This is a genomic window from Chryseobacterium indologenes, assembly GCF_002025665.1.
In the GTDB taxonomy this organism is placed as follows: Bacteria; Bacteroidota; Bacteroidia; order Flavobacteriales; family Weeksellaceae; genus Chryseobacterium; species Chryseobacterium metallicongregator.
Genome location: NZ_CP018786.1, coordinates 115343 through 230685 on the forward strand (window position 1 = coordinate 115343; position 115343 = coordinate 230685).

Below are 115343 nucleotides of genomic sequence, written 5' to 3' on the forward strand. Positions count from 1 at the left end.
AAAAAGGCAGGCCCGCTCTTTGACATATTCCAGTCAGCAGATTGGTGGAGATGAGCTTACAGAAGTGAAAACTCCTAATCTATTAAATTCGATCAATGGAAAAGTTTCCAACGTACAGATCAACAGAACCAATGGTGTAGGTAGCTCCGTAAGGGTGGTCATGAGAGGAGACAAGTCTGTCAACAGTGCACAGCCACTGTATGTAATTGATGGTATTCCTATTATCAACGGAACAGGAAAATCTGCGGATATCGGGCAATATTCCAATATGCCGGATCCGGGAGATGTACTGAGCTCCATAAACCCTGATGATATTGAAAGCATCAACTTCCTGAAAGGAGCTTCTGCTTCTGCATTGTACGGTTCTGCCGGAGGTAACGGGGCTATCCTGATTACGACAAAAAAAGGACGTGCAGGGAAAAGCTCAATTACTTACAGTTCCAGCCTTACTGTAGACAGAGCATACAGTCTTCCAAAACTACAGCACAGTTATCTGTCTTATGACCCTTCTGTATCAGGATCACAGCCGGGACAGTCAATAGAAAGCTGGGGTGCAAAAGGTGCTTCCAAAGATTATCTTAAAGATTTTCTGCAGACAGGAACGACATGGGTAAACAGTCTATCTTTCCAGTCAGGAAATGAAAAATCAACAAGCTATTTCTCTATTGGAAATACCACCAACAAAGGAGTGGTTCCCATGTCTTATTTTGATCAGTACAATGTTTCTTTCAGAAATTCAAGTAAGTTTCTGGACGATAAGTTAACATTAGATGCTAACTTCATAGGTTCATTACAGGAAAGTAAGAACAGACAGACTCCTGGAGCATCTTTTTCTCCTTTGACAAGTTTGTATTGGCTGCCAAGAGGAGTGGATTTTGATCAGTATGGTCCTGATAATTACGCTTATTTAAATAAAGAAAGGTATTTACCCGCTCAAAACTGGTGGGAGGTTAATCCAGATGGAAGTTTTAAAGGAAACCCGCCAACACAGAACCCTTATTGGATTTTAAACCGTAATCCGGTTACTGTAAGCAATAAAAATACTTATGGAGCACTTTCACTATCTTACCAGATCAATCCTTGGTTAACGGCAAGAGTGAGAGGAAATTATAGCTGGAATATTTCAGACAGTCAACGTGATATTGCTGCTTTTTCAGCACCTACTTTACTGGCTGTTAATGAGGGGGTTAATGGAAGAATCCTTAAAAATACATATGAAAACTCTTCTACATATGGGGACGTATTGCTTATCGGTAGTCCTAAAATAAATGAGTCTATCTCTTTAGATTTTACGGTAGGAGGAAGTATCAATACGACAAGAAATAAAATAGGACAAATTGATAATGCTTATCTGACAAATCCTAATCTTTTCACGTTGAGTAATCTTGAATGGGGTAAAAAAAGATCCCCTGGTGATGGATATCATAATATCTATACCAATATGAAGAAGCAGGTGCAATCTGTATTTGCCAGTGCTACATTAGGTTATAAAAATATGTTTTATGTAGACATGACTTTTAGAAATGACTGGGATTCCAGTTTGGCCTTAACGGGAAGAACAGGATTTGACTATGAATCTGTTGGAGCTAATGCTGTGTTATCTTCTGTTTTCAAACTGCCGGAAGCCATTAGTTTCTGGAAAGTAAGAGGATCTTATGCAACTGTAGGATTAGGGTTGCCTACCAATATTTCCAATGCAATGATTGAATATAATAAAGGATATACCTTTGGGGTAGACGCAGGAACACTTGTGTTTCCAAAGAGTTCATTCATTACTGATCCTAAGTATAAGGATCTGTTTCCGAAACCTGAATTTAATAAAACTTTTGAAGTTGGAACAGAGCTAAGGATGTTTAATAACAAATTAAGTTTTGATATTACTTACTACAACTCCAATACGAGTAATCAATTGTTAGAGACAAAAATAGATTCTTATTTCGGAGGGATAGCTCCGGGATCATATTATATTAATGCCGGGAAAATCCGAAATACAGGTTTTGAATCTTCATTATCCTATAAGGTCTTCAGTTCAGATAAATTTGGATGGACAACTACATTAAATGCTTCTGCCAACAAAAACAAAATTGTTGAATTGTTTCCATCAAGTTTACCTATATCAGAAAACCAAATTTTCTCATTAACAGGAGGAGGGGAATACACAAAACTGAAATTAGGAGGATCTTTTGGCGATCTTTACGGAATTAAGTTTAAAAGAGACGATCAGGGACGTATTTTAGTGAATGAAAAAGGAATCCCATTAGCAGAAGGTACTCCTTCTTATCTGGGTAATCCGAACCCTAAGTTTATTATGGGATTCAATAACTCTTTTAATATTGGTAAGCTGGGAATATCTTTCCTTATTGATGGTAAATTTGGAGGTAAGGTACTTTCCCTTACAGAAAAAGCAAACGATATCTATGGAGTTAGTCAGTCTACAGCCGATGCAAGAGATGCGGGCGGGGTATCTATTCCAAATGCAGTGTATGCACCTGGAACTCCTAATGCAGGGCAGGCGTATACTGGTTTAACCAATGCAAAAGATTATTATAAAGCAGTTGGAACAACAGAAGGATTTGGAAAAGGTATTGATGAAGCCTATCTGTACAGTGCTACAACAATACGTTTACGCCAGGCTTCCATTTCATATACTTTTGATATTCAATCTAAATATATGAGAAATGCAACAGTAAGTTTAGTAGGTACCAACTTATTTTTCTTCTACAAAAAAGCACCGTTTGATCCAGAGCAGGTATCTGGAAATACACCTGGTGGAGTTGGGGTAGATTCATTCGGATTACCGGTTACTCGATCTATTGGATTATCATTAAAAGCTAACTTCTAACTTTTACAATTAAGAAAATGAAAATCAATCATATTAAAATATTGGCATTCGGAGCTGTACTATTGTTCTCCGCTTCAGGATGTACTAATGACTTTGAACAGTATAATCAGGAAAAGGCAGGAGGTCCTGAAAATTTTTACGCTGATTTTATTGCTGTTGTTGATCCGATGAAATCCATGCAAAGAGGATTACAGTCAGATTATCAGCTGTATCCTAACCTTAGTGCAGATATGTACAGTGGAATGTTTAGTACAGCAACACCATTTAACGGAGGGGTAAATAACCTTACCTATTCAATGATGGATGGATGGAACAATAGAATTATTGCCAGACAACAGGATATCTTCAATTACTCTCTTATCATTGATAATACGGCTAGGGAAATCTATAAGGGAGTAGATTTTACAGGAACATTTGCTGTTAAAAAAATTCTGAAAGTCATTACAGCCGCAAGAGTTTCAGACAGCCATGGCCCTGTAGTTTACAGCAAATATGAAAAGCCAAATCCGAATGGAGTAACTGATTTTGATTCTCAACAAGAAGCCTATAACTATTTTATTGCTGATCTGACTGCAGCCATTACAGATCTACAGAAAGTAATTGCCATGTCAGCAACACAGAATGTAGAAGATAAATCGGCATTGAAAAAAGCAGATTTAGTATATGGTGGAAATATGGCGCAATGGGCAAAATTTGCCAATTCATTGAAGCTGAGGCTGGCTATGAGAATGAGCTATGCTGATCCTGCAAAATCTAAACAATACGCAGAAGAGGCTTTGGCTTCACCTGCAGGATTGATTACTGACAATGCAGATAATGCGTTGATCAGTGTAGGACAGTCAGAATTGAGTTTTATCATTTACTCATGGGGAGATTGTTTAATAGGTGCTCCGCTGATGGCTTATATGAATGGATATAATGATCCAAGACTTCCTGCATATGCTATTCCGGCAGCAGATGCTAGTCTACAAGGAAAATATATAGGAATACGCCAGGGGATTGATTTATTAAATGGTAAATCAACTTACGGAGGATTCTCGCAACCACAGGCAAAATCTGCCAGCGGAGATTATTTTTCCGGAACTGACGGTAAAATGAAATTATTTACTGCTGCAGAAACATGGTTCCTAAGAGCTGAAGCAGCTTTGAGAGGCTATGCAGGAGCAGGTGATATTCAAACCAACTATACTACCGGAGTGCAGCAATCTTTCGGAGAATGGGGAAAAAGCGCAAGTGTTACAACATATCTTGCCGATGCAACTTCTACAGAAGCTCCTTATGTTGACCCGAAGAATACAGATAACAATGTACCAGTTGGAAATCCACAATTAAGTACCATCACTATTGCATGGAATAACGGGGATACCAACGAAAGAAAATTAGAAAGAATTATTACCCAAAAATGGCTTTCACTTTATCCAAACGGACCGGAAGCATGGGCTGAGCAGAGAAGAACAGGCTACCCGATTCTTTTCAAGGTAAGAAAAAATGACAGCGGCGGAGCGATCAGTACGGAAGCAATGATCAGAAGAATTCCTTTCACTATTGATACCAAAACTTCATTATATAACTACCAGCAGGCTGCACAAATGCTGAACGGACCTGATACCGGAGGCACTAAGCTATGGTGGGATAAGAAATAAAAATATTCAGAATCACTCATCAATAAAGAGACATCTCAATATCAGATTTTTATTTGATCCATTCATTAAGACAGGAGAATAGAGTAGAATCTCCAAAAAAATTATAGTTTCGTTTTTAGTCTGAATGAATTTTTGAGATGTTCTCTTTTATTTAGAATCTTATTTTTAAATATGGGAAAAAACAACTCCGGAACCCGTCGGATCCAGCCAATTCTTTGGATTTCCACATTATACTTTGCAATGGGTGTTCCCTTTGTAACCATTAATGCGGTTTCAGGAATCATGTATAAAGATATGGGTGTTTCGGATTCGCAGATTACATTCTGGACAGCTCTTATCCTATTCTCTTGGACTTTAAAACCACTTTGGAGTCCGTTTTTGGAGATCTATAAAACAAAAAAGTTCTTTGTTATTTCTACTCAGTTTGCTATAGGAATTCTGTTTGCATTAGTCGCTTTAAGTCTTCCAATGCATGATTTTTTCAAATACAGTATTGCGCTTTTTGCCGTAATAGCATTTTGTGGAGCTACCCATGATGTGGTAGCAGACGGAACGTATATTGGTTTTCTTACCAATAAAGAGCAGGCGAAATATATTGGCTGGCAGGGCGCTTTTTACAATCTTGCCAAGATTATCAGCAGTGGAGCATTAGTTTATTTCGCAGGTGTTTTAGAAAAAACAAAAGGCGTTACGCATGCCTGGATGATCATTATGGTGATCTATGCATTACTGTTTTTTGTATTAGCGATTTATCACTATTTCATTCTGCCAAAAGAAAATAAAGAAGAGCAGAAAGATGAGAAAACCGCTGGAAATGTTCGTAAGGAATTGTTAGAAGTGATTACCTCTTTCTTTACCAAAAAGAAGATTTTATGGTGTATCCTCTTCATTATTCTGTACCGTTTTGCAGAAGGATTTGCGATTAAAATAGCTCCTTTGTTTTTTAAAGCTCCAAGGACATCAGGAGGATTAGGACTATCCACTTCAGATATCGGACTTATTTACGGAACATACGGTTCTGCAGCATTCATCTTAGGGTCTGTATTGGCAGGATATTTTATCTCAGCCCGCGGATTGAAAAGATCTTTGATATGGCTATGCTGTGCGTTTAATATTCCATTTGTGGTATATGCATTATTGGCTCATTACCAGCCTTCAGATCTAATGCCTGTGGGAATTGCTGTAGTAGTAGAATATTTCGGTTACGGATTTGGTTTTGTAGGGTTAATGCTCTACATGATGCAGCAGATTGCACCAGGTAAACACAAAACAGCACATTATGCATTTGCAACAGGAATTATGAACCTTGGGGTGATGATTCCCGGAATGTTCAGCGGAATGATCAGTGACTGGATCGGATACAAAATGTTCTTTATCTGGGTATTGATCGCTACCATTCCTGCTTTTTTGGTCACTTTATTTGTCCCTTTTCCTCATCCGGAAAATCAGAAAGAACAACAAATCAATTCATAATAATTAAAAATAAAAAGTAAAAAATACTTTATGACAGCTCAATCAGTAATGATCCCTTGGCAGGATCGCCCGGAAGGTTGCAATGATATCATGTGGAGGTTTTCCGAAAACCCGATCATTAACAGATACGCGATACCAACATCCAACAGTATATTCAATAGTGCCGTGATTCCTTTTGAAGACGGATTTGCCGGAGTCTTCCGTTGCGACAACAAGGCAGTACAGATGAATATTTTTGCTGGTTTCAGTAAAGACGGAATCAATTGGGACATCAATCATGACCCTATTGAAATGCAGGCAGGAAATACGGATATGATTGAATCCGATTACAAATACGATCCCCGTGTAACGTTTATAGAAGACCGTTACTGGATCACTTGGTGTAACGGATACAACGGTCCTACCATAGGAATTGGTTATACTTTTGATTTTAAAGAATTTTTTCAGTGTGAGAATGCATTTCTTCCCTTCAACAGAAATGGAGTTTTGTTCCCTGAAAAAATCAATGGTAAATATGCCATGCTGAGCCGTCCTAGTGACAACGGACATACGCCTTTTGGTGATATTTATATCAGCTATAGCCCAGATATGAAGTACTGGGGAGAGCACCGTTGCGTGATGAAAGTAACACCTTTCGAAGACAGTGCATGGCAGTGTACAAAAATCGGAGGAGGGCCGGTTCCTATCAAAACAGAAGAAGGATGGCTGCTTTTCTATCATGGAGTGATTAATACCTGCAGAGGATTCAGATATTCAATGGGAGCTGCTTTGCTTGATCTTGAAGATCCTACAAAAGTATTGTATAGAACAAAACCTTATCTGTTGGCGCCAGCAGAATTGTATGAACTGACAGGAGATGTACCAAATGTGGTTTTCCCTTGTGCAGCATTGACTGAAGGAGACAAAGTAACAGTATATTACGGGGCTGCTGATACCGTAGTTGCGATTGCCTTTGGATATATCTCAGAAATCATTGATTTTATGAAAAAGAATTCAATTTAATAAAGTAATATAAAGTTTAGGAAAATAGGTTAATCATCTTAATTTTCCCTTTTTCTGGGAATTTTATAATGGTTTTCCTATTTTTAAACCAACTTTTAAACAAAAAAATCTCCGATACCTCTCTTATCATGAAAAAAGAACTGCTAATCTGCTTTTTTACCACCCTGATTTCTGTAGCCAGTGCCCAGCAAAATAAGAATGATGTTTTATCCTGGGTAGATCCTTTCATAGGCACAGGAGGGCACGGACATACATTTCCGGGAGCAACCACGCCATTCGGGATGATACAGCTGAGTCCGGATCAGAATACAAAAAGTGGCGATTGGGATTGGTGTTCCGGATATCACTACAGCAGCAAAACGATCATGGGATTCAGTCATAACCACTTGAGTGGAACAGGATGGGCAGACCTTGGAGATATTCTGGTAATGCCTACCGTAGGACAGGTAAAAATGGTTCCAGGAACGGAAGAGAATCCTGAAACAGGGTACCGTTCAAAATTCACGCACGATAAAGAAATTGCTTCTCCCGGGTATTATTCCGTAATGCTGGACAGCTATGGAATTAAAGCAGAGCTTACCGCTTCCCCAAGAGTAGGATTTCATAAATATACTTTCCCGAAGAGTAGTGAAGCCAATATCATTATTGATCCCACTAATAAAATCTTCGGAAATATCTACCATACTTTGGTGAGTGTAGAAGGCAATAATAAAATCAAAGGATACTGTTACAGCAATGGCTGGGGAGGTAAACGATTTGCTTACTTCGTGATGGAGTTTTCCAAACCGTTTAAGTCTTATGGCGTGTATGCTGACGGAAAAATCAAAAATGATGAAAAAATTGCCCTTGCAAAGGATGCTAAAGCATTCGTAAGATTCTCAACAGAAGATCAGGAAAGCATTGAAGTAAAAGTATCATTGTCTCCGGTGAGTACAGAAAATGCACAGGAAAACTTTGATACAGAAGCACAAAATATAGACTTTGCAAAAGCGAAAGAAACTGCACAAAAGACATGGAGGGATCTGATCGGCAGATTTCAGGTAACAGGAGGTACAGACAGCCAGAGAAAAATTTTCTATACTGGAGTTTACCATACATTCATTGCCCCTAACCTTTACATGGACGTGAATGGAGACTATGTTGCCGCTCAGGAAAACATGAATACCAAATGGTTCACAAATTACAGTACCTATTCTTATTGGGACGGATTCAGAGCGACACATCCGTTGCTTACCATTATGGATCAGAAACATACAAAAGAATTCGCCAACTCTTTGATCAGCAGATATACAGATCGTAAAGATCACATGCCAATCTGGGAGCTTTGCGGATATGATAATTTCTGTATGCTTGGCTATCACAGTGCTTCGGTAATATGGGATGCTATCTCAAAAGGAGTTCCTGGTATTGATGCTGAAAAAGCATTTGCTGCGATGAAAGATGCTTCTTTAACAGATAAAATGAGCAGCAGCGATGGCGGCGGAGGTCTTAATGACTATATCAAATTAGGATATACACCATCAGAAAACGGCGCTTCAGTTTCAGCAACACTGGAATATTCATATGATGACTGGTGTATTCAACAGCTTGCTGAAAAACTAGGTAAAAAAGAAGAATCAGAAGTCTATAAAAAACGTTCTATGAACTTCCTGAATACCTTCAATAAAGAAAATAACCACTTCTGGCCAAGACAGAAAGACGGGAAATTCTTAGCAGATTTTACCCTTAACGACTGGAAAAAACTTCAGCCACACTGGGTTTCCGGAAACATCTGGGCTTATGATTTCTTTGTTCCTCATCAGATTGATGAAATGATGAATCTGTATGGAGGGAAAAAAGGATTTGAAGAAAAACTGGATAAAACCTTTACAGAAGCACTTCATATGGAAGGAGAGCAGCATGTAGATATCTCAGGATTCATCGGATCTCTAGGATTTGGAGATGAACCGGGACATCATGTTCCCTACCTGTACAATTATGCAGGAAGTCCTTATAAGACTCAGAAAATGGTAAAATATATCCGTGATAATATGTACGCTGCTAAACCAGATGGAATCGTTAACAATGAAGACTGTGGTCAAATGTCAGCATGGTATATCTTCTCATCATTAGGGTTCTATCCTGTGACACCTGGGAAACCTGTTTATGCCATCGGAGCACCACAATTCCCGAAAGCATCATTAAAATTAGAAAATGGTAAAACTTTTACCGTGATCGCTGACAAGATATCCAACAAGAATATCTATGTACAGAAAATGTTCCTGAATGGGAAAGAATACAAAAGCTGGGAGCTTAATCACAGCGATATTATGAATGGAGGTGAGTTGAGATTCGTAATGGGAAGTAAACCGGTAAAATAAGACTAATAAAAATAAACGAAACAAAGTATCAATGGAAAGGAGAAATTTTATTAAAACAAGTGCACTGGCAGGAGCCGGATTGCTGTTTACTCAAAATGTTTTTGCTAAAAATTTAGTACTGGATGATTTTCCTGTTGTCCGTGTTCCTAAAGATAAAAGACATTTTACCAGCGAATCTGTAGAAAGTGCTATTGCAGCATTTAAAAAGAAAGTAAAAAACAAAGAGCTGAGCTGGCTTTTTGAAAACTGCTTCCCGAATACATTGGATACTACTGTTTTCTATAATGAAACCAACGGAACTCCTGACACGTACGTAATCACAGGAGATATCGATGCCATGTGGCTTCGTGACAGTTCTGCACAGGTTTTCCCTTATCTGCAGTTCTCTAAAAAAGACGAAAAATTACATAAGCTGATCTCAGGAGTAATCCACAAACAGACTACTTTCATCCTGAAAGATCCTTACGCGAATGCTTTCTATAACGATGATCAGAAGATTAGCAAATGGAAAGAATACGACCATACCGATATGAAACCGGGAACCCATGAAAGAAAATGGGAAATTGATTCGCTTTGCTATCCTATCCGTCTGGCCTACCACTTCTGGAAAACAACAGGAGATACAAAACCTTTTGATGCCAACTGGCTGAAAGGAATTAAACTTACCCTGCAGACCTTTACAGAACAGCAGAGAAAACATGATCTTGGACCTTACAAATTCGAGCGTACAACAGCCTGGGCAACAGATGGGGTACCGATGGGAGGATATGGTTATCCGACAAAACCTGTAGGATTGATCAGCTCTATGTTCCGTCCAAGTGATGATGCTACCATCTATGGATTCCTGATTCCTTCCAACTTATTTGCTGTGGTAAGCTTACGTCAGGCTGCGGAAATGGTTTCTCAGATTAAAAATGAAAAAACGTTGGCTCAGCAACTGAACAGCCTTGCTGATGAGGTAGATGCAGCCATCAAAAAATACGGAATTTACAATCATCCTGAATTTGGAAAAATATATGCTTTTGAAGTGAATGGCTTCGGAAGTTACAACCTGATGGATGATGCGAACTGCCCAAGCTTGCTGGGACTGCCTTATCTGGATGCGGTGAAAGCTGATGACCCTGTTTATTTGAATACAAGAAAATTTGTATGGTCAGAAAACAATCCGTTCTTCTTCAAAGGTAAGCTGGCAGAGGGAATAGGAGGTCCGCATATCGGACTTGACATGATCTGGCCAATGAGTATCATAATGAAGGCACTCACTACCAAAGACAAAAGTGAGATCAGATGGTGTATAGATACCTTACAGAAAACGCACGGAGGAACAGGCTTTATGCATGAATCCTTCCATAAAGACGATGCCAAAAAGTTCACCAGAGAATGGTTTGCATGGGCAAATACCTTGTTTGGAGAATTGTTATGGAAAACCTTTAACGAAAATCCTGAGCTACTGACATAGCCCTCCCTTTTATATGGTGTATTCATCTGAGATTCCTTCCCAAAAAAGAAGGTGTCAGGGGAATGCTATATAAAATTCAGACACCAAAACACCTTAAAAAAATTATACAATGAAAAAAAAATCCATCTTTACCGCACTGATTGCCATGATGCTTCAGTCTGGTTCTCTGATTAACGCACAACAGCTTAGTCCTACAGGAATATGCTATGTGGAAGTGAACAACAACAACATCCTGAATGCAGGATCGTACAAACTGCAGACATCGAACAGCTACCTGTTCAATGTGGTCAATATTTTTGCGGCTAACATTAATTATGATACCAGCCGTGGAAGAGCTTATTTGTATTCCAATAACAACGTTACGAAAGTTCTTACCAATGCAGATACCTACATAAAACCACTCCAGCAAAAAGGAATGAAAGTAGTGTTGACGATTTTGGGAAATCACCAGGGTGCCGGAATCTGTAATTTCCCTACCCGTGAAGCAGCAAAAGACTTTGCATTACAACTTGCCAATACAGTGAATACTTATGGTCTTGATGGAATTGATTTTGATGATGAATATTCAGAATATGGAAATAACGGAACAGGGCAGCCTAATGACAGCTCTTTTGTAATGCTTGTTCAGGAGCTCAGAGCCTTATTACCGAATAAAATTATTTCATTCTATTATTATGGTCCTGCTGCTTCAAGACTTTCCTGGAATGGTGCCAGAGTAGGAGATAATGTCAATTACAGCTGGAATGCAATGTATGGAACGTTCTCAGCCCCAAATGTACCTCCGCTTACCAAAGCACAAATCTCTCCTGCTGCTGTATGGATGGGAAATACTTCCAATTCTACCACCACCAGCCTGGCTACCCAGACTAAAAATGGAGGCTATGGAGTATTTATGTGGTATGATTTACACGGAACCAATGAAGCAACACAGCTTTCAGCAGGAACTCAGACATTATACGGAGAACAGACTGTTTTAAGCACTCCTTTACAATCATGGACACAAGGTACAAATTGCGATGCTCCAATCGGATTGTATACAAGCAATCTTACAGGAACAAGTGCAAAACTAAACTGGTCAGCCGTAGGAACCAATACTTACGATATTGATTATAAACCAGCATCTTCAACAACTTGGACGAATGCGGTGTCAGCAACAAGTTCCACTTCCATAACCGTTTCCGGATTAACAGCCAATACCGAATATGACTGGAGAATCAGAACCAACTGCAGCGTGAAAAGTGCTTATATGTTTGCTCCAAGATTTACAAGCACTTCAGGAACAACGCCTACAGGTTCTTATGCTCTTTCCCTGGATGGAAGCACGGAATCAGGAGCTGCCGGAAGTCTGAATCTAAGCGGTTCCGCATTATCTTTTGAAGGATGGATCAAGCCTTCATCATTCAAATCAGCATCTCCATATATTTCCTCGATCATGGGAACGGAGATAAGCGACAGCAATTCTGCATTCTTAAGATTAGGAGATGCCAGTCTTGCGAATAATAAACTTCAGTTTGTGGTAAGTATTAATAATGTACAGCAAAAACTGGCGTCTGTAACTGCTTTGAATGCCAATACCTGGTATCACGTGGCAGCTACTTATGATGGTAGCAATATGAAATTGTATATCAACGGAGTTCTGGATGCAACTAAAGCACAAACCGGAAGTGTGAATTCAACCGGAGCGTTCAACGTTGGATATTTATATAACACTTCCAGAAACTTTAATGGTAAAGTAGATGAGGTAAGAGTTTGGAAACGTGCATTGAGCCAGACAGAAATCAGTCAGAATATGTGTAATGTAACAGTTCCGGCTACTTCACTGGCTGCGTATTGGAAATTTAACGAAGGAAATGGTTCTACAGTTCAGGATACTTCAGGAAACGGAGTGACTCTTACGCTGACAGGTGTTGATTCTTCTAATTGGGGTACAGATCTGCCATGTTCTACAGGAAGTTCAGCATTAGCAAGAACTGCAAGCCAAAAGGCGATCAATGTGGGAGAAACAAGCATTAAAAATCAGATAAAACTATACCCTAATCCGGTAAGCAAATCTTCATCACTGACAGTTTCTGTTCCGAATGAATACAGCAAAGGAAAACTAACGGTTTATGATTTTAATGGAAGAATTGTAGACACAAAATCACTGAACTCCGGAGACAATCAATACGAATTGAGCAGAATTTCAGCAGGAAATTATATCGTTCAGTTTGAATCTCATGATGGAAGCTTAAAACAATCTGAAAAACTAATTGTAAAATAACAAACCCAGTCATTGGGCTTCGGCCCAATGATTTTTTCTACTACAAAATTGATATACTATGAGAAAAAAATCCTTTTTTATTCCCCTGATGGCTTTGATGCTTCAGTCGGCGCCATTACTCAAAGCACAGCAGCTTGATCCTTTAGGAGTCTGCTATGTGGAAGTAAATAACAATAATCCGCTGAATGCAGGTTCCTATACTTTGCAGAATACGAACAGACAGCTTTTTGATGTGGCTATTATTTTTGCAGCGAATATCAACTATGATGTTTCCAAAAACCGTGCTTATATCTCAAACAATAACAACGTTACCAAAGTCCTTAATGATGTCAATACCTATGTAAAACCTTTACAGCAAAAAGGGATAAAAGTATTGCTTGATCTTTTAGGAAATCATCAGGGAGCCGGAATTTCTAATTTTCCTAACCGTGAAGCAGCAAAAGATTTCGCTTTGCAGGTGGCTCATACCGTTTATACTTACGGTCTGGATGGAGTAGATCTTGATGATGAATACGCAGGTTATGGAAACAACGGAACAGGGCAGCCTAATAACAGTTCTTTTGTAATGCTGCTGCAGGAATTGAAAGCAGCAATGCCTGATAAACTGATTACATTCTATTATTACGGTCCTGCTACGACAAGACAAACTTATAATGGAGATCTGGCAGGAAATTATATTGATTATACATGGAATGCGATGTACAGTACATATAATGCTCCTGTTGTTCCTCCACTTAATAAATCTAAAATTTCTGCTGCTGCAACATGGATCCAAAATTCGAATCCAAGTTCTACATCAGCAACTACACTGGCAAACTTAGCAACCAGTACAAAAAATGATCAGTATGGTGTATTCATGTGGTATGACCTGGGAGGAACCAATGTAGCCAGCTATCTGAGCACAGGTTCCAATATTCTTTATAATGAAAATACACTCTTAAGCGGTCAATTATATTCATGGTCGCAGGGACAGGCTTGTGATCCGCCATTGGGACTTGATGTTTCCAATGTAACAGGAACTTCAGCAAAACTGAACTGGACTTCCAACGCTTCCCAGTCTTATAATATTGACTATAAACCGGCCAACTCTACAGTATGGACAAACGTTGCCAATAATTATTCAGGAAATAATATTGTCATTAATAATCTTACCCTGAATACAAATTATGATTGGAGAATACAATCCAACTGCTCACCGACATTAACAAGTACTTATATTTTTGCACCAAGGTTTAACTCCGGAAGTGGCTGCACTACGCCATCAGGATTAACTTCCGGAAGTTTCCTTGGTAATACTGCTCAGCTATCATGGGATGCAGGAAATGCAACTTCATATACCCTGCAGTATAAAACAGCTGCAGCCACCACCTGGTCTGAAATTCCAAATATCACAACCAATTCCTACTCATTACAAAACCTGACAGCCAATACCAACTATGTGTGGAAAGTACAGGCGGGATGTGCCGGAGGAACTACAAGTACCTATTCAGGTGAAGGATCATTCAATAGCGGTTTTGCCCCTGTTACAAGTCCGGGAGCAAGATCTCTTTCTTTCAACGGAAGCACGCACTATCTTAACGCAGGACAATTTAACCTGAGCGGAAATGCTATGACATTTGAAGGGTGGGTAAAAGTAAATGCTTTCAAAACAGGATTCCCTTATATTTCATCAGTAATGGGAGTGGAAGTAGGAGATAATAACTCAGCAATGCTTAGATTCGGTGATGGAAACCTGGCGAATAACAAACTTCAGTTTATCCTGAGCTTCGGTTCATCACAGGTGAAGCTTAACACGAATACAGCATTCAATACCAACACATGGTATCATATAGCAGCCACTTATGATGGGGCAGCAATGAAAATTTATGTCAATGGTAACCTTGATGCCAGCTTTGCAGTAACAGGTAACTTTACAGCAAACGGAATCCTTTATCTGGGAAGAAATTATGACAATTCCCGTACAATCAACGGCTTCCTGGATGAATTCAGAGTTTGGAAAAAAGCATTAACACCACAGGAAATTCTGAGCAACAGCTGTAATGTTCCTGCCAACTCCACAGGTCTTGAAGCTAATTGGAAAATGGATGAAGGAAGTGGTTTAGGCGCATTAGATGCTACAACAAATACCCATTTTGCGACCCTGATCAATATGACAGATGCGAACTGGAGAACAGATGTTGCCTGTGCTTCATCTCTTGCCGTGAAAGATATTGAATCTGTAAAAGAGAACAACGCCGCTTATCCGAATCCGGTTAAAAGAGGAAATGACATTCATTTTGCTATTAGTGATAATTCGGCAACTGAAGTGGCATTGTATGACGCATCAGGAAAATTATTCAAAAAACAGAGTATTAATCAAAATAATAATGCAGTGAATACACAGGATTTAATCAGTGGTACTTATATTTACAAGATTACATCCTCAAACAGTAAAGTATTATCAACTGGTAAAATTATCGTGAAGTAAAAATTCAGATAATGATATAATTATCAGGATTATAAATATAAAGTCTGAAATACAAAGCAGACAGACAGGGGTATACTTCTGTTTGTCTGTTTTTTCAGTCACAGGGATGTCTTGAATTTAAAATAAAAAAATAATGCAGAATATTGTAGGAATCGATATCGGAGGCTCTCACATCACGTTGGCTCAGGTAGATGCTGGAAAACGTGAAATCATTTCATCAACCTATGTAAGGGAGCATGTGGATGCTTTTGAAAACAAAGAAATTATTTTCAATGCATGGGTTTCAGCTATTGAAAAAGTGGCTCATGATCTGGTAAAAGAAAATCTTCTCATTGGTATTGCAATGCCGGGACCCTTCGATTATGAAAATGGGATATCGCTGATGCAGCAGGGAAAATTTATTGATATCTATCAGGTGAATATCAAAGAAGAACTGGCTAAAAGACTGGACATTTCTCAGAAACAGATTCATTTTGTAAATGATGCTGCTGCTTTTATGGAGGGAGAAGTATTCGGAGGATGTGCTCAGGGATTCAATAGTGCTTTTGGAGTAACCCTCGGCACAGGGCTGGGAACGACCTTCTTCAACGGAGAATTTGCAACGGATGAAGATCTATGGGATTCTCCCTTCAGAAACTCTATCTGTGAAGATTATCTGGCAACACGCTGGTTTGTGAATCATTATAAAGAACTGACAGGAGAGGAAATCTCCGGAACCAAAGATCTTCTGGATAAACCAGCAGAAATACAGACTCAAATGTTTAACGATTATGCAGACGCCTTTTCTGAGTTTATTGTCAGATATATAGATCATTACAAACCGGAAGTTTTAGTTATAGGAGGAAATATTGCCAAAGCTTATCCTCATTTTGAACAAAGATTTATTCAGAACTTAACAAAGAATAATATTAACTTGCAGGTTAAAATTTCTGCCATTTTTGAAGATGCCGCTATTCTTGGAGCTGCAAGCTATGCATTAAAAAAGCGTATATAAATTAACAAACGAAAAGATACAATGAAGTTTATATTTTCTACTTGCTTACTGTTATTACAGGCCTGGGCGTTAGGGCAGAACATATCTCCCGTAGATTATGTGAATCCTTTGATGGGAACACAATCCAAACCTTCATTATCCAATGGAAATACTTATCCGGCTGTCGGACTTCCTTGGGGAATGAATATCTGGACACCGCAGACCGGTAAAATGGGTGACGGATGGGCATATACCTATGATGCAGATAAAATAAAAGGATTTAAACAAACCCACCAGCCATCCCCGTGGATGAACGATTATGGTGCTTTTGCCATTATGCCTGGAGTGGGGAAAGTGAAATTTAAAGAAGACGAAAGAGCAAGCTGGTTCAGCCATAAAGCTGAGGTTACCACACCTTATTTTTATAGTGTTTATCTGGCGGATATCAATGTTACTACAGAATTTACGCCTACAGAAAGAGCTTCTTATTTTAAATTTGACTTTCCAAAGACTGACAGCGCTTACGTAGTGGTTGATGCTCTGAATAAAGGCTCTTACATCAAGATTTTACCGAAAGAAAGAAAAATCCTGGGATACACAACGAGATATTCTACCGGGAAATATGAGAACTTTAAAAACTACTTTGTTATTCAGTTTGATAAAGATTTTGAACTGACAAAAACCTGGAAAGATGATAAGCTGGTTAATGATCAGTTGGAAATTACCAGTGATCATACAGGAGCTGTAGTAGGGTTTAAGCTTAAAAATAAAGAAACGGTTTATGCAAAAGTAGCCTCTTCATTCATCAGTTTTGAGCAGGCAGAACTTAACCTTAAAAGAGAAATCGGAAACAGAAATTTTGAACAGGTAAAAACCGATGCTAAAAATATCTGGAATAAAACATTAGGAAAAATAGATGTAAAAGGAGGAACAGATCAGCAAATGAGAACTTTTTATTCCTCTTTATACAGAACTTTATTCTTCCCGCAGAAATTATATGAAGTAGATGCTCAGAATAAAATAAAACACTGGAGTCCTTACAACGGAAAAATTGTTGACGGAAGAATGTTTGCCGGAACCGGCTTTTGGGATACTTTCCGTGCTTTATATCCATTCCTGAATCTTGTTTATCCAAGCATCAATGTAGAAATGCAGGAAGGACTGGCCAATGCTTACAAAGAAGGAGGTTTCTTACCGGAGTGGAGCAGTCCTGGATATTCTGATATTATGATTGGAAATAATTCTGCATCCGTAGTCGCAGATGCTTACATCAAAGGACTTCGCGGATATGACACAGAAGCACTTTGGCAGGCAGTAAAACACGGAGCGAATAATGCAGGTCCTATAGAAGCTGTAGGCCGTGCAGGAGTAGAATATTATAACACTTTAGGCTATGTTCCTTATGATGTGAAAATCAATGAAAATGCAGCCAGAACATTGGAATATGCTTATGATGACTTTTCAATCTATCAGCTAGGAAAAGCACTTGGGAAACCTGCTTCTGAAATTGATATCTACAAGAAAAGAGCTTATAATTACAAAAATGTATTTGATAAGGAAACAGGTTTAATGCGTGGTAAAAATAAAGACGGTAACTTCCAGAAACCTTTCAATCCTTTTAAATGGGGAGATGCTTTCACAGAAGGAAACAGCTGGCATTACACATGGTCGGTTTTCCAGGACATTGATGGTCTGGCAGAACTGATGGGTGGTAAAAAGAAATTTGAAGCCAAATTAGATGAAGTTTTCTCATTGCCACCAGTTTTTGATGACAGTTATTATGGAGGTGTGATCCACGAGATCAGAGAAATGCAGATCATGAACATGGGGCAGTATGCGCACGGAAATCAGCCTATCCAGCACATGATTTATCTGTATAACTATGCAGGAGCACCTTACAAAACACAATATTGGGCTAGACAGGTGATGAATAAGCTTTACCATGCAACTCCGGACGGATATTGCGGTGATGAAGACAACGGACAAACTTCTGCCTGGTATATTTTCTCAGCACTAGGTTTTTATCCGGTAACACCTGCAACGGATCAATATGTCTTGGGAGCACCATTATTTAAAGAAGCTACCATCCATTTGGAAAATGGTAAGAAAATTGAAATAAAAGCTCCGGAAAATAATGCAGAAAATTTATATGTAAAATCTTTGAATGTAAACCAACAGCCTTATTCCAAAAACTGGCTGAGCCATAAAGAACTGATGAAGGGAGCTGTTTTAGACTTTAAAATGGACAGCAAACCCAATAAAGAAAGAGGTTCACAGGAAAAAGATTTTCCCTATTCAATGTCAAAAGAAGAATCAAATAAATAATTTTTAAATTAAAAATATAGCTGTATGAGTACAGAAAAAAAAGAAATATTCCATAGAGTAGAAAGCATGCTGCAAGGACAAGGTTTTAACATCGCAGCAAAAGATGATACAAGACCATGGGGAGGATTTTTTGTGATTGATGAAACGCAGGCACAGGATTTTGCTAACCAATATTTCGATGGGATTGATGTAGACAATCTTAGAATAGGAGGAAAGCTAAGCCCGAAAATTCTTATCGTAGCTCCGGAAGCAAGATTAAGCTGGCAATATCACCACAGAAGAGCCGAAATCTGGCAGGTAGTAGAAGGAACAGTAGGAATCAAAAGAAGCAATACCGATGAAGAAGGAGAGTTGGGAGAATACGGCCCGAAAGATCAGGTGAAACTTCAGCAGGGAGAAAGACACAGATTAATTGGTCTTGCAGGCTGGGGAATTGTTGCTGAAATCTGGCAGCATACCGATGCATCCAATCCTTCAGACGAAGATGATATCGTAAGAGTACAGGATGACTTTGGAAGATAAATAAAAAATCCGCTTCAATGAAGCGGATTTTTTATTGTAAGGAAGCTTGAGGATGGAAGAAGGGTGTTACTGGTGGTTTTCAAAACTTTTGGATTTTTTCCGCGCTATGAGTGGCGAATTTTACCTGCTTATGATAAAAATTAAACCTTATAGGTTTCTGAAACCTATAAGGTTTTTGTGTATTCAGATTTTATCCTCAATAAGATAAAACTTTACTTGGTTGTAGGCACACTCAGCTTCATTCTTCCAGCTTCCAGCCTTAAAACGTCACATCCAGTCCCACATACAAGTTAGCCTTCATAATTGGAGCGTATACCATTCCTCCGTCAAAATAATTACCGAAAGGATTTTTAAAATCTACAATCGCATTTTTCTGATAGTAAGAGGTAAGGTTTTCGCCACCTAAATAAGCTCTGATCTTTTTATTGAAATTTCTTGAAATCTGAGCATTAAGAACCGCATAAGATTCTGAATACGTTGGTAACTGAAACTCTGCAGGATTACTTGAAGTATCAGGAAGTCTTTGCTTTCCAACCCAGTTTAAAGTCGTATCAAAACTCCAGAATCCGCCATTATCATTTTTATTGGTTGAATAGGCCAGGTTTACAAATCCTCTGTGCTTCGCCATAAAAGGAACTTCTCTTCTTCCACCGATATAATCAGCCTGCACATCATAATATTTATAAGCAAGTCTTACTTCAAGATTTTTTATAGGCATAAAATCCCATTGGGTCTGGAATGAATTCGCAAATGATTTTCCATCCAGATTATAGAATGTCAGCTGTTGAGGAGACTTATCCAAATCTACCAATACCTGATCCTGGAAATCTGTTCTGAAGAAGTCTGCAACAATGCTTGATTTTCTTCCAAATAACTTAAATTCCTGTTGTAAGCTCGCCCCATAATTCCATGCAATTTCAGGTCTTAATCCATAAATATTTCCTCCATTAGATAAAATATTGATAGCTCTGTTCGATGCAAAATACTGCTGGCTTTCCGCAAATACATTCGCTGTTCTGAATCCTCTTCCCGCAGAAAGTCTTAAAATAGTCTGAGGAGTGAAATCATATTTAAAATTAAGTCTCGGCGTAAACTGTGTTCCTGCAAGATTGTGGAAATCTACTCTTGAACCTGCTACTAAAGTATATTTTAAACCAGTTAAAGTATATTCAGCAAAAATCCCTGGTACAATTTCATTTCTTCTCATATCATTCAGCAAATACGTTTCTTTATAACCGTCATATAAGAAACTTGCTCCAGCCTTATACTTGTGGTTGGTATTTCCGATGATACTTTCAAAAATTAAATTGGAATAATACGTATGCTGCTGCCCTGCATAATTTCTCAATCCGAAAAAGCTGTCCTGTTGGTGGTAAACATATTGGTTCATCCATCCGATACTCTGGTAAGGTTTTCCTTTAAAAACATACCCTGTTTTATTCCAAACCTGAAATCTTGAAATATCGATTCCTACCCCATAAAAAGGTTGCTTGTCCTGACCAATTTTTTTATCAAATCCAATCTGTCCTGCAGTTCTTTCATCTCTGATAAAATTAATTCCAAAATGAGATCCGAATCCTGACTTTTCAAGATCGTTATAATTCAGTAAATATGCTGCATTAATCTGTGTTCCTTTCGGTCTGTCCAGAAAACCATCATGGTTCATATCCGTATTTCCAAACGTTCCGTTTCCGTGAAGAAGGAAAGTTTGTGACCATTTATCGTTGATAGGAGAAACATTGGTGATATTGATTTCCGCTCTTCCATTGAAGTCAGAAAAAAGGTTCAGTGACGTTTCAGGAGTTTTGGCATTCTTCAGAAGTTCTGTATTGATCTGTCCTGTGATACTTTCGTAACCGTTCGTAACCGTACTTCCTCCTTTGGTAAGTTGAATACTTTCAATCCATCTTCCCGGAATAAAATTTAATCCATAGGCAGAAGCCAATCCTCTGATTTCAGGGAGTTGTTCCTTCGTTAAGCTGGTATATTTTTGATCCAGACCCAGCATTTTCAACTGTTTTGTTCCGGTAACCGCATTACTGAAAGATACGTCTACCGTTGCGTTGGTTTCGAAACTCTCAGAAAGATTACAGCAAGCCGCCTTTAACAGCTCTTTTTTATCAATATTAAAAACAAGTCCGGCTTCTTTTTTGCTTAAAGCTGTCGCTGCTTTGGAACCTGTTACAACAACTCCGTCGATATTTTTTTCATGCTGAGAATGATTCTCTTTAGCCGCAGAAGTCTCATCGTCTTTATGATCTTCATGCTTCGTTGCTTCTTCGTAGTGCACTTTTGGGTTGGGTTCACCAAAAGTAAACTCTCTGTCATACAGGCAACATCCCGGAAGGCCATTGTAAACAGCATCAGTAGCTTTATATTTTTCATTATCATGTCCTGCATCAGCAATAGCCTTTAAAATCTTATCTGATGAGGTTTTTGAAGGATCAAAATTTAAAGTAACCGTTTGTTTCTCTGCATTCCATTCCGCAGTACTGGCTCCGGCATCTTTGGATGCTTTTTCAATTCTGGCTTTACAAGAAGCACAGTTTCCTCTAACATAGAATTCATTCTCTTTTTTAGTGGAAATAGCGGCACTTACATGATGCTCATGGCTTGTTTCTGCTTGTGAAGGCTTTGCATCTCTTTCGTAATGGCAACATCCAGGAAGTCCTTCATAGGTTGTATCAGGCGCTTTGAATTTCTCATTATCATGACCTGCGTCTGCTACTTTTTTCAAAATATCATCAGCGGAAGCTTTGTCTGTTTCAAAGGTTAACGTTTGAAGATCAATAGAGTAAACTGCTGTTTTCGCACCAGCTTTTTTAGCCGCACTTTCAATTCTTGTTTTGCACATTTCGCAGTTCCCTTTGACCTTGAACTGATTTTTTGAAAGTGTTTGAGCAGATATAAATTGTGTAAATAGGAATAATGCACCAAGTATCAACCTGGAAATATGTAATTTCATTTTGTTTAAAAGTTTAAATTAATTAAAAAACAGTTCACTATAATACATAATGAACCCTTGATGTTTTAATTAACCTATCTTGGGCGGTTGCCAGATTTCCTTTAAACGGTCTGAAAGATAAGGATCTGAATAGTGAAACTGAGGATTCTTATTGGCTTTGTAATAAGACAGTTCCAACCGTAGATTTTTTGAGAATGGGGTTTCAATAAAAGTGTAGCAGGCAACACATGATGAGCAGCAGTCATCTTTACATGATTTTGTTTTATCATGGTTACTGTCTTTTTTTGAAGAATGATTTTTACAGCAGTCCATTTTTTTGGAAGACTCTGCTTTACAGCATGTTTCCTGTGCCCCTTGCGCATAGAAGTTATCCTTGGGAATCAGAAAGACTCCCAGGCAAAACACTATTGCAAGTAGGTGAAACAGCTTCATCTCTGCAAAAATACAAAATTTATGGCAAAGGATCACCAACTTTCAAAGAACAGCTGTGCCACGGCTCTCCATGGGCAGGATTCAATTTCGGTTTTTCACCCATTGCGAGATTCTGTGCTGCAGGTGCAGGAGCCGGAGTTGTCTGTACTGAATTTTGAGCCGGTTGCTGTGTTGGTGCAGGTTTACTGCTTAATGGCTGTCCTACGGGAATATCACAACGGTGTCCAGGCTGTCCGTGCGGAGGATTCATTCCCGGAGCGGTTTTTACCTGTTTTCCGTTGTTATCAAGGGTCATTTTTCCTGGTGATACAGCATTTGGATCAATTTGAATCGTATTCCCTCCATTTACATTTACATTTACATTTTGTGTAGCAGGAGTAGCTGCTGCCGGAGCACCATTCAGAGGTTGTCCTACTGGTATATCGCATCGATGCCCAGGTTGCCCGTGTGGAGGATTCATTCCCGGAGCTGTTGCCATAGGAGCAGGAGTAGAATTGGATTGGATGCCTGCCTGATCCATCAGAGCAGTTTTTGAGGTGGTATTTAGGGCTACGTTGGGCTGGCCAGCGTTGGCTTCTTCTTTTAAATAAGTAGCTCTTTCATCCTTTTTACAAGATGCAGCTAATAATGATACGGCGATCAAACTTATAAATGTATTCTTCATATCCATGGGTATGAAACAAAATTAGCAAAACATTTTCAATTGTTTTGCTAATTTTATACTTATAATTTGATTTTTGGATTAATTTTTTACCAAAAGTCTAAACCCTTCTCCGTGAACGTTGATGATTTCTAATCCTTCGTCGTCTTTTAACAACTTACGAAGCTTGGCAATATAAACGTCCATACTTCTTGCTGTAAAATAATTTTCCTTTTTCCAGATCTTTCTTAAGGCAAGATCTCTTGGCATAAAATCATTTCTGTGGATGCAAAGAAGTTTTAATAATTCATTCTCTTTAGGAGAAAGTTTGTATTCTTTATCACCTACTTTTAGCTGTCTCAGCATAGAGTCGAAGAAAATATTGCTGATTTTAAACTGCTCCTGTTCTTCATTTTCCAAGGTAGAACTTCTCTGAAGAATAGCTTTTATTTTGTATAAAAGAAGTTCAGTATCGAATGGTTTTGTAATATAATCATCCGCACCCAGCTGATATCCTTTCAAGATATCTTCTCTCATGTTTCTTGCAGTAAGGAAAATGATAGGTGTATTTTTATCAATCTTTTTTACGTCTTCCGCTAATGAAAATCCGTCTTTTTTAGGCATCATTACGTCAAATATGCAGATATCGAATTCATTTTCTGTAAATTCTTTTAGTCCCTGCTCCCCGTCAGTGGCAAGAGTTACTTCAAAATTATTGATGGTCAAATAATCTTTAAGCACCGCCCCGAAACTCTGATCGTCCTCTACTAATAATATTCTGTTGCTCATAATTTTAATAATTAAAAATTAACAATTAAGAATGAACTTCCTCACTCTATCTTCTATATTTTGATATTTGGTTTAACCTTTTTATTTTTATAATTGATAAACGATCATTGATGACTTATCATTTATCATTTGCATTTTATCCCATTGGCAGCTTTATCGTGAACGTACTTCCTTTTCCTTTATGAGAGTCTACGATAATCTGTCCTTTGTGCAGTTCTACAATTTTCTTCACGTAAGAAAGACCTAATCCCTGTCCTTTTACGTTGTGAATATTTCCGGTTTCTTCTCTGAAGAACTTCTCGAAAATTTTGGTTTTATTCTGGGTATCCATTCCCATTCCTTTATCGGAAATTTCAATCACGTACCAGTGTCCTTCATTTCTTGTTTCTACATGTATTTCCGGTGCTTCAGGAGAGTATTTGTTGGCATTATCGAGTAAGTTCACCAGCATATTCGAGATGTGGAATTCATCTATTTTAAAATTATAATGGGTAGCATTAAATTTCTGCGTAAGCGTTCCGTTTCTTTGCTGTACAATCAGATTGAAAGATTCTGTTGTCCTTTTGATTAATTCTCTTACGTTGGTTTCTTTTAAGAATAATTCTACTTCATTTCTTTCAAGCTTAGACATATTGAGTACGTTTTCCACCTGCTTTTTCATCCTTAAGTTCTCCTGCTTGATCAGTTCGGAGTAATATTTTACCTTGTCCGGATTGGTGGCTATTTTGTCATTAGCTAATGAATCCGTAGCCACAGAAATCGTTGCCAATGGTGTTTTAAACTCATGGGACATATTGTTGATGAAGTCTGTTTTCACTTCAGCAAGCTTTTTCTGTCTCATCATATAATTGATGGAAATAATATAAATCCCAAGAATCGTAAGAAGAGATAGGAATGTTCCCAGAAGCATGGGCCAGTTGTTCATCGCAAGAGAATATTCTTTTTTAGGGAAGACTAATGCGAGGCTGTATAACGTATTTTTCTTATCGGCAAAAAGAGGAAAGCTGTAGGTATTACTGTCTTTTTTCTCTTTGTAAGCCTTATTGGCAATGCTTGTAAGTTTATTGTTGCGGTCCAGAACTCCATATCCGAATTTGGCCGTAATACCTCGGATTTTAAGCTCTTTTGCAATAACAGAGTCCAGCGTTTTCGGATCCACTCTTTTAGTAATAGGAAGGTTGTTTCCATATACTTTGACGAATTCTTTCATGGAGTAATCTCCTGTCTCAATCTCCTGATTGATATCTTGCGTTAAAAGTTCGCGATTAGTGGTATCTCTTTTTATTTTATAGGCGGCTTCATCTGTATATAAAGTGGTCAGCTTAATAGAATCTCCTTTTTGGGAAATTGGAAGCTGTGTTTTTTCAATAATATTTTTAGAATAGATAATCTGTCTCTGAGTACCGGAATCCTCCACTTGCTGGATGGTGGTTAAAGATGGCTGCTTGCTGTTTGCCAGAATATTTTTTCTGAAATCTTTATAATCCTGATTCAAATATTTATCTGCCTCAATCTCTTCAATACTTTTTGAAGTACTTTCCAAAACTGCATACACTTTATTTGAAAAATCCTGTTCCAGTACGCCGTAATAGCCTTTCAACCAATAAAATTGGAGCGTTACAAAGACAATCAGTGAGATTGTCATAAACACTGAAATTATTGGGATGAATTTGTTATTCATTATGTAATTATATAGGTTTTGGAAAAATGAATGTTAAAATTAATTGTTTTAAGAGTACATAAACAAAAAACGAGCCAAAAAATTGTTTTTTTTCTCTTAAAAGAGTGTTTTTTAACAATTATTTATGAATTATCCTTTAGTTGTCATATGAAAAGTGGCTTTCCATAAATAAAGTGCTAACTTTATTAAAAATAAATATTTATGGAATCTAATATCATTTTCAACAAAGATTTTGATGCGTCCAGCACTTACGTCATGAAGATTTATAAAGCTGATGTTTCAACAGTGTGGAAGTATTTTACAGAAGCCGAATTATTGGACCAGTGGTGGGGACCCAAGCCCTGGAAGTGTGAAACAGTAAGTCAGGATTTCAGGGAAGGAGGAATCTGGATGTATGCAATGGTAGGGCCCAACGGAGAAAAAGGACCTATGTATTCTAAGACTCAATATGGGGAGATAATGGAACACAGAAGCCTTGACTGGCTGAGTGCTTTCGCTGATAAAGAAGGAAATATCAATGAAGATTTTCCAAGGTCAAAATGGCTGATCGGTTTTACAGGAGTGGAAGAAGGTACTAAAGTAACCATCAACATCCATTACCATTCTCCTGAAGTGATGAAAAAGCTCATGGACATGGGATTTGAAGAAGGATTTAAAATGGGGCTGAATCAATTGGAAGAATTAATTGGATGAGTTTGAAGATGTAAAAAATACTTATTTATAAAAAAGAGGATTTTCCATTGGAAAATCCTCTTTTTATTTATCGACAGGGATTAACTTCCTGTTTCTTTCTTCAAACCTCCAGCCTTTATAAAAGCTCTTCTTCCTGAAAGTACTGTATAATTGCCTTTTTCATAAGCAAAGTCTGCTCATTAGGCTTTAATTCCGGGAGTTCTTCCAGGCTTTCAAACTGTGGCCATCCATCTTCATAGTGGGTGAATTTATAATATCCAAAAGGTTCAAGCAATCTGCATACTGCAATATGAATCAGGTTTACCTTGTCTTCTTTCGTATATTTTTGTTGGCCGCTTCCCAGCTCCTGTAGCCCTATCAGAAATAAAAGGGTTTCAATGGGCGGATTCTTCTCAGTCTGAAAATTATCTTCGAAGAACTGTTCTATTTTTTTCCAATATTCGGATTCGTTAATCATTCTTTTTGATTTTCTAGTTTTAATAAAAATGCGAATTCCAACGCATCTTCCTTCAGAGATTCAAATCTTCCGCTTGCTCCTCCGTGTCCGGAGCTCATGTCAGTTTTAAATACTAACATATTATCGTCTGTTTTTAATTCTCTCAGTTTTGCTGTCCATTTTGCCGGTTCCCAATACTGCACCTGAGAATCGTGGAATCCTGTAGTGATCAGCATGTGAGGGTAATCTTTAGCCTCTACATTATCATAAGGAGAATAGTCTTTCATATAATAATAATATTCCTCGTCGTTAGGGTTTCCCCATTCGTCATATTCTCCGGTTGTCAAAGGGATTGTATCATCAAGCATCGTAGAAACAACATCTACAAATGGCACCTGTGCCACAATTCCGTTGAATAACAGAGGTTCATAATTCACCACAGCACCTACCAGTAGACCTCCGGCACTTCCTCCCATCGCATACATGTGTTTTGATGAAGTATAATTTTCCTTAATTAAGTATTTTCCTGCGTCAATAAAATCAAAGAATGTATTTTTCTTGAATAGCATTTTTCCGTCCTCATACCATTCTCTTCCCAAATATTCACCACCGCGAATGTGAGCAATAGCATAGATGAAACCTCTGTCCAGTAAAGATAATCTTACATTCGAAAAGCTGGCATCAACAGTATGCCCGTAGCTTCCGTAACCATACAGAAGAAGCGGAGTGTTGGCAGATTTTTTGGTATCTTTATGATATACCAATGAAATAGGAACTTTAGTTCTTCCATCTCTTGAGTCTGCCCAGATTCTTTCTGAAATATAATTTTCAGGAACAAATTTTCCACCCAAAACTTCCTGTTGTTTCAGCAGCTTTGTAGTCTTGTCCTTCATGTTATACTCATAGGTGGAACTAGGCTGTGTAAGGGATGTGTAACCGTAACGTAAAATCTCTGTATCAAATTCCAGATTGATGCCGATGTAAGCTGTATAAGTAGGGTCTGAGAACGGTAAGTAATAAGATTCCTGTGTTTTCTCATCGATAATTTTGATCTGAAGCAGTCCTCTTTCCCTTTCTTCCAATACCAGATAATCTTTAAAGATTTCAAAACCTTCCAATAAAACTTCAGCACGGTGTGGAATAACATCAATCCAGTTTTCCATACCGCAGTTATCAATCTTTGTTTTTACAATCTTAAAATTGATAGCATCATCAGCATTGGTAATGATATAAAACTCATCTTCATAATGCTCTACGGAATATTCAAGGTCATCTATTCTTGGCTGGATCACTTTCCATTCTGCAAATACATTATCAGAAGGGATAAAACGATGTTCATCAGAAATAGTGCTTGAGCTGGCAATGAAAATATATTGTAAAGATTTTGTTTTAAATACGTTTACATCAAAAGTATCATCTTCTTCATGGAAGATCAGTATATCCTCTGCAGAATCGGTTCCCAGCTGATGTCTGTACACCTGAAATGCACGAAGGCTTTTGTCTTTTCTGATATAAAAAATATGCTGGTTATCATTTGCCCAAACAGCTTTTCCTGTCGTATTAGGAATAGTATCCGGCAGGATTTCTCCGGTTTTTAAGTTTTTAAAATTAAGGGTGTAAATTCTTCTTCCTACATCATCCGAAGAAAAAGAGGCCAGTTCGTTATTGGGGCTTACTGCCACACTTCCTACCTCAAAAAACTCTTTGTCTTCTGCCAGAATATTAACGTCAAGTACAATTTCCTCTTCGTTTTCAAGACTTTTAAACTTTCTGCAGAAAATAGGATATTCCTTACCTTCTTCATAACGTACAATATACCAGTACTCATTAAAGAAATAAGGAAGAGACTCATCATCCTTTTTATAACGGGCTTTCATCTCTTCGAAAAGCTCTTCCTGGAGAGTTTCCGTATCTTTCATGATGAATTCTTCGTAGGCATTTTCTTCCTCGATGTATTTGATCACTTCAGGATTTTCCCTTTCATTCAACCAAAAGTAATTATCGGTTCTTTTATCGCCGTGGGTTTCTAATATTTTTTCTATTTTTTTTGCCTGTGGAGCTTTCATCCGGGTATTTTTAATTTTTTATTGAATAGAATCTGTGTTCATACTTTTCTTCTGAAAGTAAGTGATTTACACAGAGATTCCATCAATGTTAATTTTTGTTCAAATTTAGGTAAAAAAAAACCATCTTTCCTTTATTGAAAAGATGGTTCATTGTATTTTTATAATTAAAGACTATTTATGAAGTGCTTTAATATACTTTTCAAGGGCCATTGTCATAGAAGGTGTTTCCTTCGTAGGTGCCATTAAATCTACTTTTAATCCTGCTTCTTCTGCGGCTGCCAAAGTTGTGTTTCCAAAAACTCCGATCTTTGTTTCATCCTGCTTGAAGTCAGGGAAATTTTGTTGTAGCGATTTGATTCCCTGCGGACTGAAGAAAATCAGCATGTCATAATCTTTGACATTGATATCTGTAAGGTCGCTGCATACGGTACGGTACATAATTGCTCTTGTCCAGTCTACATTAGATGCATCCATGGTTTTTACAATATCCGGACTTAAAACATCTGAAGATGGCAACAGATATTTTTCAGTTGGGAATTTTTTGAAAAGAGGAAGCAGGTCTGAGAAGTTTTTCTCCCCAAAGCTGATTTTTCTTTTTCTGTACACAATATGCTTTTGAAGGTAGTTGGCAATTGCTTCCGACTGGCAGATATATCTCATTGTATCCGGAACGGCAAAACGCAATTCCTCTGCTAGTCTGAAGTAATGGTCAATCGCATTTTTACTGGTAAAAATAATACCGGTATACTGCGTCAGATCTATTTTCTGTGTTCTGAGCTCTTTATTGTCAACCCCTTCGACGTGGATAAATGGACGGAAATCAATCTTTATTTTTTCCTTCTTCGCTATATCCAAATATGGAGAAGACTCACTAGGCGCTGGTTGAGAAACCAATATAGACTTTATTCTCATCATTGACTTTTATTAAAAAAATAACAACTTCCAAAGCAATAATAATGGTGCGATTTGGAGGGTGCAAATATACAAAAATTTATAATACCATTTCTCGGGAAGAATCTTGTTCTTGTGAAATAAATAGAAAAAGACTTTGAAAATGAATACAAAAGCGAAGAAGCAGAAATAATATAAAAACATTTTATTTCTGTCTATCGGGAAGTAATAATGGGCTACACAAAGAATTATTAGCAAAAATGAAAGAATGAAATAAAATTTTGTGGAGGTAAAATAAAAAATAGTCCATTTTTTTCCATCCCCTATACTTTGGTAAAATAGAAATCCTAATGTTGACTTTGTTAAATAAAAAAGCAGCACTGCCAGCAATGTATATCCAAATTTATTAAGCTGATATCCCAGAAGTTGAAGATCTGCAATATATTTCGGTACTATAGGTACATACTGTGAAATTAATACAGACAGGGTAAGTGTCGTTACACAGGAAGTGATAATCCAGCTGGGAAGATTGTTGCTTGCATCAAAATATTTCTGAAGCAGAAAATCTTTGAGGCTGGCATCTCTTTCTATGACGTTCATCATAAAAACATATAAAAATATACAGCCCACAAGGATAAAGATTACCCAATCATTGTTCTCAGGTATTCTTACGTGATTGATGAAGTGTTGTGATGATGGCAAAATTTAAGTTTTTTTTATTTATTATTTAACTTCATATAACACAGCCCGGCACAGATTTTCCTGTCACCAGATCCATGAATCTGCAGTTAAAATATTTGCTCTCATCGATTTTACGTATTGTTCAGATCTGTTGAATAAAAGTTTCTGTTTCATCCGCTTAATCCCCGAGAAATATTTTTGCAAAATTATAGATTATTTTGTATAAAATAAAAAGGTTAAATAAACTATCTTTGCAAACTGAAATGAAAAAACTCGTCATCATCCCGACATATAACGAAAAGGAAAATATTGAAAATATTATTTCCGCAGTTTTTGCATTGGAGGACGACTTTCATATCTTAGTCGTAGATGATTCTTCTCCGGATGGAACTGCAGAAATTGTAAAAGAACTGCAGAAGAAACATCCGCATTATCTGCATCTGTCCATAAGACATGTAAAAGACGGATTGGGAAAGGCATATATCCACGGGTTTAAATGGGCCATCGAAAATAAATATGACTATATTTTTGAAATGGATGCTGATTTTTCACACAATCCTAACGATCTTCCGAAACTTTTTGAAGCATGTAAAAATGCAGATATGGCGATCGGTTCCCGTTACTCAAAAGGAGTGAATGTAGTGAACTGGCCTATGGGAAGAGTGTTGCTTTCTTATTTTGCATCAAAATATGTAAGGTTTGTATTAGGACTTCCAATTCATGATACGACAGCAGGATTTGTTTGCTTTTCAAGAAAAGTATTGGAAGAAATAGGATTGGATAATGTAAAACTGAAGGGATATGGATTTCAGATTGAAATGAAATTCAGAGCTTTTAAAAAAGATTTCAGAATTGTAGAAGTTCCTATTATATTTACCAACAGAATTTTAGGAGAAAGCAAAATGAATGGTGGAATTATCCATGAAGCTGTTTTTGGAGTGCTGAACTTAAAATGGAAATCAATCATCAACAGATTATGAAACTGATGAAAAAGTTAATCTTTATTTTCGTTTTGTTGGGTTTGCTTTCGTGCGGTGATTATATTGATAAGCCTAAAGATCTGATTGATAAAGATATGATGGCAGAAATCATTGCCGATCTTGCAATCAACGATCAGGCTATTTTTGTATATCCTGACAAAAATATGGAAGCAGGAACACGAGCTGTTTTGAAATCACATAAGGTAAAGCCTGATGATTTTGTAAATAGTTTCAAATACTATGTAATTAAAGAAGAAATGGATGGGATCACCAATGATGCTCAGGAAATATTGCTGAAAAAAGATCCCAAAGCAGATAAATATGTAAAGGAGAGACTGAAACAGAATGGTCCTGTAATGCCTGTAGTAAGGTAAAGTCAGACTGAAAGTTTCTGTCACACAAAATCACTGGCAAAAACAGTGCTTTAAAAAAGTATAGAGATGAAATTTTTTAATATAGAAAAAACCTCTGAAGGAAAAGCAAGAGCAGGGGAAATTACCACAGATCACGGGAAGATTCAAACTCCTATTTTTATGCCTGTGGGAACTGTAGCAAGTGTGAAAACAGTTCATCAGAGAGAATTAAAAGAAGACATTAAAGCTCAGATTATTCTGGGAAATACTTATCACTTATATCTTCGTCCGGGCATGGAAACGATGCAGGATGCAGGTGGTTTACACAAATTCATGAACTGGGACCTTCCTATTCTTACCGATTCAGGAGGATTTCAGGTATTTTCACTGGCGAGTAACAGAAAAATGACGGAAGAAGGTGCGAGATTTAAATCTCACATCGATGGAAGTTATCATATGTTCTCTCCGGAAAGATCAATGGAGATCCAAAGACAGATCGGAGCCGATATTTTCATGGCTTTTGACGAATGTACTCCTTATCCTTGTGATTATAACCAGGCGAAATCATCTATGGAGCTTACTCACCGTTGGCTGAAAAGATGTATTGAATGGACGAATGATAATCCTGAATTATACGGACATAAACAAAGGCTTTTCCCGATTGTTCAGGGATCTACTTATTCTGATCTTAGAAAAATCTCTGCAGAAGTGATTTCTGAAGCAGGAGCAGAAGGAAATGCTATCGGAGGACTTTCCGTTGGAGAGCCTGAAGAAGAAATGTACAGAATCACTGACGAAGTGACAGATATCCTTCCAAAAGAAAAACCAAGATACCTGATGGGAGTAGGAACTCCCTGGAACATCCTGGAGTCTATTGGGTTGGGAATTGACATGATGGATTGTGTAATGCCAACAAGAAATGCAAGAAATGCAATGCTTTTCACGTGGCAAGGGGTGATGAACCTTAAAAATGAAAAATGGAAGCGCGATTTTTCGCCTTTGGATGAATTCGGGACCAGTTTTGTAGATCGTGAATATTCAAAAGCGTATCTTCGTCACCTGTTTGTATCTAAAGAATATCTGGCAAAACAGATTGCTTCGATTCATAATCTGGCATTCTACCTTGATTTAGTGAAAGTAGCAAGAGAACATATTATGGCAGGAAATTTCTATGAATGGAAAAACTCTGTAGTACCGGTTCTTAGACAAAGACTGTAAGAGAATATGCTTAAAATTGTAGACAGATATATCATTAAAAAATACCTTGGGACTTTCAGTTTCATGTTGGTATTATTGTCTATAGTCGTATTGGTAATCGATGTTCAGCAGAAGATTCCAAGGATAGAAAATGCCAAGGCCATTGACCCCAAACTGGATCTGACCTATTTTCTTATCCATTTTTATCCTTTCTGGATCATCAATCTTGTGGTGACTTTCCTTTCCATTCTGGTATTTATTTCGGTGATCTATTTTACCTCCAGAATGGCAAATAATACTGAAATTGTTGCTATTATTAGTAGTGGAGCCAGCTTTCACAGGTTTTCCAAGCCTTATCTGGTAACCTCTATTTTTATCGGATTGATTGCTCTTGTGGTATATCATATGGTGCTGCCGTGGGCCAATATCAAGAAAAATGAACTGGAAGCATATACTTATAATGCCGCCAATAAAGAAAAGATTTTAGGAACAGCACCTGCTTCTTCACAGCTAAGTAAAACGGAATATATTTTCGTTGATTCATGGAATAAAAGAGAAAAAAGAGGGTCTAGTTTTGTCTATCAGAAATATGATAAAGACAGAAAAATGACCTATGAGCTGAAAGCAAGTGAAGTATATTGGGATAAAGCAAAAAAACAGTTTGTTTTAAATAATTATCTGGAAAAAACTATCAATAAAGACAATACCGAAAAGCTCGGAAACGGAATAGAATTAAGGAAAAATTACGGTCATTCGCCGGAAGAACTTTTCCCTAACGAGCTTTTGGGGCAAAATAAAACCACACCGGAACTTTTGAAATTTATTGAAAGAGAAAAAGAAAGAGGAAACAGCAACCTGAACTCTTATCTGAATGAACTTCACCAAAGAACTTCAATGCCTGTTTCAATTATTATTCTGACATTCCTGGCACTTTCCCTGTCGTCACAAAAGAAAAGGGGAGGATTAGGAGTTAACCTTGCAATAGGGATCTCATTGGCCTTTATTTTCGTGTTTTCATTCGAGGCTTTAAAAGTGGTCTCAGAAAATAAAAGTTTGTCTCCGGCTGTAGCCATGTGGCTGCCTAATATGGTGTTTTTACCACTTACCCTTTATCTTTATATCAAGAGAGCCAATCAATAAAGGAGTTTTACTTCTTTGTGATAAAAGGAATGCATTCCGTCTTCCAGTTCGATCCAGAGTTCACCCTTTTCGTCTGCATGTCGGATGATGCCATTTTGTCGCTCTTTTTCAATTTCAAAAACGGAGATCTGATCCTTTCTGAAAAGGTTTTTATTAAATCCATCCAGAATTTCCTGATCTGAAGGTATATTTTTAAGATTTTCAGACAAATATTCATGAAGGTTGAATGCAAGCTCTTCTAGGTCAAACCGGATCCCTGTCTGTGTGAGAAGTGATCCTGCATTGGAAATTTTATCAAAATTTTCCTGAAGGATGTTGATCCCGGCTCCGATAATGAAATAATTATTTTGATTAATTTTTTTCTTTTCTATTAAAATTCCAACGATTTTTTTACCTTTAAGGATAATATCATTCGGCCATTTGATTTTTACCTCAGAGTCAGACAATTTGGCAAGGAAATCCCGGATCAGCATTGCGGTATAATAATTGAACATAAAGTCGGAGCACAGGATGTTCTGAGTATTCACTGCCAGCGTATAAGCCAGATTTTTTCCGGCAGTCTGAGTCCAGATATTTCCATACTGACCACGGCCTTTAGTTTGATTAAAAGTATGAAGGCCTATAAAATTTGAATCTCCGTAAAGTAAAAACTTTGATATTTCGTCATTAGTAGAAGAACATTCTTTCAGGTAGAAGAGTTGGCTCATTTAAGAAAACTTTAAGAGATTAAGAGGGTAAAAGTAAGGTTAAAGTAAAGAAAAAACAATAAATTTGCAGATTATAGTATTTTTTTAATGAATAAAACAGCAGAAAAACAAGCGTTAATAGATAAAATCGTTGAAGCTATCCAGGATGTAAAAGGGGAAGACATTATGATCTTCGATCTTTCAAACATCGAAAACTCCGTAGCAGAAACGTTCGTGATATGTAGTGGAAACTCAAATACACAGGTAGCTGCATTGGCAGGAAGTGTAGAGAAAAAAGTAAGAAACGAACTACAAGACAGACCTTGGCACGTAGAAGGTACTGAAAATGCGATGTGGGTATTGGTGGATTACGTTTCAGTGGTGGTTCATATATTCCAAAAACAGGTACGTGAGTACTACGACATAGAAGAACTTTGGGGTGACGCAGTCATTACCAAAATTGAAAATGAATAATAAAAATTTTAAAAAGTCTAAATGAATAATAAAGGATTCAACTGGTTCTTTCCTATTGCAATCGTAGCTCTTTTGCTATTCTTTGGCTCCAATTTCCTTGGAGGTGATGCAGCAAAATCTATTGATGAAGATGGTTTCTTTAGAGAAATGCAGGCGGGCAAAGTCCAGAATATAATTATATACAAAGACATAGAGAAAGCTGATGTTTTCCTAACAAAAGAAGCAAAATCGGCAATGGTTTCCAAAGCCGGAAAAGAAAACAACCCTCTTTCTGCCTTCGAAATGGCTCCTAAAGCAGATTTTTCTGTGAAATACGGAGATCTTCAACTTTTCCTTCAGAAATTTGAACAGGTTAAGGCCAGCAATCCGGTTATCAAAACAACTAAAGATTACGGAACAGGTAAGAGTGCATTAATGGACATCTTAGTTCCTGCATTGGTTTGGATTTCTATTCTTGGATTATTCTACTTCCTTCTTTTCAGAAAGATGGGCGGTGGAGGAGGTCCTGGTGGACAAATTTTCTCTATCGGAAAATCTAAAGCGAAGCTTTTCGACGAAAAAGAAAGAATTCAGGTAACATTTAAAGATGTTGCAGGATTGGAAGGTGCTAAAGAAGAAGTTCAGGAAGTAGTAGATTTCTTGAAAAACTCTGAAAAATATACAAAACTGGGAGGTAAAATTCCGAAAGGAGTTCTTTTAGTAGGGCCTCCGGGAACAGGTAAAACCTTATTGGCAAAAGCTGTTGCAGGCGAAGCTAAAGTTCCGTTCTTCTCACTTTCAGGTTCTGATTTCGTTGAAATGTTTGTTGGGGTAGGAGCGTCAAGAGTAAGAGACCTTTTTGCTCAGGCTAAAGCCAAATCTCCGGCCATTATCTTCATTGATGAGATTGATGCTATCGGACGTGCCAGAGGAAAAAATAATTTCTCCGGCGGAAATGACGAAAGAGAAAATACATTGAACCAGCTTCTTACTGAAATGGATGGCTTCGGAACAGATACCAACGTTATCGTAATGGCGGCAACCAACAGAGCGGATATCCTTGATAAAGCTTTGATGAGAGCAGGACGTTTTGACCGTTCTATCTATGTAGACCTTCCGGAACTTCACGAAAGAAGACAGATCTTTGATGTTCACCTGAAAAAAATCAAACTTGATGATAATGTAGACAGAGAGTTTCTTGCCAAACAGACTCCTGGATTCAGTGGAGCAGATATTGCAAACGTTTGTAACGAAGCAGCGCTTATCGCAGCAAGAAATAACCATACTTCAGTAACAAAACAAGATTTCCTTGATGCTGTAGACAGAATCATTGGCGGTCTTGAAAAGAAGAATAAAGCAATTAAGCCTTCTGAAAAAAGAAGAGTGGCTTATCACGAAGCAGGGCACGCTACGATCTCATGGTTGGTAGAACACGCATCTCCGCTTTTAAAAGTGACGATCGTTCCTAGAGGACGTTCACTGGGAGCAGCATGGTACCTTCCAGAAGAAAGACAGCTTACCACTACTGAACAAATGTTGGACGAAATGTGTGCAACATTAGGAGGTAGAGCGGCAGAGCAGGTAATATTCAACAATATTTCCACAGGAGCACTTTCTGACCTGGAAACAGTAACGAAGAGAGCTCAGGCAATGGTAACAATCTATGGATTAAGCCCGAATATCGGTAACATTTCTTACTATGACAGTTCAGGTCAGTCTGAGTACAATTTCGGAAAACCCTATTCTGAAGAAACCGCTACAAAAATTGATGCAGAGATCAAATCAATCATCGAAAATCAATATGAGAGAGCGATAAGAATTCTGGATGAGAATAAGGATAAGCTTGATGCTCTGGCAAGTAAATTGTTGGAAAAAGAAGTGATCTTCCGTGAAGACTTAGAAGAAATATTCGGAAAAAGAGCATGGGATCCTGAATTGACAGAGAAACCTGTTACCAATACTATTCCTGAAAAAGATCAGCCAATAGCACAGGAAACACCTCAGATCAAAGAAAAAGAAGAAGAAAGCGAAATTCAGGCTCCAGAAAGCCCAACACAGCTTTAAGACTCTAAAAAATAGAATTAACAAAAACCTGACAACTGCAAAATTGTCAGGTTTTTTCATATTTGAAGAGATATTTTGGACACTATTGTAATTTATTTTCTATTTTTGTATAAAGTTGACTAAAAATAGATTAAGTTGAATTTATTCAAGAGGATTGTAAGCAAACTTACCAACCAGCCTGAAGAAGAGGACAAACAGAGCCTGGAGAAGCTTGGGGATTCGCTGAAAAATGCGGATCTTGACTATAAGTTTGCGCAATTATTTACGCATTCGGGGGGATTTTTTAATTATTGTGCAGATGAAGCGGAAGCTCTACAAACTTTAAATCAAATTATCAAAATTGAAGGTATCCACAATCTTTTTTGTTGGGATAAAGAACTTCAGAACTTTTTGAACGTTGTGAAGTCTACCTATACTTCAGAACTGCAACCGTCTAATGACGCCGCATTCATCACCTGTGAATACCTGATCGCCTATGATGGCAGAATCATGCTTTCACATAATAATATTCTTCATTATCATTCTTCAAGGCTTCCCGATAGAATTATTATCATTGCCAATGTTTCTCAGATTGTAAACAACCTGAATGATGCTATGGGGAAAATAAAAAGGAACGGAAATATTAAGAACCTTACTTCCATAAGCGGAAGCCAATCGAAAATGGACAGTTCTTCCAATTCCAATACAAAACTGTTTTTATTGCTGCTTGAAGATTAAGCAACCACTTCTAAATTTTAAATTTTGGATAAAAATCTCATTCAAAGAACCGTATCAGGTATCGTTTATGTAGCTATCATTATTCTTTGTTCTACTCCGCTGGGAGCACAGCTGCTGAACAATATTGCACCTGGTCTTGTCAAGCAACAGTATCTTTATCATGGATTAATGAGCCTGCTGCTGATTGTAGGAACATGGGAATGTGTCAAAATCATGAAGTTTGGAAACGGCTATGAAAAATGGGTCGTATATCCATTGGTCATTTTTATTTTCTACATGTTTTCCAAAAGATATTTTAATCACGATTTCTTTTTTGATTTCAGGCTTAGTGAAATACTGGCACTGGCACTTATTGGGATTGCTGTGGTTACTTTATTCAAATATCCCAACGAATTATACTTCGACAGTGGGAAACTTATTTTTACCGTAATCTACGTAGCACTGCCATTTAGTTTTGCATTGGGGCTGCCAAAGTTCTCAAGCTATAGTGATAGTTTCTCTTTGGAAGTTCTGTTTCTGTTTATCCTGATCTGGAGTAGCGATACCTTTGCCTATCTGGTTGGAAAATTCTTCGGTAAACATAAAATGGCTCCTAAAATATCCCCTAAAAAAACATGGGAAGGTTATGCCGGAGGGGTTATTTTAACATTGGTTTTATCCTACTTTATTGAACATTATCAGCCTGAGCTGAGAGGGAACTGGATGGTAGTAGGATTTTTGATTGCTGCCTTTGCTCCTTTAGGAGATTTGGTGGAGAGTCAACTGAAAAGAAACTTCGGTGTAAAGGACAGTGGAAACATTATTCCTGGGCATGGGGGAGTTTTAGACAGACTGGATAGTTTTATTATCTGCGTTCCTGTCGTATATTTGTACTTTATTATAGAAAAATTTATTTAGTCTCATGAAATTACATAGAGAATCAAAAGGAACGATTACCGTTGCGACCCTGCTTTTTATTATTCTGGGCGCTTTAGCAATTTATTTCCTTGAAATATGGTCACTGGTGATCATTATGCCTTTGTTGGTTATTTACGGTTTAGTATTCTGGTTCTTCAGAGTTCCGGATCGTAATATTCTTGATCACAAAGAAAACGTAATAGCTCCGGTAGACGGAAAAGTGGTAATGATCAAAGAAGTGGATGAAGATGAATTTATTAAAGGAAAAGCCATCCAGGTTTCTATTTTCATGTCTCCACTCAATGTTCACATTTGCAGATATCCGGTTTCGGGAGAAGTGATTTACAAAAAATATCACCCGGGAAAATATCTGGTAGCATGGCATGAAAAGTCTTCTACAGAGAACGAAAGAACTACGGTAGCTGTTCAGACGATGACTAATCATAAAGTAGTCTTCAGACAGATTGCTGGATATGTTGCAAGAAGAATCGTTTTCTACTGTAATGAAGGAGATAAAGCAAAGGCCGGACATGAGTTCGGATTTATTAAATTCGGTTCCAGAATGGATGTATTCCTTCCTTTGGATACTGAGATTATCTGTAAAATCGGAGATATTACAAAAGGAGGTGAGGATGTTATCGCCAAACTGAAAGAAAATTAATATTCTTATCGTATATAAATCAAAAGAGAGCTATAAAGGCTCTCTTTTTTATTTAGTAAATATTATCCTCATTTGAGTGTTTTAAGTTTAAATTACGCATGAGTAATATTGCGTATCGGAAGATGAATGCTTTTACGTGGAGATCAATAATTTTGCATGCTTAAAAACACAAGCTCATGCTTTTAAGTGATCTGAGGTAAATGCTTATTAATTTATTGTCAAAAATGGTATTTCATTTGAAAATTTTAATAAATTGTAGCTAGAAAACACCTTAATCATATCCTTTTTAATGCTGAAAAAGACTATACATTTCGTTTTGTAGATTTTTTCTTTTGCAAGAAAGGCTGTTAATATTGGGAAATTTATGCTTTCAGGAGTACGAATGCCAACTTAAGCTTGTGAAAGCATAAAAACAACAACAAGATGATTTATAAGTTTTTCTTTAAGGTGATCAACGACGAAGCGGAGAATATGGATGATGATTTTGAAAGTAGTTATCTTCATCTTATTAACCGGTACTTACTTTTATTGTTTTTCATATTCCTGTTTTATTCCATTTTCATAATTACTTTTTTCGGGGATATGCTGATTTCCATATTTCTTACCGTTATTACCTTTTTCTGGTTGTTTTTAATGGCTATCAAAGGGAAAATGAAACGGTTCAGGAAGGTGTTGAAAGGAGCTGTTATCTTTATACTTGCCTTGTTGACTTTTATTGTAAGCTTTTTTCATATTTATACTTACAAAAATGCGGGAGTAGAGTATTTCTACTTTTGTCTCTTGTTTGCAGTTCCATTTTTTCTGAACTATAAAAAAGATTCTTTTGCTATCTTTTTTATTGCCTTTATGATCAGCATTAATTTTATTGCCTGCCTTTACTTTGATTTTGATTTTCTTCCTAAAAGCAGATTTATAGAAAAAGAGGATTTTAAAACAATAAAATTGCTTAATATTTTGTTTTCAGTTGCCTCTTTCCTGATGGATATTGTTTTTATTACCCAGAAAGACGCATTGATTCATGGTTTGATTTCCGATAAAAAAGAAAAAGATTCTACCATCAAAGATCTGGTAAAAACAAATGCGGAATTGATGAAACACCAGATGCTGATCAATCATCTTTCGGAAGAAAACATTCAGGAAATTTTAAATTTGGCGGAAAGTAATTCGCCGATGTTTTTTGAAAAATTTCAGGTGTTTTTCCCTCATTTTATTCCTGATATTTTAAAAATAAATCCTAATCTGATCCATTCTGAGCTCTACTTCTGTGCATTGATGAAGTTGGATTTCGATACAAAAAGAATAGCGCAGTGTACCAATAACAGTATTCGGGCTGTGGAAAGTAAAAAGTACAGAATCCGGAAAAAATTAAATATTTCCTCAGAGATTAATATCAATAGCTTTCTTATAAAAATTTAAACAAAATTCTGATTTTTGTTACTCATACGTAGTGTTGAGTAGCTTCTGATGGTATTTTTTGAGTTTCTTGTCGATATTTTTACTTAAAAAATATTGTAATGAATATTAAAGACATTCATATTGGAAACCTGATCAGATCTAAAGTAGAAGAATATCAGATTTCAATAGAAAGAATTTCCCGATTTTTAAACAGGACGGAAGATGAAGTAGAGATGATGTTTCATGTCAAAAGTATGGATACTGATGTTCTATTAAAATGGTGTAAGCTTTTAAAATTCGATTTTTTTAGGTTCTATACAGGTCATCTGATTTTGTATGCCCCTCAGGCAAGAATTGATAATGAGTTCACTCAAAAGAATGACACTCTGGTTTTCAGAAAGAGCATCTACACACAAGAGGTTAAAGATTTTATTCTTGATAAAATAAAAACTGGTAAAATGACAGCTAATGATGCTGTTAAAAGGTATAGAATACCCAAGACCACTTTATATAAATGGATGAAAAAAATATAATATGATTCCTGATTACAAGCAGATTTATACCGATATTCTTGAAGAAAAGTTTCCTGAGAAATTATTGGATGCGGCCATAAGGCTTAAGCTGGAAACATTGCATTCGGCTTTTGATATTCTGAAATTTAATCAATTGATTTTTGGAGACGCCCAATATACCGTTGGATGTGATAATCAGAGACTCCGTTCTTATGACGAAGAATCTATTTTGAAAATTCTCAGTTACCAAAAAAGAAATGGACTGACTAATCTTCAGGTGAGTCATCATTTTAAGATAAGCCGAAATACAATTGCCAAATGGAAAACAATTTTTAAATCATAAAAGTGTTGTATCCTGTTTAATCCAATTGTTTTATTTTTTTCTATTACATAAGAAATAATTGATTTTATGCTGTTTTGATTTTGATTTTGAATTTATGGTTGAGTTTTGTTCAATAACTCAACTTTTTTATTTGTGTTGGATGTGATGATAAGTTATTGGCGTTTTGTGAGTTTTACTACGCGTGAGTAGTATTGCGTAGAGGGAATTAATTTGTAATCGTCTGTGGTTGATAATTTTGTGGAAGTTAAATGTTCAGATTAAAATTTAATTATAAAACAATTATAACTTAATACAATGATGGAAACAAAATTTACAATGCCTTCAATCAAAGTCTTGTTCATCGCAATGCTCTTTGTTTTTGGAAAATCTTTCTCTCAAACCAATAATGGTGCAGTAGGGATTAATACTACAACCCCGAACTCTAATTCCGTTTTGGATGTTGTTTCAGGAAATAATAACAAAGGAGTCCTTATTCCTCGTTTAACTGAAGCCCAGCGAAACGCAATTGTAATCAATCAATCCAATGATGATGGTTTGACGATTTACAACACCACAGAAGACTGTTTCAATTACTGGAGTCTTGCAGATAACGAATGGAAAAGTGTCTGCGGACAGATGGGGAAAGCTGTTTTTACCATAGATTGCTCCACGTCCAGAGCCATGGGTAGCTATGTAAAAGGAAAAGAGCTTACCAACTCAAATTATCTGAGCATTGCCGTGAATGTGACAAAGCCAGGTAATTATACCATTTCCGGAACTACCACAAACGGATATAATTTCTATGGAACAGGAGTATTTCTAAATGCTGGAGCACAAACCATACAGATTCCGGGGCAAGGAACTCCTCAGAATATTCAGACAGATAACGTGTCGCTAGAAGCCAACGGAACAGCGGTTGCCTGTACTCCTGCCATTTCTATTGCTGTGTTAAGCCCTGCAGGAACGTATACAATGAGCTGTGGTAGTGCCACCGTAAACGGTATTTATAAAGTAGGAACGGCTCTTACCGCTTCCAATACCATTACTTTACCAGTGAATGTTTCAACATTGGGAAGTTACACTATTACAACCAACACGGTTGACGGAATTTCTTTCAGCGGATCAGGAACCTTTACGGCTACAGGAAATCAGAATATAACATTAGGAGGAGTGGGAACACCTTCTTCTACGACAGTAAAAACAATAACAATTACTTCAGACAGCCAGGGAGGTGTATCTACAACATGTTCTGTCAATGTGATTGTGGTAGTTCCAAAGAAAAAACTTTTAACAATCGGAACGGCGCCAAACGGTTGTGGATATAATGTTTCAGGAACTTCTCCATCAGGAATGGTAACTAAAGCGGCCGCTAATTTTGGAACACTTGCCAACAGTATCGTAAAGTACGAAGGATGGGATCAGATCATAGATGGTACGGATAGTCCGAATGCTACCCAGCTGACAACCTGGACCACCGGATCTAATCCTGTAGATATTATTGTCATAGGATATGCGTGGGGAATGAATGCTGCAGAAGCACAGGTTTTAAAAAATTATCTGGCAAAAGGTGGTGTAATCGTTGCCTATTCTGAAAGTAATGCCGGAATGCAGAATCTTTTCAGAAATGTTTTTGACGGATCAGTAAATACCGGAAGTGTAAACAGTGCGGGAGCTATTTATAAGCTGCCAATGACTAATGATGAAATATTGAACGGTCCTTTCGGTGATATCAGAGGATTGCAATGGGGTGAAGATGCTTCTTCTACAACGTATGCAACCGGTTTGCCTTCAAGTGAAATAACAGTCTATTCAGGAGATACAAATATTTCTACAGCCTCACCATCGGGAACCGTTGGGCGTGTAACTGCGTTTAAGCATAATACACTGAACTTCATCTGGGTAGGTGATGGCGGATTTAACTCTCAATGTGGAACAGTTACTTCTCCCAACACTTCTGATACGATATGTCCATTCTATGCAGATACGAACTATAAGCCAATTGCTAAACCCAATTATGGAAATGGAGCAGCTGCCTACGAAATGAATGTATATAACTCAATATTCTATGCGAATGCTCTTGCCTGGGCAATTAAAAAGGCAGAGTTCAACGGAATAAACACAAAATGATAAAGTTTTTTAAAGATGACTCCGGCACGATTATTCGTGCCGGAGTTTTTTTATTTTATATACTTTTTAATCTCTTCTGTCAGACTTACTATAAATTCTACAGGAATATCCTCTTCCATATCAATAAGAAGGATTTTAAACTTCTTTCTGCCATCCTGGATCAGTTCGGGATAATCAAGTCTGTCACCATGATAAAAACTCAGGTAATGTTTTTTATATTTTTTGCTGTAATAGAAATAGCACAGCATTTTCTTTTTGTATTTGATAAAAGGAAGCCCGAAACTAAATGTTTCTGTAATATTTTCCGGATCTGAAGCTAAGATCGTATCACGCAAAAATAAAAGAGTACTTCTTTCAGGCTCTTCGATTCTGTAGAAATACTCTTGTATAGGGTTCATTTTAATTCAATTAAAAGATTAGTCGAAGTTTTGAAGTTCGACAAGTTTGTGATACATTCCTCTTTTTGCGATCAGATCATGATGAGTTCCTTGTTCCACGATATCACCTTTTTCCATCACTACAATCCAGTCTGCTTTCTGAATGGTTGAAAGACGGTGGGCAATGACTAAAGAAGTTCTGTTTTCCATCATTTTCTCCAGTGCATCCTGTACAAATCTTTCGGATTCCGTATCCAGTGCAGAGGTGGCTTCATCCAGAATCATGATAGGTGGGTTTTTCAATACCGCTCTGGCAATAGAGACCCTTTGCTTCTGACCTCCGGAAAGTTTACCTCCGTCATCTCCGATATTGGAATCATATCCTTCAGGGAGTGTGGTGATAAATGCATCTGCATTGGCAATTTTAGCGGCTGCAATGACTTCTTCTCTGGTGGCATCAGGTTTACCCATCAGAATATTATTGTAAACGGAATCATTGAATAATACAGATTCCTGGGTTACCATTCCCAATAGCTTACGGTATTCCTGTAGCTTTAAATGTTTGATGTCTGTTCCGTCAATCAGAATTTCTCCTTCCGACACATCATAAAATCTTGCTAAAAGATTGGCAATAGTTGTTTTACCACTTCCACTTTGCCCAACAAGAGCAACCGTTTTCCCTTTTGGAATAGAAAGTGAGAAGTTTTTAAGAATCGTATGGTCTTTATCATAGTAAAAACCAATATTATTAAATTCGATAGAATGATTTAATGTTGATATAGAAACAGGATTTGGTACTTCGTCAATTTTCACATCCGCATCCAGAATAGCTAAAACTCTTTCAAGAGAAGCTTCACCCTTCTGAACATTCGAAATAGATTGAGATAAACTTTTCACAGGAGGCAAAATCTGGAAGAAAATACCCAGAAAAACTAAGAAATCTGCAGGTGAAATACTTTGTTCTACAATGATTTGCTTTCCACCGTACCATGCGATAATCAAGAACGTAACTGATCCTAAAAATTCGCTCATAGGAGAAGCCAGTTCCTTTTTTCTTCCTAAATTTATTGAACTGTTGATCCATTTCTGCATAGACTGCATAAAACGGTTGTCCATTATTTTTTCTGCGCTGAAAATCTTAATCACTTTTGTAGATTTTAGTGTTTCATCTACAATCGAGAAAATATTTCCCATCTCATTTTGAGCCTGGTGAGAATCTTTTTTCAGGCTTTTTCCTATTAAAGCAATCATTGTTCCCATTACAGGCAATACTAAAAGAGAAAAAAGAGTCATCTCTGTACTTAAAAAGAAAAGTGTCACCAATGTACTGATCAGCATGAAAGGGGCGTTGATTAATTCAACTAAACTTCCTAAAATATTACCTTCAACTTCACCCACGTCATTGGACATACGGGACATCAGATCTCCCTTTCTGCTTTCTGTAAAAAAGGAAACAGGTAAAGCAAGAATCTTTCTGTACATTGCTCCACGAAGGTCTTTGGTAACCCCTACACGGTAATTGATCAGTAAAAATGAACCTAAATATCTGAAAAGGTTTCTCAGCAAAAACATAAAAGCTGTGATCACACAAAGCCACGCCAAAACGTTAAGTGCTCCATATTGGGTTACTAAACTCTGAACATAATAATTGGCATATTCTTTTGCATAGGAGAAAAAATCTAAAATTTCTCCCGAATACACAGGTGGATGGCTGTATTTTTTAGCCTCAATGGTTCCGAAAAGCATTCCCAAAACAGGTAGAATTGTCCCTAAGGAAGCAATCTGGAATACAGAATACATAAGATTGAAAAACAAACTTCCGTAGATGTATTTTTGGTGAGGTCTTGCGAACTTTAGTATTTTAATATATTGGTTCATTCAATGAAAAAATTGGATAGCAAAATTACGTAAAATTAAAAGATAAGACGTTCTTAATCGTGTTTTACTTTACTGGATAAGTTTCAAAAAGTGTCTTTTTGTTACAACTCAGCGTTATTAAGCATTATTTTTTTGAATAAATAAACCTGAATAGGGCTTAAGAACAGGAGATCATAAGGTATTGGTATTTAATAAAAAAAACTGCTGAAACAGCAGTTTTTACATTATTTCACTTAAAATTTCACCTGATCATTGTATTTAGGAGCAAAATTTTTAGGACTCAGTTTGTCCAGTGTTTTTCCCAAATTATTGATGATCTGCGTCATATTATCAAAATCTACAACGTTGATGTCATCATTTTCATGGTGATAATGAGACGCTTTGGTCATATCAACAGTAGAAAATGAATGGGCAATGATTTTCTTTTTGACAAAGCTTACATTGTCTGAACGGTAGAATAGCTGCTGTTTTGCATATGGATCGGGATTGATTTTTAATCCGTTTACTGCATTTTGATTGAAAAGCTCATCAAGATCCGAGAATCCGTCTCCCGTCATATATAATGCGTTTTTTCCCCATTGAGATTCTGTAGCCACCATTTCAAAATTGAAAAGAGCAGTCATCTTATTATAAATAGGATCGAGATTTTTATCCGTTGAAATCGCTCTTGAACCCAGCATGCCTTTTTCTTCCCCATTGAATGCCATGAACACCATAGAGAATTCCGGTTTTTTGTTTTTGAAATAATCGGCAATACCTACCAGAGTAGTAATTCCGCTGGCATCATCATCTGCTCCGTTATAAATATTGTCTCCGCTTTTATCACTGGTTCCGATATGGTCAAAATGCCCTGAGAATCCAAGATATTGATCCGTTTTTCCCTTTTTGATTCCACAGACATTATATACCGTTTTTCCATTATAATCAAAAGGAACCAGATAAGATTTTCCGGTACAGTATTCCAGGTTATTTTCTTTGAAAAGCTTTGCAATATAGTTGGCAGCATTTTCATTTTCCTGAGTTCCGATTTCACGGCCTTTCATTTCATCTGAAGCGAGAGTGGAAAGAACTGTTTTTACTCTTTCCTTGGAAACTTCCTGTCCAAAAGTAAATATGGAGAATAGTGATAAAGTAAGATACGTTAGCTTTTTCATTGTCTTTTGTTAAAATTATATGATCTGTCGTGCTTTTAATCAAAAAGTTGCAATGAATTTACATATTTTAAATTAAGAATGGCTGACAAATAAAAAAAACAGCTCCTAAAAAGAAGCTGTTCTCACTCAAAAAATCGTTGTAAGGCTATCGAAGTCTGTCTACAGATTTTACGAGCCTCTCATCTTTACGGATGTAAATGTTTGCTATAAGCAGACAGATTACCGCAATCAATGGGAAAATCGGCTCAATACCCTTCTCAGGAATCTGAATTCCTCCGGATAAGTTTAGTAACCAGTACGCCAATACACCAATCAACAAAACGTTTATAATGATGCTGATGGTATTCAGCAAAATTTGTCTTTTTCTGTTTTTGAAACTAAAAATACTTAATGCTCCGATAATAACAAGTACTATACAGCTTATATTAAGTAAAGGAATACTGTCAGAAATGACAACATCCTGTCCTGTTATGAAAAGGAAAACAGCAGCTAAAACTGCTAATAAAGTCCATATTGTTTGTATTCTCTGTAGCATTGAATATTAAATTCTTGGCAAAAATAATATAAATTTTGCACAATTCAAAAATAAGTGTAGATTTGCATTATACAATGTACTTGAAAACAAAAGTCACCGGACTTACTTTTCTTACTCACAATTAATTACATTTTTACATTAAATATGTTTAACATAGAAACGTTAAGGTCAAAATCCGTAACGGAACTGACTAAAATCTTAAAAGATTTGGGCGTTAAAGTTGCAAGAACCAGCAATGAAAATGACAAGATCTTTGCTATTCTTGACTTTCAGGCTTCTAACCCTAAAGTTGCAAAAGATTATTTCAACGCCACAGAAACCGCCAGTGTAAATACTGAAGAGGCTCCAGCAGAAAAACCTGCCAAAGCCCCGGCAAAAAAAGCTGCCCCGAAAAAAACAGCAGCCAAGCCAAAAGCACCAGCAAAAGCTCCGGTAGAAACTAAAACAGAGGAAATAGTAGAAGAAAAGGTCGCTGCTTCTGAAGAAATAAAACCGGAAGAACCAAAAGCTGATACCGCTGTAGCAACAGTAACAGAAGAATCAGCAGCAACTGCTCAGGCAAAAAAGAAAAGAAAAAGAGTTTCTACCAATGCAGGGAATGCAGAAGTATCTCAGGAAAGAACAGAAACTCCAAAAAACACAGAACCTCAAGAGCCTGTTCAGGCTGAAGAAAAGCCTAACAATCCTCAACAACCACAGGCTAACAGACCCCAAAAAGGACACAACCATCCACAGAACAGTGGAAACCAACATAAAAACCAAAACCAACAACATCAGCATCAGCACCAAAACCAAAATCAGAATCAAAACAGACATTCTGAAAAGGCAGAGGAGCAGAACGACCATAAAAAAGAATTCAATTTCGATGGATTGGTAAGCATTGAAGGGGTGTTGGAAATCTTACCGGATAACTACGGATTTTTACGTTCCTCAGATTTCAGCTATATCTCTTCTCCGGATGATGTGTATGTATCTACAGCACAGATCAGGAATTATGGATTGAAAACCGGAGACACGGTGAAAGGAATTGTAAGGCTTCCGAAAGAAGGAGAAAAATACTTTTCATTGCTAAAACCAACCGAAGTAAACGGACGTGATCTTGCATTCATCAAAGACCGTGTTGCTTTTGAATATCTTACTCCGCTTTTCCCGGAAGAAAAATTCAATTTGGCAGGAAGCAATTCTACCATTTCTACCAGAATTGTAGATTTATTTGCACCTATCGGAAAAGGTCAGAGAGCAATGATCGTTGCACAGCCTAAAACAGGTAAGACGATGTTGTTGAAAGATATTGCTAATTCTATTGCAGCCAACCACCCGGAAGTATACATGATGGTTCTTTTGATTGATGAACGTCCGGAAGAGGTTACTGATATGGAAAGAAGCGTAAATGCAGAAGTAATTGCCTCTACATTTGATGAAGCAGCAGAAAAACATGTGAAAGTAGCCAACCTTGTTCTTGCAAAAGCACAAAGAATGGTAGAATGCGGACATGATGTAGTGATCTTACTGGATTCTATTACAAGATTAGCAAGAGCTTACAACACCGTAACACCTGCATCTGGTAAAGTACTTTCCGGTGGGGTAGATGCCAATGCTCTTCACAAGCCAAAAAGATTCTTCGGAGCGGCAAGAAAAATTGAAGGAGGAGGATCTCTGACAATCATTGCTACAGCATTAATTGATACAGGGTCTAAAATGGATGAAGTTATCTTTGAAGAATTCAAAGGTACAGGTAACATGGAACTTCAACTGGACAGAAAAATTGCCAACAGAAGAATTTATCCTGCTATTGACCTTATTTCTTCCAGTACCCGTAGAGATGACCTGCTTCTGGATGAAGTAACTTCTCAGAGAATGTGGATCTTCAGAAAATATCTTTCTGAAATGAATCCTGTAGAAGCTATGGAATTTGTTAATAAAAACATCAAAGGGACTCTGAATAATGAGGAATTCCTGATGTCTATGAATAAATAAATTTAATTTAATATTGTTAAATAGAAAGCACGGATCATTGGGTTCGTGCTTTTTATTAATATGATAAAAAAATTAAAACTTAATTCATTCTAAATCAATATATCAATGTTAAAGATTTATTAAAGTAATCCACAATCCTTGATAATCCCTTAAATATTGGCTAATTTTGAAATATAACATTAAAAATAAAGATTATGTCATTTGAATTACCAAAACTAGGATATGCATACGATGCATTAGAGCCAACGATCGATGCAAGAACTATGGAAATCCACCATACAAAACACCACCAGGCATATATTGACAATTTAAATAAAGCAATTGAAGGAACTGAACTAGCAGGAAAAACTATTGAAGAAATCTGCCAGACAGGAACAGACAAGCCAGCAGTAAGAAATAATGGAGGAGGTCACTTCAACCACTCTCTATTCTGGGAAATTTTAACTCCTGGAGGAAGCAAAGAGCCTGTAGGAAATGTAAAGGCTGCTATCGAAAATTACGGAGGTCTTGATAAATTCAAAACTGATTTTTCTGATGCTGCTAAAACAAGATTCGGTTCAGGATGGGCTTGGTTAGTAAAAAATGCTGACGGCTCAGTATCTGTTTCTTCTACACCTAATCAGGATAACCCATTAATGCCTGTAGCAGATGTTAAAGGAACTCCGGTTTTAGGATTAGATGTTTGGGAGCACGCTTATTATTTAAACTACCAAAACAGAAGACCTGACTATGTTTCTGCATTCTTCGATGTAGTAAACTGGGATAAAGTAGAAGAATTATTCAATAAATAATTTTCAGCTATTATAAAAATGAAAAGGTTCAGAATTACTCTGAACCTTTTTTATTGAAGATTGTTTAACATCTACCTTGCCGCATCGCTTCCGGATAATCCATTCAATCTTAGCTTGTATTTCCAGTTTACATAAGCGAAAACCTGGTATAATTTATATTCAAACTTGATCCCGTACTTTTCCTGAGGATCATAATCTATCCCGGATTCTATGATATTTCTGTATCTCCCGGAATGATAATAGCTGTTCCACTCATTGACCAAAAATGTATTTTTTGTCTTCAGATAAGATTCTGTATACTGGCTGATAGGTTTGGCGACAGCGCTCAGAAAATAGTCGAACTGGGTATCAATAACGGTAAGTTCCCATTCTCCGTCTTCATTTTTAGAAGGCTTCATTTCATGTTGCTCTTTATCTTTCTTTGGTGTTTCCTGAGAAAAACAACTGAAAGGGACCAATGCAATCATTACTAATAAAATAATATTTTTCATGATATAGGTATTTATATAAAAAAGCACTCCAATAAGAGTGCCTAACTTTTTTATGGTTCTTTCTGAAGAACTACAAATGCCGGAAAGTGGTCACTGTAGCCTCCAGTAAATTGGTCCCCATTCCAGGATCTGAAAGGATATCCTTTGTAATTTCCTTCTTTATTGACAAGATAAGCTGGAGCGAAAATTTCTGCTTTGTACACAGAATATTCTTTAGTTACCTGATCTGAAATTACGTTTTTAGAAACGATAATCTGGTCAAACAGGTTGGGAGCATCCTGATAAGCCAAAGAGGCAACCCCTTTCTTATATAAAGGATACATGAGGTTAAGATAAGGGTTTTCTTCACTTAAATCTTTAGGGTTTGCCTGAGCTTTCAGGTGGTTTTTTAAACTTGGGCTTACAGGATCGTCGTTAAAGTCACCCATAGCAAAAAGTTTAGTAGTAGGATCTGCAGCTCTTATGCTGTCCATCTGTTGTTTTAATAAGGCAGCAGCAGCATTTCTTTTAGGTAGAGAAATTGCTTCACCACCCCTTCTTGAAGGCCAGTGGTTCATAAAAAACGCTACTTTTTCATTATCTAAAAATCCTGTTACTACAAGGATGTCTCTTGTGTATTCTCTTTTTCCGTTGTCACCGTAAATTACCAGTTCTTTTTTTAATGAATTGGTTGGGGTAAACCTTCTTTTCTGATAAATCAATGCCACATCAATTCCTCTGTAGTCGTAAGAGTTGTAATGAATAATTCCGTAGTCATATTTCTTTAAAGCAGGTTCGTTCACAAGATCCTGAATGACCTGTCTGTTTTCAACCTCAATTAAACCTACCACTGCCGGAGCTGTTTTGGTATATTGTGCTCCCATTTCAGAAATCACCTTAGCTTCGTTAGCCAGTTTTGCCTTATAAATTTTAGTTCCGTAGTTTTTAGCACTTTTAGGAGTGAATTCTTCAGAACCACTTTGTATTCTTACTGCTTTTTTCCCTTTCAAAGCACCGTCACTCCAAGGTCCGTCGTATTTTTCTGCTTCCAGAAACTGGATAGAATCCATAGGAATACTTCTGTGGAAAGCAGGGTTTTTAATGTCCTTGGTGCCGTCTATATAATCTGCTGAGCGAATAGTATCCCAAAGGTTTTCTACATTTAAAAAACCTACGGTAGCTACTTTTCTCAGTTTTCCTTGTTGTTGGGAGAATGCCACGATCGAAATAAACAGGGCAAACAGACTCGAAAATCTCTTCATCTCTTTGGAGTTTTATTATACTATTAATTACAAATTTACTTTTTTTTAACTCGCTGCGTTTTAAATATTTGTAAATTTAAAAGCAGTAATTCGAGCCTCTCTTTTATAATGATTCTTAAAAGATTGCAATGTTAAGGAAAAATAACGTTAAAAAAGTTCTGAATTGCAAAATTTGATTAAATTTGTGCCCCCAACTTTTAAACTGTTGAAAATTAACAATAAAAGTATTAAAAAATAAATATACTCATGATTAAAAAATTATCATTGATCTCTTTATTTACTTTGCTGCCTGCTTCATATTATTATGCGCAGACAACTGTGTTTGCGTATCTTAAGGATGCGGACGGTAAACCTGTGGAGCAGGCAAGTGTAGATTTAAAAGGAGCAGGAAATGATGCAAAGGCAGACAAAATCGGATATTTCCAATTTAAAGATTTGATGCCTGGACATTATCAGATTATGGTTACAAAACCCAATTTTGAAACTAAAATTTTTGAATTTGATGTAACCAGTGATGAGAAAAGAAAAGATCTTGGAGTAATTACTCTTTATTCTGCATTAAATGGTGCAGATCAAGGGTTAGCTATCATAGAAGATTCTGGAGAAAGTGATGGCGGTGGTGCACAGCAAACAGCAACGGTGGGATTATTACAGTCTTCTCAGGATGTTTTCAGCAGAATTGCAAGTTTTGATTTAGGACCCTATTGGTTCCGTCCAAGAGGAATTGATAGCAGAACAGGTGAGAATATGATCAACGGGGTTTCTATGGCCGCTGCAGATAATGGAGATGTAGACTTCAGTACCTGGGGAGGATTGAACGAAATTACCCGTTACCCGGAAATTGCAGCTAACCATGCCCCTTCAGAATATGCTTTCGGAGGAACCACCGGAGTTTTTTATAAAAATACAAAAGCCAGCGAGTACAGAAAAGGAAGTCAGCTGACGTACTCTCTGACAAACAGAAATTATACCAACAGATTATCCTACAGATTTTCATCCGGAATGAATAAGAACGGATGGGCATTTACAGGAATGATCGCAAGGAGATGGGCACAGGAAGGGATTCAGGATGGTACCGCTTATGATGCATACAGCGGATATATAGGTATTGAGAAGAAATTCAGTGACAGCCATACTATGACTTTGAATGCCATAGGTTCTAAATATGCAAGAAGCTCTTCAAGTCCAAGTACTCAGGAAGTTTATGACTTCAGAGGTGTTCATTACAACTCTTACTGGGGATGGCAAAACGGTGATAAAAGAAATGAAAGAGTGAAAAGAGGTTTCCAGCCGATGATTCAATTGCAGGATTTCTGGAAAATCAATAAAAACTCTCAGCTATGGACGTCTGTTTCTTACCAGTTTGGGAAAGAGTACAGTTCAAGATTGGATTGGTACAGAGCGAATAACCCGTCTCCAACTTATTACCGTAATCTACCAAGTTATTGGTTAAATTATAAAGATCCGTCTCCGGAGCAGGCTGCCAACATCGGAATTACAAGAGACTGGTGGACGAATGATGACCAGTCACACACACAGATCAACTGGGATAACCTTTATAATGCCAACAGAAACGTAGAGTACAATGCTTTACTTGGCGGAAGAAGAGCAGCTTATTATCTTGTAGATGATGTAAAAGATGATAAAGTATGGAATGTATCTACTCACTATACTTATAACTTCACTGATACTTCCCGTTTTATCTTAAACTTATCTTATCAGAACTACAGATCTGAACAGTACAGAGAAGTAAACGATCTTTTAGGTGCTGATTTTGCCCTGAATATGGATCCTTTTGCATCCAATACCACAGCAGGAAGTGTTTGGGGTAAATTTAATACAAGAGAAAGTGACACTGATGTTGCCAAAAGAGAAGGTGATAAAATCGGGTACAGCTATATCTTCAGAAGACAGGAATTCAAAATAAACCCAGCTTTCAAATTCTCCACAGGTAAATTTGATGTTTTTATTTCCGGATTGTTTGGTTATACTACGAACAGCAGAGAAGGATTGTTCCAACACTATCTGTATGAGTCTTCTTATGGAAAAGGATCAGACCAAAACTTCTGGAATGCAGGAGTTAAAGGTCAGGTTACCTATAAAATCAATGGTAGAAACTTCCTTGTTTATAATGGAGCTTACTTTTCACAATCTCCTTTCTTAAATGATATTTACTTTAATACAAGAGTAAGTGGTGTTACAACTCCTGGGATCAAGAATGTTGTTGTTGATGCTAATGACCTGAGCTATGTAATCTCTACTCCGATTGTTAAACTTAGATTGACAGGTTATCTTGTTAATACTCAAAATGAAACAAGCGTACAAAGATATTTCGCACAGGGTGTTAAACTGACCAACCTTACTGAGAGCGGTGATCAGGCTCCGGTTCAGGATGGAGCTTTCATTACACAGGTATTGGCAGGAGCCAATAAGAGAAATATGGGAATTGAGCTTGGTGCACAGGTGAAAGTAACGCCTAGCTTAACTGCCAGTGGGTTACTAAGCTTAGGACAATATACTTATACTAATAATCCTACTGTTTATTTTGCATCTGATGCCGTTGGAACTTTCAGAGAGCTTGACGGAAACGGAAATATCGTATCAAGATCTTATACCAACATGGGTGAGGCTACTCTTAAAAATTACAGACAAGGTGGAACTCCTCAGGAGGCATATACATTAGGCCTTCGTTATAGCAGCCCTAAAAACTACTGGTGGGTAGGAGCAACCTGGAACTATTTTGGACATTCATTCTTAGATCCGTCTCCGGTAACCAGAACAGACAGGTTCTATACCAATCCTGGTACACCAGGAGTACCTTATGACCAGGTAACTGATGAAGAACTTGCAAGAGTTCTTACGCCTACAAAGCTTCCTTCAGCATTCTTCTTCAATATCAATGCAGGGAAGTCCTGGATGATTGGTAAATATTATGTATTGGTATCCGGATCTGTCAATAACATCCTTAATAACAGAAACTATATTACAGGAGGATTTGAGCAGACCAGAAACGTTAACTATATTGATTATGCGAATGATTATGACAGCGGAAACATGGTTTTCGCACCAAAGTATTGGTATAATCAGGGCAGATCTTATTTTGTTAACCTTCAATTCAGATTCTAAAAAACTAAAATTAAAAATCGAAAACAATGAAAAATATATATTTTAAAGCAGCGATCTTTAGTGCTATTTCAATGCTGTCATTCTCGTCTTGTGTAAAAACTGATGATTATGAATTACCGGAAATTAAATGTACTAACAAATTTGCAGCAGCTAATCACCCGTTAACTGATCTTGCTACTATTGCAAAAGCAAAACCAACGGAAGCGGATATCATTAAAGAAGATTACATCGTTGAAGCCTATGTTTCTTCAAGTGATGAATCAGGAAATATCTATAAAATGATGTTCCTTCAGGATAAGCCAGAAAACCCGACACAAGGGATTGAAATTGACATCGATGGTGGAAATCAGTATCTTGATTATCCTACCGGATCTTTAGTAAGAATTAACCTGAAAGGATTGATTGTTCAAGGTATTAACGGAAACATTAAAGTAGGTTCTTTTGATCCTAACTATCCTATCGGTAGAATCAACCCTAATAAAGTTTCAAATTATATTGCAAGAGTTTGTGACGGACAAAAGGCTGTAGTAACTGCAATAAAGCCATTAGAGTTTAATTCTATCGCTGATGCTCTTAAAAATGGAGCTCACATCAATCAGCTTGTAAAAATTAAAAATGTTCAGTTCGAAGAGCCTGAATTGACAAAAACTTTTGCTGATGAATCAGGAACAGGGGACCGTTATATTACTGATAAAAAAGCTGGTAGATTAGATCTTCGTTTCAGCAATTATGCAACTTTTGCGAAATCTCCGATTTCTCCTAAATATGCAAAAAGTGGCGAAATCGTTCTTCTTCTGAGCCGTTTTACCAGTTCAAGTAATGCAACAATTTTCACAGATCAGGCGTATATCAGAAATCTAGATGATATAAACTTCCCTAATGACAGATTCAATCCAGGTGAACCAGATGCTCCTTCTGCTTCTGCTGTAAACCTTTTCGCAGGATCAGATTTTGAAAACTGGACAACTTTCTTATCAAGTGTAAATACTTTCGGTCTCAAGCCTTACGCTACACAAGGTGTTGGTCTGGGATATAATGGTACAAATTCACTTCAGATCAAAGGAACTCCTACAGCTAACGATTATGTATTTACCTCTGTGGCTACTACAGGAATCCCAGCTGTACCAAAAAGAATTACAATGTATATCAAAGGTACTGCAACAGGAAAAACTCTTTCTTTCAACGTATACAAAGCAGGTGGAGGTTTCTATGTGTTTAACTTAGGTACATTCTCTACAGGGGCTACTTTAGGAGTAGAAAGTGCTAACTCTTACACAGGATCTATCAATACAAACGGACAGTGGAGATTAGTTGAGCTTACTCTTACAGGTATTACGGATATTAACACTACAGCCGGAAAAGATATGTTTGCGATCAAAACTGGAAATGGTGGAATCTATGATGTTCAGATTGATAACATCAAAATTGAGTAATACATTAGGATACAATATATTCTAATACATTTTATAAAACAAAAACCACTGCATCAGCAGTGGTTTTTTTATTTCCTTTTATTTAACTGTAATTGTTGGATCCCAGTAAAAGTAGCCAAACAGAATCTGTTTGTTACTGTCATTCGGATCTAAAATATAAAGTCCAAACTGTACATAGAAGTTCTCTTTTCCTGTAGCTTTCACTTTAGAGTCGATACTGGCAAAAGTAATATCAGCAGCAGCGGCAGGAAGACCATTTTGAGAATTCAAATTAGGTACTGCAGCTTGTCTTCTTTCAACAGAATTGTAGATAAAGCTGTTAAAAACCTGATCTCCGGACCAGTACTTAATATTGTAGATGATAACAGCATCGTCAGAATTCTGATAGATGGAAGTTCCTCTGAAGGAAACTGTATCTCCGGCTCTTGCGCTGAAATTCAGATCAGCAGAACCTTGTCCGGAAATTGCGTTGGCATTGGAAACAATCATATGCTGGCTGTTATGATCAATTCCTGTAGGATTATTAGGGTCTTTACTTGGGTTTGGATAAGTAGCTCTTACATAATCCGTGTCTATTACAATCAGGACATCTATTTCCTGACTGGATGATTTTTGTTGTACATCGTCCATGATATTTCGTTTTTAGTTTGGTGTTTTCTTACTCATGTGGCTTTTCAGATTTCGCCCCGTTATTTATGTGATTCCGGCTTCACCTTGATGGTTGTAATTACAATACAAATGTACATTGCTGAAAATGAAAATATTAGAGTGGAAATGCTGAAATTTCAGATTAAGTATTTGTACTTAATTAATCTCTTCAAAGTGATTTTTTATGGGGTCAAAAAAAATACCCTGAAAAGTCTGACTTTCCAGGGTACCCATTTATAATGGTTAAATCTAATTTTCGTTTAAAAAGAAACCTCGTTCACTTCTTTTCCTCTTTGGAAGTTCATTGTTTTCTGGCTGCCTTTGTAGGCAATGTTCACCAGGTTGATCTGCTTAGGAAAAGCGCTTAAAAGGATCGTATTTTTAATCTTTAAGGTATTGATATCCGAAACGCCTCCGGTTTCAAAATATACCCATACAGTTTCTCCACTGACCTGACTTCCTGTGAAGGTAATCGTTTTAGGAGCTCCATTGACAAAAACATCAAAATTATTGTTCACATATTTTTTTACCTCTGCTTCAAATCCTGCCGTATTGGGGTTGATTTTAATCGCATCAGAGATATGGCTTGTATTCATTTTTGTGGTAAACTTCAATGTCTTGCTTCCATCAATATAGTCAACTTTGGTCATTGAAGAGAAAAAGTCTACATACATAAAACTCATTAACACAAAAAATGTTAAAATTCCTGATATATATAAAAGTTTTTTCATCTTAATTAATAGATTTACAATCATACTTGTTCGTTATAAGTCACAAATAATATGCCAATTAGAAATTTACATTTACAGAATATTTATCATAAAAGGCTTTAATATGTGCTACAGCCTCATCAGCAGTATCTACCACCCGATAAAGATCAAGATCATCTTCCGCAATCATTCCTTCTTTTAACAGAGTTGCTTTAAACCAATCCAGTAATCCACCCCAGAATTCACTTCCTACCAAAACAATTGGGAATTTTCCAATTTTGTTGGTCTGAATCAAGGTCATCGCTTCAGTCAGCTCATCCAGTGTTCCGAATCCTCCAGGCATTACTACGAATCCTTGAGAGTATTTTACAAACATTACTTTTCTCACGAAAAAGTAATCAAAGTTCATAGAATAGGATTTGTTGATATAAGGATTAAAATGCTGTTCAAAAGGAAGATCAATATTAAGTCCTATAGATTTCCCTTTGGCATTAAAAGCTCCTTTATTTCCTGCTTCCATAATCCCTGGACCGCCTCCGGTAATAATTCCGAAACCTAGTTTGGTGATCTTTTCAGCAATATCTACCGCCATTTCATAATACTTGTTCTCCGGCTTCAGTCGGGCAGAGCCAAATATAGAAACGCATGGGCCAATTTTAGCCAGTTTTTCATAGCCGTCTACAAATTCAGCCATGACCTTGAAGACCATCCAGCTGTCTTTGGTGATTGTTTCGTCCCAGGTTTTCTGTCTGAAACTGTTATGCAGTTTTGTTTCGTTAATGTCAAGTTCTGGATTTACTAAACTTTCATCCCTGGTTCCATCAATTTCCATTGCAAAAATTTATTTAAAATGTTTTTCGGCTTCTATTATAGATGATGGTCTTCCGACATCAATAAGAATACTGTCGTGTACAAAACCATGTATATGCTCGGTCTGCATCAGATCCAGATATTCTTCCATAACAGAGAATTTGCCTGTTCTTTTTATTTTTTCGAAGATAACAGGATTGATACAATGAATTCCGCTGAATGCAAGAGCTCTAAAGCCTTTATTGAATTCTGCTAATCTTTGTTCACCAGTCTGTACATTCAGCCAGCCTCTCAAAACCATATCATCATTGAAAAGGAGTTTTCTCGAACTTTCTCTGTCCGAAACCGCTAAAGTAGCAAAATCTTTTATCTTTTTGTGGTATTCTACCAATGCATTGATGTTCAGATCGGTTAGAATATCAGCGTTCATGATTAAAAAATCTTCTCCGTGATCTAGGAATTTTCTTGCAAATATCAAGCCGCCACCAGTTTCCAGAAGCTCATTGGTTTCATCAGAGATTTCAATCTTGCACCCGAAATTATTGTTTTTATTCAGAAAATCAACAATCTGTTCTCCAAAATGATGAATGTTGATAACAAAATCCTTTATTCCGAAACTTTTCAGGTAATTAATATTTCTTTCCAGAAGCGGAATTTCATTTACCTTGGCGAGTGCTTTTGGATGATGATCTGTAAACGGCTTAAGTCTGGTACCTTTTCCAGCTGCGAAAATTAAAGCTTTCATAATTTTATAAGTAATGTGTGATTGATAATGAGTAATATATGTGTAATTAGAAAATTACTTATTGCTCATTACTGATTACTAATGTTCAGTTGCGGTTGTTCATCATGATGAAGGGTTACTTGAGTTCCTTCAGGATATTTTTCTTTGATAAATTCAGCGATTTTTATAGCAGAATATACCGATCTGTGCTGTCCGCCTGTACATCCGAAGTTGATTTGAAGATGTTCAAAACCTCTTGCAAGATAATCGTCGATATTGATAGAAACAAGAGATTTTACCAATTCCAGGAACTTAGGCATTTCTGTTTTTGTTTCCAGATATTCCTGAACTCCGATGTCATTTCCGGTCTGGATTTTATATTCTTCAATTCTTCCTGGATTTAATATTCCACGGCAGTCAAAAGCGAAACCTCCGCCATTTCCTGAATTGTCTTTAGGAATTCCTCCTTTTTTGTATGAAAAACTGTGTATCTCGATGTTTAGCATATTTTTTATTTTTAAACCATTAAGGCTTATTTAGTTATGTTGAAGTCGCTTTGTGCTTTGCTCAAATATTTTCACTCTGTCAGTCTGAGCGGAGCCGAAGACTTATTTATTTATTATTTCTTCAATTTTTTGCTTTGCTTTCTCTGATGTCAGTTGCTGAATTACTTTTTGCAATTCCGGATAATTATTCATCTGTTCCCATGAGTCTGCAAATTGGGTAATATTCTGTATCCCTTTTTCAAGGCTGGCCATGAAATGTTGCTTTCTCTGAATCAATCCTCGGAATACATAGGCTCCTAATACTTGCAGAAATCTCATCATCTGAATAGGCATCACTGCATTTTTCAACTGCATTCTTGTTTCAGGATTTTCAAACTGTTGAATATAATATTCCAGCATTTCCTGTTTGAAATCTTCCGGGAAATTGGCTTTAGCCTGAAAAAGAAAAGAGATGACATCATACATTAACGGACCTTTCATTGCCGATTGGTAATCGATGAAAGAGACTTCATTTTTTTCATTCACCATAATATTTCTTGCCTGAAAATCTCGGATCATAATTCCTTTAGGTTCAAGATTTTCAATAAGTACAACAATTTTTTTAAACTCTTTCAGAAGAGTAGATTTATTGTATTCAAGTTCCAGAAAATCGGCGACAAAATTTTTGAAGTAATAAAGATCATGAATCACGGGAAGTTCATCATAACTTTCATATTCAAAGGTTTTTGAAAAATCAATTTTTCCCTGGGTCTGTATCTGCAGTTGGAAAAGCTTTTCTAAGGTCTGCTTAACCAAAGATTTTACAGTAGGAGATAATTGTTCTTTTGTAATCACCTCGGAAAGTGTCTGCTGCCCTAAAAACTCCTGAATGTACATTTTTCTGTCATCAGAAACAGCAATGATAGAAGGGGTATTGAGATTCAACCCGGAGAATACTTCGGAATAGTAAAGAAAACTTTCATTTTCCGGAAGATTTTCATTGTACGTGATGATGTATTTTTCAATGCCTGTAGTGGCCAGAAAATTGACCCTCGCAGAGCCGCTTTGAGCTAATGTGACGAATTCAGAAGATTTTTTACCTATATGGTTTTCAAAAAATCGTTTTGCGTTATCAGAAGTCATAATATGAAAACAAATATACTAAATTAACATGAGTTGGAAATGATAGATTTAAGAAGTGATGGATGAAGATCAAAGAGTTATTATTAGGGAGATGTAGAATTTTGGTTTTATTGATTGTTTTTGTGAAAAATTTTCAGTGTAAGCCTAGCAATTATACGGTTTGAACTCTTGTTTTTAACTTTCTTCATTCAAATTCAGGATATTACAAGCTAATTTTTATCTTTGTATTATGCTGAAAGACTTTAAACCTGTTTTGGGTATTTTATTGCGTTTTATTATTATTTATCTGGTGCTGCTTTTTGCCTATCAGTTCTATCTGAATAGTGGGAAAGACTCCGGATTGGATTCTTTTTCAAGGATGATTGCCAATCAGGTAACGTCTCTTCAGAATGCGATAGGTTACCCCACAGAACTTTATGACGATGTAAAGAACGAACAGGTTTGGTTTTATGTTAAACAGAATTATGTGACGAGAATGGTAGAGGGCTGTAATGCGATTTCTGTTATCATTTTATTTGTGTCTTTTGTTTTTGCTTTTTATAAAGGAACGAAAACTTTTGTTTTTGTGGGAGCAGGATTAGTATTATTGTACGTTATCAATCTTTTAAGAATTGTAGGATTGAATATTGTGATGTCAGATCATAAAGAATACGGAAAGATGTTTCACGATTTTATTTTTCCTGCCATTATTTATGGAAGTGTGGTTGTCCTTTGGCTGATCTGGATTAAATTTTTTGCCTTAAAACATGAAAATTCTTAGCTGGTTTGTGGTTCTCGCAGGTGTATGCGGATTGATTGGGGTAAGAGCTCTAGAAGGAACTCTTTTTTATGACCCTTTTTTAGATTACTTTCACGAAGCCAATAAACATATTGAGTTCCCTGTCTTTGAGTGGGGAAAACTGATTACAGGATATGTGTTCAGATTTATTTTAAATCTTCTTTTTTCCTGCCTGATTATTTATGGTTTATTTAAAAATAAAGAATGGACTTTGCAGGGAGCTGTAATGATGATTGTCGTTTTTGCCATTACATTCCCGATTTACCTGTACTGTATTCACAGCAAATTTGAAATAGGATATCTTTTTTCTTTTTATATGAGAAGATTCGTAATTCAGCCTTTGATTATCCTTTTGATTGTTCCGATGTTCTATTATCGAAAACAGATGGCTCTTAAATCAAATTGATAAAACCAAAACTGAATTTCCTTACTCATCTTCAGAGATGGTATGTTTATCTACACTTGTAACATTTTCCGGGGTCCATTCTACCCGTTTGATAAAGCTTTTTTCGCGAACAGGACATTCTTTGATCTGGCAGATTGAACATGAAATTGGTTTACAGTCATCCATATGAAAATTGAACTCAATAGTACGTTTAATATTTTTAGCAAGAAGGATGATTACCTTTTCCATTTCTCCGTGGGCATCACGCAGATCATAATACCATGGAAGGGTAATATGGGCATCAATATGCAGGGAAGATCCGAATTGTTGAATTTTCATATTGTGTACATCAATCCATTCTATTTGTCTGTTTTCTTCAAGGATTTTAATCACCTGATTTAGTATTTCAGGATCCTGCTCGTCCATAATGCCGCTCAGAGATTTTCGAACGATTTTATAGCCTACAAATATGATATAAAGCCCAAAGCTTAATGCTACTACTGAATCCAGCCAATAAATTTTGGTGAAGTAAACAATAATTAAACTGGCAACCACGCCAAGGGTTGTAATGGTATCCGACTGAAGATGTTTACCGGATGAAATAAGAACAAGAGAGTTTTCTCTTTCTCCTTTTTTAATAGAAATATATCCCAGCAAATAATTAATAACTGCAGTGGCAGCAATAATCCATATCCCAAGATCAATTTTACTCAGTGTTTTTCCTACAATAAGACTGTGAATTCCTTCGTAGATAATCATAACACCGGCTATGGCAATCAAAGCTCCTTCAATTCCGGAAGTCACGAATTCTACTTTCCCATGGCCATACGGATGGTCATCATCTTTAGGTTTGGCCGCAAGATGAAGAGAATAAAGTCCCATGAATGCACTGATGACATTAACGATACTTTCCATAGCATCAGAAAATACAGCATCAGAATTGGTAAGCTTCCATGCAATAATTTTTCCGACAAAAAGGATGATTCCAAATGTGGCAATAAGCTTCTGGAATCCTATTTTCTCTTTATGGGTATTTTTCTGGGTATTCATACTGTGTTTGATAAAAAAAAGAATCTCAATTCTGAGACTCTTTTTATTTTGTTAGTTTATACTAAGTTGTTTGCTACAAGGTATTCTGCAATTTGTACAGCGTTTGTTGCTGCTCCTTTCCTCAGATTGTCTGCAACGATCCAGAGGTTGAGTGTTTTGGGCTGCGAAAGGTCTCTTCTGATTCTTCCCACAAAGACCTCATCTTTTCCTTCTGAATACAGAGGCATCGGGTAGTGGTTGTTTTTTACATCATCCATTACAATGACTCCCGGAGTTTCAGCTAAGATTTTTCTTACTTCATCCAGTTCAAATTCATTTTCGAATTCAATATTTACACTTTCAGAATGTCCTCCCTGAACCGGAACTCTTACAGCAGTTGCTGTTAAGTTAAAGGTATCGTCTCCTAAAATCTTCTTAGGTTCCTTCATCAGTTTGATCTCTTCTTTGGTGTAGTCATCTTCTGCAAACACATCACAGTGTGGTAATGCATTTTTGAAAATCTGATAAGGATACACTTTTTCAGTAGAATCATCTCCGCTGATTTCACCGTTTAACTGGTCTACAGCAGCTTTACCTGTACCTGTTACAGACTGATAGGTAGAAACAATTACTCTTTTTAAATCATATTTTTTGTTCAAAGGTCCAAGAACCATGACCAACTGAATGGTAGAACAATTCGGATTTGCAATGATTTTATCTTCTTTTGTTAGGACATCAGCATTGATTTCCGGAACAACTAATTTTTTGTCAGGATCCATTCTCCATGCAGAAGAATTGTCAATTACTGTTGTTCCTGCTTCTGCAAATAAAGGAGCAAATTCAAGAGAAGTAGAACCACCTGCAGAGAAGATTGCAATATCCGGTTTGGCAGCTATAGCGTCCTTCATGCTTACGATGGTAAATTCCTTCTGTTTATACTTCACCTTCTTGCCTACAGATCTTTCGGATGCTACCGGGATTAATTCTGTTACAGGGAAGTTTCTCTCCTCCAAAACTTTAAGCATAACTTGTCCAACCATTCCTGTTGAACCTACTACAGCTACTTTCATTGATTTAATTAAAAATTTAAGATTAAACTATTTATAAATTATAACGCATATAATTTCTTTGTCTGTTTTAAGCCCCGAAGACTCTTGTCCAAGGGAATGCAAATGCAAATAAACCTACTGCAATCAGTCCCATAATTACTACTCCTAAAGAAATAGTATCATTGGATTTTACTTTTTTGTTGACAATGGTCATCAAAACTGCAGCAATAAGCATAGAGAATGGATGTTCAACATATTGGAATCTTAATGCTGCATTTTTCATTACTTCTCCCATGTTTAAACCTTTGCTGAAAGTGGTGATCAGCATAATGATCCCTAATAAAAACTGAACGTGGAAGAAAATCATTGTGAAAAGAGTTGTTTTCTTCAAAAATTTGTTCACTTTTCCACTGAAACCGAACATGGTAGCTAAAAGTGCAATGACAAATAATGTTACCAAAAGAATTTCAAGATACCCGAAACCTTTATGGGCATTAAGTAAAATGTTGTAAAAATCCATAATCCTATTTTTTTGTACACAAAGATAACAAAAATCCCGGCTCAAAGCCGGGATTGATATTTATAAAATCTAATATTGTGATATTATTAGAAGTTGAATGATAATGTAGTAGACCAAGTTCTCCCGAATCCGAAGAATACTCTGTTTGAAGGATCAAGTCCTTTGTACAATGTAGCCTGGTAAGCATCATATTTCTGTTGAGCAGTTGTTGTAACTCCACCAGTTGTAGTGGTAGTAAAGTCACCAAGCTCTTTAGTTTTGATGTTTGTAGCACCATCTTGAATATAAGTAGTATCAAACAAGTTGTATACGTTTACACCAAGAGTAAAATATTGGCTTGGATTTTTCAATTTAATCTTATAAGATGCACCTATGTTGAATAAATTAAAGTCAGGTAATTTTAAAGCTTCGTTTCCTGGTTTAATGAAGTCATTCATATTCATTGCTGAATAAATTCTTCCTACATATTGCCAGTTACCATAGATTCTAAGATCTGTAACCGGAGTTACTGTAAATCCTAATGAAGATGTGGTCTGTGGAACACTGTTATTGGTTCCTCCTACATTTACTTTATCTAAATAAAGAGTAGAAGTGTTAGATCCGTCTGTTAGGATAGGAGTGTTATCATCCTGGAAGTTTGATCCTGTTGCATTTCCTTTGTATTTGTAATCTCCCCAAGAGAACATACCTTGAAGTTCTAAGAATCTGTTTACTCTATAAGTAGCTTCAGCTTCAACTCCTTGGTGAAGTTGAGTAATTCCACTGATTTCAGAATATCCTCTGATACCATTTCCAAAGTCTACACCTCCTCTTCTGAACCATCTGTCTTTCCACTCAGTTCTATATAAGTTAACTTTTGCATTAAAGTTAGCTGTTTTGAATCCATAACCTAATTCAACAGAGAAGATTTTCTCATTAGTTAAGTTAGGGTTTACAACCTGTTGGTTACTTGGATATACTGCGCTCATCAAAGGTTGTTTGCTATAATAACCGATATTAGCGAAAACGTTGTTACTAGCATCGATGTTGTAGTTAGCTCCCCCCTTAATGTTATAACCAAAAAGGTTTTTGAATCCGGTTTTTCTTTCTACAGCCTGACCTTGTTGAATAGTTCCTGGTTTTGTAAAGTCATCAATTCTCTGATACCCTTGGTTTGAAACGGAACCTTGTGCATATACTGTTAGTTTTTCAGTAGAATATTCTACTTGCCCAAAACCACTGTACCACAATACTTCACCATCATTACTGAATGCTACTCTGTCTTCCATTGGTGCATTAGATCCACCGAAAGGATTCCAGTTTAGTTTTTGATAATCGTAAGTATTACGAACAATATTATTTGTAGCTAAATTTTTATTTGTGTTATCTGAATAACCAGAAGCTCCATAAAGATCAGAAAGTACTTGGTAGTGATATCCGTAGTAGTATCTGTCATCAGTACCGATAGAGAAGTTCCAGTTATCGTTAATTTTGTGTTGGAAGTTCATCAAAATTCCGTACCAGTTGTGAGAGTTTACACTTGAGCTACGTACTAAAGTGTTTCCTGATACACCTATAGTTGGAGTTACAGCTGCATTGGCTGCAAAAATTGTATTATAATTGTAGTGTCCTTCTGCATCAATGAAACTTGGATCTGTAATAGACTTGTTTCCAACTCTACCTAGGTTTCTTGCTCCACCACCACGTCCGTTTGACATGTAAGCAACGGTACTTAAAGTTGATTTATCACTGATCGTCCAATCCCAGTTCAACATCATTACAGGCTTAGAATAATAGTTCATAGCATTGGCTATGTTTGTTCTTCTTCCATCTGCTGATGTATAATATCCATAATCAGAGTTGTATTGTCTGTATGGTGTACCATCATTATCCGGGTTGTATTTGATATAGTTCCCAATAGTTGGAGCCCAAGATCTCTGATCGTGCCACTGTGGGGAAGAAGTTATCATAAACTGTAAGTTATGCTTCGCGCTTGGCTGGTAACCTAAAGCAAAGAAATAAGTATATGATTCGTAATCTGTATTTTGTACATAGGTTCCTCCTGCTTGTCTGGCCATCAAGAATGATGCAGCCCAACCATTTTCAGATTTTCCGGTATTGTAAGCAAAAGATGTTTTTAAGAAATCGTTATTACCAATACCTAATCTAACTGCTCCACCTTGTTTCATATCAGCAGAACGGGTAATGAAGTTCATTGTTCCTCCTACAGAAGCAATTGCTAATTTAGAAGATCCAAGACCTCTTTGTACCTGCATAGTGCTGGTAACGTCAGATAACCCCGTCCAGTTAGACATATATACGGTACCACTTTCCATATCGTTAACTGGCATACCGTTTACCATTACTGCAATGTTTCTGGATTCAAACCCTCGCATTGTAAGCTGTGAATCTCCAAAACCACCACCACCTTTTGTAGCATATACAGATGGTGTTGTATTTAACATTTCTACAAGCTCTTGGTTACCTTGTCTTTCAAGGATCTGAGCTGCTTTGATTGTAGAAACTGCTACCGGTGTTTTTCTATCTTTAGCGATATCTGTAACACCTTTAAGGATTACCTCTTCAATATCTTTAGACTTAGCTTTCGCTGTATCCTGAACTTGTTGAGCGTAATAAACACTAGCTGTAGATAATGTAATAACCGCAGTTAGTATCGATTTGTTGATTAATTTCATAATCGTTAGTAATAATTAGATTTAATTTTCTGCAAAATTCGCAAAATAAAATTTAACTATTATTAACTCAATGTTAATTTTTAATCAGTCTTAATAATGTTAAAGCGTTAAAAATCAATATTATGGCTAAAAATTGAATTTTTGTATGAAAAAAGTCATGTTATTGAATTTTTAACAAAGTGGTGGTGTTTTTGTTAAAAATTCAACGCTATTTCACTGCTTTGAGACTCAGATCTATATTCTCAGCAGAGTGTGTAAGGGCTCCTACAGAGATATAGGTAACGCCTGTGGAGGCAATTTCTTTTAACATATCGCGGGTAATTCCACCTGAAGCTTCAGATTCACAAGAACCGTTAATCATTTTTACAGCTTGCTTCATCATTTTTACATCCATATTATCCAACATGATTCTGTCAACTTTTGCATTGATGGCTTCCTGAACTTCTTCAAGGTTTCTGGTTTCAACCTCTATTTTTAATTTTTTCTTATTCTTTTTAACGTAATCCTTTGCCATTGCTACTGCATTGGTAATGCTTCCATTGTAATCAATATGATTGTCCTTCAGCATGATCATGTCATAAAGACCGTATCTGTGATTGGTTCCACCGCCAATAGCCACCGCCCATTTTTCGCACATTCTGAAATTGGGAGTCGTTTTTCTTGTATCTAAAAGTTTAGTTTTTGTCCCTACTAATCTGGAATCCCACTCATGGGTAAGGGTAGCGATGCCACTCATTCTCTGCATACAGTTAAGAACAAATCTCTCTGTGGAAAGGATAGATCTTGCGCTTCCTGTAACAATAAGAGCTACATCTCCAAATTTACATGGAGTTCCATCTTTAATGAAAATCTCTACTTTTAAATTCTTGTCAAATGTTTTAAAAATGATTTCAGCCAGCTCAACACCTGCAAGAATACAATCCTGTTTTACCAAAAGCTTGGCACTTTGCACAAGATCCTGTGGAATAGTAGAAAGAGTAGAATGGTCACCGTCCTGAATATCTTCTTCAAGCGCACTTTTTATGAATGCTTTTAATGCTTTATCTGTAACGTATGCTGGTCTTTTCATTATATTATGCTTTTAAGCTAAATCTTTATTATAAAATGCTCCCTTATTCTCTGTCATTTCCATGGATTGGGTAATGATGAGGTGTGCAACGGTTGTTAAGTTTCTTAATTCTGACAACTGTGGAGATAAGATAGAGTAGTGGTATATTTCATCTACTGCAGCTGCAATTTCCTGGTGTTTTTGCAGTGCCATATTCAGACGTCTGTTGCTTCTTACAATACCTACAAGATCGCTCATCATTTCCTGAAGTTGTTTTCTCAGATAACTGACGATAACCATTTCGTCCATGATTTTCATTCCTTCTTCATTCCATTCCGGAACGGCTTTCAGATCATCAAAGTTGAAATTGTTTTCATTAAGAAGGTCTACCGTTTTCATGGCTGCATTGTGCCCGAAAACCAGGCCTTCAAGAAGTGAGTTTGAAGCAAGTCTGTTGGCGCCATGCAGTCCTGAGTTGGTACATTCTCCTACTGCAAAAAGATTTCTGATGGAAGACTGTCCGTCTCTGTCTACTTCAATTCCACCCATGAGATAGTGGCAGGCAGGTACAACAGGAATCAATTGAGTGAAAGGATCAATTCCTTCGTCTTTACATTTTTTATAAATATTCGGGAAATGTTCTAAGAATTTTTCATGGTTCATTTCTTTACAATCTAAACCGACAAATTCGTCTCCTGTAATTTTCATTTCGGCATCGATGGCTCTTGCAACAATGTCTCTTGAGGCTAATTCTTCACGTTCATCATATTTATGCATGAATTTTTCACCTCTTTTGGTTCTTAATTTTGCTCCATCTCCACGAACGGCTTCTGAAATTAAAAACAACATTCCATCCATTTTGCTGTATAAAGCTGTCGGGTGGAATTGGTAATATTGCATATTGGAAACGTTTCCTTTAGCACGGGCTACGAAAGCAATTCCGTCTCCGGTAGCAATAGTAGGATTGGTCGTATTTTTATAAACGTGTCCGGCTCCCCCGGTGGCAGCCAGTGTTATTTTAGAAGTTATTTTTTTGATTGTTTTGGATTTCTCATCCAGAATATAAGCCCCGTAGCAGTGGATGTCTCCTTCATTGAGTTCTTTTCCCGGAACGTGGTGCTGTGTGATGATATCAATCACATAATGATGATCAAGAATTTCGATATTCGGGCTGTTATTGGCTGTTTGCAATAAAGCTCTTTCAATTTCAAAACCTGTGATATCTTTATGATGGACGATTCTGTTTTCGGTATGACCTCCTTCTCTTCCTAAAGCGAATTTACCATTCTTCATATCGAACTGTGCTCCCCATTCTACAATTTCATTGAATCTTGCGGGAGCTTCCCTTACCACCATTTCTACGACATCGCGTTTGTTTTCTCCGTCCCCGGCACGCATCGTATCGTCGATATGTTTTTGGAAATTATCATTTTGAAAATCTGTAACAACAGCCAGACCGCCTTGAGCGTATTTTGTGTTGCTTTCGTCTTCATCAGATTTTGTTACAATAATGATTTTGGCATCAGGGAGCTGTTCAGAAACTTTAATGGCATAGGAAAGTCCGGAAATGCCGGAACCGATTACTAATACATCCGCTTTTATCATATGCTGGCTTTAGGTACAATCGTTTAAAATATTAAATAAATTTAAACAATTTTTCGTTTGGTTTTCTTACTTTTTTCATGTGTTGGAAATGATCTTCTTCAGAACGATAGCCTAAAGCGAGGGTAACAGTTACTTTTTCTGTTTCAGGATCGATATTCAGAATTTCTTCTATAAGATTCTGACGGAAGCCTTCCATCGGGCAGGAGTCTATATTTTCAATAGCGGCGGCATACATAAGATTAGCCAATACTATATAAGACTGTTTTTCTGCCCAGTTGAAAATTTCATCGTGTGTTTTCTGGTTAATATGCTGATTAATGCTGTTTCTGAAAGGATCCAGTGTTTCCATAGGAGTATCTCTTACTTCAGAAATATGATTAAAATAACCTCGGATGTAGTTCTCTTCTATCACTTTTTTTGAAATAATAACAATAAGATGAGAACAGGTGGAAATCTGTGATGGATTATAAAAAGCAGGAATTAATTTCTGTTTCATCTTCTCACTTTCAACAACCACAATTTTATAAGGCTGAAGCCCCAGCGAACTGGCAGACAGCTTTCCTGACTCAAGAATGTTGTGAAGAGTTTCCTGAGGAATAATCTGATGATTGAATTTTTTTACAGAATATCTTCTGCTTAAAGCTTCCAAATAATTCATACGACAAATTTAAGAATTGAATATGAATAAAGAGTCTTTAAAATGAAATATCTCCTGCCTGTTCATACAAAAAAATCACCCCGACCGGCGGGGTGATTCTTTTGATGTGGTGGAAAGTGTAATTATTCTCTGTTTTTTACAACAATCCAGCCTGAGAATTTTATCGGAGTACTGTTTTTATTATTTTCATTCCATGAAACAGAATACCAATAGTTTCCTGTAGGGACTTTTTTATGTCCATTGGTGGTTCCTGCCCATTTGTAGCCATTGGTTTTATCTGCCTGGAACATTTTATAACCATATCTGTCGAAGATGGCAATTTCCAGATTTTGTTTATTGGCTAATGCAGAGTAATCAACAAAATCATTAATTCCGTCATCATTAGGAGTAATTATATTGATCAGGTTAGGTACTGTAATATTGACTTCAACAGGAACGCAATTATAACCATCTCTTACATATACTTTAGCTTCTCCTCTAGTAATATTGGTGAACACATTGGAGTCCTGCCAGTTGATATTATCCATAGAGTATTGATAAGGAGGAGTTCCACCGTTAGCGTATACCGTTACGGTACTTCCTGAAATGTCAACCGTGGTAATAACAGGATTGTCAGAAGGATATACTGTTACTTTTTGTGTTGCAATACAATCTCCGGTTTTCAGTTTTACCCAGTAAGTACCTACTCCTACATTCTTGATGGATTGTGTGGTTGCTCCTGTGCTCCATTCATAGCTTTTGAATCCTGCTCCCGCATCTAATGTTGTGGTGTTTTCAATACAAATTGTCTTGTCAAGCAAAGTTCTTGAATAAACGGGAGGTATTACAGTTAATGTAACTTTAGCAATAGAATAGCATCCATTTCCATTAAAAACTTTAATATAAACAACTCCATTAGGAGCAATGTATGCTGCCGGAGTGGAGATGGCATTAGTTCCACTGATAGCATCTGTCAACGAAGGGTAATATTCTTTTGTAAGTCCACCCTGGGAAACTACAGCTCCTGTAAGGTTAAAAGAAGCCATAGATGGGTTGGTTTCAATGAAACATGATTTGAGTTCAACGTCATTAACAACTACTACAGGGTAAATGTTCAGTGTAATTTTAGAAGTACTTACACAACCCTGAGGTGTGGTTACTTTTACATATATTGTTGCTGCCGCAGAGGCATAGGCAGAAGGATTTGTTATCTGATTCGTACCGTTATTCAGATCATATAAAGTAGGATAGAATTCTTTGGTAACTCCGGCAACAGTTGTTACAGCAGCAGTATTGAGATCAAAGGTTGCTGTTCCGGCATTGTTGTTATTGCATCCGCTAAGAGTAGCATCTGTTGCTGCAAATGGAGTAGGATTAAGCTGAATAACACCATCACCATTATCGCAAAGAGTAGACGTAGGATCTTTTACCACCACCTTAATCGTTGTATTTCCAGAATATTGGAAACTTGTAGGATTGGCGATAGGGGTAGAACTTCCCAATACATAATAAGTGAAAATATAATTTCCAGGATTATTTACAAATTGAGAATTATAAGAAGTAAGGTCTACCGTACCATTTCCGGTAGCTGGATTTGTACAAACGAATGGAGTTATGGTATTACTTAAAATAGGAACTTTATCTACATATACTTTAACATCTTTAATAGAATGTCTTGCACTGGCTCCTCCGGTTGCTGCAGAGAAACCAAAATACCCCTGTGACATTCCTACAGCTCCTCCGGAAGGTGCAAAAGACTGATCTACGATAAGCACTCCGTTTATTCTTACTTTGATAATCCAGTTTGTAGGGTTGGTAAGGTCTGTTTCTCCGTTTACTTCAACGTGTCTGTAGGTATCTCCTACAAACGGCTGGGTAGCAATAAGGTCTGGAGAATGGAATGTGCTTCCCGGAGTAGTGTTGAATTCGATATTGTTACCTGCAGTATTATTAGTGCCATAAAGAATATGTACTTTACTCATCTGGCCTTCAGTGGTATTGTTGAAAATATCAAAACCAACCATTAGCCCAGAAGCATTGGCTGGAATACCGAGTCCTCCTCCTGATACAAATCCTGTTGGTGGATTGGCAAGATACCAGAAGGTAAAGCCGTCCCCCTTTCCAAATTGTGTGGTTCCGTTTCCGTCAATTCTGAAATCGAATTCTACTTTCCATTTATCACAGTAGCTTAAAGTAATAGGTGTTGATAATTTTACAGCCCCGTATCTGCTGGTCTGGTCTGTGGTAAGCCTTACAAAGTCTCCGCTTACTATAGCATCAGAGACAAGATCCCAGCCCGTTGTATTAACAGGGTTTCCGGTAAGTTGGTATGTTTGTGAAAATAATCTTCCCGGCAAGCATAATAAGATAGTCAGTAAAAAAATGAGTATATCTTTTTTCATAGTGGATGGATTGTGATGTTATACTTAATCTTAGAAATAAAATTGTTTTTTATGTTTAAATGGTGATAAAAAGCAATACCTGGTTCCAATCTTTGAGGAAGCAGATTCTGCTTTTAATACCGAAACTACCCCAAATGAGGTAGTTTCTGATAGTAAAATTTATTCTCTGTTTTTAACCAATACCCAGCCTGAGTATTTGGTTTCAGTATTGTCTTTGTTGTTTTCGTTCCATGAAATGGTGTACCAGTAAGTTCCTGTAAGAACTTTTTTACCAGAAGCTGTTCCGTCCCATGTAAAGTTTCTCATTTTTCCGGCTTCGTACAGTTTGTTACCATATCTGTCGTAGACAATGAATATCAGGTTTTTCTTGTAAGCAAGTGCTGAATAATCAATGAAATCATTTACGTTGTCGCCGTTTGGGGTGATAGCGTTAATCAGGTTAGGAACGGTAATCTGAACTTCAACAGGTGTACAATTGTAAAAATCTTTTACATACACTCTTACTTCGCCTCTTGCTAAACCTGTGAATATATTGCCAGGCTGCCAGTTCATTCCATCCAGAGAAAACTGATACGGAGGAGTTCCACCTGCTACATTTACAGTGATGGTGTTGTTGTCAATATCAATGCTGGAAATCACAGGATTTGCAGATGCTTTTACATTGACAGTCTGTGTAGTGATGCAATTGCCGGTTTTCAATTTTACCCAATAAGGACCTACTCCTACATCTTTAATAGATGAGGTAGTTGCTCCGGTGCTCCATTCATATCCGTCAAATCCTGGTCCTGCATCCAGGTCTGTTTTTTCACCAATACAAATGATCTTGTCTTTCAGAACAGAAGAGGTTACCGGAGGTAATACAATAAGGTTGATTTTAGCAATATTAAAACATCCGTTGGCATCCGTTACTTTTGCATACACTGCGGTACTTGTAGATAAATACTGAAGCGGATTCATAATTTCATTGATTCCGTCTAATGCATTAGCGATGGATGTGTAGTATTTTTTTGCAGCGCCTGCCCCTAAAGTAGTAACATCTGCAGTTGTCAAATTAAAGATGGCACTTGTAATATTATTTTCAATGAAACATGATCTTAGAGTAGCTTCTTTCACAGGAGTGTCCGGATAAAATGCAAGGGTAATTTTTGCTGAGCCTGTACATCCCTGAGGGGTTGTTACTTTTACATAAACAACTCCGGGAGCAGATAGGTAATTGTCAGGATTTTGAATCTCATTCGTATCGGCATTGAGGTCTGCCAGCGTTTTATAATATTTTTTTGTAACCCCAGGGACATTGGTTACAGCTGCTGTATTCAGATTGAAAGCTGCTGTTCCTGCTTTGTTATTATTACATACTGTGATGGTTTTGTCTTCCGCTTTGAAAGGGGCCAGAACCAATAAAATTTTACCATCCGGGTTATCACACAGTAGTCCTGCATTATCTTTAATAACAACTGTTACTGTTGAGTTGGCATTGAACTGATAATTGGTAGGATTCGCAATAGGTGTAGAGCTTCCAAATGGATAATAGGTAAATGTATAATTGGAAGGGTTGTTTACAAATTGTGAATTGAAAGTAGTCAGGTTTACAGATCCGTAACCGGTTGTAGGATTAGGACAGAATGACTGTGTTGCTGAATTCTGTAAAATAGGAACTTTATCCGTATAAATTTTTACATTTTTAATGGAATGTCTGGATCTTGCACCTCCTGTAGAAGCTGAAAAACCAAAATATCCTACAGTCATTGCTGCAGCAGCACCTGAAGGCGCAAAAGACTGATTGCAAATTACATTACCGTCTATTGTTATTTTTATAATCCAGCTGGTAGGAGCTGCAGGATCTACCTGCGCCGTTACTTCAACGTGTTTAAAAGTTGTTCCCTGAAAAGGCTGTGTAGTATTCAGGTCCGGGGAGTGGAAAGAACTTCCGGGAACATTAAAAAATTCGACATTATTGTTGTCAGTGGTATTTTGAACCAGTCCATAACCAACATGTACCTTACTCATGGTAGCAGTTGTGGTATTGTTGTAAGTGTCAAGTCCTACAACAAGTCCTACGGCATTTTGAGACACTCCAAGTCCTGAGCCTAATACGCTGGCTACCGGAGGGTTGGCGAGATACCAGAAGGCGATTCCATCTCCATTGGAGGTTTGGTTGGAATCCATTCTGAAATCAAATTCCACTCTCCATTTATCACAATATTTTAAGTTAATAGGATCATTCAGCCTGATGGAACCGGATTGGTTATTGGTATCCGGGGTCAGCTGAATAAAATCTGTGTTTACCTGAGTAGGTGAAACCATGGTCCATCCGGTAGTGTTCACTGGGTTTCCGATAAGCTGATAAGTCTGAGCGAAGGACTTCCCAGCTATACAGAGTAAAAAAACAGATAAATACAATAATAGATTTTTATTCATTTATAATGGGACTTAGATTAATATGTAAAGATATTAAATCCCAATTAAATAATATGTATTTAATGTTAATCTTGCTTAAATTTTAATAATATTTTAAAAAAATCCTGCTTATTATGATATAATGGTGAATATTGTAGAAGTGATTCCTTATTTATATTAATTAAATTAAAATAAGGAATTGTTATCCAAACCCTCAAAATAAGTATCAATTTCAAGATCTGGAGAACTGGCTGCTGCTACGGCTAATTTGTCGCAAAGTTCGTTTTCAAAATGTCCGGCATGGCCTTTTACCCAATGCATTTTTGGGTTGTGTTTGTTGTAGAGTTCAATGAATTTTTTCCAGAGATCAGGGTTTTTTACATTTTTCCAACCTCTCTTGATCCATCCGGTAATCCAGTTTTGGTTGATGGCGTCAGATACATATTTACTGTCGGTATACACATGGATGTCATTTTCTGTAGATTTCAGTTTTTCCAATGCAGTGATGACAGCCAGAAGCTCCATTCTGTTGTTGGTGGTTTTTCGAAAACCTTTTGAAAATGTTTTCTGGTAATTTTTTTCAGGAACGCGCATAAGAATTCCATATCCGCCTTTTCCCGGGTTTCCGCTGCAAGCTCCGTCCGTATAAATTTCGATTCTCAAATCTGCTTTTTAAAAATTGATGTATTGACTATAAAATTGAACTGAATTTTAGCCTTTGTTTAAAAGGGGAAGTCATCATCGTCGTCAAAGTCATTCATTGAAGATCCTGAAAGTTTTGAACTGTCCGGAAGATCAAATGCTGCTCCTGGCTGAATTGTTGTTTTGATCTTGTCAAATCCGCTAGGTTCTCCGAAGTTGGAAGGATATCCTCCTCCAGCACCACCGTCAAGTGCCGCTTCAATATCACCGAATTTTGCAAAATGTTTCAGGAATGATAATCTTACATCTGCCGTAGCACCATTTCTGTGTTTTGCAATAATCAGTTCGGCCTGGTTTTCTGTAGAAGTTTCCTGTCCTTCCTCATCATTATCCCAAACCGTAATTTTATAATACTCCGGTCTGAAGATGAAAGATACGATATCCGCATCCTGCTCAATTGCTCCGGATTCCCTCAGATCTGAAAGCTGAGGTCTTTTTCCAGGTCGGGCTTCCACACTTCTTGAAAGCTGAGACAGGGCAATTACCGGTACGTTAAGTTCTTTTGCAATGGCTTTTAATGAACGTGAAATCATGGAAATCTCCTGTTCACGGTTTCCAACTCCTTTTCCACCGCTGCTTCCTGCAGTCATCAGCTGAAGGTAGTCAACCATGATAATTCTTACTCCATGCTGCATTACCAGTCTTCGGCATTTTGCGCGGAAATCGAATATGGAAAGGGAAGGGGTTTCGTCAATATATAACGGAGCATTTTCCAATTCGGATACATTGGAGAACAGTCTTTGCCATTCTTCATCATCCAGGGTTCCTTTTCTTAGTTTTTCTGATGAGATTCTTGTTTCGGAAGCAATCATTCTGGTAATCAGCTGTACCGAGGCCATCTCGAGAGAGAATAATGCCATAGGAACTTTATGTCCCACTGCAATATTTCTTGCCATGGAAAGAAGAAATGCCGTTTTTCCCATCGCGGGACGGGCTGCAATAATAATAAGGTCAGAATTCTGCCATCCACCGGTTTCCTTATCCACATCTCTGAATCCTGAAGGAACTCCGGAAAGGCCCTCTTTATCTTTTAAAGATTTAATGGTATCAATAGCCTGCTTTACCAATGAATTTGCAGTATCGAATCCTTTCTTAATCGTTCCGTTGGTGATCTCAAAGAAAGATTGTTCTGCTTTATCCAGAAGTTCAAAAACATCTGTTGATTCCTTGTAGGAAGAATCAATAACATTAGCAGAAACATTAATAAGGCTTCTTAAAATATACTTTTCAAGAATAACACGTACGTGATATTCGATATGGGCAGATGAGCTTACTCCCATTGTAAGATCAATGATGTAATGATCACCACCTGCCTGACTCAGTTTGTCTTCCTTTTTTAAATTCTGAATAATCGTCATTAAGTCTACCGGGTGGTTGCCTTCATACAATTTTAGGATAGTAGAAAAGATGACCTGATGTCTGGGATCATAAAATACCTCTGGGGTAAGAAGGTCAATGGAATGGTCAAGACCTTTTTTGTCAATCAAAAAAGTTCCGATAACCAATCTTTCAAAATCCACTGCATTGGGAGGCATTTTTCCATCCGCAATAGACAATTCTTTTGCAAAGTTTCCGTGTGTCAGGGATGATAATGTTTCTTTCTGCGCCATGGTGCAAAGATAGTTTATTTAAAAAATAATAAAAAAATAGTATTCAACAAATTATTAGCAGTCTTTCGTAAAATGCTGTAAACAGGAGGTTGGACTTGTTGATAAAAAAAATCACCTCAGTCTGAGGTGATTTTCAAAAAGATGAAGTAAAAAAACTTATTCTTTATTTTTTACCAATACCCATCCTGAATATTTGGTTTCGGTATTGTCTTTATTGTTTTCGTTCCACGAAATCGTGTACCAGTAAGTTCCGGTTAGGATTTTCTTACCAAAGGCTGTTCCGTCCCAAGTGAAGTTATTCATTTTGTTAGCTTCATGAAGTTTGTTTCCATATCTGTCATATACAATGAAGATAAGGTTTTTCTTGTAGGCTAATGCTGAGTAATCAATAACATCATTTACGTTATCTCCATTCGGAGTAATCGCGTTGATAAGATTAGGCACAGTAACTGTTACCTGAATAGGAGTACAGTTGTAAGTATCTTTTACATATATCGTATTCTCTCCTCTAGGAAGTCCTGTGAATACGTTGGAGTCCTGCCAGTTAACACCGTCAATAGAATATTTGTAAGGGGGAACTCCTCCTGAAGCTGTTACTGTGATATTGTTGTTGGTAATTTCGATTCCTGAAACCACTGGCTGAAGGCTTGGATGTACACGTACTTCCTGAAGTGTGAAACATTTTCCGGTCTGAAGTTTTACCCAATACACACCAACTCCTACGTTGTTGATAGATTGTGTAGTTTCACCCGTACTCCATTCGTAGCTTACAAATCCAGGTCCTGCATCCAAAGAGGTTTTGGCTTCAGCACAAATTGTTTTATCTTTTAATACTGCTGATTTTACCGGAGGCAATACAATCAGTTCTATTTTAGCAATTGAATAACACTGTTTGTCATTATCTACTCTTGCATATACTGTTTTGCTTTCTGAAAGATAGTTTAATGCTGCTACAATAGGGTTTGTCTGTGCTTTGGCATCAGCTATAGTTGTATAATATTTAATGATAGTTCCGGTAGGTGTTGGAACAGCTACTCCGATATCTGCCTTGGAAAGATCAAATGTTGAACGGGTAACGTCATTATCAATATAACAGTTTTGAAGTACAGCATCTTTCAGTACCACCGTTGGATAAAATAATAGTCTGATCGTCGTGGTTGCAATACAACCAAAATTAGAAACTACTTTTACATATACAGTTGATTCAGCAGAAATGTAGTTGGTAGGGTCTGTAATTTCATTAATTTCTGCATTCATATCTGCAACCGTAGCATAATATTTAATGGTTGCTCCAGTGCCTCCAAATACATTGGCTGTTGTTAAATTATATTTTGCAGTACCGGCTCCATTATTATTACAAGAATATAATGTGGCTGTATTGGCTGAGATTCCCACATTAACAAATTTGAATTTTCCGGTTATGAAACATCCGTTGATAGGATTATCCGGATTGCTCGGGTCTTGGTATACAATTCTGTAATAATATATTGTTGTTCCGTCTACAGTGGCTACCGTAAGTGGATTCTGTCCTGTAAGGGCATCGTTGGTTGTTTTGTGATAAGTAACTTTGAAGTTAGGGCTGTTGCCATTAATAATAGCTGCAGATAACGTTGTAAAATCAAATTGGGTTGGTAACGCACAGACCATCACCTGATTAGGATCGGTAGGAGTGGCTCCAGGAATACCCGGTGCAATAAATGGATTAGGAGAAAGAATCGGATCATTAAATGCAGAACTTAAACTTGCAGTTCCTGACCATTCTAAAGAGAAACCATTAACGGATCTACTGAAGTTGTCTATAACCAGATAATAGGTTTGCCCAACTAATACATCCATATAAGGACTCCACTTTCCATTGTTCATACTCGATGTAACACCGGGAGGGTTGGTAGGAAATACTGCAGGTGGTGCAAGAGTAAGATCCAGACCTGTATCTCCTGGAGTACCGCTATAGTTACATCTTATGGGTTGTATGAAGACATGATCTGCATTTTGTAATGAAGCACAGCCGTTGGTTGTAGGCCCATACACAGCAAAATCATAATCGTCACCCTGATCGTTAGGTTTTATTTTAAATGCCAGCGTTCCTGGTGTGGATACTGTGAAAGTGTACCAAACTGTATATCTTTCATTGGTGCTGAGGCATCCTCCGTTTTGGTTAAGGATTTCTATAATATTCCCCGGGCCTGAAGGGGTATATGAGATGTCAGAATTACCACAGATGGGAATTGCTGTGACACAGTCTGACTGTGAATAGGCCATTTGCGCTATCAATAAAATAAAAAGGAGTAATATTTTTTTCATTGTTAAAACTTTTTTTGTTAAACAAACTTGAAATCAATAAATTTTTATCATTATTTGTAAAAGAAAAAGCCGCCAAAGCGGCTTTTTATATTGTGGTGTTTTTATTCTCTGTTTTTTACAACAATCCAACCTGAAAACTTGAAAGGAGTGTTTTTCTTGTCATTCTCATTCCATGTTACAGAATACCAGTAGGTACCTGTTGGAATGTTCTTGCCGCCAATTCTACCATCCCATTTGTAACCATTGGATTTGTCTCCCTGATGGATTTTTGTTCCATATCTGTCAAAGATACTCAAAATAAGATTCTGTTTATCAGCCATAGCAGAATAATCCACTACATCATTCACACCATCCCCGTTTGGAGTAATCATATTGATAAGGTTAGGAACCACTACTGCAACTTCAATTGGTTCGCAGTCATAAGCATCTTTTACGTATACTTTATAAGTTCCTCTTGCTACATTGGAGAATACATTGGAAGGCTGCCATAAAATCTTATCCATAGAATACTGATAATCCGGAGTTCCTCCAATAACATTGATTGTCAAAGTAGTATTGTTAATATCGATATTTGTTACAACCGGCTGCTCAGAAGGATAAACGGTTACCTTTTGAGTGGCAACACATTCACCTGTTTTTAATTTTACCCAGTAAACGCCTACGCCTACGTCTTTGATAGACTGTGTTGTTGCTCCTGTACTCCATTCATAGCTTTTGAATCCAGGTCCGGCATCTAAAGTGGTAGTGTCTTCTACGCAGATAATTTTATCTTTCAATACACTAGATGTTACTGGAGCAATTACTGTTAAACCAATTTTTACTACTACATAACATCCTCTGGTGTCAGATACTCTTACGTATACTAAGCCACTTGGTGCAATATAATTAGCATTTAAAATTTGGTTGGTTTCATCAATTGCGTCTGTTAGTGAAGGGAAATATTTTTTCGTGATCCCCGCCTGTGGTGTAATTACAGCAGCATTATCTAAGTTGAATAAGGCTGTAGAAGGATTGGCTTCAATAAAGCATGATCTTAATTCAGCATCTTTTGCAATGATTTGCGGATAGAACTTAAGAGTAATTTCTGCAATATCACTACATCCAAATACAGAAGTTACTTTTACATATATTTTACCTTCAGCAGAAACAAACTGATAGATATTGGTGATCTCATTGATTGAGTTGTTCAGATCATATAATGTGTAATAGTATTTTTTAGTTGCCGTTGGATCAGCAAAAACTGCAGCAGTGGTAAGGTCATATGTTGCTGTACCTGCATTGTTGTTATTACAGCTTGTTAGCGTTACATCGGTAGCGGTAATCGTACCATCTTTAAATTTAAATTTACCAGTCTGTCTACATTTATTAATAGGGCTGTTGGGGTTAGTCGGGTCAGTATAGTTGATACTATAGAAATAAATACCAACAGGAGTAACTGTTTGAGGACCTACAAGAGGGTTGTTACCTGTTAAAGCATCATTCTGACTTGTATGGTAACTAATGTTGAAGTTAGGGTTTCCATTAAGAATTCCTGCGGATAAAGACGCGAAATCAAAAGTCGCCGGATTTGAACATATTACTACTTCTCTTGGGTCAGCAGGATTAGCTCCCGGAATTCCCGGTGGGATAAATGGGTGAGGCTGTATATTCGGATCAGTGAACGGAGAAGATAAAGTAGCTGTTCCACCCCATGATAATTTGAATCCGTTAGCTGTTTCTCTGTGGTTGTTTACAATGATATAGTAAGTCTGACCAGGTAATACATCCATGTATTTTACCCATTTGTCTCCTGTTGCATCCTCACTAAGGTCAGTAGCGGTCATATTAAGACCTGTGTTTCCGCTTTGTCCGGAATAAGAACAACGTATTGGAGTTCCCAGGTTTCCGCAAGACTTGTTAGGTCCATATACTCCAAAGTCATAATCATCTCCCTGGTCGTTAGGTATAATTTCGAAAGTAAGTGTTCCTCCTGTAGCTATGGTAAAAGAATACCATACGGAATACTTTTCGTCAGAAGTTAAACATCCACCCAGGTCTTCTGCAATGTCTCCATGCCCGCCTGGTGTATATGAAATGTCAGAGTTACCGCAGACTGCCATTGCAGTGCCACAATCTGATTGTGCAAATAAAATATGTGAAAATATGATTAATAAAACAAGTAATGTTTTTTTCATGAGAATTAATTTTTAAAACAAATATTAAATGTGTTTAATTACTGAAAAATGCTGTTTTTATCTGATACAAAATAATGTTTATCAAAATATTCAATGAATTTTCAAGTTTTCGTATTAAAAAAAAACTGATCGTCCCAATTTACTCGGGAGATCATACATTTTCTTACTGTTAATTTGTTCCGATCAGCTGTTTTCCCCAATTAGGTGAGCTTGATGAGGTGTCTGATATTTCAAATTCTTTGGCTGCTTTTTGATAGAACTTTATAGCTTCTGTCTTGTTTCCTTGCTTTTCAGCTATTTCCGCTTTTAAAAAAGAAAGTCTTGGATTATTCTTTAAAGTTGTTTCCGCTTTAGCCATAAAGCCTGTAGCCGTTTTTAGTTCCTTTTGAGGGTCTGCAGCTGTTTTTATTCTTATTTTCTGAAAATGAATAAGAGCAAGAAGAAGATTGACTTCCCCATTATTCTTTTCCGAAGCAAGGGCCTGCATTGCGAGTTTTCTTGCAGATTCATTAGGCTCTCCAAGAGGGCTGTTCGGGCTGTTCTTTAAAAGAAAATTGGTTTTAAGATACAATGCTGCTGCCGCATAGTAATTAGCCTGCCATTTTTCTGAAGTTTTAGCTTGCGAAAACTTAGAAAAAAGCATATCATAGTCATTTTCTGTTTTAGCATTATTGAATTGTAAAACAGATTGTTGTAAGGTTTGGTCTGAAAAGAATTGAGCATTCATCAGAGAACCTGCCATGAGAAAGCTCAAAATTAGTAAAAGTTTAGTCATAGGGGGATATTTTATGAAGCAAATATAAAAAATTATTAACGTTAAATTAAAGATTTTGAGATATATTTAATGAAAGTAACGTGTTGGTTTTAAATATTGTATTTTCTTGTTTTGGTCATATTATGTAGAGATCGTAAAGATATTGGTGCTTTTGATGAATATTTTAGGTTTAATTCTTTTATAAATTTTTAAAAAACAGCTATAAAACAAAAATCAGAATAGAAAACGTTCTATTCTGATTTTAAGTATTTCGAATTCTTATTTTTTTTGTATCAGATTTTAAATGGTCTGATAAACAATTAGTTAATATTGCATTTTTCTCAGTTTAGGATTGGTGCTTCCTACAACAAGGGCTACTAAAACAGTCATGCAGCCACCAAATACCACAGAGCGTACAACTCCCAGTAGTTTGGCCATAAGTCCACTTTCAAATTGTCCCATTTCATTGCTGGACATAATGAAAATTGAATTTACGCTCAGAACACGTCCTCTGATGTGATCCGGTGTTTTTAACTGTACAATGGTGCCTCGGATTACCACAGAAATTCCATCCAGCATTCCGCTCATCACCAGGAACATAAAAGATAGCCAGTATAATTTTGAGAGTCCGAATCCAATAATGCATAGTCCAAATCCGGTAACCACAACAAGAAGTATTTTTCCCTGATTTTTGCGAAGAGGAACAATAGATAGAATAGTAATAATACACATGGAACCAATGTCTGACGCTGCATTCAGTAAACCGAAACCTTCAGCTCCTGAATTCAGGATGTCAGTTGCAAATACAGGGATCATAGCTACTGCTCCGCCAAAAAGTACTGCAAACATATCAAGACATAAAGCTCCCAGAATCTCTTTGGTTTTAAAAATATAAGAAATCCCTTCGCGCATACTTTCTACTACATTTACCGTTTCTTTTTTGTATTCTGAATGCTGTTTGTGAAGCTGCCAGAAAAATAATGAAGCAATAAATATGAGTGCTAAAATAGCAACCAGAGTCCATTTTACACCGATAAATCCAATAAGAACACCTCCTATAGCATGTCCGCAAACAGAAGAGATCAGGAAAGTAGCCTGGTTCAGAGTTACGGCATTCGGAAGATTTTCCTTCTTTACAATTTTAGGAATCATGGAAGGAACAATAGGACCGATGAATGCCCTTGCTATTCCTGTAAAAAAGATAACTCCATAAATATAATAGGTAATCTGATGACCGGTAAAGTGCATTTCCACATCAAGAAATGCAGGAACCAGCAAAAGTCCAATCAGGAAAATATATGCATAATTACAAATTAGAAGCAGTCTCTTCTTTTCATTCATATCAATAACATGTCCCGCGTACAGTGCACAGCTTACCGCAGGAATCACCTCTGAAAGTCCGATAAGACCTATTGAAAAAGGATCTTTTGTTAATTGATACACCCACCATCCAAGTAAAGTGGCAAGCATTCTGAAAGCTAAAACAATGAAAAATCTCCCGGTGAGAAGATTTCTGAACTCAACATTTTGTAATGTTTGTAACGGGGTAAAGGAAATCATGAACAAAAATAGCCCTAAAAATTTATTTAGGGCTATCCATATGACAATTTTTGAAAGATATATTAAATATATCTCAAAAGATAAAATCTATTTTAGTCAGCTCTTGATGAACTCAATACGATCGCTGCAACACCTGCTGCTCCAATGATCGTAGCTCCTGCGGCAATTCTTGCCTTTCTTCTGTCTTTTACAGCGGCTACATTAGATTTAGGAATAATTACTTCTGTACTGTCTTTTTTACCGGCTGTACCTACAAGATTTTCACCAACGACGTTTCTGAATAAGATGGTCTGCTTCGGAGAGCCGTCTCTCATAGTTACTTTATATACTTTTCCAGCTTCAAGATTAGAGTAGTTGTTTTTTGAAATATCTTCGCTGTATTTTGTAGTAGCACAAGATGTAATAACAAATAGAGATGTTAGTAAAGACGATTTCAACAGTACAGATGCTTTCATTATTTTCTTTTAGTTTTTCAAATTTATAATTTTTTTCGAATATACGTTTTTGGAATTGAAAAAAAATGATTAAAGTTTGTAAATTTCTAAGAGATTTGCAATCTTTCTGTCGTTAGCCAATCTCGGAGTCTTGTTTTGACCTCCTAATTTTCCCTGGGACTTGGCATATTCATGAAAAGCATTTTTTTTAAGCCTCGTAATCTGTAACTTCTGTAAAATATTTCCTGAAATCAAATCATCATAGTAAGTATTTCTTGCCCGAAGCTGTTGATCCAGTTCATCTCTGAATGCTTCTAAATGCTCAGGTTCTTTTTCAAATTCAATCAGCCATTCGTGATAAGGAAGTCCTTCGACTGGATTTACCTGTGGAGCCAGATGGAATTCCGTAATCTGCGCAGGATATTTTTCAAGAGTCGCTTTTATAGCTTCTTCTACCTCGAATGCTATCACATGTTCTCCAAAAGCAGAGGTGAAATGTTTGGTTCTCCCGCTTACCAAAACCCTGTACGGATCTTTACTGATGAATCTTACAACATCTCCAATAGAATAAGCCCATAACCCGGAATTGGTCGTAAGAATCAATGCATAATCTTTATGAAGTTCGATTTCTTGTAATGTTAATCTCCTTGCGCTAGGTTTGCCATATTCTTCCAAAGGAATAAATTCATAGAAAATTCCATGATTGGTCAATAGCAGTAGCCCTTCTTTGGTGTAATCATCCTGAAAAGCAAAAAAACCTTCAGAAGCTGGAAAAGTCTGAACAATATCCACTTTGCCTCCCAGCAATTCTTCCATTTTATCACGATAGGGTTCATAGTTGACTCCTCCGGTTACAATAAGCTGCAGATTGGGGAAAAGCTGTTTGATCTTTTTACCATTTTTTTCTGTCAACTTCTCAAAATACATGATCAGCCATGGTGGAATTCCTGAGATCAGCGTCATATTTTCATGTTCCGTTTCTTCGATAATTTTATCTACTTTAGTTTCCCAGTCTTCCATAATGTTGGTTTCCCAACTTGGCAGACGATTTTTCTGAAGATAATTAGGAATATGGTGGGCTACAATACCGGAAAGTCTTCCTGTTTTAATCCCAAATACTTCTTCCAGTTCCGGGCTGCCCTGAAGAAAAATCATTTTTCCATTCACAAAATCAGCGTTATTCTTTTTACTGATATAATGAAATAAGGCACTTTGAGCTCCGGCTATCTGAAAAGGCATTCCCTCCTTGGAAATCGGAATATATTTAGATCCGGAAGTTGTTCCTGAAGTTTTGGCAAAATATTCAGGAGTTTCTGTCCATAGAATATTGGCCTGCCCTTTTTTGACTCTTTCAATATAAGGTTTCAGATCTTCATAGTCGGCTACAGGAACTCTGTCCTGAAATTCTTTTACTGAATGGATGTTTTCAAAATCATGTTCCCGCCCAAAAAGAGTTTTTTGAGCTGTATTCACTAGAGAAAGTAGTAAGTCCTCCTGGTTTTTCTCAGCATTTTTTTTGAAATCCTCCGCTTTTTGAACATGTTTCTTTGCCCAGATCAGCGCCGCATTTTTCTTGAAGAAGTTTAACATGGGTCAAATTTATAAATAAGTAGAGAATCTGGAATCATTTTTTACCAAGCTTCACATAAAAAAACCGATGGAACAAGTTCCACCGGCTTTTCGAAATTTGATTATGAAAATAACAACTATATGTTAATGTTATGCTTATTTGTTTGCTTTGTACCTTTTATCGGGAGTGCCGTCTTTTTTCAGGTGTTTGTTTTCTTTATATCTCTTATCCGGAGTACCGTCTTTTTTCATTTTAGCAGCCGGTTGAGCAGGCTTCGCCGCTTTTGCATCCATAGCTGGTTTGGCCGCTTTTACTTCAGCTGGCTTTACAGCTTTTGCTGTAGTTGCTTTTACAGGTGGATGGGCCGTAGCACCTGTAGCGGGAGCAGTCTGCTGAGCAGTGGCAAGTCCTAATCCAAGGATCAAAGACATTGCAGATAAGAATTTTTTCATAAGAATTATTGTTTGTTTTTTGTTGAATAAAGATATACAAAAAGCAGGCTAGAAAATTGAGAATTTCAAACTTAACTAAAGTTTATTACAGCTTAAAAAAAAATTAAAACACTTCATTTACAATAAAAAAGCCTGTCTTTAAAGATAAAGACAGGCTTGAATAATATATAAATAGACATGGCTAGCGCGTACAATTGGCTGTCCACGTTTTGCCATCCTTGACATACAGAATTTTTAAAACATTATTATCAATTCTGATATAAGAAGTTGCTGTAGAGCCAATCATCACCAGAGTATGATCTCCTTCCTGATTAAACTCTATTCCGTTAAGATCCGGAATGCTGTTTGAGAAAGCGAAATTATACTTGGTACCGCTGGCGATTTTTGTTACAAATACACTTCCGTTATCGGTACTGATACTGGTAGAGCCTCCATCATTATAGGAAATCTTTCCTTTATAGGTTCCGGCAAAAAATTCATTGTTTACAGGGTCGTCATCTTTGCTACACGACGAAAAAGATAATGCTGTAAATAATAACAGCATCATAACTCCTAAGATTTTAATTGCTTTTTTCATAATATCATTCTTAAATGTTTGGTTGTATTTAAAAGGCCAAACACTATGCCATGAGGAGAAACTTGAATTTTTTTAACAGGTTATTAAATAAAATTGTAAAAAATTAAGATTTATTATCTAAGTGCTTCATTTTAAATCTGAAAGTTACTCTGCTTTTGAAACAAAGAAAAAAAATATCCGTACCTTTGTATATCATAAACGGTTTCGGAAAACTCCCGAAATCGCTTTTGTCGTTTATACCTTTACTATCTATGCAGTTAAAATCCATCAATGAAAAGTTCCTTCCAGACCTTATGCAGAAAGAGTTTGGGAAAGAAATTTTTACCCAGTTAGAAAACAATCAGCATATTGCTGTAAAAGGAAGCGCAGGATCTTCGGTTTCTATTTTTGTGGCTGAGCTTTTTTTGGTTCAGAAAAAGAACATTCTTTATCTGGTAGATGATAAAGAAGATGCATTGTATGCCAATACAGAGATGGAAGATCTTCTGGGTAAGGATAAAGTGCTGTATTTTCCCGCAACCCATCTTGAACCTTATCAGGTGGAAAAGACTCAAAATGCCAATCTGGTGTTAAGGACTGAGGTTCTTAATAAAATCAATTCCGGAAGATCTCCCAAAGTGATTGTAGCTTATGCTGGTGCTTTATCTGAAAAAGTTTTGAAAAAAGAAGATTTTAAAGCAATTTCCCATCATATCAAAGTGGGAGATCAGCTGGATTTTGATTTTGTGGACGAACTGCTTAATCATTATCATTTCCAGCAGGCTGATTTCGTTTCTGAACCGGGAGAATTTTCAGTGAGAGGGGGAATTGTAGACGTATTTTCCTATTCACACGAAAAGCCATACAGGATTACATTCTTCGGTAATGAAGTGGAAAGTATTAAAACCTTTGATATCGAGACACAGCTTTCGGTAGATAAAGTAAAGGATTTCCAGTTGGTTTCCAATATGAATTTTTCTGTAACAGGAACGAGAGTCTCTTTGCTGCAGCTATTGCCTAAAGAAAGTTTTGTGGTTTCTAAAAACGGAATGGTGGGAATGCAGAAGATCAGAACATTCTACGAAAAGTCTTTGGAAAAATACGATACATTAAGTAAAGATATTGCCCATAGGACTCCGCAGGAACTTTTTATTTCTGATCAGGAGTTTCTGTTCGATTATAAAAAATTCAAAACGGTTGATTTTGGAGGAGTAATGATTGAAGGGTTAAAAGAAGTTACCGAAGTTAAAATGGAACAGCTTCCACAACCTTCTTTTCATAAAAACTTTGAGTTACTGATTGAAGATATTGAAGAAAAACAGAGCGGAGGATTTGATACCTGGATTTCTTTTTCAACAGAAAAACAGAAAGAAAGACTGGAATCCATCTTTGAAGAGCTTGAACACGAGCTTCCATTTAAAAGTTTTAAGTCTGAACTTCATGAAGGATTTGTAGATAATGGTCACAAACTGCTGGTTTATACGGATCATCAGATCTTTGACCGTTATCAGAGATATAAAGCAAAAAATACTTTTGCAAAATCTGAACAGCTTACCCTCAAAGACCTGATGTCTTTGAAAATCGGAGATTATATCGCCCATATTGATCATGGAATCGGAAAATTTATGGGACTTGTAAAAGTTAATAATGATGGTAAAATTCAGGAATGCTTTAAACTGACCTATAAAAACGGAGATTTATTATATGTAAGTATTCACTCTCTGCATAAGATTTCGAAGTACAACGGACCGGATGGAAGAGAAATTGTGTTAAGTAAACTCGGATCTCCAACCTGGAAATCTTTGAAACAGAAAACAAAGGCGAAGGTTAAACAGATTGCTTTTGATCTTATTCAGTTATATGCCCAGAGAAAAACGGCAAAAGGCTTTGCGTATACTCCGGATTCCTATCTGCAGAACGAGTTGGAGGCCAGCTTTATTTATGAAGATACTCCGGATCAGGAAAAGGCTACCGTAGATGTAAAGAGAGACATGGAAGCAGATACAGTGATGGACAGACTTGTGTGTGGTGATGTAGGTTTCGGTAAAACGGAAGTTGCCATCAGGGCTGCGTTTAAAGCGGCAACAGATGGTAAGCAGGTTGCGGTATTGGTACCTACTACTATTCTTGCTTTTCAGCATTACAGAAGTTTCAAAGAAAGGCTTAAAGATTTTCCGGTCAATGTTGCATATGTAAACCGATTCAGAACGGCTAAGCAGAAATCAGAAACTTTAGAAGCTTTAAAGAACGGAAAAGTAGATATTATTATCGGAACGCATCAATTGGTAAGCAGTTCTGTAAAGTTTAAAGATCTTGGTTTATTGATTATTGATGAAGAACATAAGTTTGGGGTTTCAGTAAAAGATAAACTGAAAACTCTGAAAAATAATGTTGATACCCTGACGCTTACGGCAACTCCTATTCCGAGGACTTTACAGTTTTCGTTAATGGCTGCAAGGGATTTATCCGTTATCAAAACACCACCACCAAACAGGCAGCCTGTAGATACGCAGTTAATCGGGTTCAGTGAAGAAACTCTTCGTGATGCTGTTTCTTACGAACTTCAGAGAGACGGGCAGGTATATTTTATCAATAACAGAATTGAAAACCTGAAAGATATTGCAGGACTTATTCAGAGGCTGGTTCCGGATGCAAGAGTGATTACAGGACATGGGCAAATGGAAGGGAAGCAGCTTGAAAAGAATGTTCTGGATTTTATGGAAGGGAAATATGATGTTCTTGTCTCTACTACCATTGTAGAAAGTGGGGTAGACGTTCCGAATGCCAACACTATTTTCATCAATGATGCCCAAAGATTTGGAATGGCAGATCTGCATCAGATGAGAGGAAGGGTAGGACGTAGTAACAGAAAAGCATTCTGTTATCTGATTACTCCGCCATATGATATGATGACTTCGGATGCCAGAAAACGTTTGGAAGCTATTGAGCAGTTTTCAGATCTGGGAAGTGGTTTCCAGATTGCGATGAAAGATCTGGAGATCCGTGGTGCCGGTGATCTTTTGGGTGCTGAACAAAGTGGGTTCATCAATGAAATGGGGTTTGAAACCTATCAGAAACTAATGCAGGAAGCTTTAGAAGAGCTAAAAGATGATGCTGATTTTGAAAGTCTTTTTGAAAATGAAGAAGACAGACAAAAACTTTTCAAATCTGTGAAGGATGTCAACATTGATACAGATTTAGAGCTGATGTTGCCGGATTCATATATCTCCAATACAGAAGAAAGGTTGTTGCTGTATCAGAAAATTGCGGAAATTACTAATGAAGCAGACCTTCATCAGTTTGAACTGGAGCTGATCGACCGTTTCGGAGCATTGCCGAAAGAAGCTGTCAATCTTTTGAAGAGTGTTTCCTTGAAGTGGCTTGCTTCTGATATCGGTTTTGAAAAGATTGTCATGAAAAATGGTGTATTTTTAGGATACTTCCCGGGGAATCCTCAGGATAAGTTTTATCAGACAGACAGATTCCGACATATTATTAATTATCTGACCCGAAATCCGGCTGAAGCCCAGCTTAAAGAGAAGTCAGGAAAAGAAGGTAATCAATTGATGATGAGGAAAGAAAGAGTGAAAAATGTAGATGAGGTCAATCTGCTGTTAAAAGCAATTATTGAACATGATTAAATTTATTTTCTATTTACTGGAAATAATATCATAAAAATTATTAGAAACGTGTAAAAAGATTAATTTTTACACGTTTTTTTTGTGATTGTTATCATGTTTTTCTTTTGTAATATTCCTGTTGAAGAGAATTAAGGCTGTTTTTGAGGGGTTGAAATCACTTTCCAATGATAAAAAAAATCCTGTAAACCCCCGTACAGTAAGGGTTTGAGATGTTGTCTTATTGTTTTTATACATGGAAAGTAGAGTTATGTAGTAATAATTCTACTTTTTAGTATTATTAATTCTATGCTCTAATGTGTTTATTTCTATGGGTTTATAGATGTATAACTGGAATTTTTTGGACTTTGTTGCTTAACTTTGCAGTCCTTAATTATGAAAACAATTATACATTGCTGCGTGGCAGGACTTTTTTCGTTCTACGCTAACGCACAGGTGGGAATAGGTACTGCAAAACCGAAATCTGTTCTTGATGTGAACGGAAAAACCACCTTAAGAAAAGAACTTAGAGTAGGCGGGACTTCAACTCAGGCTGGAAATGCCGGGTTAAACGGCCAGGTTTTGGTTTCTCAGGGTGAGGGTTTACCTCCTGTGTGGAAATCTTTGAATGTTTCCTTTATGGAAGAGGGACAGTATAAGCTGATTAATTCTTATCTGTCGTCTGATCAGTTAGGGGTTACCTCTCTTTCTAATGGAGTTGCCGGGGATAATATCTATACAAGCAAAGTGGGAGATAATGTCACTGATGTAGCTAAAGGTAACTGGAAAAAGATTGATGGTCTTAATAATTCATTTACAATCAAAAACGGGAAAAACAGGATCACTTATCAGTTTCAGTCAGGTATTGAAATGAAAGCACAGTCATCTACCACTATAGAAAGTGTCAGATTTGCCTGTGGTGTTTTCAGAAACGGTTTATTGGTGGCTGTACGTCCGGATAGGATCGCTACGAATAACAACAGTGGAAAAAATGGTCTTCAGGACTATATCTTTACCCTCAATTATACGGAACAGAATGTCCCTGTAGGGGTTCATAATATTGAAATTGCATGCCGAAAGATTGATACTTCAAATTCCACTTCAGAATTTTCAATCGGAAGTAATGTACAGTCTTCAAGTGGAGTATCCAGTTCGTTTACTTTGGAATCTACCATGAAAATGGATGTTATCGAATACGTGAGCTATAAAACTAACTAATGATGAAAAAACTATTATCAACACTGCTTTTTAGCATAGGACTTTTGGCAACAGCTCAGGTAGGAATAAAAACAGATACCCCAAAAGCACAGCTTGATGTAAACGGAGATGCCAACTTCAGAAATAAGATTGGTATTTTTAATGCCACAGATAATACCGTATTTCAGGGAAATAATGATCAGCTTTTGGTTTCCAGAGGTGAGGGTTTTGCTCCCATCTGGAAATCCCTTCGTATTCCTGAATATGAACCGAATAAATTTTATCTGATCTACAACAACTCCTTTTCAGATAAAGTAGGAGTTACATTTACCTCTTCAGAAGATTCTACGATAGGTTTCGCTTCAAGAGGGGCAACTTTTACCAAAGGAAAAGAACTTAACAGTCTTCCGGGTTTTAAAAAAATTACGAATCTTTCAAAGACGATCAGTGTATTCAGTACTCAAAGTAAGGCTTACTTCCAGTTCGAAACAGTGGTTCAGGCTGACTTTGGAGCAGTAGGAACAGTAGATACTTCAATAGATTATGCTTGTGGTATTTTTGTAGATGGTAAACTGGTGAACCTGAGACAAAGGAATTTAAAGGCAATTACCAGTACACATCCGTTTCTTACCCATACTCAGATCGGGATTGTAGATAATCTTGCTAAAGGAGATCATACGGTAGACGTTGCCTGTACAAGATTGGGCTCTTACGGAGCTTCCAGCAATAAACTTTCGATAGGAATTAATGGATATACTAACATTAATGACTTTATTGCACAGTCTTCTCTAAAAGTTGATGTATATGAAGTTCCAGAAGTGTTTAACACAATTATAAACTAAGCAGGTCATGAAAAAAATACTATTTGTAACATCACTTCTTTTGGCTGTTATAGTAACTGCACAAGTGGGAATTAATACTCCTAATCCAACGAATATGCTGGATGTAAATGGAGATCTGAATATTGGAAAAGAATTAAGAACAGGAGGTACTGATGTACTGAAAGGGTCTGCCGGAACAGCAGGTGATATCCTGCATAATAATACAGATTTAAACACCAATGACTGGAAAGCGATAAAAATTGCTGACGGGCAGGGAAGTATGTCTGTATTTTCAATAAATACGGTTTCAGACAAGACCGGAGTTAGTTTTTCAGGAAATAATGGTTCAACTAATCCTTACGGTGACGGAGATCCGTTAAATGCGAATTGGTCTGTACTTACAGGAACAATGGATACTTTCTCTGTGACCAATCAAACGAATAAAGCTACTTTTTCGTTTCAGACAACAGTACAGAAAACAGGCTCCAATTCTGCAAGTTTTGCCTGTGGGGTATTTGTAGACGATGTGTTGAGAGCAGTAAGAACTGATGTATTGCTTGGAGATCCAGGAGCATACAAAATTTTTAATCTTAATGCAACACTGACTAATCTTATGCCTAAAAATGATTATAAAGTTAAAGTTGCCTGTACAAAAAGAGCTATTTCCGGATCGACACTTGGAGTAGGAACTGCGGTGAATACTACCTTCCTCAATAGTGATATGTCACAGTCTGTTTTGACAACATCGATATTGCAACCTTATTAATTTTCATCATAATACAATAATAGGAAATCTAAAAACGTTATGTTTTTAGATTTTTTTTGTTTATTAAGTCTATTTCTTGTGAATTTGTTCAGATAAAGTAAAGTGTATTATCGAAAATTGAATTATATTTGGACAAGCTAAAAAAATTCTATATGGTAAAAAACTATTTTTTTAAAATATTTGCCGGTATTGCTTTTCTTGGGCTGCTGACAGCATGTAATACTACCTCAGATCCCACAGAATCCATCCCGAATCCTGATGAAGGAACTCCTCCTAAAAAGATTTTAACGAAGGTAAGCTCGAATAATATTTCTCAGGAAGACTATACTACAACCGCTGTAACCGGAGATCTGCAGACTGCTGTCTCTAAAGATGAATCTTTTGCCGGAACTGCTTATTATACAGGAACTGTAACGTATACCAATAAAAATATCACTAAAATTAAATATGTAAGTTCAGCGGCATCCAGCCTTGCTTATGAATTTAATATTGTTCCTGATGCTACAGGTAAAAAGATTTATAATGCTACTTCTACAGCAACGGGGGCAACTCCATCTGCTTCTGTTGTAAGCGACTATACATTTACGTATGATCCGGTTAACAGCAGACTTACCAAAATTCTTGAGAAGAGAAAAGAAGCAGGCATCAGTGCCTATAACAAATTCATTGATTATTCTTTTGTGTATAATGGAGAAAATGTGATTCAGGTCGTTCGCTCCAAAGGTCTGCTGGATATCAACGGAAACCCGAATATGAGTACGGCGGTAATAAGCAAGTTTAGTTTTCAAAACTATGATGCTCAGAAAAGCCCATATTCTACACTGTCATCAGTGTATTTCATCACACGAAGTCTGATCGATCCTGCTCAATTCTATAAAATATCTCCGAACAATCCTACTTCTATGTTTATAGAATTGCCATCACCAGCTACTCCTGTTAATACTTCTCAAAGTTATTCTTATGATAATCAAGGGTATGTGGTTGTTGAAAAAAATCAGAATGTAACTTTTACCTATAAAAACTTATAGAAGAAATAGAGTTATTAATCTTACCAGAATATAAATAATAATCTAATTTTTAGGCAAAAAAAAATTATATTTGTCAAAAAAATAATCAATTACAAGGAAATGAAGCAAATTTTCTATTTTATTTTACTAATCGCAGGTTTTTCCTCAATACATTCCTGCAAAGACATGCTGGATGAGGATGGAAATCCATTGTTGGATCTTAACAATACAGGAGGCTTAAGCGGTCCCAGAGCATTATACAGAGAAATTACAGATAAAGATACTATCGCAGAATATCAGTACAGCGGGCTTCTTGTGACTAAAGTAATCACAGACAGTGCTTCCATCACTGATATTATGTACAGTGGTGATAAAATCAGCCAGATTAATTTCAATGGTTTCCTTGATCTAGATGGAAACGGAAAACTGGATAAAGACAGTGTATCATACACTCAATTGTTCACTTATGCAAACAATAACAAACTGCAGCTGATTTCTGAAAGTCGTTCAATTTTCAGAAGGCCTCCGCCAGTACCACCGGCAACTACTCCCGGACCACAGACATTACTGAAAAAAGAGAAAACTGCTTATCAGGTTAAATACAGTACTGCTACAGGAAAACTGGATTCAATCATTATGAGAAACGGACCGGATGTTCCAGGAGCTCCGCTTAACTTCACAGATTATTCTAAAACAGGTTATACCTATGTAGGAGACAATGTATCTAAAGTAGTAAGATACTATGGAACAATGACTGGTGGATCGTTTGGTGCTGTTACCGGAAAATATAGCTACGAATACTATGCTTATGATGACCAGGTAAGCCCATTCACATTGCTGCCACACGTATATAAAATTTCAAGATTATTATCTACGGTAATTAATGATAAAGAAAGTCTTATCTTATCTCCAAACAACCCTAAGAGATGGTCGGTAACAGATCTTACACCACCCATCCCAACACCGATAGTGAAGAGTACTAATTACGTTTATGATCCTCAGACTTACATGACAAAAGGATATGGCGTTAATTACATCTATAAACCACAATAGAAGATTTTTTTAACAATATTCAAACTCAATCTTTCCTAAGATTGAGTTTTTTATTTTTTATCCCTTAATTTTGCAAAAAATTTCTGATGAAATATTTAATTGTCGGGCTTGGTAATAAAGGCTCAGAATATGAAAATACACGACATAATATAGGTTTTAAAGTAGCTGAAAAAATAGCTGAAACTCTCGAAGTATCATTCAATACCTCCAACTTTGGCTGGCTGGCTGAAGGAAAGCACAAGGGCAGAAAAGTTTTTGTTCTTAAACCGGATACTTACATGAACCTTTCTGGTAATGCAGTGAAATACTGGATGCAGAAGGAAAATATTCCCTTGGAAAATGTACTGATTGTTACCGATGATCTGGCTTTACCTTTCGGAACTTTAAGAATGAAAGGAAAGGGCTCTGATGCGGGGCATAACGGACTTAAAAATATCAATGAAGTATTGCAGACTCAGAACTATGCAAGGCTGCGTTTTGGCATCTCTGCTGATTTTTCTGCCGGAAGACAGGTAGATTATGTTCTTGGAACGTGGAATGAAGAAGAAACAGAAAAACTTTCGGAGAGAATTGAAACTTTTTCCAAGGCAAGTCTTTCTTTCGTATTTGCTGGATTGAATAATACAATGTCTGCATTTAACGGGAAATAATTTCTAATTAGGATAAAGAAGCTCTGAAATTAAAATATAGTTTATCATATTGAATGACTGCCTTATTATTGAGGCAGTCATTTATTTATGTACTTCTAAAATTTTTCTGCTGGTTTTATAATTAATTTATCATCTTTCCTGATAAACAATATCCATATCCAAGGAATAAATGATAATAAATAGGATAGAATAATGTTCTCCATAAATATTTCATTTGCTGCAGGGTTTGTTTGAAACTCAGATATCGCCTGATTAATTGTAAGCCCTTGTTTTACCAATAAAGCAATTACAGTGATAACATTGGCTATAAATATGCTTACAATATTTGTGAAGAAGATAATATATCTTGTCAGTTTTCCACGAAATCCTTTGAAATAATCATAGCCTAAAAAACCAAGAAGTGCAATAACAAATGCCATTCCTGAGGAAATACCTCCTAAATATACAGCAAGTAAGACCCAAAGTATAATGGCAGGAATTGAAAAAAGAATGGCTCCTAAAAATCCTGCCAGATAATTTTTCTCTTTTGAAATTCTTGTCTTTTCAATTTCATAGAATTTATCATCTGTCTGTTTAAAACAATGATCACAAAGGAGTACACCAGTATGGTTAAGGTCGTAATAGTGAATACCTTCATTTGTTTCACAGCTATGACAATGGTTTTGTTCTGGTATGTTCAGTTTTTTTAGTAGATCAGCCATAAAGTCAAACAGTGTATAAACAGTTCTGATTTTAGTAGGCATTATATTTTCAGTGAATTTGAAAAAAATAGTATTTTCTCTAATTTCAAAGAGGGTAAATCTTAATCTTTTTCTGTTTCCTGTTAACTCTGTTTTGATTTGTTGCCTTTGTTCCTCGGTTAAATTGCCGGTTGTTACTGAAACATATTTGTATTGAGGAGTATGTATTATACTTGCGTCTGAAACATTGAAAAAATAGCCTTTGTAAAGTCCGAATACCTTATGATTTGTTTTATGCCATCCAAGGTCTCTGCCTATTTTTTTTGCTTTGGGAAAAATCATACTTTTTTGAGTTTGTAGTTATGGTTTGTGAGAGTGTTTTCTCAGCGGCACTGAATTTATAATTATTTTTCGATAATGAAAGCAAACCATTTTAAAATTGAAATATATTGCTGTTTAAGCCAGTTCAAGATAGGTTTATAATTATCTTATTTTATGATGTATATATAATAAAAAATAAATGCCACCGGATTCCGATGGCATTTTCTGTAAATTATAATTGAAATGTAATGAAGTTACTTCTTATAACCAGGTTACTGCACCTGTCTCAACATCATAATTTGCTCCAACAATTTTAATTTTACCCTCTGCTTCAAGATTTTTAAGTGTTGAACTTTGCTTACGGATATCTTCAATCGCACTTTTTACGTTTTGATGATTAAGCCTTTCCAGAAGTGAGCTGTTTTTTGATGAGCGTTCTTCGTTCTCTTCAATGATCTCATTGATGATAGGGTTGAAATGATTGATAAGATGGTTCAGGTTATCCATTCCCAGCCCTTCAATTTGTGCCGCGTCAAGACCTCCTTTCAAAGCTCCGCATTTCGTGTGTCCTAGCACTACGATAAGCTTAGAACCGGCAACGTTACAACCGAATTCCATAGACCCTAAAATGTCTTGATTAACAAAATTACCAGCAATTCTAATACTGAATACATCTCCTAATCCCTGATCAAAGATAAGCTCTGCAGAAGTACGGCTGTCTATACAGCTTAAAACTACTGCAAAAGGCCATTGTCCTTCGCGGGTAGCATTCACTTGCTCAAGAAGGTCTCTGTTTGCCTTAAGGTTATTTACAAATCTCTGGTTTCCCTCTTTTAAGAATTCTAATGCTTTCTCAGGAGTAATAGTTGACTGTGTTTCGTATGTATGTGCTTTCATATTTTTATTGTTTTCGAATTTAAAGTTAAAAAAATTAATTAATTATTGGGATTACATAGCTCTTTTGTGAGTAACCAAAATATGGGAATCCTCACTTCTTTCGTAATCTCTGTATGAAGTTTTAAAACCTATAAGCTCTACATTGATATCCTGTTCCTTTGCACGGATATTGGCAAAGTCCTGAATCATTTCCAATACATCGGTGGCAATGTAGGAAGTGCTTTTCGCATCAATAATGACTGTAGAGTTGGGTTTTATATTTTTAAGTGTTTTTTTGATGGCTGCCTTATTTAAAAATGATACTTCTTCAGCCAGCTTGATATTGATCCCATCAGCGTCATCCAGCCTTTCTCTGCTTAAATAGTAAGCTCTTTTCATATTTCCCTGAAGGATATAGAAAACGGAGATGGTAAGACCAATTCCTACACCTTTTAACAGGTCTGTTGCCACTACAGCTACCACGGTTGCTACAAACGGTATAAACTGGAATTTTCCCAAGTGCCAGAAATGTTTGAATGTAGCTGGCTTTGCCAATTTATATCCCACTAAAATTAATACCGCAGCTAATGTTGCTAATGGAATTAAATTTAAAATAACAGGAATTGAAAGCACACAGATCAATAAAAAGACTCCATGAATAATAGAGGAAATTTTAGAGGTTGCTCCGGCATTGGCATTGGCAGAACTTCTTACCACTACAGAAGTCATCGGAAGACCACCAATAAATGAACTGATAAGGTTTCCTATTCCCTGAGCTTTAAGTTCAAGATTGGTATCTGTAATTCTTCTCTGTCTGTCTAAACGGTCCGAAGCTTCAATACAAAGTAACGTTTCAATAGAAGCTACAATGGCAATCGTTGCTCCTACAATCCATACTTTAGGATTGGTGAATCCATTAAAGTCCGGAGTTGTAATCAGGTTTTTAAAATCATCAAAAGTCTGCGGAACCGGTAAAGAAACCAAATGCTGGGTTTCGATAGCCAGAGAACTTCCGGACATCTTAAAGAGTTGATTCAAAAGGATACTTACAATTACTGCCACCAATGCTCCCGGAAGCATTTTCATCCTTTTCAGTACGTGGATTTTGTCCCATGCAATAAGGATGGCTACAGAAATTAAAGTAATAACAATGGCTCCCGGATGAATAGCTCCGAATAATTCTGTAAAATATCCGAAATTCAGGCCGTTATCAAAAATAGATTCGTGACCTTCATAATCTTTATCAAATCCTAATGCATGTGGAATCTGTTTTAAAATAATAATGATTCCTATGGCTGCCAGCATTCCTTCAATGACGTTATTCGGGAAATAGTTGGAAATACTTCCGGCTCTTACAAACCCTAAAACCAATTGAATAAGTCCTGCAATAATCCCTGCGCAAAGGAAAAGTTCGAATGCGCCAAGATCTGTTATTGCTGTTAAAACGATAGCTGTCAGACCCGCTGCAGGTCCTGATACTGAAATATTTGAATTACTGATTGTTCCTACTACCAGGCCGCCTACGATACCGGAAATAATACCGGATAATGGGGGAGCACCTGATGCTAAAGCAATTCCTAAACACAACGGAAGTGCTACTAAAAATACCACGAGTCCTGAAGGAAAATTTTCCTTGATTCCTCCTATTAATGATGTCTTTTTCATAATGTGAAGCTGTAAGGTATAACCGGCTTATCTGTTTTTAGATAAGTCTATTATAAAAAGTTGAAAAAAATAATTTTTAAAGTACATGCGTATCCGATATCAAAAATGATATGGAAATAGTATCAAAAAAATCTAACTATAGGAGTTACGCTTCCGGAGGAGGAGAAAATATAGTAAGTAAAGGTGAAAGATGAAAAGAATCATCAATCAGAACAAAAGACACGCCCTGAACATCAGGTTCGGAAAACTTCAGATAATCGAATACATCTAAAGGTTTCGGAATCGTCTTTTCGTAAACAATGAATGAGGATGGGTGAGAATGTGGCTCTTCTTCATTGATTATTATATTCGTTCTCGCAATATCCCAGCCTGCAACTGCAGCAATGCCTGGCAGCGCTGTGAAATTGAGAAAAAACGTTAATACAATAATACTCCAGAATTTCATTTTACCTTCTTTTTAGAAAAACTACTTGGTCTTTCTGCTCATTACCCAATCAGAACCTGTAAGATTATAAATCTTTTGGATGTCTTTTAAGATTTTCTCAAAATCAATCTCCAGATCAATGATTTTACCTGTTCTAAGGTCAAATACCCAGCCGTGAACAATAGGATACTCTTCTAAAATGTATCTTTCCTGTACACAGGCCATTTTGATGACGTTGATGCACTGCTCCTGAACATTAAGTTCTACAAGTCTGTCATAACGCTTGTTTTCGTCCTGAATAGAATCCAGTTCTGCCTGATGTAATCTGTAAACATCACGGATGGTTCTCAGCCATGGATTCAATAATCCCAGATCCTGAGGAGTCATCGCTGCTTTTACACCACCACAGTTGTAATGTCCACAAACAATAATGTGTTTTACTTTCAGATGTTCTACAGCGTATTGAATAACTGCTGTGGAACTCATATCTAAAGTATTAACCACATTGGCAATGTTTCTGTAAACAAACACCTCTCCAGGTTTGGCTCCCATCAATTCTTCTGCGGTAGCTCTGCTATCTGAACATCCTATATAAAGATAGTCCGGATGCTGAGTTTTGGCAAGTTCATGGAAGAAATTTGGATCTTCAGCTACTTTGGACTCTACCCATTTTTTATTGTTTTCGAAAATAACCTCGTACGATTGTGACATAATTTTAAAATTTATAATTATTTATTTCGTTTAAATTATTTCCAAAATCAATAGACCAAATCAATAATTGTGCAAAAATATACTTTTTGTTAAACAATTAATCACTTTTAACAAAGTTTAATATTAAAATATGCTTAAAATCATATCTAATTTTCCGATATGCTTTGCCTTACCGTTATTGGAATCTATAAGGAAATCCAAACGTTTAAAAAAACTAGGATAAAATTACGAAGTATAAATTAAAATTTGAGATTTGTGAATTAAAATATTCTTAATTATTTATCGGTTCATGAATGTATTGGATTTGAGTTTAAAAAAAATCATCGAAATATATCAGAAAATGAATAATTTAAAGGTCTGATAAATCTATTCATTGAATGTCTGATTTTGGGTTGCCATCTTTACCATCCTTATTTTATCTGGCAGGAGTTTTTATTGCCTGTTTTTCTTCTCTTTTGATTCTGGGGAAACGCAAAAAAATAAAGGCAGATTATGTACTGGCAGTTTGGTTTTTGATTATAGGAATACATCTTATATTATTTATGCTGTTTTTTTCCGGCAGCTATGTGAAGTATCCTTATTTTCTTGGTTTTGAAGTGATCTTTCCCTTTATTCACGGGCCAATGCTGTATGTATATGTTCTGTGTGTAACAGGAAGAAATCCTGGTGTGAAGACAGCGTTGCTGCATGGTATTCCTGTTCTGATGATCTGTATATTGTTATCTCCACTTCTGATGTTGTCTCCCTGGGATAAGCTTGCTTCTTATCAGAATGGGAATAACGGGTGTAAATCATTAAGTAAGGTCATTAAATATCTTATGATCTTATCAGGAATTGTATATGTTGTTCTAAGCCTTCTTGCTGTCAGGAAATATACGAAAGGAATATCCAGCCAATACTCAAATACTGAGAAAATTAATCTGAACTGGTTGTATTATCTTATTGCAGGTATCGCTTTCATATGGATTGCTGTCGTTATTAGAAATGATATTCTTATTTTTTCCATTGTTGTTCTATTTATTGTAGTGGCGGCTTACTTTGGAATCAGTCGGGTGGGGATTTTGGATCTGCCTGTTAGTATTGATATGACAGAGGATAAGGAACATGATCATGAAATGGTAAAATATCAGAAAAATTCTCCGGGTGATGAGGCCATACAATCTATTTATGAAAAGCTCGTGTATAAAATGGAACACGAAAAACTATATAAAGACCCGGAACTTAATCTGAATAATATTGCCAAAGTATTAGAGATTCACCCTAATGTATTGTCTCAGGTCATTAATTCTATGGAGCAGAAAAATTTTTATGATTATATCAACAGACAGCGTATTGAAGAATTTAAACGGACTGTAATACTTCAGGAAAATCAAAAATATACGATTCTTTCATTGGCTTTTGAATGTGGATTCAATTCTAAAACTTCTTTCAACAGAAATTTTAAAAAATACATGAATTGCTCGCCAACAGAATTTTTAAAAAGCCAAAGCATTCATATGGAATGATTTATTGTTGGTATTTCTGGTTGGTAATTTGTAAACGATTTATTACTAGTGATTTATAAATAGGTTCCACCTTTCATTTTGGAACAGTTGACACTTTTATAATGCTCATTTTTACAAAAAATTAAATTGACAACTATGAAAAAGTTACTGTTTGTAATAATGGGTATTTTGGCATTACTTATCGGATTATATCCTTTTATTTACGCTTTTGTAGAACATAAATATACCTTTCTGGGTTCAAAATCATCAGAAGTTCTCCATAATGTTATCTGGAAATCTGCCTTTTTCTCTCATATTATTTTTGGTGGGCTGGCACTTTTTATTGGCTGGTCTCAGTTTGGGAAATCATTCCGCAATAAAAATATCAGGGTGCATCGCATCATTGGGAAGCTCTATGTGATTGCAGTGGTTATTAGCTCTGTTTCGGCTGTTTATATGGGTTTTTATGCTAATGGCGGATTAATTTCATCGGCAGGGTTTATCAGTTTGGGATTAATCTGGCTGGTGACCACTCTTGCAGCGGTTATACAGATCAGAAAAGGGAATGTCGGTAAACATCAGCAATTCATGACCTATAGTTATGCCTGCACCTTTGCTGCAGTGACACTGAGGCTATGGTATCCTCTGCTGACAAAGATTACTGGAGATGCTGAAAGCTCTTATATTGCAGTAGCATGGCTGTGTTGGATTCCCAATCTGCTAATGGCCTATTTTATTAATACAAAAACGGTTGCAATTTCAGAATAATATTCTATTCCGGCAGTTGATTATACTCCATACTCTTCATCTCTAAGTTCAAATACTTATTTCCTTCATTTTTATAGTGTTGAGGAGCTTCCAGTCCCATATATTTCATGATCAGAGGATAGATATAAGTAGTTTGGGTCTGTTGGGATTCATGTCCGGTAATTCTGTAGTTTGCCGGAACTTTGTCTCCAAACCATACAAAAAACGGTACCTGAGTAGATTCTTTAGAGTCTACGTGCAATAATTTGTCTCCTTGTATTTTAAGGCCATGATCTGAAGCATAAATTACCACAGAATTAGTGTTCTTCAGCGTTTTGAAAATATTGTTGAAAACATAATCCGTGTATTTGATAGAACTGTCATAGCAGTTAAGATCTCCGGAATTCCAGTTAGGAGGAAGTCTGTTACATGGGTTTGGATGGCTTCCCATAATGTGAAGAACTACAAATTTATTCTCTTTCTTCTGTATTACATTTTTGAGCTCAGGAACAATTACTTCATCATAGCCGTTTACCCACTTTTTATTTTTAGACATGGAAGCGATGGCTGTAATCCCTCTTGCGCTAGCCTGTGTACTGAGCCAGAAAGAATTGTATCCGCTTTGATTGGCAAGATTGATGATATTGTAAGAAAGTTTATCATAACGATATCTGAATTCATCCGGATGAATGCTGGATAACATTAATGGGACACTCAGGTTGGTAATTCCTGCAGGAGAAACAGCATGATCAAAAATCATCATGTTTTCAGCCTGTTGATCTGTATAAGGAGTTGTTTTTTTAGAATAGCCATACAGGGACATATTTTGCTTTCTTTCTGATTCTCCGATGATAAGAATTACATTTTCTATTCCAGGCTGTATTTTTTTGATATTGAAAACCGGAATATTCTTTTTTATTGCGTTAATATCTCTCTGTATATTCAAAGCGGTATTGAAATCGGATAAATGATAGTATACATTCTTAATCATCCTGCCTCCTCCTTTATTGCTTACATAGGTATGTTTAAGGTGGTATCCGAATGGTAAAATAAGCCACAGTAATGCAATAATAATAAATTTAGCATCAACTTTAACTACATTTTCTTTAAGGTAATTCACAGAGTATACTACCATTCCCAGAAAAACGAAAAATAAGATGACCGGAAGAATAAACATATAAGACATGCTCATGGCTTCATCCGGATTAGACTCAAGAATACTGATGGCCATTCCTACATTAAATCCGGAATGATAAATAAGAAAACATGATACTGAGATCAGAAAGTTAATGCTTAATAATAAACAGAGAATAACAGCAATGACAGTTGTATATTTATTCTTAAAAAGAAGCGCATTGAATACCAGAAACGAAGAAAACATAATTCCATACTCAAAAATATTCCGGATACTGTCTATTTTTTCAGCCCCAAAGAGATTATCAAAGATATAAGGGAATGAAATCAAAAACCCCGTTAGGTATATTATAATGAGAAGAATGGGAACTATTTTTTTGAACATGGTTGTGGGTGTCTGGGCTGTTAAGATAAATGTTATATCATCTTCCTCTTAGAGTTTCCGGAAGAGTCTGCCGAATATCAGAATCATGGAGTGCATGAAAAGAATTACTATCAGATAATAATTCCCAAATGTTATAGATATTGCATCAACTCAAAAAAGAAACTTTTGAAGATAAATTGTTGTGGTTTAGAGCGGTATGTCTTTTTCCGCTTTATAGAGTTGATTGCGTAGGTAGGAATGGGGGCACTTGGGTCATATTTTTTTTCATCAAAAATTATTTTAAAAAATTAATAATAAGTCTGGGTTGTGTTTTTAATATTAAGCGATTTTTTTCAGAACAAGTGTATTGAATGATTGGAATCATCCGGATAATAAAATGTGATATTTTATATAAAGTTGGATGATTGTGGATTATTTTTAATCAAATAATACAATTTTTTCAAATGTACATGAAATTAGCGAAAAATACAAGTAGAATTTTTACGATAACTATTGGAGTTACTACACTTTACGGTTGATGTACTCCTTTGTTGCATCTGCGGTAGGGATAATTTTAGCAGGATTTCCTATAACAACAGAATTGGAAGGAACATCAAAGTTAACATAAGAGTTGGGAACAATCAATACATTATTTCCAATAGTGATTCCTCCTACAATAACTGCATTAGTACCAATCCATACTTCATCACCAATAACCGGATATCCTTCATTTTTTCCACGGTTTTGCTGTCCTATCGTAACGCCATGGGCGATGTTGCAATTTTTCCCGATCACTGTTTTCGGATTGATCACAAGGCTTCCAAAATGACCTAAATAAAATCCTTCCCCAATCTGAGTCTCAGGATAAATCTGAAACCCGTATTTGATCTGGTAATGTCTTAATACAATTCTCCAGAAAGTATTTAAAACCGGTTTCTTCTGATACTTCTGAGCCATTCTCAGAATGTACACAAAATGAAGATTGGGATTAATGCATTTTTTCCAGATCTGAAATGGGGAAAGCCACTTTCCACTTTCCCTGTAAAAGTCTTTTTGAATGATTGAATAATCAGCCATCGTCAATATTTTTATACTTCGTCAATTATTTTCTGAAGGTGTTCTACAGATCTTTCCAATACAAACGGAAGCTCCGTTTCCGAAATCTGTTTTTTGTATTCTTCAGTGATATTTTTATCTGTAAGGAACTTTTTCATTCCTTCATATATTCCTTCTTCTGAATTGGGTGTGATATTTCCCAGCTTTCCATCCTGGAGAAGATCCCTGATCCCTGAAATATCTGTTGCAGAAATAGGTTTATTCAGAATAAGTGCTTCGGCAATAATGGTAGGAAATCCTTCATGTCGTGAAGACATAATGTAGAAATCCGCCTTTTTCATATAAGGATAGGGATTACTGCTGAAACCAAGCATTTTTGCAGTATCCTGAAGACCAAGTGTATTGAGCTGATCCTGAATATTATTAAAATCATACCCGTCACCAATAATCAAAAGCTGATGTTTGAACCCTTCATCAATAAGTTTTTTATGCACATTAAGCAATCTGTCGTATCCTTTCTGAGGATATACGGTTCCTACGGTTACAAAAGTGGGAAGATCACTGTTGAAAGGATAATCATTTACTTCAATATCCGCCTTTCTTAACGTATCATTTTTGTCGATCGGATTGAAAATCTTAATCACAGATGCTTTTTCAGCTTCATTTTTAGCCAAATCATGCATTCCTTCCTGAAGTTTATTGGAAATTACCAGAATTCTATCGAACTTGAAAAACTGTCTGATGACTTCCGGAGTATATTCTTTTAAATTGAAAATATCATTCTGTACCCAAATAATCTTTTTCGAATCTTTTTGAGGGCTGGATAGAATTTCCTGATGCATCGCATGGATGGCAGCAATCTCTACATCGTATTTTTTATTCTTTAAAATAAATTTATAGAGAAGGGAAGGGAACCAAAGAAACATTTTCTGATAAAGAACCCTGTAAGCTTTCACAGGGATATCCTGTGGTCTGTTGGTCGTTATCATTTCTCCTTTTGTCAAATAGTATAGTGTCACCCATGACGGAACCTCTTTAATGTATAATCCTGAATAGAGATTTACCAGAAGGTCAACTTCATATTTGTCAGCAGGCAGATGCTTCAAAAAGTTGATTAATACTTTCTCAGCACCACCATGACGTAATGAACCTATACGAATGAGGATTTTTTTCTTTTTCAATTTGTTTTTTTCTTTTTATGATTTTACAAGATTAAATTTATTTAATTTTTCTTGCTTTTTTATACTTGTGAGGAAGATTTTCTTTGATATAAGCATCCAGTTTTTTTCTGTCTTTCTCCAATTCACGGGGATATTCCGGATTGTTTTTAAGAACAATATCTCCATAGTCTTCAATAGTACACAGAAATTGTGCCGGATTTCCGATAAAGACTGTGTTGTCTGGCATAGACTGTGACAATACAGAGTTAGCTCCTAAAATACAGTTATTTCCAATCTGAACATCCTGCATAATAACAGCATTAAGTCCAATGGTGCAGTTATTTCCGATTTTTATTCTCCCCAGGATTCTTGCATCTTCATATCCCGGAAGTTTTCTAAGCAGAGTAGTTGTTCCACCGTGGTTGACAAACCGTACATCTCCTGCAATGTTCACGTTATCGCCAATTTCGATAAGGTAAGGTTCCGTTCCGAAATACACTTTATCGGGCATATTAAAGTTTTTTCCTACTTTCATCCCTCTATATTTAGCCACTTCAAGACTGCCCCTGTTCAAAAAAGTATGATAGAGGGAGTCTATTTTTAATAGGATTCTGAATATAAAAATCATCACAAGTGTAAATTTGTTTTCGTTACTTTTGCAAAGAAAGAGAATTTATTAATATGATGAAAATTTCAAAAATAGAATATTATCTGCCTCAGCAGGTGCTAACTAACGAGGACCTTGAAAAGCAGTTCCCTGAATGGAGTTCCGAACGTATCCAGGAGAAAGTAGGTATTTCCCAACGCCATATTTCTTCTGACAGCGAAACCGTACTGGATATGGCTGTACAATCTTCAGAAAAAATTTTCGAAAACTATGACAGAAACAAAGTAGATTTTATTTTGTTCTGTACCCAGAGTCCGGAGTATTTCCTCCCTACAACGGCCTGTATTTTGCAGGACAGATTGGGGCTTAGAAAAAATATCGGAGCTATAGATTTTAACCTTGGCTGTTCAGGATTTGTATATGGGTTAGCTTTTGCAAAAGGATTGATTTCTGGTGGAATTGCAAAGAGTATTCTTTTGGTTACTTCAGAAACGTACACCAAACATATTCATCCCGATGATAAAGGAAACCGAAGCATATTTGGAGATGCTTCTGCTTCTGCAATTATTGAAAAATCAGAAGGCAATGATTATCAATTCTGTCTGGGAACAGATGGAAGTGGTGCAGAAAATCTTATCGTGAAGAAAGGAGCTTTCAAAAAAGATTTTGAACTGAATCCTGAACACGAATTCAGTCCTGAAAATATTTATATGAATGGTCCTGAAATTTTTAATTTTACGATTGAAAATATCCCCGGGCTGGTAAAAGAAACACTGGAAGTGAATGGAATGACGATGGATGATATTGACCATTTTGTTTTTCATCAGGCCAATTCTTTTATGCTGAATTATTTAAGAAAGAAAACAAAAATACCGGCAGAAAAGTTCTATATTGACATGGAAAAAACCGGGAATACTGTTTCGGCAACTATTCCTATTGCTCTTAAAAATATGATGGATAAAGGAATGCTGAAAGAAGGAGATAAAGTTTTAATGGCAGGATTTGGAGTTGGATATTCATGGGGTGCTACCATAATGGAAATTTAAAAAACAAACATTTAAAATTATAAAATATGAAAACATCCGTTTTTTTAGAAAAACTACAGGAGGAATTGGAAGAAGATGAAACATTGACTACTGAAACGAACTTGAAATCTTTAGAAAGCTACGATTCTATCAGCTTACTTTCTGTTATTGCGTTTGTAGACGAAAATTTCAGTAAAAAAATTGATACCAAGCATTTTAAAGATATTGAAACCGTTTCAGATCTGATGAATGTTATAGGAAAAGAAAATTTTGAAGATTAATGGATGCTTTCTCATTAAAAAATAAAATTATTCTCATTACAGGCGCTTCTTCCGGAATCGGGAGAAGCTGTTCTGTAGAATGCAGCAATAGCGGTGCTGATCTGATTCTTGTAGGAAGAAACCAGGAGGAACTGATGAAAACCGTTTCTATGCTTAATCCTGAAACAAAAGTTGAAACCATCACGGAAGATATTACCCAATCTGAAAACCTTGAAGCAATTATTGCCGATAAAGTTTCAGTTTTAGGTAAAATATCAGGATTTATTCATTGTGCGGGTATCGAAAAAACGTTACCATTAAAGAAACACAATCCTCAGCTCTATCAGGATATATTCGCTGTCAATGTCATTGCAGGACTTGAAATTGCTAAAATTTTATCTTTAAAAAAATACAAAGACGAAAACTCCAGTTTTGTGTTTATTTCTTCTGTTGCAGGGATGATAGGAGAAGCAGGGAAGGCTGCTTATTCTGCCAGTAAAGGCGCTGTAATTTCCGGAGCCCGTTCTTTGGCCATGGAACTTTCAAGAAGTAATATTCGGGTCAACAGTATAAGTCCGGCAATGGTCAATACTCCGATTTTAGAGAAAATGTTTGAAAATATCGGAGAAGAAGCTTCATCAGAAATCATAAAAAAGCATCCGCTGGGAATAGGTGAACCTAAAGATGTAGCGAATGCTTGTATTTTTTTACTGTCTGACGCCTCAAAATGGGTCACAGGCAGTAACCTTGTGATTGACGGAGGATATTCTGCACAATAACTTACTTTTTGTGCAGCGTTTCTATAATATTTTCTACGCTGTCAAATATTTTCTTATTGTCAAACTGACTTTCAATTGATTTAAGATTCTCTCTGATGTGGAGAACGAGGTCGGGATCAGTAAGGAATGTTTTCATCGCTGCATACATTTCATCTACCTCATAACTGATGAGGTATCCTGTTTCACGGTCTTTGATCATCAATCCTACATCTCCTACTTCTGTTGCAATAATAGGTTTCTGAAGAATTAAAGCTTCAGCAATGACCAATGGCCATGCTTCAGACTCCGAAGGAAGAACAAAATAATCCGCTTTTTTGATATAAGGATAAGGATTCATTTGGTTACCAACCAGAATAAATGTTTTTTCAACATTATTTTTAGCTACCTGTGCTTTGAGGTTGTTCATTTCATCACCCTCACCAATAACAATGATGCTGTGATGAAATCCTTCGTTGATAAGCTTTGTATGAGCGTCAATAAGCTTATGATATCCTTTTCTTGAATGAAGTCTTCCTATAGATGCGAAAACAGGTCCTTCAGGGAAATTTTCAAGCTTTCCTTCTGCCTTACATTTAATTTCTTCGATAGGAATAGGATTGATGATAACGCTCTCAGCCGGATAATTAAGATTAGGGTAATGCTGGTGCATCATGTCTTTGATCTTGTGGGAACAGTATACCATATGGTCAAATTGCGGAAAGCTCTTTAAAATATTCGGCACTAAAGGCTGAAACTTCGGAACATTAATTTCAGAGTGAAACCATCCGATTTTTTTTGAATTCTTATTGGTTGAATTCAGAATGGCATCATAGTCTCTGTAATCCATCCCGATCTCAATATCAAAAGTATCATTGATAAGACGGTCTGCAATGGCCGGGGTATTTTTTAGTTTTCTCAGCTTTATTCTTCTTTTAAAGAGCTGAAGTTTCTGTAAAATAGAATTGTTGGAAAAATCTTCTTTTCCGTCAGTAAGGTATATTTTTCTGATGTGCTTCGGAAGTTCATCACGCAGTTTCCCTTGGTTAAGCGTAAGGCATACCGTTATTTCAAATTTGTCCGGATTAAGGTTGTTGAGAAGTCCCAGTAATACTTTTTCCACACCTCCCATTTCCATGGAACGATGCCTGAACAAAATTTTTATTTTTTTTTCTAACATTATCCGAAGATTGATTGTAACGTAATTTTTATTTTTTTCTTGATACGGAAAGGCAGCTGATGCTGGTACTGCAGGAGCCCGAATATTTCATCTGCACCTGTATACTGTTCAGGAACTTTTTCTCCATTGATGGTAGTAAGTCCTCTGCGCTTTATGGTATTAAAAATCACCTGGGCAAAATATTCGTGGGATTTTTTTTTATTGTCATTCTGGGAAATTCCGCCCTGATGGGTTCTATAAAGATAGTTAGTTTTGTTGATAAACTGAACATTCCCTTTTTCATACATTTTAAGATATAAATCCTGATCTTCCCCAATTTTTAAATTGGGATTCATTTTTTCTGTCTGTTCATAAACATTCTTTCTGAAAGTCACAAAATGAGCAATCTGAATCGGGAAATTAAAAAAATAAGGATCTCTGTTCGGTACCTGCATAGCTGATCTGAAAGGAGCTATGGGCTTCAGGTTGTGATCACATGTCATAAACCTCGAATAGGTAAGGACTGTATTTTTTTTAGCCTGAAAAATCTCCATACATTTTTGAATAGCGGTAGGAGAAATAGCATCATCCGGATCCAGAAAACCACAGATTTCTCCTTCGGCCAGTTCAATCAGTTTACTTTTTGTAACTCCTACACCGGAATTTTTTTCATTTTCAAAAAACTTAAATCTTTTGTCCTTTGAAATCATTTCCTGTATCATTTTCTTCTCGTTTTCAGAAGAGCCATCATCTAAAATTACAGCTTCCCAGTTTGTATAGGTCTGTTGAAGAATACTTTCAAAGCAATCCTTAAAAAAGATGGCGTTGTTGTAATGGGCGATAAGGATAGAAAACTTCATGAACGTTCCTTGAATATTAAATCCTGATGATTGATAACTGTAGTATTAGACGGAATATCTTTATGAATGACACATCCCGCTCCGATGATACAGTTGTCTCCAATAGTAACTCCTTTTAAGACGGTCACATTACTCCCAAGCCAGCAATTACTTCCTATTTTGATGGGAGCTGTAGTGAACTCGGAAGAGAACAGCTTAAATTCCGGCTGAGTCTGGTAAGCGTGGTTGTGGTCATACAGTTTTACACCTTCTCCGAATAATGTATTGTCTCCTATTGAAATCCTGTCGAGACAATTGATAGAGCAGAAATTATTCATGAAAAAATGATCTCCGATTTCTAAAGTGGCGTTCTGCTGTACAAGAATATGTACATAATTTCTGAAACTCATGGAATTCCCGAACGTAACATTTTTTAAGTTTTCGTGCAGAACAAAATGATTACTGATCCCAAGCTTTATCCCTTTAAAAGAAACATTAGGGTGTTTTTTGAGACGAGAAATCTGGCTTTTCCGTTGAATTTTTGCTAAAATTTCATCAAGCATACCTGGATTTATTTTCACATTTGTAGTTTACAAATATAATTTGTTTTAAATAATTATAATAATAAATCTTATTTTTGTGCCTTAAAAATTAATACTTTATACCAAATAAAACAACTTTTCAGATTGAGGTTGCTGAGTTTTGATAAAGTAAATCATTTGGTGTTCTGTGAAAATAAGTCAGATTACATTTACCCGGTTTGTTGCTGCAATGGCAATTGTAATTTCTCATTTCAATAAAGATCTGTTTTTATATAAGATAGATTATATTTCCAATCTTTTTTTGAGGGCTAACGTAGGAGTAAGCTATTTTTTTATTCTTTCAGGATTTATCATGATCATTGCTTATCACAAGAAAGATAAAATTGATTACCTGGAATTTTATAAGAACAGGTTTGCCAGGATTTATCCGCTTTATATGCTGGGGCTTCTGCTGTATTTTATGACGAGATACGAGATGTTCGATTGGTATAAAGTGCTTTTATATGGATTGGGCATTCAGAGCTGGATTCCGGGAGAAGCAATGATCCTGAATTTTCCGGGATGGTCGATTTCCGTAGAGTTCTTCTTCTATTTGCTTTTTCCGTTTTTGTATAATTATTTTTATGCAAGGAAAAACAAAATGATCTGGGTGTTCGCCATTGGTCTCTGGCTGATTACGCAGGTTTTTTCTAATCTTTATCCGGTGTATGGAGCGTATGAAGGACCTCATACAAAAAGCCATGAGTTTCTTTACTATTTTCCTTTCTGGCATCTTAATGAATTCCTTATCGGAAATCTTGCGGGGCTATTTTTTGTTAAAAATTACAGACAGAAAAATTATGACCGCCAGGTTATTATCATCTTTTTACTGATCCTTCTGTCTCTGATATTTGTTCCGCTTTTCTACCACAATGGGTTGATGGCTTTGCTATTTGTCCCTGCTATTCTTTTCATTTCGGCTAATAACGGAAGAGTCAGTAAGTTCTTTTCACTGAAGCCCATGGAGTACCTGGGAGAAATAAGCTATGGTATATACATCACCCATATTCCTGTGCTTTACCTTGTAAGAGAGTTTTTGAAATGGCAGGAGTGTACATTCAGTATAGATATCGTATTTTTGATTTATATTATCGTTATGCTGTTGAGTTCTGCAGTTTTTTACCAGTTTATTGAAAAGCCGATGCGAAATATTTTAAGAAAGATTCATTTTGTAAAACGTTGATATATAGGTGTTATCTAGAACTATGTATTTAGTTTATTGTTAGAACAACTCATTTCTGAAGTTGATATTGTACAATCCTGAGCGTATGCTTTTATAGTCTGTCAACAAATACTTTGTGATCATTCCCCATTTTTTGAGAAGGGGAGCATTGGCAATCTGGAAACTTCTGTATACCCGTTTGATGTGAAGCTTAATATCCTCAGGAATGGTATTTTCATTTTCTGCCCAATAATTGACCTCTTTCCACAATACAACTCGTGTAGAAGCCGGTTTCACTTCTCCGGAATCTACTTTGGTAATTCTGTTATTCTCATGAACACCTCTCACGGCTACAGCTTTGTCAAGAATTCCCGGATACAGATTCAGATAGTAGGAGAGCCTGAATAAGAATTCTGTGTCCTGGTGAAGCTTTAAATGGGTTTTAAAGAAATACTCCATGTTTTTCAAAGAACTTTTACGGATCGTTAATGCATCAATACTGAAAAGTCCGAAAGTTCCTCTCATATTTAGCTGTCCCGGAAAGACATCTTTAGGAGGATGTTCTTTATAAACTGTAGTCAGACGGTCTCCAAAAACTTTATAATACTGCTCTTTTGCCTTTTCAGAATAATAGTGAACACCTATAGCTCCATAAACACCGTCTACTTCATGATTGATGAAAAGCTTTTTTTCTGCATCAAAACGGTTGGGAAGATAGTAGTCATCTGCATCAAGGAAAGCAATAAAATCTCCTTCAGCCTTTTCCATTCCTAAATTTCTGCTGGCACCTGCTCCATGATTTCCTTTGTCCGGATGTTGAAAGAGTTTTACCCTGTCATTTTTTTCAGCGAGTTCCCGGCATACCTGCAAGGCATTGTCAGGTGATTTATCTTCTACCAATACCACTTCATATACATCTTCAAACTGGAGAGCAGATTCTACAGCCTGAGCAAC

The 115343-nt window shown here is 36.6% G+C and carries 98 protein-coding genes (2 of these 98 running past the window's edge); 44 read left to right on the forward strand and 54 right to left on the reverse strand.

The genetic code is table 11. The annotated features are described in order from the left end of the window. From BUE84_RS00525 to BUE84_RS00575, 11 genes are all read left to right on the forward strand, one after another. Positions 1 to 2842: the 3' portion of a SusC/RagA family TonB-linked outer membrane protein gene (locus BUE84_RS00525; RefSeq protein WP_079240075.1), read on the forward strand. 125 nt of this gene lie to the left of the window's left edge; the window shows 2842 of its 2967 coding nt (coding positions 126-2967); its start codon lies beyond the left edge, outside the window; it ends in the stop codon at positions 2840 to 2842. A 17-nt stretch (positions 2843 to 2859) separates the two neighbouring features. Continuing rightward, the gene (locus BUE84_RS00530; protein WP_079240076.1) at positions 2860 to 4485 is read left to right on the forward strand and encodes a SusD/RagB family nutrient-binding outer membrane lipoprotein; all 1626 of its coding nucleotides are present in this window, start codon (positions 2860 to 2862) and stop codon (positions 4483 to 4485) included. A gap of 171 nt (positions 4486 to 4656) precedes the next feature. Further along, a complete protein-coding gene (locus BUE84_RS00535) occupies positions 4657 to 5958 on the forward strand; it encodes an MFS transporter (RefSeq protein ID WP_079240077.1) in 1302 nt (433 codons plus the stop codon). Between the two features lie 30 nt (positions 5959 to 5988). After that, positions 5989 to 6960, forward strand: a complete 972-nt coding sequence (locus tag BUE84_RS00540) for a glycoside hydrolase family 130 protein (protein ID WP_047376309.1) — start codon at positions 5989 to 5991, stop codon at positions 6958 to 6960. Between the two features lie 128 nt (positions 6961 to 7088). Continuing rightward, positions 7089 to 9320: a GH92 family glycosyl hydrolase gene (locus BUE84_RS00545; RefSeq protein WP_079243825.1), complete on the forward strand. Its 2232-nt coding sequence runs from the start codon at positions 7089 to 7091 to the stop codon at positions 9318 to 9320. A gap of 31 nt (positions 9321 to 9351) precedes the next feature. Then, a complete protein-coding gene (locus BUE84_RS00550) occupies positions 9352 to 10779 on the forward strand; it encodes a glycoside hydrolase family 125 protein (RefSeq protein ID WP_079240078.1) in 1428 nt (475 codons plus the stop codon). Between the two features lie 109 nt (positions 10780 to 10888). Continuing rightward, positions 10889 to 13039 carry an endo-beta-N-acetylglucosaminidase H gene (locus tag BUE84_RS00555; protein WP_079240079.1) on the forward strand — a complete coding sequence of 717 codons (2151 nt, stop codon included), beginning with the start codon at positions 10889 to 10891 and terminating at the stop codon, positions 13037 to 13039. Between the two features lie 58 nt (positions 13040 to 13097). Continuing rightward, entirely contained in the window at positions 13098 to 15506 is a 2409-nt protein-coding gene (locus BUE84_RS00560) for an endo-beta-N-acetylglucosaminidase H (protein ID WP_079240080.1), read from the forward strand. 133 nt (positions 15507 to 15639) lie between these two features. Then, positions 15640 to 16500 carry an ROK family protein gene (locus BUE84_RS00565; protein WP_079240081.1) on the forward strand — a complete coding sequence of 287 codons (861 nt, stop codon included), beginning with the start codon at positions 15640 to 15642 and terminating at the stop codon, positions 16498 to 16500. Between the two features lie 21 nt (positions 16501 to 16521). Next, positions 16522 to 18804 carry a GH92 family glycosyl hydrolase gene (locus BUE84_RS00570; protein WP_079240082.1) on the forward strand — a complete coding sequence of 761 codons (2283 nt, stop codon included), beginning with the start codon at positions 16522 to 16524 and terminating at the stop codon, positions 18802 to 18804. A gap of 24 nt (positions 18805 to 18828) precedes the next feature. Continuing rightward, a complete protein-coding gene (locus BUE84_RS00575; protein ID WP_079240083.1) occupies positions 18829 to 19326 on the forward strand; it encodes a phosphoheptose isomerase in 498 nt (165 codons plus the stop codon). Positions 19327 to 19585: 259 nt separating this feature from the next. Here the strand turns inward: BUE84_RS00575 and BUE84_RS00580 are convergent, their stop codons facing one another. The 5 genes from BUE84_RS00580 to BUE84_RS00600 all read right to left on the reverse strand — a co-directional run bounded on the left by BUE84_RS00580 (position 19586) and on the right by BUE84_RS00600 (position 25833). Next, positions 19586 to 22291: a TonB-dependent receptor domain-containing protein gene (locus BUE84_RS00580; RefSeq protein WP_079240084.1), complete on the reverse strand. Its 2706-nt coding sequence runs from the start codon at positions 22289 to 22291 to the stop codon at positions 19586 to 19588. A 69-nt stretch (positions 22292 to 22360) separates the two neighbouring features. Beyond that, positions 22361 to 22723 (reverse strand): hypothetical protein, encoded by a 363-nt coding sequence (locus BUE84_RS00585; RefSeq protein WP_238594338.1) that lies wholly within the window; start codon positions 22721 to 22723, stop codon positions 22361 to 22363. A 19-nt stretch (positions 22724 to 22742) separates the two neighbouring features. Next, positions 22743 to 23393, reverse strand: a complete 651-nt coding sequence (locus BUE84_RS00590; RefSeq protein WP_079240085.1) for a hypothetical protein — start codon at positions 23391 to 23393, stop codon at positions 22743 to 22745. A 72-nt stretch (positions 23394 to 23465) separates the two neighbouring features. Then, positions 23466 to 24152: a response regulator transcription factor gene (locus tag BUE84_RS00595; RefSeq protein WP_002982671.1), complete on the reverse strand. Its 687-nt coding sequence runs from the start codon at positions 24150 to 24152 to the stop codon at positions 23466 to 23468. Positions 24153 to 24288: 136 nt separating this feature from the next. Then, positions 24289 to 25833, reverse strand: coding sequence for a sensor histidine kinase (locus BUE84_RS00600; RefSeq protein ID WP_079240086.1), 1545 nt, complete (start codon positions 25831 to 25833; stop codon positions 24289 to 24291). A gap of 201 nt (positions 25834 to 26034) precedes the next feature. On the opposite strand from BUE84_RS00600, the gene BUE84_RS00605 reads away from it, so the two are divergent. Beyond that, complete coding sequence (locus BUE84_RS00605; protein WP_079240087.1) at positions 26035 to 26526, forward strand: SRPBCC domain-containing protein; 492 nt, start codon at positions 26035 to 26037, stop codon at positions 26524 to 26526. Between the two features lie 115 nt (positions 26527 to 26641). Here the strand turns inward: BUE84_RS00605 and BUE84_RS00610 are convergent, their stop codons facing one another. The 4 genes from BUE84_RS00610 to BUE84_RS00625 all read right to left on the reverse strand — a co-directional run bounded on the left by BUE84_RS00610 (position 26642) and on the right by BUE84_RS00625 (position 30522). Then, positions 26642 to 26983: a hypothetical protein gene (locus tag BUE84_RS00610; RefSeq protein ID WP_079240088.1), complete on the reverse strand. Its 342-nt coding sequence runs from the start codon at positions 26981 to 26983 to the stop codon at positions 26642 to 26644. Further along, on the reverse strand, positions 26980 to 29028 hold the full coding sequence (locus BUE84_RS00615; RefSeq protein ID WP_079240089.1) for a S9 family peptidase: 2049 nt from the start codon (positions 29026 to 29028) through the stop codon (positions 26980 to 26982). Before BUE84_RS00615 ends, BUE84_RS00610 begins: the two co-directional genes overlap by 4 nt. A gap of 171 nt (positions 29029 to 29199) precedes the next feature. Beyond that, the gene (locus BUE84_RS00620; RefSeq protein WP_034691594.1) at positions 29200 to 29940 is read right to left on the reverse strand and encodes a uroporphyrinogen-III synthase; all 741 of its coding nucleotides are present in this window, start codon (positions 29938 to 29940) and stop codon (positions 29200 to 29202) included. A gap of 12 nt (positions 29941 to 29952) precedes the next feature. Further along, on the reverse strand, positions 29953 to 30522 hold the full coding sequence (locus BUE84_RS00625) for a DUF4271 domain-containing protein (RefSeq protein ID WP_238594340.1): 570 nt from the start codon (positions 30520 to 30522) through the stop codon (positions 29953 to 29955). Between the two features lie 341 nt (positions 30523 to 30863). Between BUE84_RS00625 and BUE84_RS00630 the strand changes: the two genes are divergently transcribed. The 4 genes from BUE84_RS00630 to BUE84_RS00645 all read left to right on the forward strand — a co-directional run bounded on the left by BUE84_RS00630 (position 30864) and on the right by BUE84_RS00645 (position 34270). After that, on the forward strand, positions 30864 to 31580 hold the full coding sequence (locus tag BUE84_RS00630) for a polyprenol monophosphomannose synthase (RefSeq protein WP_079240090.1): 717 nt from the start codon (positions 30864 to 30866) through the stop codon (positions 31578 to 31580). Positions 31581 to 31585: 5 nt separating this feature from the next. Continuing rightward, the gene (locus tag BUE84_RS00635; RefSeq protein WP_238594341.1) at positions 31586 to 31954 is read left to right on the forward strand and encodes a DUF4296 domain-containing protein; all 369 of its coding nucleotides are present in this window, start codon (positions 31586 to 31588) and stop codon (positions 31952 to 31954) included. 66 nt (positions 31955 to 32020) lie between these two features. Further along, positions 32021 to 33151: a tRNA guanosine(34) transglycosylase Tgt gene (tgt, locus tag BUE84_RS00640; RefSeq protein WP_079240092.1), complete on the forward strand. Its 1131-nt coding sequence runs from the start codon at positions 32021 to 32023 to the stop codon at positions 33149 to 33151. A 6-nt stretch (positions 33152 to 33157) separates the two neighbouring features. Next, entirely contained in the window at positions 33158 to 34270 is a 1113-nt protein-coding gene (locus BUE84_RS00645) for an LptF/LptG family permease (protein WP_034691587.1), read from the forward strand. Here the strand turns inward: BUE84_RS00645 and BUE84_RS00650 are convergent. After that, entirely contained in the window at positions 34264 to 34977 is a 714-nt protein-coding gene (locus BUE84_RS00650) for a biotin--[acetyl-CoA-carboxylase] ligase (RefSeq protein ID WP_079240093.1), read from the reverse strand. The genes BUE84_RS00645 and BUE84_RS00650 overlap by 7 nt on opposite strands. 87 nt (positions 34978 to 35064) lie before the next feature. Between BUE84_RS00650 and rsfS the strand changes: the two genes are divergently transcribed. From rsfS to BUE84_RS00695, 9 genes are all read left to right on the forward strand, one after another. Next, positions 35065 to 35430: a ribosome silencing factor gene (gene rsfS / locus BUE84_RS00655; RefSeq protein ID WP_047376360.1), complete on the forward strand. Its 366-nt coding sequence runs from the start codon at positions 35065 to 35067 to the stop codon at positions 35428 to 35430. 21 nt (positions 35431 to 35451) lie between these two features. Further along, positions 35452 to 37473 carry an ATP-dependent zinc metalloprotease FtsH gene (gene ftsH, locus BUE84_RS00660; protein WP_079240094.1) on the forward strand — a complete coding sequence of 674 codons (2022 nt, stop codon included), beginning with the start codon at positions 35452 to 35454 and terminating at the stop codon, positions 37471 to 37473. A gap of 135 nt (positions 37474 to 37608) precedes the next feature. After that, positions 37609 to 38190 (forward strand): LUD domain-containing protein, encoded by a 582-nt coding sequence (locus BUE84_RS00665; RefSeq protein ID WP_165790439.1) that lies wholly within the window; start codon positions 37609 to 37611, stop codon positions 38188 to 38190. A 24-nt stretch (positions 38191 to 38214) separates the two neighbouring features. Beyond that, positions 38215 to 39087: a phosphatidate cytidylyltransferase gene (locus BUE84_RS00670; protein WP_079240096.1), complete on the forward strand. Its 873-nt coding sequence runs from the start codon at positions 38215 to 38217 to the stop codon at positions 39085 to 39087. 4 nt (positions 39088 to 39091) lie between these two features. Then, complete coding sequence (locus BUE84_RS00675; protein WP_079240097.1) at positions 39092 to 39748, forward strand: phosphatidylserine decarboxylase family protein; 657 nt, start codon at positions 39092 to 39094, stop codon at positions 39746 to 39748. Positions 39749 to 40171: 423 nt separating this feature from the next. Continuing rightward, positions 40172 to 41164, forward strand: a complete 993-nt coding sequence (locus tag BUE84_RS00680; protein WP_079240098.1) for a helix-turn-helix transcriptional regulator — start codon at positions 40172 to 40174, stop codon at positions 41162 to 41164. A 98-nt stretch (positions 41165 to 41262) separates the two neighbouring features. Next, a complete protein-coding gene (locus BUE84_RS00685; RefSeq protein ID WP_079240099.1) occupies positions 41263 to 41676 on the forward strand; it encodes a transposase in 414 nt (137 codons plus the stop codon). Position 41677: 1 nt separating this feature from the next. Continuing rightward, the gene (locus BUE84_RS00690) at positions 41678 to 41998 is read left to right on the forward strand and encodes a transposase (RefSeq protein ID WP_079240100.1); all 321 of its coding nucleotides are present in this window, start codon (positions 41678 to 41680) and stop codon (positions 41996 to 41998) included. Between the two features lie 294 nt (positions 41999 to 42292). Then, positions 42293 to 44104, forward strand: coding sequence for a hypothetical protein (locus BUE84_RS00695; RefSeq protein WP_079240101.1), 1812 nt, complete (start codon positions 42293 to 42295; stop codon positions 44102 to 44104). Positions 44105 to 44154: 50 nt separating this feature from the next. Here BUE84_RS00695 and BUE84_RS00700 read toward each other — a convergent pair whose 3' ends face one another. The 4 genes from BUE84_RS00700 to BUE84_RS00715 all read right to left on the reverse strand — a co-directional run bounded on the left by BUE84_RS00700 (position 44155) and on the right by BUE84_RS00715 (position 48048). Then, on the reverse strand, positions 44155 to 44502 hold the full coding sequence (locus BUE84_RS00700) for a DUF1801 domain-containing protein (RefSeq protein ID WP_079240102.1): 348 nt from the start codon (positions 44500 to 44502) through the stop codon (positions 44155 to 44157). An 18-nt stretch (positions 44503 to 44520) separates the two neighbouring features. Beyond that, complete coding sequence (locus BUE84_RS00705) at positions 44521 to 46359, reverse strand: ABC transporter ATP-binding protein (protein ID WP_079240103.1); 1839 nt, start codon at positions 46357 to 46359, stop codon at positions 44521 to 44523. A gap of 233 nt (positions 46360 to 46592) precedes the next feature. Further along, positions 46593 to 47513, reverse strand: a complete 921-nt coding sequence (locus BUE84_RS00710) for a M28 family peptidase (RefSeq protein WP_079240104.1) — start codon at positions 47511 to 47513, stop codon at positions 46593 to 46595. A gap of 145 nt (positions 47514 to 47658) precedes the next feature. Then, a complete protein-coding gene (locus BUE84_RS00715) occupies positions 47659 to 48048 on the reverse strand; it encodes a DUF4293 family protein (RefSeq protein WP_034691563.1) in 390 nt (129 codons plus the stop codon). Between the two features lie 144 nt (positions 48049 to 48192). On the opposite strand from BUE84_RS00715, the gene rho reads away from it, so the two are divergent. Both rho and BUE84_RS00725 read left to right on the forward strand, forming a co-directional pair. Then, entirely contained in the window at positions 48193 to 50025 is a 1833-nt protein-coding gene (gene rho / locus BUE84_RS00720) for a transcription termination factor Rho (protein WP_079240105.1), read from the forward strand. A gap of 194 nt (positions 50026 to 50219) precedes the next feature. After that, on the forward strand, positions 50220 to 50816 hold the full coding sequence (locus BUE84_RS00725) for a superoxide dismutase (protein ID WP_034691558.1): 597 nt from the start codon (positions 50220 to 50222) through the stop codon (positions 50814 to 50816). A 71-nt stretch (positions 50817 to 50887) separates the two neighbouring features. Here BUE84_RS00725 and BUE84_RS00730 read toward each other — a convergent pair whose 3' ends face one another. Both BUE84_RS00730 and BUE84_RS00735 read right to left on the reverse strand, forming a co-directional pair. Further along, positions 50888 to 51307: a DUF6146 family protein gene (locus BUE84_RS00730; RefSeq protein ID WP_079240106.1), complete on the reverse strand. Its 420-nt coding sequence runs from the start codon at positions 51305 to 51307 to the stop codon at positions 50888 to 50890. A 50-nt stretch (positions 51308 to 51357) separates the two neighbouring features. After that, positions 51358 to 52548: an endonuclease gene (locus tag BUE84_RS00735; RefSeq protein ID WP_079240107.1), complete on the reverse strand. Its 1191-nt coding sequence runs from the start codon at positions 52546 to 52548 to the stop codon at positions 51358 to 51360. Between the two features lie 246 nt (positions 52549 to 52794). Between BUE84_RS00735 and BUE84_RS00740 the strand changes: the two genes are divergently transcribed. After that, the gene (locus BUE84_RS00740; RefSeq protein WP_079240108.1) at positions 52795 to 55674 is read left to right on the forward strand and encodes a carboxypeptidase-like regulatory domain-containing protein; all 2880 of its coding nucleotides are present in this window, start codon (positions 52795 to 52797) and stop codon (positions 55672 to 55674) included. A 26-nt stretch (positions 55675 to 55700) separates the two neighbouring features. Continuing rightward, entirely contained in the window at positions 55701 to 57107 is a 1407-nt protein-coding gene (locus tag BUE84_RS00745) for a DUF5689 domain-containing protein (protein WP_079240109.1), read from the forward strand. A 78-nt stretch (positions 57108 to 57185) separates the two neighbouring features. Here the strand turns inward: BUE84_RS00745 and BUE84_RS00750 are convergent, their stop codons facing one another. The 6 genes from BUE84_RS00750 to BUE84_RS00775 form a co-directional block, all read right to left on the reverse strand. Next, positions 57186 to 57737: an inclusion body family protein gene (locus tag BUE84_RS00750; RefSeq protein ID WP_079240110.1), complete on the reverse strand. Its 552-nt coding sequence runs from the start codon at positions 57735 to 57737 to the stop codon at positions 57186 to 57188. A gap of 278 nt (positions 57738 to 58015) precedes the next feature. Continuing rightward, the gene (locus BUE84_RS00755; protein WP_228377469.1) at positions 58016 to 58486 is read right to left on the reverse strand and encodes a DUF6702 family protein; all 471 of its coding nucleotides are present in this window, start codon (positions 58484 to 58486) and stop codon (positions 58016 to 58018) included. A 58-nt stretch (positions 58487 to 58544) separates the two neighbouring features. Further along, the gene (locus BUE84_RS00760) at positions 58545 to 59297 is read right to left on the reverse strand and encodes a TIGR00730 family Rossman fold protein (RefSeq protein WP_051934163.1); all 753 of its coding nucleotides are present in this window, start codon (positions 59295 to 59297) and stop codon (positions 58545 to 58547) included. Positions 59298 to 59306: 9 nt separating this feature from the next. Further along, entirely contained in the window at positions 59307 to 60020 is a 714-nt protein-coding gene (locus BUE84_RS00765) for an NDP-sugar synthase (protein WP_079240111.1), read from the reverse strand. Between the two features lie 68 nt (positions 60021 to 60088). Continuing rightward, a complete protein-coding gene (locus BUE84_RS00770; RefSeq protein ID WP_079240112.1) occupies positions 60089 to 60505 on the reverse strand; it encodes an RNase adapter RapZ in 417 nt (138 codons plus the stop codon). A 102-nt stretch (positions 60506 to 60607) separates the two neighbouring features. Beyond that, positions 60608 to 61627, reverse strand: coding sequence for an aminoglycoside phosphotransferase family protein (locus BUE84_RS00775; RefSeq protein ID WP_079240113.1), 1020 nt, complete (start codon positions 61625 to 61627; stop codon positions 60608 to 60610). Between the two features lie 229 nt (positions 61628 to 61856). Between BUE84_RS00775 and xrtF the strand changes: the two genes are divergently transcribed. Both xrtF and BUE84_RS00785 read left to right on the forward strand, forming a co-directional pair. Further along, entirely contained in the window at positions 61857 to 62387 is a 531-nt protein-coding gene (gene xrtF, locus BUE84_RS00780; RefSeq protein WP_079240114.1) for an exosortase family protein XrtF, read from the forward strand. Further along, the gene (locus BUE84_RS00785) at positions 62374 to 62811 is read left to right on the forward strand and encodes an exosortase F system-associated membrane protein (RefSeq protein ID WP_079240115.1); all 438 of its coding nucleotides are present in this window, start codon (positions 62374 to 62376) and stop codon (positions 62809 to 62811) included. Before xrtF ends, BUE84_RS00785 begins: the two co-directional genes overlap by 14 nt. 21 nt (positions 62812 to 62832) lie before the next feature. On the opposite strand, the gene BUE84_RS00790 is transcribed toward BUE84_RS00785, so the two are convergent. The 19 genes from BUE84_RS00790 to BUE84_RS00880 form a co-directional block, all read right to left on the reverse strand. Continuing rightward, positions 62833 to 63840, reverse strand: coding sequence for a cation diffusion facilitator family transporter (locus BUE84_RS00790; protein WP_079240116.1), 1008 nt, complete (start codon positions 63838 to 63840; stop codon positions 62833 to 62835). Between the two features lie 56 nt (positions 63841 to 63896). After that, the gene (locus BUE84_RS00795) at positions 63897 to 64889 is read right to left on the reverse strand and encodes an aspartate-semialdehyde dehydrogenase (RefSeq protein WP_079240117.1); all 993 of its coding nucleotides are present in this window, start codon (positions 64887 to 64889) and stop codon (positions 63897 to 63899) included. A 67-nt stretch (positions 64890 to 64956) separates the two neighbouring features. Further along, a complete protein-coding gene (locus tag BUE84_RS00800) occupies positions 64957 to 65388 on the reverse strand; it encodes a hypothetical protein (protein ID WP_034691532.1) in 432 nt (143 codons plus the stop codon). A gap of 86 nt (positions 65389 to 65474) precedes the next feature. After that, positions 65475 to 68063 (reverse strand): TonB-dependent receptor, encoded by a 2589-nt coding sequence (locus BUE84_RS00805; RefSeq protein ID WP_079240118.1) that lies wholly within the window; start codon positions 68061 to 68063, stop codon positions 65475 to 65477. Positions 68064 to 68271: 208 nt separating this feature from the next. Further along, a complete protein-coding gene (gene nadC / locus BUE84_RS00810; RefSeq protein ID WP_079240119.1) occupies positions 68272 to 69132 on the reverse strand; it encodes a carboxylating nicotinate-nucleotide diphosphorylase in 861 nt (286 codons plus the stop codon). Positions 69133 to 69144: 12 nt separating this feature from the next. Beyond that, on the reverse strand, positions 69145 to 70716 hold the full coding sequence (gene nadB, locus BUE84_RS00815) for an L-aspartate oxidase (protein ID WP_079240120.1): 1572 nt from the start codon (positions 70714 to 70716) through the stop codon (positions 69145 to 69147). Between the two features lie 31 nt (positions 70717 to 70747). Continuing rightward, the gene (locus BUE84_RS00820) at positions 70748 to 71374 is read right to left on the reverse strand and encodes an NAD(P)H-dependent oxidoreductase (RefSeq protein WP_079240121.1); all 627 of its coding nucleotides are present in this window, start codon (positions 71372 to 71374) and stop codon (positions 70748 to 70750) included. Between the two features lie 122 nt (positions 71375 to 71496). Continuing rightward, positions 71497 to 73755, reverse strand: coding sequence for a T9SS type B sorting domain-containing protein (locus tag BUE84_RS00825; RefSeq protein ID WP_079240122.1), 2259 nt, complete (start codon positions 73753 to 73755; stop codon positions 71497 to 71499). 159 nt (positions 73756 to 73914) lie between these two features. After that, positions 73915 to 76173, reverse strand: coding sequence for a lectin-like domain-containing protein (locus tag BUE84_RS00830; protein ID WP_079240123.1), 2259 nt, complete (start codon positions 76171 to 76173; stop codon positions 73915 to 73917). 165 nt (positions 76174 to 76338) lie between these two features. Beyond that, on the reverse strand, positions 76339 to 76815 hold the full coding sequence (rnhA, locus tag BUE84_RS00835; RefSeq protein WP_079240124.1) for a ribonuclease HI: 477 nt from the start codon (positions 76813 to 76815) through the stop codon (positions 76339 to 76341). A gap of 59 nt (positions 76816 to 76874) precedes the next feature. Next, positions 76875 to 78464, reverse strand: coding sequence for a replicative DNA helicase (gene dnaB / locus BUE84_RS00840; RefSeq protein WP_079240125.1), 1590 nt, complete (start codon positions 78462 to 78464; stop codon positions 76875 to 76877). A 156-nt stretch (positions 78465 to 78620) separates the two neighbouring features. After that, entirely contained in the window at positions 78621 to 80768 is a 2148-nt protein-coding gene (locus BUE84_RS00845) for a T9SS type B sorting domain-containing protein (protein ID WP_079240126.1), read from the reverse strand. A 101-nt stretch (positions 80769 to 80869) separates the two neighbouring features. Next, positions 80870 to 82942 carry a T9SS type B sorting domain-containing protein gene (locus tag BUE84_RS00850; RefSeq protein ID WP_079240127.1) on the reverse strand — a complete coding sequence of 691 codons (2073 nt, stop codon included), beginning with the start codon at positions 82940 to 82942 and terminating at the stop codon, positions 80870 to 80872. Positions 82943 to 83111: 169 nt separating this feature from the next. Continuing rightward, entirely contained in the window at positions 83112 to 83717 is a 606-nt protein-coding gene (locus BUE84_RS00855; RefSeq protein ID WP_145953192.1) for a tetratricopeptide repeat protein, read from the reverse strand. 303 nt (positions 83718 to 84020) lie between these two features. Next, complete coding sequence (locus tag BUE84_RS00860) at positions 84021 to 85256, reverse strand: MFS transporter (RefSeq protein ID WP_079240129.1); 1236 nt, start codon at positions 85254 to 85256, stop codon at positions 84021 to 84023. 92 nt (positions 85257 to 85348) lie between these two features. Continuing rightward, a complete protein-coding gene (locus BUE84_RS00865) occupies positions 85349 to 85711 on the reverse strand; it encodes a hypothetical protein (RefSeq protein WP_034691515.1) in 363 nt (120 codons plus the stop codon). A 69-nt stretch (positions 85712 to 85780) separates the two neighbouring features. Beyond that, a complete protein-coding gene (locus tag BUE84_RS00870) occupies positions 85781 to 87280 on the reverse strand; it encodes a GH3 auxin-responsive promoter family protein (RefSeq protein WP_079240130.1) in 1500 nt (499 codons plus the stop codon). Between the two features lie 135 nt (positions 87281 to 87415). Beyond that, positions 87416 to 87712, reverse strand: coding sequence for a hypothetical protein (locus BUE84_RS00875; protein ID WP_034691510.1), 297 nt, complete (start codon positions 87710 to 87712; stop codon positions 87416 to 87418). 181 nt (positions 87713 to 87893) lie between these two features. Next, positions 87894 to 88289: a hypothetical protein gene (locus BUE84_RS00880; RefSeq protein WP_079240131.1), complete on the reverse strand. Its 396-nt coding sequence runs from the start codon at positions 88287 to 88289 to the stop codon at positions 87894 to 87896. A gap of 251 nt (positions 88290 to 88540) precedes the next feature. Here BUE84_RS00880 and mfd point away from each other — a divergent pair, with 251 nt between their 5' ends. From mfd to pth, 7 genes are all read left to right on the forward strand, one after another. Beyond that, positions 88541 to 91909 carry a transcription-repair coupling factor gene (gene mfd / locus BUE84_RS00885; RefSeq protein WP_079240132.1) on the forward strand — a complete coding sequence of 1123 codons (3369 nt, stop codon included), beginning with the start codon at positions 88541 to 88543 and terminating at the stop codon, positions 91907 to 91909. A 372-nt stretch (positions 91910 to 92281) separates the two neighbouring features. Beyond that, a complete protein-coding gene (locus BUE84_RS00890) occupies positions 92282 to 93103 on the forward strand; it encodes a hypothetical protein (RefSeq protein ID WP_079240133.1) in 822 nt (273 codons plus the stop codon). After that, positions 93103 to 93924, forward strand: coding sequence for a hypothetical protein (locus BUE84_RS00895; protein ID WP_079240134.1), 822 nt, complete (start codon positions 93103 to 93105; stop codon positions 93922 to 93924). The genes BUE84_RS00890 and BUE84_RS00895 overlap by 1 nt, the downstream gene beginning before the upstream one ends. A gap of 7 nt (positions 93925 to 93931) precedes the next feature. Further along, positions 93932 to 94669 carry a hypothetical protein gene (locus BUE84_RS00900; protein ID WP_079240135.1) on the forward strand — a complete coding sequence of 246 codons (738 nt, stop codon included), beginning with the start codon at positions 93932 to 93934 and terminating at the stop codon, positions 94667 to 94669. Between the two features lie 152 nt (positions 94670 to 94821). Next, positions 94822 to 95697 (forward strand): hypothetical protein, encoded by an 876-nt coding sequence (locus tag BUE84_RS00905; RefSeq protein ID WP_079240136.1) that lies wholly within the window; start codon positions 94822 to 94824, stop codon positions 95695 to 95697. Positions 95698 to 95796: 99 nt separating this feature from the next. Continuing rightward, the gene (locus BUE84_RS00910) at positions 95797 to 96729 is read left to right on the forward strand and encodes a hypothetical protein (protein WP_079240137.1); all 933 of its coding nucleotides are present in this window, start codon (positions 95797 to 95799) and stop codon (positions 96727 to 96729) included. An 86-nt stretch (positions 96730 to 96815) separates the two neighbouring features. Beyond that, complete coding sequence (pth, locus tag BUE84_RS00915; protein ID WP_079240138.1) at positions 96816 to 97379, forward strand: aminoacyl-tRNA hydrolase; 564 nt, start codon at positions 96816 to 96818, stop codon at positions 97377 to 97379. 95 nt (positions 97380 to 97474) lie between these two features. Here the strand turns inward: pth and BUE84_RS00920 are convergent, their stop codons facing one another. The 5 genes from BUE84_RS00920 to BUE84_RS00940 form a co-directional block, all read right to left on the reverse strand. Then, positions 97475 to 98401, reverse strand: a complete 927-nt coding sequence (locus BUE84_RS00920; RefSeq protein WP_079240139.1) for a hypothetical protein — start codon at positions 98399 to 98401, stop codon at positions 97475 to 97477. Between the two features lie 240 nt (positions 98402 to 98641). Continuing rightward, positions 98642 to 99277, reverse strand: coding sequence for a carbonic anhydrase (locus BUE84_RS00925; RefSeq protein WP_034691487.1), 636 nt, complete (start codon positions 99275 to 99277; stop codon positions 98642 to 98644). Positions 99278 to 99328: 51 nt separating this feature from the next. Further along, positions 99329 to 100921, reverse strand: a complete 1593-nt coding sequence (locus BUE84_RS00930; RefSeq protein ID WP_079240140.1) for a SulP family inorganic anion transporter — start codon at positions 100919 to 100921, stop codon at positions 99329 to 99331. Between the two features lie 145 nt (positions 100922 to 101066). Next, positions 101067 to 101366 (reverse strand): hypothetical protein, encoded by a 300-nt coding sequence (locus BUE84_RS00935; RefSeq protein ID WP_047427346.1) that lies wholly within the window; start codon positions 101364 to 101366, stop codon positions 101067 to 101069. A 21-nt stretch (positions 101367 to 101387) separates the two neighbouring features. Continuing rightward, positions 101388 to 102056 (reverse strand): carbonic anhydrase, encoded by a 669-nt coding sequence (locus tag BUE84_RS00940; protein WP_079240141.1) that lies wholly within the window; start codon positions 102054 to 102056, stop codon positions 101388 to 101390. A gap of 377 nt (positions 102057 to 102433) precedes the next feature. Between BUE84_RS00940 and BUE84_RS00945 the strand changes: the two genes are divergently transcribed. Further along, positions 102434 to 103561: a helix-turn-helix domain-containing protein gene (locus BUE84_RS00945; RefSeq protein ID WP_079240142.1), complete on the forward strand. Its 1128-nt coding sequence runs from the start codon at positions 102434 to 102436 to the stop codon at positions 103559 to 103561. A gap of 135 nt (positions 103562 to 103696) precedes the next feature. Next, the gene (locus BUE84_RS00950; protein ID WP_079240143.1) at positions 103697 to 104308 is read left to right on the forward strand and encodes a DUF2306 domain-containing protein; all 612 of its coding nucleotides are present in this window, start codon (positions 103697 to 103699) and stop codon (positions 104306 to 104308) included. 4 nt (positions 104309 to 104312) lie between these two features. On the opposite strand, the gene BUE84_RS00955 is transcribed toward BUE84_RS00950, so the two are convergent. From BUE84_RS00955 to BUE84_RS00970, 4 genes are all read right to left on the reverse strand, one after another. Then, positions 104313 to 105806: a phosphoethanolamine transferase gene (locus BUE84_RS00955; protein ID WP_079240144.1), complete on the reverse strand. Its 1494-nt coding sequence runs from the start codon at positions 105804 to 105806 to the stop codon at positions 104313 to 104315. Positions 105807 to 106307: 501 nt separating this feature from the next. After that, positions 106308 to 106862 carry a serine O-acetyltransferase gene (locus tag BUE84_RS00960; RefSeq protein ID WP_079240145.1) on the reverse strand — a complete coding sequence of 185 codons (555 nt, stop codon included), beginning with the start codon at positions 106860 to 106862 and terminating at the stop codon, positions 106308 to 106310. An 11-nt stretch (positions 106863 to 106873) separates the two neighbouring features. Next, the gene (locus tag BUE84_RS00965; RefSeq protein ID WP_079240146.1) at positions 106874 to 108022 is read right to left on the reverse strand and encodes a glycosyltransferase; all 1149 of its coding nucleotides are present in this window, start codon (positions 108020 to 108022) and stop codon (positions 106874 to 106876) included. Positions 108023 to 108059: 37 nt separating this feature from the next. Further along, positions 108060 to 108536 carry an acyltransferase gene (locus BUE84_RS00970; protein WP_227941083.1) on the reverse strand — a complete coding sequence of 159 codons (477 nt, stop codon included), beginning with the start codon at positions 108534 to 108536 and terminating at the stop codon, positions 108060 to 108062. Positions 108537 to 108682: 146 nt separating this feature from the next. Between BUE84_RS00970 and BUE84_RS00975 the strand changes: the two genes are divergently transcribed. From BUE84_RS00975 to BUE84_RS00985, 3 genes are read left to right on the forward strand one after another with little or no spacing between them, the layout of a single operon-like run. Next, the gene (locus tag BUE84_RS00975; protein ID WP_079240148.1) at positions 108683 to 109654 is read left to right on the forward strand and encodes a 3-oxoacyl-ACP synthase III family protein; all 972 of its coding nucleotides are present in this window, start codon (positions 108683 to 108685) and stop codon (positions 109652 to 109654) included. Positions 109655 to 109680: 26 nt separating this feature from the next. Beyond that, positions 109681 to 109914, forward strand: a complete 234-nt coding sequence (locus BUE84_RS00980; protein WP_047380387.1) for a phosphopantetheine-binding protein — start codon at positions 109681 to 109683, stop codon at positions 109912 to 109914. Further along, positions 109914 to 110672 (forward strand): SDR family NAD(P)-dependent oxidoreductase, encoded by a 759-nt coding sequence (locus BUE84_RS00985; protein ID WP_079240149.1) that lies wholly within the window; start codon positions 109914 to 109916, stop codon positions 110670 to 110672. Before BUE84_RS00980 ends, BUE84_RS00985 begins: the two co-directional genes overlap by 1 nt. 1 nt (position 110673) lies before the next feature. Here the strand turns inward: BUE84_RS00985 and BUE84_RS00990 are convergent, their stop codons facing one another. The 3 genes from BUE84_RS00990 to BUE84_RS01000 are packed head-to-tail and all read right to left on the reverse strand — an operon-like array spanning position 110674 to position 113227. Then, positions 110674 to 111828, reverse strand: a complete 1155-nt coding sequence (locus BUE84_RS00990) for a glycosyltransferase (protein ID WP_079240150.1) — start codon at positions 111826 to 111828, stop codon at positions 110674 to 110676. Further along, entirely contained in the window at positions 111828 to 112667 is an 840-nt protein-coding gene (locus BUE84_RS00995) for a glycosyltransferase family 2 protein (RefSeq protein ID WP_079240151.1), read from the reverse strand. The genes BUE84_RS00990 and BUE84_RS00995 overlap by 1 nt, the downstream gene beginning before the upstream one ends. Further along, positions 112664 to 113227 (reverse strand): acyltransferase, encoded by a 564-nt coding sequence (locus tag BUE84_RS01000; RefSeq protein WP_238594342.1) that lies wholly within the window; start codon positions 113225 to 113227, stop codon positions 112664 to 112666. The genes BUE84_RS00995 and BUE84_RS01000 overlap by 4 nt, the downstream gene beginning before the upstream one ends. Before the next feature lie 148 nt (positions 113228 to 113375). Between BUE84_RS01000 and BUE84_RS01005 the strand changes: the two genes are divergently transcribed. Next, the gene (locus BUE84_RS01005; RefSeq protein WP_079240153.1) at positions 113376 to 114410 is read left to right on the forward strand and encodes an acyltransferase family protein; all 1035 of its coding nucleotides are present in this window, start codon (positions 113376 to 113378) and stop codon (positions 114408 to 114410) included. Between the two features lie 39 nt (positions 114411 to 114449). Here the strand turns inward: BUE84_RS01005 and BUE84_RS01010 are convergent, their stop codons facing one another. Continuing rightward, a protein-coding gene (locus BUE84_RS01010) for a glycosyltransferase family 2 protein (RefSeq protein ID WP_079240154.1) crosses the window boundary here: on the reverse strand, positions 114450 to 115343 show its 3' portion. 45 nt of this gene lie beyond the right edge of the window; only the last 894 of its 939 coding nucleotides appear in the window; its start codon lies beyond the right edge, outside the window — the gene reads right to left on this strand; the stop codon is at positions 114450 to 114452.

What these genes read in the sequence shown, in the direction of transcription:
- BUE84_RS00530 (WP_079240076.1), top strand. Translation starts at nt 2,860, where the DNA reads ATGAAAATCAATCATATTAAAATATTGGCATTCGGAGCTGTACTATTG.
- BUE84_RS00535 (WP_079240077.1), top strand. Translation starts at nt 4,657, where the DNA reads ATGGGAAAAAACAACTCCGGAACCCGTCGGATCCAGCCAATTCTTTGG.
- BUE84_RS00540 (WP_047376309.1), top strand. Translation starts at nt 5,989, where the DNA reads ATGACAGCTCAATCAGTAATGATCCCTTGGCAGGATCGCCCGGAAGGT.
- BUE84_RS00545 (WP_079243825.1), top strand. Translation starts at nt 7,089, where the DNA reads ATGAAAAAAGAACTGCTAATCTGCTTTTTTACCACCCTGATTTCTGTA.
- BUE84_RS00550 (WP_079240078.1), top strand. Translation starts at nt 9,352, where the DNA reads ATGGAAAGGAGAAATTTTATTAAAACAAGTGCACTGGCAGGAGCCGGA.
- BUE84_RS00555 (WP_079240079.1), top strand. Translation starts at nt 10,889, where the DNA reads ATGAAAAAAAAATCCATCTTTACCGCACTGATTGCCATGATGCTTCAG.
- BUE84_RS00560 (WP_079240080.1), top strand. Translation starts at nt 13,098, where the DNA reads ATGAGAAAAAAATCCTTTTTTATTCCCCTGATGGCTTTGATGCTTCAG.
- BUE84_RS00565 (WP_079240081.1), top strand. Translation starts at nt 15,640, where the DNA reads ATGCAGAATATTGTAGGAATCGATATCGGAGGCTCTCACATCACGTTG.
- BUE84_RS00570 (WP_079240082.1), top strand. Translation starts at nt 16,522, where the DNA reads ATGAAGTTTATATTTTCTACTTGCTTACTGTTATTACAGGCCTGGGCG.
- BUE84_RS00575 (WP_079240083.1), top strand. Translation starts at nt 18,829, where the DNA reads ATGAGTACAGAAAAAAAAGAAATATTCCATAGAGTAGAAAGCATGCTG.
- BUE84_RS00580 (WP_079240084.1), bottom strand. Translation starts at nt 22,291, where the DNA reads ATGAAATTACATATTTCCAGGTTGATACTTGGTGCATTATTCCTATTT.
- BUE84_RS00585 (WP_238594338.1), bottom strand. Translation starts at nt 22,723, where the DNA reads ATGAAGCTGTTTCACCTACTTGCAATAGTGTTTTGCCTGGGAGTCTTT.
- BUE84_RS00590 (WP_079240085.1), bottom strand. Translation starts at nt 23,393, where the DNA reads ATGGATATGAAGAATACATTTATAAGTTTGATCGCCGTATCATTATTA.
- BUE84_RS00595 (WP_002982671.1), bottom strand. Translation starts at nt 24,152, where the DNA reads ATGAGCAACAGAATATTATTAGTAGAGGACGATCAGAGTTTCGGGGCG.
- BUE84_RS00600 (WP_079240086.1), bottom strand. Translation starts at nt 25,833, where the DNA reads ATGAATAACAAATTCATCCCAATAATTTCAGTGTTTATGACAATCTCA.
- BUE84_RS00605 (WP_079240087.1), top strand. Translation starts at nt 26,035, where the DNA reads ATGGAATCTAATATCATTTTCAACAAAGATTTTGATGCGTCCAGCACT.
- BUE84_RS00610 (WP_079240088.1), bottom strand. Translation starts at nt 26,983, where the DNA reads ATGATTAACGAATCCGAATATTGGAAAAAAATAGAACAGTTCTTCGAA.
- BUE84_RS00615 (WP_079240089.1), bottom strand. Translation starts at nt 29,028, where the DNA reads ATGAAAGCTCCACAGGCAAAAAAAATAGAAAAAATATTAGAAACCCAC.
- BUE84_RS00620 (WP_034691594.1), bottom strand. Translation starts at nt 29,940, where the DNA reads ATGAGAATAAAGTCTATATTGGTTTCTCAACCAGCGCCTAGTGAGTCT.
- BUE84_RS00625 (WP_238594340.1), bottom strand. Translation starts at nt 30,522, where the DNA reads ATGATGAACGTCATAGAAAGAGATGCCAGCCTCAAAGATTTTCTGCTT.
- BUE84_RS00630 (WP_079240090.1), top strand. Translation starts at nt 30,864, where the DNA reads ATGAAAAAACTCGTCATCATCCCGACATATAACGAAAAGGAAAATATT.
- BUE84_RS00635 (WP_238594341.1), top strand. Translation starts at nt 31,586, where the DNA reads ATGAAAAAGTTAATCTTTATTTTCGTTTTGTTGGGTTTGCTTTCGTGC.
- tgt (WP_079240092.1), top strand. Translation starts at nt 32,021, where the DNA reads ATGAAATTTTTTAATATAGAAAAAACCTCTGAAGGAAAAGCAAGAGCA.
- BUE84_RS00645 (WP_034691587.1), top strand. Translation starts at nt 33,158, where the DNA reads ATGCTTAAAATTGTAGACAGATATATCATTAAAAAATACCTTGGGACT.
- BUE84_RS00650 (WP_079240093.1), bottom strand. Translation starts at nt 34,977, where the DNA reads ATGAGCCAACTCTTCTACCTGAAAGAATGTTCTTCTACTAATGACGAA.
- rsfS (WP_047376360.1), top strand. Translation starts at nt 35,065, where the DNA reads ATGAATAAAACAGCAGAAAAACAAGCGTTAATAGATAAAATCGTTGAA.
- ftsH (WP_079240094.1), top strand. Translation starts at nt 35,452, where the DNA reads ATGAATAATAAAGGATTCAACTGGTTCTTTCCTATTGCAATCGTAGCT.
- BUE84_RS00675 (WP_079240097.1), top strand. Translation starts at nt 39,092, where the DNA reads ATGAAATTACATAGAGAATCAAAAGGAACGATTACCGTTGCGACCCTG.
- BUE84_RS00680 (WP_079240098.1), top strand. Translation starts at nt 40,172, where the DNA reads ATGATTTATAAGTTTTTCTTTAAGGTGATCAACGACGAAGCGGAGAAT.
- BUE84_RS00685 (WP_079240099.1), top strand. Translation starts at nt 41,263, where the DNA reads ATGAATATTAAAGACATTCATATTGGAAACCTGATCAGATCTAAAGTA.
- BUE84_RS00690 (WP_079240100.1), top strand. Translation starts at nt 41,678, where the DNA reads ATGATTCCTGATTACAAGCAGATTTATACCGATATTCTTGAAGAAAAG.
- BUE84_RS00695 (WP_079240101.1), top strand. Translation starts at nt 42,293, where the DNA reads ATGATGGAAACAAAATTTACAATGCCTTCAATCAAAGTCTTGTTCATC.
- BUE84_RS00700 (WP_079240102.1), bottom strand. Translation starts at nt 44,502, where the DNA reads ATGAACCCTATACAAGAGTATTTCTACAGAATCGAAGAGCCTGAAAGA.
- BUE84_RS00705 (WP_079240103.1), bottom strand. Translation starts at nt 46,359, where the DNA reads ATGAACCAATATATTAAAATACTAAAGTTCGCAAGACCTCACCAAAAA.
- BUE84_RS00710 (WP_079240104.1), bottom strand. Translation starts at nt 47,513, where the DNA reads ATGAAAAAGCTAACGTATCTTACTTTATCACTATTCTCCATATTTACT.
- BUE84_RS00715 (WP_034691563.1), bottom strand. Translation starts at nt 48,048, where the DNA reads ATGCTACAGAGAATACAAACAATATGGACTTTATTAGCAGTTTTAGCT.
- rho (WP_079240105.1), top strand. Translation starts at nt 48,193, where the DNA reads ATGTTTAACATAGAAACGTTAAGGTCAAAATCCGTAACGGAACTGACT.
- BUE84_RS00725 (WP_034691558.1), top strand. Translation starts at nt 50,220, where the DNA reads ATGTCATTTGAATTACCAAAACTAGGATATGCATACGATGCATTAGAG.
- BUE84_RS00730 (WP_079240106.1), bottom strand. Translation starts at nt 51,307, where the DNA reads ATGAAAAATATTATTTTATTAGTAATGATTGCATTGGTCCCTTTCAGT.
- BUE84_RS00735 (WP_079240107.1), bottom strand. Translation starts at nt 52,548, where the DNA reads ATGAAGAGATTTTCGAGTCTGTTTGCCCTGTTTATTTCGATCGTGGCA.
- BUE84_RS00740 (WP_079240108.1), top strand. Translation starts at nt 52,795, where the DNA reads ATGATTAAAAAATTATCATTGATCTCTTTATTTACTTTGCTGCCTGCT.
- BUE84_RS00745 (WP_079240109.1), top strand. Translation starts at nt 55,701, where the DNA reads ATGAAAAATATATATTTTAAAGCAGCGATCTTTAGTGCTATTTCAATG.
- BUE84_RS00750 (WP_079240110.1), bottom strand. Translation starts at nt 57,737, where the DNA reads ATGGACGATGTACAACAAAAATCATCCAGTCAGGAAATAGATGTCCTG.
- BUE84_RS00755 (WP_228377469.1), bottom strand. Translation starts at nt 58,486, where the DNA reads ATGAAAAAACTTTTATATATATCAGGAATTTTAACATTTTTTGTGTTA.
- BUE84_RS00760 (WP_051934163.1), bottom strand. Translation starts at nt 59,297, where the DNA reads ATGGAAATTGATGGAACCAGGGATGAAAGTTTAGTAAATCCAGAACTT.
- BUE84_RS00765 (WP_079240111.1), bottom strand. Translation starts at nt 60,020, where the DNA reads ATGAAAGCTTTAATTTTCGCAGCTGGAAAAGGTACCAGACTTAAGCCG.
- BUE84_RS00770 (WP_079240112.1), bottom strand. Translation starts at nt 60,505, where the DNA reads ATGCTAAACATCGAGATACACAGTTTTTCATACAAAAAAGGAGGAATT.
- BUE84_RS00775 (WP_079240113.1), bottom strand. Translation starts at nt 61,627, where the DNA reads ATGACTTCTGATAACGCAAAACGATTTTTTGAAAACCATATAGGTAAA.
- xrtF (WP_079240114.1), top strand. Translation starts at nt 61,857, where the DNA reads ATGCTGAAAGACTTTAAACCTGTTTTGGGTATTTTATTGCGTTTTATT.
- BUE84_RS00785 (WP_079240115.1), top strand. Translation starts at nt 62,374, where the DNA reads ATGAAAATTCTTAGCTGGTTTGTGGTTCTCGCAGGTGTATGCGGATTG.
- BUE84_RS00790 (WP_079240116.1), bottom strand. Translation starts at nt 63,840, where the DNA reads ATGAATACCCAGAAAAATACCCATAAAGAGAAAATAGGATTCCAGAAG.
- BUE84_RS00795 (WP_079240117.1), bottom strand. Translation starts at nt 64,889, where the DNA reads ATGAAAGTAGCTGTAGTAGGTTCAACAGGAATGGTTGGACAAGTTATG.
- BUE84_RS00800 (WP_034691532.1), bottom strand. Translation starts at nt 65,388, where the DNA reads ATGGATTTTTACAACATTTTACTTAATGCCCATAAAGGTTTCGGGTAT.
- BUE84_RS00805 (WP_079240118.1), bottom strand. Translation starts at nt 68,063, where the DNA reads ATGAAATTAATCAACAAATCGATACTAACTGCGGTTATTACATTATCT.
- nadC (WP_079240119.1), bottom strand. Translation starts at nt 69,132, where the DNA reads ATGAAAAGACCAGCATACGTTACAGATAAAGCATTAAAAGCATTCATA.
- nadB (WP_079240120.1), bottom strand. Translation starts at nt 70,716, where the DNA reads ATGATAAAAGCGGATGTATTAGTAATCGGTTCCGGCATTTCCGGACTT.
- BUE84_RS00820 (WP_079240121.1), bottom strand. Translation starts at nt 71,374, where the DNA reads ATGAATTATTTGGAAGCTTTAAGCAGAAGATATTCTGTAAAAAAATTC.
- BUE84_RS00825 (WP_079240122.1), bottom strand. Translation starts at nt 73,755, where the DNA reads ATGAAAAAAGATATACTCATTTTTTTACTGACTATCTTATTATGCTTG.
- BUE84_RS00830 (WP_079240123.1), bottom strand. Translation starts at nt 76,173, where the DNA reads ATGAATAAAAATCTATTATTGTATTTATCTGTTTTTTTACTCTGTATA.
- dnaB (WP_079240125.1), bottom strand. Translation starts at nt 78,464, where the DNA reads ATGGCGCAGAAAGAAACATTATCATCCCTGACACACGGAAACTTTGCA.
- BUE84_RS00845 (WP_079240126.1), bottom strand. Translation starts at nt 80,768, where the DNA reads ATGAAAAAAATATTACTCCTTTTTATTTTATTGATAGCGCAAATGGCC.
- BUE84_RS00850 (WP_079240127.1), bottom strand. Translation starts at nt 82,942, where the DNA reads ATGAAAAAAACATTACTTGTTTTATTAATCATATTTTCACATATTTTA.
- BUE84_RS00855 (WP_145953192.1), bottom strand. Translation starts at nt 83,717, where the DNA reads ATGACTAAACTTTTACTAATTTTGAGCTTTCTCATGGCAGGTTCTCTG.
- BUE84_RS00860 (WP_079240129.1), bottom strand. Translation starts at nt 85,256, where the DNA reads ATGATTTCCTTTACCCCGTTACAAACATTACAAAATGTTGAGTTCAGA.
- BUE84_RS00865 (WP_034691515.1), bottom strand. Translation starts at nt 85,711, where the DNA reads ATGAAAGCATCTGTACTGTTGAAATCGTCTTTACTAACATCTCTATTT.
- BUE84_RS00870 (WP_079240130.1), bottom strand. Translation starts at nt 87,280, where the DNA reads ATGTTAAACTTCTTCAAGAAAAATGCGGCGCTGATCTGGGCAAAGAAA.
- BUE84_RS00875 (WP_034691510.1), bottom strand. Translation starts at nt 87,712, where the DNA reads ATGAAAAAATTCTTATCTGCAATGTCTTTGATCCTTGGATTAGGACTT.
- BUE84_RS00880 (WP_079240131.1), bottom strand. Translation starts at nt 88,289, where the DNA reads ATGAAAAAAGCAATTAAAATCTTAGGAGTTATGATGCTGTTATTATTT.
- mfd (WP_079240132.1), top strand. Translation starts at nt 88,541, where the DNA reads ATGCAGTTAAAATCCATCAATGAAAAGTTCCTTCCAGACCTTATGCAG.
- BUE84_RS00890 (WP_079240133.1), top strand. Translation starts at nt 92,282, where the DNA reads ATGAAAACAATTATACATTGCTGCGTGGCAGGACTTTTTTCGTTCTAC.
- BUE84_RS00895 (WP_079240134.1), top strand. Translation starts at nt 93,103, where the DNA reads ATGATGAAAAAACTATTATCAACACTGCTTTTTAGCATAGGACTTTTG.
- BUE84_RS00900 (WP_079240135.1), top strand. Translation starts at nt 93,932, where the DNA reads ATGAAAAAAATACTATTTGTAACATCACTTCTTTTGGCTGTTATAGTA.
- BUE84_RS00905 (WP_079240136.1), top strand. Translation starts at nt 94,822, where the DNA reads ATGGTAAAAAACTATTTTTTTAAAATATTTGCCGGTATTGCTTTTCTT.
- BUE84_RS00910 (WP_079240137.1), top strand. Translation starts at nt 95,797, where the DNA reads ATGAAGCAAATTTTCTATTTTATTTTACTAATCGCAGGTTTTTCCTCA.
- pth (WP_079240138.1), top strand. Translation starts at nt 96,816, where the DNA reads ATGAAATATTTAATTGTCGGGCTTGGTAATAAAGGCTCAGAATATGAA.
- BUE84_RS00920 (WP_079240139.1), bottom strand. Translation starts at nt 98,401, where the DNA reads ATGATTTTTCCCAAAGCAAAAAAAATAGGCAGAGACCTTGGATGGCAT.
- BUE84_RS00925 (WP_034691487.1), bottom strand. Translation starts at nt 99,277, where the DNA reads ATGAAAGCACATACATACGAAACACAGTCAACTATTACTCCTGAGAAA.
- BUE84_RS00930 (WP_079240140.1), bottom strand. Translation starts at nt 100,921, where the DNA reads ATGAAAAAGACATCATTAATAGGAGGAATCAAGGAAAATTTTCCTTCA.
- BUE84_RS00935 (WP_047427346.1), bottom strand. Translation starts at nt 101,366, where the DNA reads ATGAAATTCTGGAGTATTATTGTATTAACGTTTTTTCTCAATTTCACA.
- BUE84_RS00940 (WP_079240141.1), bottom strand. Translation starts at nt 102,056, where the DNA reads ATGTCACAATCGTACGAGGTTATTTTCGAAAACAATAAAAAATGGGTA.
- BUE84_RS00945 (WP_079240142.1), top strand. Translation starts at nt 102,434, where the DNA reads ATGTCTGATTTTGGGTTGCCATCTTTACCATCCTTATTTTATCTGGCA.
- BUE84_RS00950 (WP_079240143.1), top strand. Translation starts at nt 103,697, where the DNA reads ATGAAAAAGTTACTGTTTGTAATAATGGGTATTTTGGCATTACTTATC.
- BUE84_RS00955 (WP_079240144.1), bottom strand. Translation starts at nt 105,806, where the DNA reads ATGTTCAAAAAAATAGTTCCCATTCTTCTCATTATAATATACCTAACG.
- BUE84_RS00960 (WP_079240145.1), bottom strand. Translation starts at nt 106,862, where the DNA reads ATGGCTGATTATTCAATCATTCAAAAAGACTTTTACAGGGAAAGTGGA.
- BUE84_RS00970 (WP_227941083.1), bottom strand. Translation starts at nt 108,536, where the DNA reads ATGAAAGTAGGAAAAAACTTTAATATGCCCGATAAAGTGTATTTCGGA.
- BUE84_RS00975 (WP_079240148.1), top strand. Translation starts at nt 108,683, where the DNA reads ATGATGAAAATTTCAAAAATAGAATATTATCTGCCTCAGCAGGTGCTA.
- BUE84_RS00980 (WP_047380387.1), top strand. Translation starts at nt 109,681, where the DNA reads ATGAAAACATCCGTTTTTTTAGAAAAACTACAGGAGGAATTGGAAGAA.
- BUE84_RS00985 (WP_079240149.1), top strand. Translation starts at nt 109,914, where the DNA reads ATGGATGCTTTCTCATTAAAAAATAAAATTATTCTCATTACAGGCGCT.
- BUE84_RS00990 (WP_079240150.1), bottom strand. Translation starts at nt 111,828, where the DNA reads ATGTTAGAAAAAAAAATAAAAATTTTGTTCAGGCATCGTTCCATGGAA.
- BUE84_RS00995 (WP_079240151.1), bottom strand. Translation starts at nt 112,667, where the DNA reads ATGAAGTTTTCTATCCTTATCGCCCATTACAACAACGCCATCTTTTTT.